The organism is Streptosporangium sp. NPDC000509, from assembly GCF_042898365.1.
Lineage (GTDB): Bacteria > Actinomycetota > Actinomycetes > Streptosporangiales > Streptosporangiaceae > Streptosporangium.
The window spans coordinates 341,953-449,471 of the sequence record NZ_JBIAYX010000003.1; the positions used below are offsets into that span (position 1 = coordinate 341,953).

General features: G+C 69.1%; 100 protein-coding genes, 2 tRNA genes and 1 pseudogene (1 of these 103 running past the window's edge). 51 read left to right on the forward strand and 52 right to left on the reverse strand.

From position 1 onward, the window contains the following. The 11 genes from rpoB to ACFY3D_RS07830 form a co-directional block, all read right to left on the reverse strand. Nucleotides 1-1,656: the beginning of a DNA-directed RNA polymerase subunit beta gene (rpoB, locus tag ACFY3D_RS07780; RefSeq protein WP_350943260.1), read on the reverse strand. It extends 1,812 nt beyond the left edge of the window; 1,656 of the gene's 3,468 nt are visible here — the first part of the coding sequence; the start codon lies at nucleotides 1,654-1,656; its stop codon lies beyond the left edge, outside the window. A gap of 443 nt (nucleotides 1,657-2,099) precedes the next feature. Continuing rightward, nucleotides 2,100-2,624 carry a hypothetical protein gene (locus ACFY3D_RS07785; RefSeq protein ID WP_350943259.1) on the reverse strand — a complete coding sequence of 175 codons (525 nt, stop codon included), beginning with the start codon at nucleotides 2,622-2,624 and terminating at the stop codon, nucleotides 2,100-2,102. Beyond that, the gene (locus tag ACFY3D_RS07790; protein WP_350943258.1) at nucleotides 2,621-3,079 is read right to left on the reverse strand and encodes a hypothetical protein; all 459 of its coding nucleotides are present in this window, start codon (nucleotides 3,077-3,079) and stop codon (nucleotides 2,621-2,623) included. The genes ACFY3D_RS07785 and ACFY3D_RS07790 overlap by 4 nt, the downstream gene beginning before the upstream one ends. 417 nt (nucleotides 3,080-3,496) lie before the next feature. Continuing rightward, on the reverse strand, nucleotides 3,497-3,883 hold the full coding sequence (rplL, locus tag ACFY3D_RS07795) for a 50S ribosomal protein L7/L12 (RefSeq protein ID WP_350943257.1): 387 nt from the start codon (nucleotides 3,881-3,883) through the stop codon (nucleotides 3,497-3,499). Nucleotides 3,884-3,967: 84 nt separating this feature from the next. Next, a complete protein-coding gene (rplJ, locus tag ACFY3D_RS07800; RefSeq protein ID WP_350943256.1) occupies nucleotides 3,968-4,492 on the reverse strand; it encodes a 50S ribosomal protein L10 in 525 nt (174 codons plus the stop codon). A 410-nt stretch (nucleotides 4,493-4,902) separates the two neighbouring features. Continuing rightward, nucleotides 4,903-5,733: an LppX_LprAFG lipoprotein gene (locus ACFY3D_RS07805; RefSeq protein ID WP_350943255.1), complete on the reverse strand. Its 831-nt coding sequence runs from the start codon at nucleotides 5,731-5,733 to the stop codon at nucleotides 4,903-4,905. A gap of 156 nt (nucleotides 5,734-5,889) precedes the next feature. Continuing rightward, nucleotides 5,890-6,603: a 50S ribosomal protein L1 gene (rplA, locus tag ACFY3D_RS07810; protein WP_350943254.1), complete on the reverse strand. Its 714-nt coding sequence runs from the start codon at nucleotides 6,601-6,603 to the stop codon at nucleotides 5,890-5,892. Nucleotides 6,604-6,779: 176 nt separating this feature from the next. Beyond that, nucleotides 6,780-7,211 (reverse strand): 50S ribosomal protein L11, encoded by a 432-nt coding sequence (gene rplK / locus ACFY3D_RS07815; RefSeq protein WP_350943253.1) that lies wholly within the window; start codon nucleotides 7,209-7,211, stop codon nucleotides 6,780-6,782. Nucleotides 7,212-7,359: 148 nt separating this feature from the next. Next, a complete protein-coding gene (gene nusG, locus ACFY3D_RS07820) occupies nucleotides 7,360-8,148 on the reverse strand; it encodes a transcription termination/antitermination protein NusG (RefSeq protein WP_350943252.1) in 789 nt (262 codons plus the stop codon). A gap of 72 nt (nucleotides 8,149-8,220) precedes the next feature. Next, on the reverse strand, nucleotides 8,221-8,469 hold the full coding sequence (gene secE / locus ACFY3D_RS07825; RefSeq protein ID WP_329089906.1) for a preprotein translocase subunit SecE: 249 nt from the start codon (nucleotides 8,467-8,469) through the stop codon (nucleotides 8,221-8,223). A gap of 75 nt (nucleotides 8,470-8,544) precedes the next feature. After that, nucleotides 8,545-8,617: transfer RNA gene (locus tag ACFY3D_RS07830), tRNA-Trp, on the reverse strand. Between the two features lie 253 nt (nucleotides 8,618-8,870). Here ACFY3D_RS07830 and ACFY3D_RS07835 point away from each other — a divergent pair. Then, a complete protein-coding gene (locus ACFY3D_RS07835; protein ID WP_389976204.1) occupies nucleotides 8,871-10,076 on the forward strand; it encodes a pyridoxal phosphate-dependent aminotransferase in 1,206 nt (401 codons plus the stop codon). A 185-nt stretch (nucleotides 10,077-10,261) separates the two neighbouring features. Here ACFY3D_RS07835 and ACFY3D_RS07840 read toward each other — a convergent pair whose 3' ends face one another. Together ACFY3D_RS07840 and ACFY3D_RS07845 are read right to left on the reverse strand one after the other, a co-directional pair. Further along, nucleotides 10,262-12,271: an ATP-binding protein gene (locus ACFY3D_RS07840; RefSeq protein WP_389976207.1), complete on the reverse strand. Its 2,010-nt coding sequence runs from the start codon at nucleotides 12,269-12,271 to the stop codon at nucleotides 10,262-10,264. 26 nt (nucleotides 12,272-12,297) lie between these two features. After that, a complete protein-coding gene (locus ACFY3D_RS07845; RefSeq protein ID WP_389976211.1) occupies nucleotides 12,298-14,415 on the reverse strand; it encodes an ATP-binding protein in 2,118 nt (705 codons plus the stop codon). Nucleotides 14,416-14,875: 460 nt separating this feature from the next. Here ACFY3D_RS07845 and ACFY3D_RS07850 point away from each other — a divergent pair, with 460 nt between their 5' ends. Then, complete coding sequence (locus tag ACFY3D_RS07850; RefSeq protein ID WP_389976214.1) at nucleotides 14,876-15,895, forward strand: adenosine deaminase; 1,020 nt, start codon at nucleotides 14,876-14,878, stop codon at nucleotides 15,893-15,895. Between the two features lie 183 nt (nucleotides 15,896-16,078). Here ACFY3D_RS07850 and ACFY3D_RS07855 read toward each other — a convergent pair whose 3' ends face one another. The 3 genes from ACFY3D_RS07855 to ACFY3D_RS07865 all read right to left on the reverse strand — a co-directional run bounded on the left by ACFY3D_RS07855 (nucleotide 16,079) and on the right by ACFY3D_RS07865 (nucleotide 19,851). Beyond that, on the reverse strand, nucleotides 16,079-16,987 hold the full coding sequence (locus ACFY3D_RS07855) for a hypothetical protein (protein ID WP_389976217.1): 909 nt from the start codon (nucleotides 16,985-16,987) through the stop codon (nucleotides 16,079-16,081). Then, nucleotides 16,974-17,546 carry a sigma-70 family RNA polymerase sigma factor gene (locus ACFY3D_RS07860; RefSeq protein ID WP_362920312.1) on the reverse strand — a complete coding sequence of 191 codons (573 nt, stop codon included), beginning with the start codon at nucleotides 17,544-17,546 and terminating at the stop codon, nucleotides 16,974-16,976. The genes ACFY3D_RS07855 and ACFY3D_RS07860 overlap by 14 nt, the downstream gene beginning before the upstream one ends. A gap of 217 nt (nucleotides 17,547-17,763) precedes the next feature. Then, a complete protein-coding gene (locus ACFY3D_RS07865) occupies nucleotides 17,764-19,851 on the reverse strand; it encodes an ATP-binding protein (RefSeq protein WP_389976220.1) in 2,088 nt (695 codons plus the stop codon). 388 nt (nucleotides 19,852-20,239) lie between these two features. On the opposite strand from ACFY3D_RS07865, the gene ACFY3D_RS07870 reads away from it, so the two are divergent. After that, nucleotides 20,240-20,971: a methyltransferase gene (locus ACFY3D_RS07870; RefSeq protein WP_350943242.1), complete on the forward strand. Its 732-nt coding sequence runs from the start codon at nucleotides 20,240-20,242 to the stop codon at nucleotides 20,969-20,971. 266 nt (nucleotides 20,972-21,237) lie between these two features. Then, entirely contained in the window at nucleotides 21,238-21,429 is a 192-nt protein-coding gene (locus tag ACFY3D_RS07875) for a hypothetical protein (RefSeq protein ID WP_362895952.1), read from the forward strand. Between the two features lie 114 nt (nucleotides 21,430-21,543). Here ACFY3D_RS07875 and ACFY3D_RS07880 read toward each other — a convergent pair whose 3' ends face one another. The 3 genes from ACFY3D_RS07880 to ACFY3D_RS07890 form a co-directional block, all read right to left on the reverse strand. Further along, a complete protein-coding gene (locus ACFY3D_RS07880) occupies nucleotides 21,544-22,689 on the reverse strand; it encodes an acetyl-CoA C-acetyltransferase (protein WP_389976224.1) in 1,146 nt (381 codons plus the stop codon). Nucleotides 22,690-22,844: 155 nt separating this feature from the next. After that, nucleotides 22,845-23,711 carry a class F sortase gene (locus ACFY3D_RS07885; protein ID WP_389976227.1) on the reverse strand — a complete coding sequence of 289 codons (867 nt, stop codon included), beginning with the start codon at nucleotides 23,709-23,711 and terminating at the stop codon, nucleotides 22,845-22,847. Between the two features lie 13 nt (nucleotides 23,712-23,724). After that, nucleotides 23,725-24,642: a hypothetical protein gene (locus ACFY3D_RS07890; RefSeq protein WP_389976230.1), complete on the reverse strand. Its 918-nt coding sequence runs from the start codon at nucleotides 24,640-24,642 to the stop codon at nucleotides 23,725-23,727. A 606-nt stretch (nucleotides 24,643-25,248) separates the two neighbouring features. Between ACFY3D_RS07890 and ACFY3D_RS07895 the strand changes: the two genes are divergently transcribed. The 6 genes from ACFY3D_RS07895 (at nucleotide 25,249) to ACFY3D_RS07920 (ending at nucleotide 32,497) form a co-directional block, all read left to right on the forward strand. Then, a complete protein-coding gene (locus ACFY3D_RS07895; protein WP_389976233.1) occupies nucleotides 25,249-25,923 on the forward strand; it encodes a DUF2291 family protein in 675 nt (224 codons plus the stop codon). Then, the gene (locus tag ACFY3D_RS07900; RefSeq protein WP_389976236.1) at nucleotides 25,920-27,467 is read left to right on the forward strand and encodes a sugar ABC transporter ATP-binding protein; all 1,548 of its coding nucleotides are present in this window, start codon (nucleotides 25,920-25,922) and stop codon (nucleotides 27,465-27,467) included. Before ACFY3D_RS07895 ends, ACFY3D_RS07900 begins: the two co-directional genes overlap by 4 nt. Next, nucleotides 27,464-28,576: an ABC transporter permease gene (locus ACFY3D_RS07905; protein WP_389976239.1), complete on the forward strand. Its 1,113-nt coding sequence runs from the start codon at nucleotides 27,464-27,466 to the stop codon at nucleotides 28,574-28,576. The genes ACFY3D_RS07900 and ACFY3D_RS07905 overlap by 4 nt, the downstream gene beginning before the upstream one ends. 191 nt (nucleotides 28,577-28,767) lie before the next feature. Further along, a complete protein-coding gene (locus ACFY3D_RS07910) occupies nucleotides 28,768-29,358 on the forward strand; it encodes a 2Fe-2S iron-sulfur cluster-binding protein (RefSeq protein WP_362895939.1) in 591 nt (196 codons plus the stop codon). Then, a complete protein-coding gene (locus tag ACFY3D_RS07915) occupies nucleotides 29,355-30,386 on the forward strand; it encodes an FAD binding domain-containing protein (RefSeq protein WP_389976241.1) in 1,032 nt (343 codons plus the stop codon). The genes ACFY3D_RS07910 and ACFY3D_RS07915 overlap by 4 nt, the downstream gene beginning before the upstream one ends. Further along, nucleotides 30,383-32,497 (forward strand): xanthine dehydrogenase family protein molybdopterin-binding subunit, encoded by a 2,115-nt coding sequence (locus tag ACFY3D_RS07920; RefSeq protein WP_389976244.1) that lies wholly within the window; start codon nucleotides 30,383-30,385, stop codon nucleotides 32,495-32,497. The genes ACFY3D_RS07915 and ACFY3D_RS07920 overlap by 4 nt, the downstream gene beginning before the upstream one ends. Before the next feature lie 151 nt (nucleotides 32,498-32,648). Here ACFY3D_RS07920 and ACFY3D_RS07925 read toward each other — a convergent pair whose 3' ends face one another. The 3 genes from ACFY3D_RS07925 to ACFY3D_RS07935 all read right to left on the reverse strand — a co-directional run bounded on the left by ACFY3D_RS07925 (nucleotide 32,649) and on the right by ACFY3D_RS07935 (nucleotide 37,133). Next, nucleotides 32,649-33,878 (reverse strand): glycerophosphodiester phosphodiesterase family protein, encoded by a 1,230-nt coding sequence (locus ACFY3D_RS07925; protein ID WP_389976247.1) that lies wholly within the window; start codon nucleotides 33,876-33,878, stop codon nucleotides 32,649-32,651. Between the two features lie 1,083 nt (nucleotides 33,879-34,961). Next, on the reverse strand, nucleotides 34,962-35,795 hold the full coding sequence (locus ACFY3D_RS07930; RefSeq protein ID WP_389976250.1) for a class F sortase: 834 nt from the start codon (nucleotides 35,793-35,795) through the stop codon (nucleotides 34,962-34,964). A 12-nt stretch (nucleotides 35,796-35,807) separates the two neighbouring features. Beyond that, nucleotides 35,808-37,133: a hypothetical protein gene (locus tag ACFY3D_RS07935; protein WP_389976253.1), complete on the reverse strand. Its 1,326-nt coding sequence runs from the start codon at nucleotides 37,131-37,133 to the stop codon at nucleotides 35,808-35,810. Between the two features lie 387 nt (nucleotides 37,134-37,520). Between ACFY3D_RS07935 and ACFY3D_RS07940 the strand changes: the two genes are divergently transcribed. Next, the gene (locus ACFY3D_RS07940; protein ID WP_389976256.1) at nucleotides 37,521-38,666 is read left to right on the forward strand and encodes an acyl-CoA dehydrogenase family protein; all 1,146 of its coding nucleotides are present in this window, start codon (nucleotides 37,521-37,523) and stop codon (nucleotides 38,664-38,666) included. Nucleotides 38,667-38,909: 243 nt separating this feature from the next. Here ACFY3D_RS07940 and ACFY3D_RS07945 read toward each other — a convergent pair whose 3' ends face one another. Beyond that, nucleotides 38,910-39,440: a hypothetical protein gene (locus ACFY3D_RS07945; protein WP_389976259.1), complete on the reverse strand. Its 531-nt coding sequence runs from the start codon at nucleotides 39,438-39,440 to the stop codon at nucleotides 38,910-38,912. 101 nt (nucleotides 39,441-39,541) lie between these two features. Here ACFY3D_RS07945 and ACFY3D_RS07950 point away from each other — a divergent pair, with 101 nt between their 5' ends. Continuing rightward, nucleotides 39,542-39,703, forward strand: coding sequence for a hypothetical protein (locus tag ACFY3D_RS07950; protein ID WP_350943219.1), 162 nt, complete (start codon nucleotides 39,542-39,544; stop codon nucleotides 39,701-39,703). Between the two features lie 60 nt (nucleotides 39,704-39,763). Here ACFY3D_RS07950 and ACFY3D_RS07955 read toward each other — a convergent pair whose 3' ends face one another. The 5 genes from ACFY3D_RS07955 to pdxH all read right to left on the reverse strand — a co-directional run bounded on the left by ACFY3D_RS07955 (nucleotide 39,764) and on the right by pdxH (nucleotide 45,753). Continuing rightward, entirely contained in the window at nucleotides 39,764-40,534 is a 771-nt protein-coding gene (locus ACFY3D_RS07955; protein WP_389976262.1) for an alpha/beta fold hydrolase, read from the reverse strand. A 53-nt stretch (nucleotides 40,535-40,587) separates the two neighbouring features. Continuing rightward, nucleotides 40,588-42,813, reverse strand: coding sequence for a SpoIIE family protein phosphatase (locus ACFY3D_RS07960; protein ID WP_389976265.1), 2,226 nt, complete (start codon nucleotides 42,811-42,813; stop codon nucleotides 40,588-40,590). A 117-nt stretch (nucleotides 42,814-42,930) separates the two neighbouring features. Then, nucleotides 42,931-43,635, reverse strand: a complete 705-nt coding sequence (locus tag ACFY3D_RS07965) for a metal-dependent transcriptional regulator (protein ID WP_350943215.1) — start codon at nucleotides 43,633-43,635, stop codon at nucleotides 42,931-42,933. A 159-nt stretch (nucleotides 43,636-43,794) separates the two neighbouring features. Beyond that, complete coding sequence (locus ACFY3D_RS07970) at nucleotides 43,795-45,042, reverse strand: MFS transporter (protein WP_389976268.1); 1,248 nt, start codon at nucleotides 45,040-45,042, stop codon at nucleotides 43,795-43,797. A 57-nt stretch (nucleotides 45,043-45,099) separates the two neighbouring features. After that, nucleotides 45,100-45,753, reverse strand: a complete 654-nt coding sequence (gene pdxH / locus ACFY3D_RS07975) for a pyridoxamine 5'-phosphate oxidase (protein ID WP_389976271.1) — start codon at nucleotides 45,751-45,753, stop codon at nucleotides 45,100-45,102. Between the two features lie 169 nt (nucleotides 45,754-45,922). Here pdxH and ACFY3D_RS07980 point away from each other — a divergent pair, with 169 nt between their 5' ends. Then, nucleotides 45,923-47,029, forward strand: a complete 1,107-nt coding sequence (locus tag ACFY3D_RS07980) for a citrate synthase 2 (protein WP_362895919.1) — start codon at nucleotides 45,923-45,925, stop codon at nucleotides 47,027-47,029. A gap of 256 nt (nucleotides 47,030-47,285) precedes the next feature. After that, on the forward strand, nucleotides 47,286-48,395 hold the full coding sequence (gene serC, locus ACFY3D_RS07985; RefSeq protein ID WP_389976274.1) for a phosphoserine transaminase: 1,110 nt from the start codon (nucleotides 47,286-47,288) through the stop codon (nucleotides 48,393-48,395). A gap of 118 nt (nucleotides 48,396-48,513) precedes the next feature. Here the strand turns inward: serC and ACFY3D_RS07990 are convergent, their stop codons facing one another. The 9 genes from ACFY3D_RS07990 to ACFY3D_RS08030 all read right to left on the reverse strand — a co-directional run bounded on the left by ACFY3D_RS07990 (nucleotide 48,514) and on the right by ACFY3D_RS08030 (nucleotide 57,006). Further along, nucleotides 48,514-48,921, reverse strand: coding sequence for a BlaI/MecI/CopY family transcriptional regulator (locus tag ACFY3D_RS07990; RefSeq protein ID WP_350943208.1), 408 nt, complete (start codon nucleotides 48,919-48,921; stop codon nucleotides 48,514-48,516). 544 nt (nucleotides 48,922-49,465) lie between these two features. Beyond that, nucleotides 49,466-50,116 carry a rhomboid family intramembrane serine protease gene (locus ACFY3D_RS07995; protein ID WP_389976277.1) on the reverse strand — a complete coding sequence of 217 codons (651 nt, stop codon included), beginning with the start codon at nucleotides 50,114-50,116 and terminating at the stop codon, nucleotides 49,466-49,468. Between the two features lie 161 nt (nucleotides 50,117-50,277). Further along, complete coding sequence (locus tag ACFY3D_RS08000; RefSeq protein WP_362895914.1) at nucleotides 50,278-51,042, reverse strand: crotonase/enoyl-CoA hydratase family protein; 765 nt, start codon at nucleotides 51,040-51,042, stop codon at nucleotides 50,278-50,280. A gap of 10 nt (nucleotides 51,043-51,052) precedes the next feature. After that, on the reverse strand, nucleotides 51,053-51,826 hold the full coding sequence (locus ACFY3D_RS08005; protein WP_350943205.1) for an SDR family NAD(P)-dependent oxidoreductase: 774 nt from the start codon (nucleotides 51,824-51,826) through the stop codon (nucleotides 51,053-51,055). 63 nt (nucleotides 51,827-51,889) lie between these two features. After that, the gene (locus tag ACFY3D_RS08010; RefSeq protein ID WP_350943203.1) at nucleotides 51,890-52,228 is read right to left on the reverse strand and encodes an STAS domain-containing protein; all 339 of its coding nucleotides are present in this window, start codon (nucleotides 52,226-52,228) and stop codon (nucleotides 51,890-51,892) included. Nucleotides 52,229-52,349: 121 nt separating this feature from the next. Next, nucleotides 52,350-53,105, reverse strand: coding sequence for an energy-coupling factor ABC transporter ATP-binding protein (locus tag ACFY3D_RS08015; protein WP_389976280.1), 756 nt, complete (start codon nucleotides 53,103-53,105; stop codon nucleotides 52,350-52,352). Nucleotides 53,106-53,125: 20 nt separating this feature from the next. Then, the gene (gene cbiQ / locus ACFY3D_RS08020; RefSeq protein WP_350943201.1) at nucleotides 53,126-53,890 is read right to left on the reverse strand and encodes a cobalt ECF transporter T component CbiQ; all 765 of its coding nucleotides are present in this window, start codon (nucleotides 53,888-53,890) and stop codon (nucleotides 53,126-53,128) included. Next, a complete protein-coding gene (locus ACFY3D_RS08025; RefSeq protein ID WP_389976283.1) occupies nucleotides 53,890-54,963 on the reverse strand; it encodes an energy-coupling factor ABC transporter permease in 1,074 nt (357 codons plus the stop codon). The genes cbiQ and ACFY3D_RS08025 overlap by 1 nt, the downstream gene beginning before the upstream one ends. 69 nt (nucleotides 54,964-55,032) lie before the next feature. After that, complete coding sequence (locus tag ACFY3D_RS08030) at nucleotides 55,033-57,006, reverse strand: glycosyltransferase family 2 protein (protein ID WP_389976286.1); 1,974 nt, start codon at nucleotides 57,004-57,006, stop codon at nucleotides 55,033-55,035. A 208-nt stretch (nucleotides 57,007-57,214) separates the two neighbouring features. Between ACFY3D_RS08030 and ACFY3D_RS08035 the strand changes: the two genes are divergently transcribed. The 7 genes from ACFY3D_RS08035 (at nucleotide 57,215) to ACFY3D_RS08065 (ending at nucleotide 62,065) form a co-directional block, all read left to right on the forward strand. Beyond that, nucleotides 57,215-57,931 (forward strand): ABC transporter ATP-binding protein, encoded by a 717-nt coding sequence (locus tag ACFY3D_RS08035; RefSeq protein ID WP_389976289.1) that lies wholly within the window; start codon nucleotides 57,215-57,217, stop codon nucleotides 57,929-57,931. Continuing rightward, nucleotides 57,928-58,650, forward strand: coding sequence for an ABC transporter permease (locus ACFY3D_RS08040; RefSeq protein WP_389976292.1), 723 nt, complete (start codon nucleotides 57,928-57,930; stop codon nucleotides 58,648-58,650). Before ACFY3D_RS08035 ends, ACFY3D_RS08040 begins: the two co-directional genes overlap by 4 nt. Next, nucleotides 58,647-59,999, forward strand: a complete 1,353-nt coding sequence (locus ACFY3D_RS08045; RefSeq protein ID WP_389976294.1) for a sensor histidine kinase — start codon at nucleotides 58,647-58,649, stop codon at nucleotides 59,997-59,999. Before ACFY3D_RS08040 ends, ACFY3D_RS08045 begins: the two co-directional genes overlap by 4 nt. A 15-nt stretch (nucleotides 60,000-60,014) precedes the next feature. After that, nucleotides 60,015-60,641: a response regulator gene (locus tag ACFY3D_RS08050; RefSeq protein ID WP_389976296.1), complete on the forward strand. Its 627-nt coding sequence runs from the start codon at nucleotides 60,015-60,017 to the stop codon at nucleotides 60,639-60,641. Nucleotides 60,642-61,084: 443 nt separating this feature from the next. After that, entirely contained in the window at nucleotides 61,085-61,351 is a 267-nt protein-coding gene (locus tag ACFY3D_RS08055) for a hypothetical protein (RefSeq protein ID WP_389976299.1), read from the forward strand. Between the two features lie 218 nt (nucleotides 61,352-61,569). Continuing rightward, a complete protein-coding gene (locus ACFY3D_RS08060; RefSeq protein ID WP_389976302.1) occupies nucleotides 61,570-61,695 on the forward strand; it encodes a hypothetical protein in 126 nt (41 codons plus the stop codon). 49 nt (nucleotides 61,696-61,744) lie between these two features. Further along, nucleotides 61,745-62,065 carry a hypothetical protein gene (locus tag ACFY3D_RS08065; protein WP_389976305.1) on the forward strand — a complete coding sequence of 107 codons (321 nt, stop codon included), beginning with the start codon at nucleotides 61,745-61,747 and terminating at the stop codon, nucleotides 62,063-62,065. A gap of 145 nt (nucleotides 62,066-62,210) precedes the next feature. On the opposite strand, the gene ACFY3D_RS08070 is transcribed toward ACFY3D_RS08065, so the two are convergent. Continuing rightward, nucleotides 62,211-62,609 carry a VOC family protein gene (locus tag ACFY3D_RS08070; protein WP_389976308.1) on the reverse strand — a complete coding sequence of 133 codons (399 nt, stop codon included), beginning with the start codon at nucleotides 62,607-62,609 and terminating at the stop codon, nucleotides 62,211-62,213. Between the two features lie 698 nt (nucleotides 62,610-63,307). Here ACFY3D_RS08070 and ACFY3D_RS08075 point away from each other — a divergent pair. Next, nucleotides 63,308-63,916 (forward strand): DUF6461 domain-containing protein, encoded by a 609-nt coding sequence (locus tag ACFY3D_RS08075; protein WP_389976311.1) that lies wholly within the window; start codon nucleotides 63,308-63,310, stop codon nucleotides 63,914-63,916. 284 nt (nucleotides 63,917-64,200) lie between these two features. Continuing rightward, nucleotides 64,201-64,689 carry a hypothetical protein gene (locus ACFY3D_RS08080; protein ID WP_389976314.1) on the forward strand — a complete coding sequence of 163 codons (489 nt, stop codon included), beginning with the start codon at nucleotides 64,201-64,203 and terminating at the stop codon, nucleotides 64,687-64,689. Nucleotides 64,690-64,999: 310 nt separating this feature from the next. Here the strand turns inward: ACFY3D_RS08080 and ACFY3D_RS08085 are convergent, their stop codons facing one another. Next, complete coding sequence (locus ACFY3D_RS08085) at nucleotides 65,000-65,437, reverse strand: NUDIX hydrolase (RefSeq protein WP_389976317.1); 438 nt, start codon at nucleotides 65,435-65,437, stop codon at nucleotides 65,000-65,002. A 76-nt stretch (nucleotides 65,438-65,513) separates the two neighbouring features. On the opposite strand from ACFY3D_RS08085, the gene ACFY3D_RS08090 reads away from it, so the two are divergent. From ACFY3D_RS08090 to ACFY3D_RS08135, 10 genes are all read left to right on the forward strand, one after another. Next, nucleotides 65,514-66,299, forward strand: coding sequence for a GntR family transcriptional regulator (locus ACFY3D_RS08090; RefSeq protein WP_389976320.1), 786 nt, complete (start codon nucleotides 65,514-65,516; stop codon nucleotides 66,297-66,299). Nucleotides 66,300-66,596: 297 nt separating this feature from the next. After that, complete coding sequence (locus ACFY3D_RS08095; protein ID WP_389976323.1) at nucleotides 66,597-66,956, forward strand: hypothetical protein; 360 nt, start codon at nucleotides 66,597-66,599, stop codon at nucleotides 66,954-66,956. A gap of 424 nt (nucleotides 66,957-67,380) precedes the next feature. After that, nucleotides 67,381-68,115, forward strand: a complete 735-nt coding sequence (locus tag ACFY3D_RS08100; protein WP_389976326.1) for a GntR family transcriptional regulator — start codon at nucleotides 67,381-67,383, stop codon at nucleotides 68,113-68,115. Between the two features lie 119 nt (nucleotides 68,116-68,234). Then, the gene (locus tag ACFY3D_RS08105; RefSeq protein WP_389976329.1) at nucleotides 68,235-68,660 is read left to right on the forward strand and encodes a plasmid replication, integration and excision activator; all 426 of its coding nucleotides are present in this window, start codon (nucleotides 68,235-68,237) and stop codon (nucleotides 68,658-68,660) included. Further along, nucleotides 68,657-68,977, forward strand: coding sequence for a hypothetical protein (locus ACFY3D_RS08110; RefSeq protein WP_389976332.1), 321 nt, complete (start codon nucleotides 68,657-68,659; stop codon nucleotides 68,975-68,977). Before ACFY3D_RS08105 ends, ACFY3D_RS08110 begins: the two co-directional genes overlap by 4 nt. Before the next feature lie 83 nt (nucleotides 68,978-69,060). After that, a complete protein-coding gene (locus tag ACFY3D_RS08115; protein ID WP_389976335.1) occupies nucleotides 69,061-70,506 on the forward strand; it encodes an FtsK/SpoIIIE domain-containing protein in 1,446 nt (481 codons plus the stop codon). After that, complete coding sequence (locus tag ACFY3D_RS08120; RefSeq protein WP_389976338.1) at nucleotides 70,506-70,700, forward strand: hypothetical protein; 195 nt, start codon at nucleotides 70,506-70,508, stop codon at nucleotides 70,698-70,700. The genes ACFY3D_RS08115 and ACFY3D_RS08120 overlap by 1 nt, the downstream gene beginning before the upstream one ends. After that, entirely contained in the window at nucleotides 70,697-72,448 is a 1,752-nt protein-coding gene (locus ACFY3D_RS08125; protein WP_389976341.1) for a replication initiator, read from the forward strand. The genes ACFY3D_RS08120 and ACFY3D_RS08125 overlap by 4 nt, the downstream gene beginning before the upstream one ends. Continuing rightward, a complete protein-coding gene (locus tag ACFY3D_RS08130) occupies nucleotides 72,445-72,699 on the forward strand; it encodes an excisionase family DNA-binding protein (protein ID WP_389976344.1) in 255 nt (84 codons plus the stop codon). The genes ACFY3D_RS08125 and ACFY3D_RS08130 overlap by 4 nt, the downstream gene beginning before the upstream one ends. Beyond that, the gene (locus tag ACFY3D_RS08135; protein WP_389976347.1) at nucleotides 72,699-73,910 is read left to right on the forward strand and encodes a tyrosine-type recombinase/integrase; all 1,212 of its coding nucleotides are present in this window, start codon (nucleotides 72,699-72,701) and stop codon (nucleotides 73,908-73,910) included. The genes ACFY3D_RS08130 and ACFY3D_RS08135 overlap by 1 nt, the downstream gene beginning before the upstream one ends. Before the next feature lie 52 nt (nucleotides 73,911-73,962). On the opposite strand, the gene ACFY3D_RS08140 is transcribed toward ACFY3D_RS08135, so the two are convergent. The 4 genes from ACFY3D_RS08140 to ACFY3D_RS08155 all read right to left on the reverse strand — a co-directional run bounded on the left by ACFY3D_RS08140 (nucleotide 73,963) and on the right by ACFY3D_RS08155 (nucleotide 77,005). Further along, nucleotides 73,963-74,035, reverse strand: a tRNA-Thr gene (locus ACFY3D_RS08140). Nucleotides 74,036-74,107: 72 nt separating this feature from the next. After that, nucleotides 74,108-75,076 (reverse strand): 23S rRNA (guanosine(2251)-2'-O)-methyltransferase RlmB, encoded by a 969-nt coding sequence (gene rlmB, locus ACFY3D_RS08145; protein WP_362895883.1) that lies wholly within the window; start codon nucleotides 75,074-75,076, stop codon nucleotides 74,108-74,110. A 23-nt stretch (nucleotides 75,077-75,099) separates the two neighbouring features. Further along, nucleotides 75,100-76,497 carry a cysteine--tRNA ligase gene (cysS, locus tag ACFY3D_RS08150; RefSeq protein ID WP_350943167.1) on the reverse strand — a complete coding sequence of 466 codons (1,398 nt, stop codon included), beginning with the start codon at nucleotides 76,495-76,497 and terminating at the stop codon, nucleotides 75,100-75,102. 103 nt (nucleotides 76,498-76,600) lie between these two features. Then, entirely contained in the window at nucleotides 76,601-77,005 is a 405-nt protein-coding gene (locus ACFY3D_RS08155) for a PPOX class F420-dependent oxidoreductase (protein WP_350943166.1), read from the reverse strand. A gap of 82 nt (nucleotides 77,006-77,087) precedes the next feature. On the opposite strand from ACFY3D_RS08155, the gene ACFY3D_RS08160 reads away from it, so the two are divergent. Continuing rightward, entirely contained in the window at nucleotides 77,088-78,671 is a 1,584-nt protein-coding gene (locus ACFY3D_RS08160; RefSeq protein ID WP_389976350.1) for a hypothetical protein, read from the forward strand. A 610-nt stretch (nucleotides 78,672-79,281) separates the two neighbouring features. Here the strand turns inward: ACFY3D_RS08160 and ACFY3D_RS08165 are convergent. From ACFY3D_RS08165 to ACFY3D_RS08180, 4 genes are all read right to left on the reverse strand, one after another. Continuing rightward, nucleotides 79,282-79,548 carry a GlsB/YeaQ/YmgE family stress response membrane protein gene (locus ACFY3D_RS08165; protein WP_389976353.1) on the reverse strand — a complete coding sequence of 89 codons (267 nt, stop codon included), beginning with the start codon at nucleotides 79,546-79,548 and terminating at the stop codon, nucleotides 79,282-79,284. 92 nt (nucleotides 79,549-79,640) lie between these two features. Continuing rightward, nucleotides 79,641-79,907, reverse strand: coding sequence for a GlsB/YeaQ/YmgE family stress response membrane protein (locus tag ACFY3D_RS08170; protein ID WP_350943160.1), 267 nt, complete (start codon nucleotides 79,905-79,907; stop codon nucleotides 79,641-79,643). Nucleotides 79,908-80,113: 206 nt separating this feature from the next. Then, entirely contained in the window at nucleotides 80,114-80,572 is a 459-nt protein-coding gene (ispF, locus tag ACFY3D_RS08175; RefSeq protein ID WP_350943159.1) for a 2-C-methyl-D-erythritol 2,4-cyclodiphosphate synthase, read from the reverse strand. A 17-nt stretch (nucleotides 80,573-80,589) separates the two neighbouring features. Continuing rightward, nucleotides 80,590-81,072 carry a CarD family transcriptional regulator gene (locus tag ACFY3D_RS08180; RefSeq protein ID WP_030924410.1) on the reverse strand — a complete coding sequence of 161 codons (483 nt, stop codon included), beginning with the start codon at nucleotides 81,070-81,072 and terminating at the stop codon, nucleotides 80,590-80,592. 261 nt (nucleotides 81,073-81,333) lie between these two features. Here ACFY3D_RS08180 and ACFY3D_RS08185 point away from each other — a divergent pair, with 261 nt between their 5' ends. Continuing rightward, nucleotides 81,334-81,921 carry a copper chaperone PCu(A)C gene (locus tag ACFY3D_RS08185; RefSeq protein WP_386208548.1) on the forward strand — a complete coding sequence of 196 codons (588 nt, stop codon included), beginning with the start codon at nucleotides 81,334-81,336 and terminating at the stop codon, nucleotides 81,919-81,921. 166 nt (nucleotides 81,922-82,087) lie between these two features. Here the strand turns inward: ACFY3D_RS08185 and ACFY3D_RS08190 are convergent, their stop codons facing one another. Continuing rightward, on the reverse strand, nucleotides 82,088-82,777 hold the full coding sequence (locus ACFY3D_RS08190) for a response regulator transcription factor (RefSeq protein ID WP_329089757.1): 690 nt from the start codon (nucleotides 82,775-82,777) through the stop codon (nucleotides 82,088-82,090). Then, nucleotides 82,774-83,958, reverse strand: coding sequence for a sensor histidine kinase (locus ACFY3D_RS08195; RefSeq protein WP_386208610.1), 1,185 nt, complete (start codon nucleotides 83,956-83,958; stop codon nucleotides 82,774-82,776). The genes ACFY3D_RS08190 and ACFY3D_RS08195 overlap by 4 nt, the downstream gene beginning before the upstream one ends. Nucleotides 83,959-84,113: 155 nt before the next feature. Here ACFY3D_RS08195 and phoU point away from each other — a divergent pair, with 155 nt between their 5' ends. Continuing rightward, entirely contained in the window at nucleotides 84,114-84,773 is a 660-nt protein-coding gene (phoU, locus tag ACFY3D_RS08200) for a phosphate signaling complex protein PhoU (RefSeq protein ID WP_350943157.1), read from the forward strand. 130 nt (nucleotides 84,774-84,903) lie between these two features. Here phoU and ACFY3D_RS08205 read toward each other — a convergent pair whose 3' ends face one another. The 3 genes from ACFY3D_RS08205 to mshA all read right to left on the reverse strand — a co-directional run bounded on the left by ACFY3D_RS08205 (nucleotide 84,904) and on the right by mshA (nucleotide 87,705). Further along, on the reverse strand, nucleotides 84,904-85,647 hold the full coding sequence (locus tag ACFY3D_RS08205; protein ID WP_350943156.1) for a phosphoglyceromutase: 744 nt from the start codon (nucleotides 85,645-85,647) through the stop codon (nucleotides 84,904-84,906). Nucleotides 85,648-85,746: 99 nt separating this feature from the next. Next, nucleotides 85,747-86,226, reverse strand: coding sequence for a YbjN domain-containing protein (locus tag ACFY3D_RS08210; RefSeq protein WP_350943155.1), 480 nt, complete (start codon nucleotides 86,224-86,226; stop codon nucleotides 85,747-85,749). Nucleotides 86,227-86,421: 195 nt separating this feature from the next. Next, nucleotides 86,422-87,705 (reverse strand): D-inositol-3-phosphate glycosyltransferase, encoded by a 1,284-nt coding sequence (gene mshA / locus ACFY3D_RS08215; RefSeq protein WP_350943154.1) that lies wholly within the window; start codon nucleotides 87,703-87,705, stop codon nucleotides 86,422-86,424. A 107-nt stretch (nucleotides 87,706-87,812) separates the two neighbouring features. Between mshA and ACFY3D_RS08220 the strand changes: the two genes are divergently transcribed. The 15 genes and pseudogenes from ACFY3D_RS08220 to ACFY3D_RS08290 all read left to right on the forward strand — a co-directional run. Beyond that, nucleotides 87,813-88,550 carry an SDR family oxidoreductase gene (locus ACFY3D_RS08220; RefSeq protein WP_389976362.1) on the forward strand — a complete coding sequence of 246 codons (738 nt, stop codon included), beginning with the start codon at nucleotides 87,813-87,815 and terminating at the stop codon, nucleotides 88,548-88,550. A gap of 2 nt (nucleotides 88,551-88,552) precedes the next feature. Further along, complete coding sequence (locus tag ACFY3D_RS08225) at nucleotides 88,553-89,344, forward strand: class I SAM-dependent methyltransferase (RefSeq protein WP_362895874.1); 792 nt, start codon at nucleotides 88,553-88,555, stop codon at nucleotides 89,342-89,344. Between the two features lie 121 nt (nucleotides 89,345-89,465). Next, nucleotides 89,466-89,831, forward strand: a complete 366-nt coding sequence (locus tag ACFY3D_RS08230) for a BlaI/MecI/CopY family transcriptional regulator (protein ID WP_386208543.1) — start codon at nucleotides 89,466-89,468, stop codon at nucleotides 89,829-89,831. After that, a complete protein-coding gene (locus ACFY3D_RS08235; protein ID WP_389976366.1) occupies nucleotides 89,832-90,755 on the forward strand; it encodes a M56 family metallopeptidase in 924 nt (307 codons plus the stop codon). A gap of 310 nt (nucleotides 90,756-91,065) precedes the next feature. Beyond that, a complete protein-coding gene (locus ACFY3D_RS08240) occupies nucleotides 91,066-91,596 on the forward strand; it encodes a helix-turn-helix domain-containing protein (RefSeq protein ID WP_350943146.1) in 531 nt (176 codons plus the stop codon). Nucleotides 91,597-91,599: 3 nt separating this feature from the next. After that, the gene (locus ACFY3D_RS08245; protein ID WP_389976369.1) at nucleotides 91,600-92,079 is read left to right on the forward strand and encodes a hypothetical protein; all 480 of its coding nucleotides are present in this window, start codon (nucleotides 91,600-91,602) and stop codon (nucleotides 92,077-92,079) included. Nucleotides 92,080-92,498: 419 nt separating this feature from the next. Beyond that, nucleotides 92,499-92,828, forward strand: coding sequence for a DUF2516 family protein (locus ACFY3D_RS08250; RefSeq protein ID WP_350943142.1), 330 nt, complete (start codon nucleotides 92,499-92,501; stop codon nucleotides 92,826-92,828). A gap of 273 nt (nucleotides 92,829-93,101) precedes the next feature. Beyond that, a complete protein-coding gene (locus ACFY3D_RS08255; protein ID WP_389976372.1) occupies nucleotides 93,102-93,617 on the forward strand; it encodes a GNAT family N-acetyltransferase in 516 nt (171 codons plus the stop codon). Nucleotides 93,618-93,722: 105 nt separating this feature from the next. Next, nucleotides 93,723-94,727 (forward strand): LacI family DNA-binding transcriptional regulator, encoded by a 1,005-nt coding sequence (locus tag ACFY3D_RS08260; protein WP_389976375.1) that lies wholly within the window; start codon nucleotides 93,723-93,725, stop codon nucleotides 94,725-94,727. Next, nucleotides 94,714-96,111, forward strand: a complete 1,398-nt coding sequence (locus tag ACFY3D_RS08265; RefSeq protein WP_389976378.1) for a serine/threonine-protein kinase — start codon at nucleotides 94,714-94,716, stop codon at nucleotides 96,109-96,111. The genes ACFY3D_RS08260 and ACFY3D_RS08265 overlap by 14 nt, the downstream gene beginning before the upstream one ends. Nucleotides 96,112-96,651: 540 nt before the next feature. After that, on the forward strand, nucleotides 96,652-98,229 hold the full coding sequence (locus tag ACFY3D_RS08270; protein ID WP_350943136.1) for a cellulase family glycosylhydrolase: 1,578 nt from the start codon (nucleotides 96,652-96,654) through the stop codon (nucleotides 98,227-98,229). 377 nt (nucleotides 98,230-98,606) lie between these two features. After that, on the forward strand, nucleotides 98,607-99,746 hold the full coding sequence (locus ACFY3D_RS08275; RefSeq protein ID WP_389976382.1) for an ice-binding family protein: 1,140 nt from the start codon (nucleotides 98,607-98,609) through the stop codon (nucleotides 99,744-99,746). 407 nt (nucleotides 99,747-100,153) lie between these two features. Next, on the forward strand, nucleotides 100,154-101,560 hold the full coding sequence (locus tag ACFY3D_RS08280; protein WP_389976385.1) for an ice-binding family protein: 1,407 nt from the start codon (nucleotides 100,154-100,156) through the stop codon (nucleotides 101,558-101,560). Nucleotides 101,561-102,401: 841 nt separating this feature from the next. Continuing rightward, a complete protein-coding gene (locus ACFY3D_RS08285) occupies nucleotides 102,402-105,341 on the forward strand; it encodes a glycoside hydrolase family 48 protein (RefSeq protein WP_389976388.1) in 2,940 nt (979 codons plus the stop codon). 129 nt (nucleotides 105,342-105,470) lie between these two features. Continuing rightward, nucleotides 105,471-107,519 (forward strand): annotated as a pseudogene (locus ACFY3D_RS08290) (glycoside hydrolase family 9 protein); the annotation flags it as partial.

The following is a 107,519-nucleotide window of genomic DNA, read 5'->3' on the forward strand; positions in this document are numbered from 1 at the left end:
GCGCAGGGACTCGAACTCCCCGCCCTTCCTGCGGACGAGCACGCGCGACTCGAGGAACGTTCCGTCGGAACCGATGGGCGTGTTCGCCTGGGCGATGACGTGCCGGTCCTCCTCGTCCGCGGTCAGGTAGTCGACCTGGTCGGTGACCCGGCCGTCGACGACCTTGCGGTAGGGGGTCTCGACGAACCCGAAGGAGTTGACCCGGCCGAAGGAGGCCAGCGAGCCGATCAGACCGATGTTCGGTCCTTCCGGCGTCTCGATCGGGCACATGCGACCGTAGTGCGACGGGTGAACGTCACGGACCTCGAAACCGGCCCGCTCACGGGACAGACCACCGGGGCCCAGCGCGGACAGACGACGCTTGTGCGTCAGTCCGGCGAGGGGGTTGGTCTGGTCCATGAACTGGGACAGCTGGGAGGTGCCGAAGAACTCCTTGATCGACGCCACGACCGGGCGAATGTTGATCAGGGTCTGCGGCGTGATCGCCTCGACGTCCTGGGTCGTCATCCGCTCGCGGACGACGCGCTCCATGCGGGCCAGGCCCAGGCGGACCTGGTTCTGGATGAGCTCGCCCACCGTACGGAGACGGCGGTTGCCGAAGTGGTCGATGTCGTCGGTCTCGACGACGATCGGACCGTTCGCGCCGGGCATCTCCGTCTCGCCGGCGTGGAGCCGGACGATGTATTCGATGGTGGCGACGATGTCGTCCTCGGCGAGCGTGCCCTGGGTGATCTCGCTGTCGACCCCGAGCTTCTTGTTGATCTTGTATCGGCCGACCTTGGCGAGGTCGTAGCGCTTGGAGTTGAAGTACAGGTTCTCCAGCAGCGTCTGCGCCGACTCCTTGGTCGGGGGCTCGCCCGGGCGGAGCTTGCGGTAGATGTCGAGCAGAGCGTCGTCCTGGCCGGCCGTGTGGTCCTTCTCCAGGGTGGCGCGCATCGACTCGTACTGACCGAAACGCTCAAGGATCTGGTCGCTGGTCCAGCCGAGCGCCTTGAGCAGCACGGTGACGGCCTGCTTGCGCTTGCGGTCGATGCGGACACCGACGCTGTCGCGCTTGTCGATCTCGAACTCGAGCCAGGCGCCCCGCGACGGGATCACCTTGCATCCGTAGAGGTCCTTGTCCGAGGTCTTGTCGACACTGCGGTCGAAGTAGACGCCCGGGGACCGGACCAGCTGGGAGACGACGACACGCTCTGTGCCGTTGATGATGAACGTGCCCTTACCGGTCATGAGCGGGAAGTCGCCCATGAACACGGTCTGGCTCTTGATCTCACCAGTGGTGTTATTGATGAACTCCGCCGTGACGAACATCGGGGCGGAGTAGGTCATGTCCTTGTCTTTGCACTCATCGACTGAGTACTTGGGCGGCTCGAACCGGTGATCGCGGAACGACAGGGACATGGTCCCGGAGAAGTCCTCGATGGGACTGATCTCCTCAAAGATCTCTTCGAGGCCCGACTGGGCCGGAACGTCCTTGCGCCCGGCCTGGCGAGCCGCCTCGACCCGCCCCTTCCACTTCTCGTTGCCGAGCAACCAGTCGAAGGACTCGGTCTGAAGAGCGAGAAGGTCAGGAACTTCTAGCGGCTCCTGAATTCGTGCGAAAGACACACGACGGGGACCGGCGGGTACGGCGGAGGCGTTGCGCGAGGCTGCCAACAGATGTCCTTCCGAGGGCTCGCGGCGGACTGACTACACGCACGCCAGACGACCATGCATCAGAGCACCAAAAGAAGCGGGTCGTCAAAGGGCAGCGCAAAGGGGCAGTGTAGCCGAACGGCATACACCTGTCCACTTCAGTCTCGCTGCAAGCTCCACGTTGGTCGCAGCATCGCCCGTCAGAGCCGAAACGTCAAGCCCGGGAGCCGACATTTCGGCAGGGAAACAGCCGAGACCCTGGGAGTTTTCCCACCGAGCGACCTGCGTACACCACCACAGCGGAGACAATGCCCGACCTGGTGTGGCTGACGCTGAGTCACGCGGCGGATCGAACACCGGCCGATGGATCGACCGACGATCGACGCTGCCATGGCGGGTGTACCCAACCGCCAACCCACCCCAAACCAAGGCTTTACTAACAATTGAATAAAGCGACGCGCCGATCAGGGGGGCGGAGGGTCTCCGAGCAGGGTGGACAGCTCCGAGACCAGCCACCGGGAATCCTTTTTGATCATGATGAATCTGGCCCGGTTCTGGCTGACGACCCGGCGTGGCTCCTTCTCCCCCTCGGGGGTCCTGACCGTGCTCATGCTCATGAAGAGCAGCACCTCGACCCGGCCGGAACCTCCCGACTCCACCGACTCGACCCCGGCCCCGGTCACCGTGGCCTGCTGCACCGTCTTCTGTCTCCTGGCCTGTGGAGCGATGCTCCTGGCCAGCTGCCGGTAGTGCAGACTGAGCGCCCCGACGGTGTATTCGCTCGCTCTTGCGAAATCCTGTTCGATCGTACGGTAGTCGTACGACAGCATGTCGGGGGCGACCGAACGGGCCGCGGCGAGCGCCTCCCGGCCCGCCGTCTCGTCCGCGCGCAGCCGGCTCAGGTCGGTGAACATGATCCAGACGGCCGCCGCGAGCGCGAGCGCGACGGCGACCATGAGTCCGATCGCCAGCCGGGAGGCATGTCTCACAGCACCAGCTCCGCCTGGGACACGAGCCACGATCCCCCGACCTTGGTCACTTCCATGTTCCACCGGTAGAACCGCTCCTGCGGGGCGTCCTTGCTCCCGTCCCGCCGGATCACCGCGTCGCCCACCACCATCACCTGGGCTGTGCTCCCCTTCAACGAGACCAGCCCCGAGGCCCGCAGCGCACCCGTCTGGAGGATCTTGTCCTTCACCGTGCTCCTCTTGAGCTCCGCGGCGGTCCTGGCGTACTCGGCCCTGGCCACGCCCGTGGAGGTGTCGAGGATGCGCTCGATGTCCTCGTCGACGCTCCGGTAGCCGACGGAGAGCAGATGCAGGGCGTGGGCCCCCGCCGCCCTCAACGCGGCCTGCCGGTCGTCAGCGGCCGTCTGGGCGTCGCGCAGGGCGGCACCGATCCAGAACGCGGCGACGAGCAGCGCCACGATCAAAACTCCCAGCATCGGCCCCAAGATCCTGAGAGGGCGACGGGAGCGGCGTGAGCGACGGGAACGAGTGGCGTGCACTGCCATGCGTTCTCTCCCATCGCACGGTCTGCGGAACGCGGGCCGGTGAGCGCGACCGTCGCACCGCGCCGGACGGTACGCTCCCCGATCGCCGGATCATAACCCGCCGCGCAGATCCGCATAACGACCTTCGCCCACATGCCCCGGGCCATTTCGCCCGTCCCTTCACCCCGGCCCCCGGAACAACGAGGCGTCCGGCCCGGTGAGGATGGCTCTCCCCCGCCGCCGACGCGCATCCCGGCCGGCCGCTTCCCGCCCCTCCCATCCGGGCCCGGGCACGGGTCGCGGGGGGCGGAAACACGAGAAGAGCGGGCCACCGGCACCAGGTGGACCCGCTCTTCTCGATGAAACGAACTACTTGACGGTCACCGAGGCGCCGGCGCCCTCAAGGGCGGCCTTGGCCTTCTCGGCCTGCTCCTTGTTGACCTTGCCGTCGAAGACGGACTTGGGAGCGCCGTCAACGAGGTCCTTGGCCTCCTTGAGGCCCAGGCTCGTCAGGGCGCGGATCTCCTTGATGACCTGGATCTTCTTGTCACCGGCGGCCTCGAGGACGACCTCGAACTCGTCCTGCTCCTCGACCTCTTCGACGGCGGCCGCACCGGGGGCGGCGGCGGCGACGGCGACGGGGGCAGCGGCCTTGACGTCGAAGGTCTCCTCGAAGAGCTTCACGAAGTCGGACAGCTCAAGAAGAGTCATCTCCTTGAAAGCGTCGAGCAGCTCGTCGGTGCTGAGCTTCGCCATGATGGTTCCTCCATACGGATCTGAACTACTAAAGAAAGTCGGGACCGCGGTTTGCGTTAATCCCCTGTGACCGCCTGCGCGGACCTACTCGCCGGCGCCTTCGCGCTTGGCGCGCAGGGCCTCGGCCAGCTGAGCCATGTTGGTGGGCAGCGCATTGAAGACGGCGGCCGCGTGGCCCTGCTTCGCCTTCAGGGCACCGGCCAGCTTCGCGAGGAGAACCTCGCGCGACTCAAGGTCGGCAAGCTTGCTGATCTCGTCCGGCGTCATCGACCTGCCGTCGACGACACCGCCCTTGATGACCAGGAGGGGATTGGCCTTGGCGAAGTCACGCAGACTCTTGGCAGCCTCGACCACGTCGCCGTTGACGAACGCGATCGCCGACGGACCCGCGAGCAGGTCGTTGAGCTGGTTGAACCCGGCCTCAGTGGCCGCGATCTTGGTCAGCGTGTTCTTCACCACGGCGAACTTCGCATTCTCACCGAGAGAAACGCGCAGCTGCTTGAGCTGGGCGACGGTGAGACCGCGGTATTCGGTCAGAACGGCAGCATTGGAGCCGTCGAAGCTGCTCTTCAGCTCAGCGACAGCCGTTGCCTTTTCTGCCTTCGCCATGGGCCTCCTTCCAGATGTGCCGCCGGGGCAAGGGCCCAGAAAAGCGAACAAGCCCCGGCGCAGGCGCACGGGGCTCACATAAGGAGGTTAGTCCAGATGAAAACTCACATCACAACCTACGCGGGCCGTCCACTGACGTGGATCCTTAAGTCATCAAGCCATGCGGCTTGACGACGACCGGCGGTCTTCGGCGTTGACAGCTTACGCGCTGACGCCACGAATGCCAACTCGGCGCCACCTCAGCGCGGTAAGCCGGAAAAACACGCTTTTGCCCCCTCCCGGCGTCGTCCCCGGAGCCTGCCCCGCTACGGGGCCGAGAACAGCCCGGGAGGAGTCCTCCCCGGCAAAGGGGCACGGAAAAGGCTCACGCCCCCGGCCGGTGGGCCGAGGGCGTGGACTTCCGGGAAACGTCAGTTTCCGCCGCGGTGCTCGGGCAGGTCACCCACCTGGTCGGCGGGCGGGGCCGTGATCTCCACGGGCTCGTTGAACCCCTTGAAGAGCGCCGTCAGGTTGAACGACGCGTCCTTCTCGGAGCCGCTGAGCGTGACCTTGCGGGGCAGGCTCTGGGCGTCGGCCCAGAGGTCGAACTTCACGTCCTTGGCCTGCGAGAGCTGCTCCTGAAGCTTCTCACGCTTGGCCGGGTCGATCAGCTGGGCGGCCTCGGCGACCGGGAAGGTGCCGCTGTAGTGGGTCGTGTCGACCCCGCCGACCGTCTCGGTGCCGACCGCCTTGACGTCCTTGGACGCGGTCAGCAGCTTCACGGTGCCCGCCAGGTCGAACTGCTGCGCCTGGTCCATGAACTTCCTGATCTCGGACTGCCCCTTGGCGTCGAGCTCGCTGAGCGACACCTTGGTCCACGGCTTGCTGGTGCCGGCGACCCTGTTGATGAGCTCGGACTTCACGTAGACCGTGTCACCCGACAGGATGGCCCGTGCCCCGCCGGGCACGTTCTGCCCGCCGAAGGTGATCGTGTCGAGCCTGATGTCCGTCGCCAGCTGGGGCTTGCTCTGGTAGAGCATGCTGCCCTGGACCTTGCCCGCCCCCTTCTCCCCACCGGTGGCGTCGAGAACCACGTCCGCGGAGTAGGAGGTGACCTCCTCGGCCTTCTGAGCACTCTGCTGCACCGCGTCCGCCGCGGCGAGTTTGACGTTTCCGAGGGAGCCGGTGCCCTGCGCACCGCATCCCGCGACCGCGATGAGCGCGGCCGCTCCCAGTGCGACTGTGGGAGCCAATCGGCGCATTTTCGTCTCCACCCTTTCGTTCCCCCGGTGATCCATGACAACGACACTACGCGTCGGCAAAGCCGGGCGCGTCGTCCGGGAGAACGAAGAAAGGCCTCAACCGAATGGCCATTCGGTTGAGGCCTTCCTCAGAAGACGTCTGCTATCAGGCTGCTATCAGGCGTCGAGCTCGGCGGTCAGCGCCCGCGTCTGGTTGGGGTCGACCTGGATGCCGGGGCCCATCGACGTGGAGAAGACGACCTTCTTGACGTAGCGTCCCTTCGCCGCGGACGGCTTGAGACGCAGCACCTCTTCGAGGGCGGCGGCGTAGTTCTCGATGAGCTGGCGCTCGCCGAAGGACACCTTGCCGATGATGAAGTGCAGGTTCGCGTGCCGGTCGACACGGAACTCGATCTTGCCGCCCTTGATGTCGGTGACGGCCTTGCCGACGGCCGGGGTCACGGTGCCGGTCTTGGGGTTCGGCATCAGGCCACGGGGGCCGAGCACGCGGCCCAGACGACCGACCTTGCCCATGAGGTCCGGGGTGGCGACGACGGCGTCGAAGTCGAGGCGGCCCTTGGCGACCTCGTCGATCAGCTCGTCGGCACCGACGATGTCGGCGCCCGCGGCGCGGGCCTCCTCGGCACGGTCACCGGTCGCGAAGACCAGGACCCGGGCGGTCTTGCCGGTGCCGTGCGGGAGGTTGACGGTGCCGCGGACCATCTGGTCGGCCTTGCGAGGGTCGACGCCCAGCCGCAGGGCCACCTCGACGGTGGCGTCGAACTTGGCGACGTTGGTGTCCTTGGCCAGCTTGGCCGCCTGCGCCGGGGTGTACAGGGTCTCGCGGTCGACCTGCGCCGCCGCGGCGCGGAATCCCTTGCTGCGCTTCATGTGATCACTCCTGTGGATCCGAGTGTTCGTGGTGCGGGCCAGCGCCTGGCCCCTCCACTTACTTCGAAATTTTCCTGCCGGACGTCGCTCGTGCTCCGCCCGTTGTTCGGCCCCTCGGCGGTCGCGCGGATCATGCTCTCGCGCTCGTGCCCGCGGGGCCCGGTCAGCCGTTTCGGCTAGTCGGTGATCGTGATGCCCATCGACCGGGCGGTGCCGGCGATGATCTTCTCGGCCGCCGCGATGTCGTTGGCGTTGAGGTCCTGCATCTTGGTCTCGGCGATCTGGCGCAGCTGCTCCTTGGTGAGCTTGCCCACCTTGTCCTTCTGCGGGACGGCCGAACCCTTGGCGACACCGGCGGCCTTCTTGATCAGCTCAGGCGCCGGGGGCGTCTTCGTGATGAAGGTGAAGGTGCGGTCCTCGTAGATGGTGATCTCAACGGGGATGATGTTGCCGCGCTGGGCCTCGGTGGCAGCGTTGTACTGCTTCACGAATTCCATGATGTTGACGCCGTGCGGACCGAGGGCGGTACCGACCGGCGGCGCGGGCGTGGCCTGGCCAGCGGGGAGCTGGACCTTGACCAAGGCGGCGAGCTTCTTCTTAGGAGGCATGCTTCTCTCCGGGTCCTTGCTTCTCTGAACGATGTTCCTGCCGGCCCCGCGCAGGCGGGGCCCACTCCGGCGGCTGAATTTCGACCGGAGTGAAGAAGGAACCATCCCCGCGACCGCGGGGCAGACTGGTGAAGTCTACGCGACCGGTTTAGATTTTCGAGACCTGGTTGAACGAGAGCTCGACCGGGGTCTCACGACCGAAGATCGACACGAGCACCTTGAGCTTCTGCGACTCGGCGCTGATCTCGCTCACCGTGGCGGGCAGCGTGGCGAACGGGCCGTCCATGACGGTGACGGACTCGCCGACCTCGAAGTCGACCGTCGCGGCGGAGGCCTTCGCGGTGGACTTCTTCACCTCTTCCGAGGGCTCCGGCGCGAGCAGCTTGGCGACCTCTTCGAGGCTCAGCGGGCTTGGCTTGTTGGAGAGGCCCACGAAACCGGTCACACCGGGGGTGTTACGCACCGCGGACCAGGACTCGTCGGTGAGCTCCATCCGGACCAGGACGTATCCGGGCAGCACCCGCTCCTTGACCAGCTGGCGCTTGCCGCTCTTGATCTCGGTCACGTGGTGGGTGGGCACCTCGACCTGGAAGATGTAGTCCTCCATGTTGAGGGACTGCGTGCGGGTCTCGATGTTCGACTTCACGCGGTTCTCGTAACCGGCGTAGGAGTGGATGACGTACCACTCGCCGAACAGGCTCCGCAGGTGCCGCTTGAACTCCTCGACCGGGTCGACGTCGGGAAGGACGTCACCGTCCTCGTCGACGGCGCCGACCGGGGCCTGCTCGGCCTCACCCTCGGCGTCGGTGTCGGTCTCGGCGTCGACATCCCGCCCGTCGGACTCGTCAAGCGAATCCTCGGTGACGTCGACGGCCTTCTCCAGCTCGTCCTCGCGCTCTTCGCGGGGCTCGCCGGCCGACTGTGCAGACTCGGACACGGTGCTCTATCTCTTTTCTTCGATGGCTTGTGGACTCATCGGCGAGGCTATCCGCCCGCCGGAGACCGCGGCTCAGGCTCCGCCGAAGATTCTCAGCACGCCCTCGGTGAACAGCGCGTCCAAAGCCGACACGATCCCGACCATGATCAGAACGAAGACCAGGACGATGATGGTGTACGAAATAAGGTCTTTGCGCGTAGGCCAGATGACCTTACGCAGCTCGGCGACTACCTGCCGGTAGAAAAGGGCGGGAGAAGTGCGCTTGGTCTTCTTCTCACCGCTCGGCTTGTCTGCGGTTTCGCCGCGCGTGTCGATCGCCACAGTCCTCACCTGAATCCATCGAGTCCAACGCACATAAGCGGCGCGCTGGACGCCTGATGCGCGGACCGCTCCTAGCAGGGCACGAGGGACTCGAACCCCCAACCGCCGGTTTTGGAGACCGGTGCGCTACCAATTGCGCTAGTGCCCTAAGACATGAACCACCATACATCGGTTGGACCGAAGTTTGTCCGTGGCTCACGGTCTTGACCGCCGGTTCACGCATACGGCGGAAAGACCATGCCGGAGTCTACGGGTGAATGGCCACCACGTCGAACCGGAGGACGCCGACGGGCGATCGTCCAGCTCAGAAGCCGTCGCCGATGCTCAGGCGGCTCCCGGGACGACGTCCGCATGGTGGATACGCGGCGGAAACATCGGCACAGGTCTGTAACCATGGAGGTATGACCCGTCCTCGCATCTCAGCGCGCATCTCCGCGATCTCCGAGTCCGCCACGCTCGCCGTGGACGCCAAGGCCAAGGCAATGAAGGCGGCGGGCCGCCCGGTCATCGGCTTCGGCGCCGGTGAGCCGGACTTCGCGACCCCCGGCTACATCGTCGAGGCGGCCGTCGAGGCGTGCAGGAACCCCAGGTTCCACAAGTACACCCCGGCCGGCGGCCTTCCCGAACTGAAGCAGGCCGTCGCCGACAAGACGCTCCGCGACTCCGGCTACCGGGTGGACGCGGCCCAGGTCCTGATCACCAACGGTGGCAAGCAGGCCGTCTACGAGGCGTTCGCCACCCTGCTCGACCCGGGTGACGAGGTCCTGGTCGTGGCCCCGTACTGGACGACCTACCCCGAGGCGATCAAGCTCGCCGGCGGCGTCCAGGTCGACGTGGTGACCGACGAGACCACCGGCTACCTGGCGAGCGTGGAGCAGCTGGAGGCGGCGCGCACCGACCGCACCAAGGTCCTGCTCTTCGTCTCCCCGTCCAACCCGACCGGCGCGGTGTACACCCCCGAGCAGGTCGCGGAGATCGGCCGCTGGGCCGCCGAGCACGATCTGTGGGTCGTCACGGACGAGATCTACGAGCACCTCACGTACGGCGACGCGACGTTCGCGAGCATCGCCACCGTGGTCCCTGAGCTGGGCGACAAGGTGGTGGTCCTGAACGGCGTCGCCAAGACCTACGCGATGACCGGCTGGCGCGTGGGCTGGCTGATCGGTCCCAAGGACGTCGTCAAGGCCGCCGCCAACCTGCAGTCGCACGCCACCTCCAACGTCTCCAACGTCGCCCAGGCCGCCGCGCTGGCCGCCGTCACCGGCGACCTGTCGGCGGTGGCGGAGATGCGCACCGCCTTCGACCGGCGCCGCCGGACCATCGTCAGGATGCTCAACGAGATCCCGGGCGTGGTCTGCCCCGAGCCGCTGGGCGCGTTCTACGCCTATCCCTCGGTCAAGGCGCTCCTGGGCAAGGAGTTCGGCGGCAGGCGCCCGGCGACCTCCGCCGAGCTGGCCGAGATCGTCCTGGAGGAGGCCGAGGTGGCGGTCGTCCCCGGTGAGGCCTTCGGCACCCCGGGATACTTCCGCCTGTCCTACGCGCTCGGCGACGACGACCTCGTCGAGGGTGTGAGCCGCCTCGCCAAGTTCCTCGGCCAGGCGGGCTGAACGCGACGGCCTGGCCGCCCGGCACGCCCAGGTCCCCGGCAGGGCCCGCCGATCAGGACGGCCTCCCTGCCGGGCCCGCCGAGCGTGACCGGTTCCCCGCCGGGCGCGGGGTTTCCCGCGGGGACCGCCGATCAGGACGGCTCGCCCACCGGTCGAACACGCCCTCCGTACGCGCCGGGCGGGGCTCAGTCCCGCAGGGCGTAGGCCACGGCGGCCTCGATGTGGGCGGCCGAGCCCTCGTCGAAGGCCCGCGCGTAGGCGGTCTCGCCGATCAGGCACGTGGCGCGGGCACCGGCGGCCTCGCGGAGCGCGGCCATGGTGTGGGCCCCGGTGCCGGGGGGCCCGAAGGTGGTCCGGATACGTTGCGCGGCCCCCAGGAGCCAGGCCGCGCGTCCGCCGTCGCCCTCGGTGGCGGCGATCCTGGCGAGCTGGTCGATGGCGAGAGCGCTGCCGACCGTGTCCCGCAGCCGTCGTTTGACCTCCAGGGAGGCCCTGGCCGCCGCTGAGGCCTCCACGAGGTCACCCCGGCCGAAAAGGGCGAGGGAGAGGACGTAGTCGTCCATGGCGCGCTGTGACAGCTCCCCTCGCGCCTCGTGGCCCGGACGCGCCTCGCGCAGGATCCTCACCGCCTCGTCGAAGTCGCCGCGAAAGGTGGCGGCCAGGGCGAGGAAGGAGGGCAGGAAGAACGTTCCCGGCGAGGTGGGGCCCAGCCCGCCGGCCACGCGCAGCGCGTACGCCCGCGCGTCCTTTCGATCCAGGTCTCCGGTGAACAGGCGGGTTTGCGCGAGGGCGAGAAGGGCGTGTGCCTCGGCGTCGCCGTCACCGTACCGCTGGGCGTTCTCGACGGCCTCCTCCGCCCGGTCGCGCGCCAGGGACATGTCGCCCTGGATGAGCGCGAGATGGGCGACGACCCAGAGCGGCCTGGACCTCGCCCTGTCGGGGGCGGGGACGGCGGACAGGGCGCGGTCGAGATAGTGGCGGCCCTCCCTGACGAACCCCAGCCGGCACCAGAGCACCCACAGGGCTCCTGCCAGCTCCAGAGCGCCGCGGTGGTCGCCCGCGCCGAGACAGCGGTCGAGGGCCGCGCGGATGTCGGGCAGTTCCCGGTGCGCCCAGCAGGTCCATTCGAGCTGGCGCGGGCCGTACCATTCGGCGCCCATGCGCCGGGCGGTGGACAGGTAGTGATCGCGATGCCTGCGGATCATCAGGGCGCCTTCGCCCAGCTCGTCGAGCCAGTCGCGCCCGTAGTCCCTGATGGTGTCGAGCAGGCGGTAGCGGTCACCCACGCGGGCGACGACGGATTTGGCCACGAGCGCGGCGAGTGCGCCGGGGACGTCGGGCAGGCGCTCGTCCTCGCACACGCCACGCGCCGCCTCGGCGTCGAACGCCGCGGGAAAAACCGACAGGCGGGCCCAGAGCAGACGTTCGGCGGGGGTGCACAGCTCGTGGCTCCAGCCGGCGGCGGTGCGGAGCGTGTGGTGGCGGACGGGGAGTCCCTCGCCGTCGGTCAGCGGCTTGAAGTGGACGTCGAGCTGGTCGGCGAGCTGGGTCGCCGACAGGCCGCGCATCTGGCTGGCGGCCAGCTCGATGGCGAGCGGCATGCCGTCGAGCCTGCGGCAGAGCCTGGCGACGGCCATCATGGCCCGCTCGTCCGTACGGAATCCGGGGGCCACGGCCCTGGCGCGGTCGAGGAAGAGGCTCGGCGCGTCGTGGTCCGCGAGGTCGGCGGTCTCGGGCGGGGGGACGGGGAAGGGGTCGACGAGCATGACGACCTCCAGCGGCAGGCCGAGCTCCTGGCGGCTGGTCACGATGATCTGAACGTCGGGCGCGCCGGTCAGGAGGGCCACGACCAGGGCGGCGCAGGAGTCGACCAGGTGCTCGCAGGTGTCGAGGACGATGAGGAGCCGCCGGTCGGTGAGATGCTCGACGAGGGAGTCCAGGGCGGGACGTTCGGCCGGGGTGCGCAGGCCGAAAAGTCCGGCGACGCCGTGGATGAGCAGGTCGCCGTCGGTCTCGGCGGAGAGCTCTGCCACCCAGACGCCGTCGGGGTAGTCGTCACGGACGTTCCTCGCGGCCCGCAGGGCCAGACGCGTCTTGCCGACGCCCCCGGGGCCACGCAGGGTGAGCAGGCGTGTCCGGGTGAGGAGTTTCGCGATCTCGTCGAGCTCGGTGGTGCGGCCGACGAAACTGTTCATCTCGGCCGGCAGGTTGCCGCAGCGCGTCAAGAAAGCTCCCCCTGGAGTGCGTGTTCCACGGCGTCGCGCAGGCTGATCGAACTTCCCCGTGCCTCCAGCCGCTCGAACTCCGTCCTGCCCATGCGCCCGCGCAGCCTCAGCTCGGCCGCGCGCAGCTGCGTCGCGATCACGGGTGAACGGCTGGGCGGCACGTCGGCGCTCCGCCACGCGGCGCGGGAGGCTCCGAACATGGTGGCGGCGAAGGTGTCGTCGGAGCACGCCTCGGCGATCACGACGAACACCTCCAGTGCCTCCATCAGGGAGATGCTGTCGCCGAACAGGCGGGCCCCGCGCAGGGAGCCGCAGGCGGAGTCGAGCGCGGAGACGGTGTTGCCCAGGGAGTGCTCGGCCTGGGCCAGGAGGAGGTCCAGGCGGATGAGGGTCCAGTAGTCGCCGCAGGACTCGCAGAGCTCGCGTCCCTCGCGCAGGACGGAGACGGCCTGCTCATGGTGGTCGGCGAGCATCATCGCGGTGGCGACCACGGTGTAGGTGGGCAGGAAGCCCGGGAAGACGTTGCCGGTGGAGCGGTGGCGCACCCTGGCGTGCTTGATGAGCCTCAGGGCCTCGACCACATCGCCCTTGACCACGGCCAGGTGGGCCTGGAACTGGCTGACGTAGGCCGTGGCGTAGCCGTCGGCGTCCTCGGCGGCGCATTCGGTGAGGATGCGTTCGGCGCGTTCGAGGTCGCCGCGCTGGATCGAGACCCAGGCGTGCACCCAGAGCGCCTTGACCCGTTCGGGGCTGGGGGTGTGATCGAGGTCGAGGCCGCGCTGGAGGAGGTCGTCACCGGGTGCCTGCATGCCGCAGCACGCCCACAGGAACCACAGGTTGCCGACGAGGTCGAGTCCTCTTCGGTATTCCGGTGGCCGGGAGTAGCAGTATTCGATGGCGCCGCGCATGTTGCCGCATTCGAGGACCAGCCTGCGGTACCACTCGAGCTGGCGGCCCTGCCAGCTCATCTCGGCGCGGGCGGACAGGGCGAGGAAGTGGTCGCGGTGGCGGCGCTGGATCTCGTCGGTCTCGCCGAGCCGGTCGAGCCAGACCACCCCGAACTCGCGGACGGTGTTGAGCAGGCGATAGCGGACCCCGCCCTCGCCCTCCTCGCGGACGAGGACCGATTTGTCGAGCAGGCCGAGCAGCCCGTCGAGGACGTCCTTGGCCGCGAGGGCACCGCCGGCGCAGACCTCCTCGGCGGCCTCGATGTCGAAGGTGCCCGCGAAGACCGAGGCCCGCGCCCACAGCAGGCGTTCCTGCGGGGTACAGAGTTCGTGGCTCCAGCCGAGGGCGACGCGCATGGAGCTGTGCCGCCGGGGAGCGGCGGCCCGCGCGGGCGGGGCGGCGCCGAATCCGGCGGCGTGGATCTCGCGTTCGGCCGCGGGGACCGTACGGCCTTCGAGGGACGCGGCGAGCTCGTCCGGCGAGGTGACGTGACCGTCGAAGGCGGTGATCCCCGCGGTGGAGATCGGGCGGCCGTCGAGGGTGGCGGCGAGCACGTCGAGGGTGCCGAGACCGCCGGGGGTGCCCTCGGCCACGGCGAGCCGGATCGCGAGCGGCAGGTTGTCGAGGCGCTTGCAGAGCTCGGCCGGATCCGTGCCGCCGAACCTGCCACCGGCGAGGGCGGTGATCAGCTGGACGGCGTCGGCGTCCGGCAGGCCGCCGACCGGGTAAAGGTGCTCGCCGGGCAGGCCGAGCCGCTGTCTGCTGGTGGTCAGGACACGCAGTCCCTCGACCGAGCGCAGCAGCAGGCCGACCAGGATGCCCGTCGCGCCGACGACGCGGTCACAGGTGTCGAGGACGAGCAGGGTCCGGCGCGTGAGGAACTCGTCCACCAGGGCCCGCAGCGTGGGGGTGCCCGGCCCGCGGCGGGCGCCGATCGCGTCCGCGAGCGTCTCGGTCAGGGAGTCGAGGTCGGCGGGCGCCTCCGACAGCTCCACGATGTGGACGCCGCCGGGGAACGCGGGTTCGAGGGTGCGGGCGAGCCGCAGGGCGAGACAGGTCTTCCCGACCCCCGCGGGGCCGGTCAACGTGACGTGCCGGACCCTTTCGAGCAGTGCGGATACGTCTGCGAGTTCTGTCTCCCTGCCGACGAAGACATCCGCTTCCATGGCAGCCCCAGCGTCCTGACAATGTGTGCCTCCACGGTCGCACGGCGACATGGTCCGCTGAAAGCCCGTTTCCTAAATTTCCTCGATATAACGGGGGATGGGATATGGGCGGGTGTGCCGTGCCCCCGCAACGCCTGCCCGAAATAACACATAAAACCCTATAAATAACCAATCGGAAAAAGTCGCGGGAAATGTCGGGAAAGGCGAGCGGGGTTCCGGCCCTGTTCAGCGGGCCTGCCCGCACGCGCGGCGCCCATGACGATCTCGACGGCGAGGCTCCCGTGCTCCGTCCACACGAGCGTGAGCGTACCCGGCCCACCGCCCGCGTCGAGCTCACCGCCCTCCCCCGGGCCTCCGCGCGGCGATCTTCCCCTCCCCGGGACGTGAACGGACCTTCAGATCGCGCCAAAAACATCGGGGTCGTCGATCGGCGCCCCCGAAGGTACGGCACCATATTGAAATGCCACGTCCCCTCAGCGAACTGCCCAAGGCGCACCTGCACCTGCACTTCACCGGCTCCATGCGGCACTCGACCCTCGTCGAGCTCGCCCGCGAGCACGGGTTACACCTTCCCGACGCGCTCGAGGAGGACTGGCCGCCCCGGCTGCGCGCGACCGACGAGCGAGGCTGGTTCCGCTTCCAGCGGCTGTACGACATCGCGCGCTCGGTGCTGCAGCGGGAGAGCGACGTCTACCGGCTGCTGCGCGAGGCCGCCGAGGACGAGGCCGCCGAGGGATCGGGCTGGCTGGAGATCCAGATCGACCCGTCGGGGTACGCGTCGAAGTTCGGCGGTCTCACCTCGGCGATGGAGCTGATGCTCGACGCGACCCGCAGGGCGGCGGACCACGCGGGGATAGGGATCGCCGTCGTGGTGGCGGCGAACCGTACCCGCCACCCTCTCGACGCCAAGACCCTCGCCCGCCTCGCCACGCACCACATGGACGAGGGCGTGGTCGGGTTCGGGCTCTCCAACGACGAGCGACGCGGCCGGGCCCGCGACTTCGACGGAGCCTTCCGGCTGGCCAAGCGCGCCGGGCTGCTCGCCGTACCGCACGGCGGGGAACTGCTGGGCGCGGCCAGCGTGGCCGAGTGCGTCGACGTGCTGGACGCCGACCGGGTCGGGCACGGGGTGCGGGCGGCCGAGTCGCCGAGGCTCATGGAGCGCCTCGCGGCCCGGGAGATCACGTGCGAGGTCTGCCCGACGTCCAACGTCGGCCTCGGGGTGGCCGAGCGCGCCGAGGACGTACCGCTGCGGCGCCTGTTCGAGGCGGGGGTGCCGATCGCGCTGGGCGCCGACGACCCGCTGCTGTTCGGTGCCAGGCTGCTGCCCCAGTACGAGCTCGCCAGGCAGGTGTACGGCTTCTCCGACCCGGAGCTGGCCGAGCTGGCCCGCCAGTCGGTGCGGGCTTCGGCGGCCCCGGACGACGTGCGCAAGAAGCTCCTCCAGGGGATCGACGACTGGCTGGCGTCATCGGGCTGAACGGACGCGCCTCCCCCTCCGACGCATCCGGCCGACGCCGGAGAGCCTCCCGCTCGGACACACCCCGCCGCCGCCGGAGAACCGAGCGGGCGAGCACCCGCCCGGCCGACGTCAACGAGCCGAACGGGCGGACTCCCGACGTACCACGCACCCCGTCGGCCACCGGCACACCCCCGACCGGCGTCAGCGGACCGAGCGGGCGATCTCCTGCGCGCGGCCGAGCTCCCCGACGCCCTCCAGGCGCAGGCCGACCCGCCCTCGCTGCCAGATGAGGGTGGGGCCCGCCGGACGGGGACGGACCTCGGCCTCCCCTCCGCTCCTGGGCAGGTAGGTCAGGCCGTGGTGGGCCGGGATCCACTGTGCCTTCACCGCACCCACACCGACGTCCTCCGGCCAGGGCGGGCCCAGTTCCTTTCTGAAGACGAGGTGGAGGCTGCCGTCGTACTCGTCCAGCCTGAGGCCGGGCCAGAACAGCGACACCACCCGGCCTCCGTCGCTCACCCTCACCTCGGCGGGATCGCCGAGCACGGCCGGGACGGAAACGGGGAACGCCACCTGCTCCCTCGCCTGTTCCAGGGTGACCCGGCGCTCACCGGGCAGCGGCTGAGGCACCCCGGACGGCAGCGGCCCGGGGCCGCCGATCCTGAGCTCGACCCCCGCGAAGCGCAGGATCTCCGCGACCGCGGCCCTTCCCGCGGGTGTCGCCCCCAGGAGGAGGGCCACGAGGATCGCGACGGCGGCGACCACCGCCCGCCGCCGTACCCGCCCGCCGTCTCGCAGCGCCTCCCACGCGCGCCTGAGCACGCGGGGACCTCCGGGAACGGCGGGCGCCTCGGGGGTTCGCGTCTCGGGAACAGGGCTTCCGGGGACGGCGGGTGCCTCGGGATCGGGACTCTCGGGAACAGGGCTTCCAGGAGCGGCGGGCGCCTCGGGATCGGGCGTCCCGGAGTCCGGTGCCGACGCGGCGGGGGCGAGTTGTGATCGGAGCCGGGCTCGTACGGCCCGCGCGACATCGTCCGGGGGCGGGGAGGGGACGTCGATGGACTCCCCGAGGGCGAGGAGCCGGGCTTCGAGGTCGTCAGGTGAGGTCACGGGCCACCTCCTCACGCAGACGGGCCAGGCCGCGGGAGGTCCGCGACTTGACGGTACCGACGGGAAGATCGAGCACCTGGGCGGTCTCGGCCTCCGACAGCTGTAGGAAGTACCGGCAGACCACGGTCTCGCGTTCCCGTTCGGGCAGCGTACGCACCGCGTCGAGGAGCCGCGCCCTCAGGTCGGTCGCGACCGCCGCCTCCTCGGGGCCCTCGCCCGGCGGGGGAACGACCTCGGTGAGCCGCACGGTCAGCCTGTCGCGGCGTCCACGGGAGCGGGTCAGGTTGTGCGTCTCGTTGGCCACGATCCGCAGCAGCCAGGGGCGGAAGTGCGCGTCCCTGCGAAAGGAGGCGAGATGACGGTACGCCTTGACGAACGCCTCCTGGACCACGTCCTCGGCCTCGTCGGCGGCGCCGAGCATGGCCGCGGTGCGGTGCGCGAGCACGCTGTAACGGGCGACCAGCACCTCGTAGGCGTCCAGGTCACCGGCGAGCGATCGGGTGATCGCCTCATCGTCGTCCGTCGGGGGCTCCTTCGCGAATGTTGGGAGAGATTCCACCGCATCCGAGCCCTTCGCGAAAGCCCTCTTCTCTTCGTGAAGCCTCGCACTCGTGGGCGAGACCGTGATCCCGTCCGCCGGGGTGCTCCCTTTGGATTCGGAGGACGGGGCCGAGAGTGGCCTCTTCGGATTCGGAGGACATCCGGAGGGCACGACGGCCGACAGAGGCGGAAGGCACCGGGGCGAGGGCCTCTCGCAGGACCTTTCAGCGGGCCTTTCAGAGGAGCTCTCGGAGGACCTTGCTGTGCAGGGCATAGGCGACGGCCTCCTCCGGGTCGGCCTGGTAACCCTCGGCGAAGACCGCGTCGTAGGTCTCGTCTCCGAGCAGTTGCCTGGCCGTCCGCTCGGCGACGGTCCTCGGCTCGGACATGCCCTCGGAGCCGAAACCCTGGAGCCCGAAGGTGGCCCACAGCCGTACCCCCGCTCCCTGGAGCCTCGCCGTACGCCGGCCGTCGCCCTCGACCGCGGCGATCACCGCGAGCTGGTCGACCGCGAGCGCCACGCCGGTGGCGTCGCGCAGGCGCCACTTGACGTCGAGCGACTGCCGGGCGGCCTCCGCGGCCTCGTCCACCCGTCCAAGACCCAGCTGCGCGATGGACAGGACGTAGTCGCCACAGGCGCGGGCCCAGCGCTCGCCGCGCGCGTCGCAGAGCCGCTGCGCCTCCTTGAGCACGGAGACGGCCCTGGCGAACTCTCCACGCCAGGTGACCGCCGTCGCCGCGGTCACCAGGGCGAGGGGTTCGCTCACGGTGGCGGTCTCGGCACGGCGGAAGTACTCGCGGACGAGCTCGACGCGGGGCTCGACGTCCTCCAGGGCGCCGGCGCACAGGGAGCTGCTGGCCAGCCTGAGCTGAGCGTGCCCGGCCGCCGCGTAGTCGCCCCAGTCGAGGGCCGCCGACAGCGCCGCCTCCGCGCGACGACGGCCCACCTCCGGCTCGCCCTGGGCGATGGCCACGCAGCCGTCGGCCCACAGGAGCCTGGGCAGCCCGGGATCGGTGACGGGGGCCGCCTCGATCGCCCTCGCCATGTGGTAGCGGCCCTCGTTCAGCCGTCCCAGGCAGAACCAGAGGATCCAGAGCGTTCCCGCGAGTTCGACGGAGGTCGGGGAGGCGGGGTCGAGGGCGAGGCGGAGGTCGGACATGGAGAAGGCGAGCCTCGCCGCCCACTCCTCCTGCCCGGGGCCGTACCAGTCGGCCTCGGCCCTGCGCGCCAGGTCGAGGCAGTGGTAGCGGTGCCGCCGCGTCAGCCGGGCCTCCTCACCGAGCAGGGCGAGCCGTTCCCTGCCGTACTCCCGCACCGTGGAGGGCTGCCGGTAGCCTCCGGGCACGGGGACCAGGAGGAACCTCCGCTCCAGGCTCTCCAGCAGGTCCGGTACGCCGCTCAGCGCGTCGTCGCCGCACACCCACTCGGCGGCGGCCGCGTCGAAGTCTCCCGCGAAGACCGAGAGCCGCGCCCAGAGCAGGCGTTCCCGCGGGTCGCAAAGCTCGTGGCTCCAGCTGATCGCCGCGCGCACGATTCGGTGGCGGGGGGCCGGTGTCCTGCCGTGGGGGATCTCGAAGTGGTCCTCCAGGTGATCGGCGAGCCGCTCCACCGGCAGGGATCCCAGCCCTCCGGCGGCCAGCTCGACGGCGAGCGGCACGCCGTCCAGCCGCCGGCAGATCCTGGCCGCGGCCGCCACACCGGCCTCGGTCGTCTCCAGGCCGTGAACCACGCTCCTGGCCCGGTCGAGAAAGAGCCGCAACGCGTCGTCCGCCCCCGCGCCTTCCGAGACGGCGCCTTCCGGCCATCGGACGGGAGGCCCCGGGGCGGGTGTCTCGAAGGGCCCGACGGGAAGCAGCGCCTCCTGGGGAAGCCCGAGAGGCCGACGAGAGGTGGTGACGATCCGTACGCCGGGCGCCCCCGCCAGGATCTCCCTGACGAGGGCGCGGCAGGCGGGCAGGAGATGCTCGCAGGCGTCGAGGATCAGCAGGAGTCTCCTGCTGGCGAGGAACTCGACGAGCGTCTCGGCCTGTGACCGCGCGGACCGCTCGGGAAGGCCCAGGACCGCCGCGACCGTGTGGGCGAGCAGATCGCCGTCGCGCTCGCCGGAGAGCTCCACCAGCCAGGTGCCGTCCGGGTGGTGTTCCTCCCGCTCCCGCGCGGCCCTGACCGCGATTCGTGATTTGCCGATGCCGCCGACACCGGTGACCGTGACCAGCGGAGTGTCGGCCAGGAGTTTCAGCAGCCGCCGCACCTCGCCTTCCCTGCCGATGAGGTCGTTCGTCTCCGCGGGCAGGTTCCCGCGCCACCACCGGGTCTGTTCCATTGATTCGCGCTCCTTTCTCCACTCACCGGGAATCGCACCGTTTCCACATCACGAACGGGTCGGCCGCCCATTTCCCAGGAGGGTTTCTTTGTCCTGCGGTGCAAATCTCACCGCCGGGTCGAGGTCGAACTTCCCCCGTTCGACGTGAAGCGCGGAAATGCTGGTGCTTTATGGCTGATTCGGCGGAGCCGGTAATCGAGGTGAGGCCGGGCCCGCCGTCCGCCGCCGGCGGTGCCGATCCTCGTCGCGAAAGATCGCTCGTCACGGGGCCGCGACGCCGGCCGTGAAGCGTTTAAGGGGTCGCCGCGGGGGAAGCGCCACTAGACTCTGGCTGTCCCTGGCCGTGGCCTCGCCCCGGCCTTTCCGTAAGCGAGCTGGACGGAACCGCATGTCTGGGTATGACCGCGTAGTGCAACCCGCGGCCGGTGACGAGGCCCTGGAGAACCACCTGGGTGGGGACGAGGCCAAGAACTACCGGCAGTACGAGCTCGACATGGTCGCCCCGCACGTGGGCCGGTCCATGCTGGAGATCGGCTCCGGGCTTGGCCACTTCGCCGAGTCCTTCCTGCCCCGCCTCGACCGGCTGGTGGTCAGCGATTTCGACCCATACTGCGTGGAGCAGCTGCGGAAGCGTTTCGAGGGCCGCGACGACATCGACGTGCTCCAGTTCGGCCTGCCGACCGAGATCCCGATCGGTGAGAAGGTCGACACCGTCGTGATGATGAACGTCCTGGAGCACATCGAGGACGACGTCGAGGCTCTGCGCTCGCTCGCCAAGGTCACCCTCCCCGGCGGCCGGATCGTGATCTGGGTGCCCGGCTACATGCAGCTGTACGGAGACTTCGACCGCAAGGTCGGCCACGTCACCCGCTACACCCCCGCCACCCTGCGCAGCACGGTCTCCAAGGCGGGCCTGGACATCGACGTGCTCAAGCCGATCAACTTCCTGGGCGGCATCGCCTGGTGGGCCGCCGTCCGCCGCGGCGGCGTCGGTTACCCCGACCCCCGCCTGGTCAAGATCTACGACCGTACCGTGGTGCCCCTCACCCGCTTCATCGAGCGCTTCGTCCGCCCGCCGTTCGGGCAGACCGTCTTCTGCGTCGCCCGCGTTCCCAAGTAACCTCCTGCTCGAACAGCCCGCGTCATCCCGTGCGGTGCCGCCCCGGACTTCCGGGGCGGCACCGCACGCGGTTTTTAACGGGTTGCACGCCTCGGCGACAGCACCGTATGTTCGTCCACATGTGGATCAACTCCTAAGAGCCGGCGTCGATCAGCCTTCGCTGATCCGCCCGCACTCAGCCCTCCGGCCCCGTTCGTCCGACGTGGCAGCTGAGTTGTCCGACCCGGGATCGCGCCGCGTCGTCACATTCTTCGAGGAGTCCTCATATGCGAATTCATCCTGCCCACAAGTCCGCCCAGAAGCGTGGCGGGAAGTCCAGGACCACCAAAACCCCCAAGCCGCGCACCCCGCTCCCCGAGCACGTCGTGCCCGCGGCTCCGCGGCACATGCCGATGCCTCCGATGCCGACGAGGCCGACCCGGCAGCCGCGCCGGATCCCGGGCAAGGGTGGTCGCTGACCCGCGGGTCCTTTTCGGGAAAAGCCCCGGTCCCGGGAGGTCTCCCTCCCGGGACCGGGGCTTTCCCGGATCTCATTGGGCGCCCCACGGACGCCCCCTCGGTGAATCAGGTCGTCACAGACGCTCGATGATCGTGACGTTGGCCTGGCCGCCGCCCTCGCACATCGTCTGCAGCCCGTACCGGCCGCCGGTCCGCTCCAGTTCGTGCAGGAGCTTGGTCATCAGGATCGCGCCGGTGCCGCCCAGCGGGTGGCCCAGGGCGATGGCGCCGCCGTTCGGGTTCACCTTGGCCGGGTCGGCGCCCAGGTCGTTGATCCACGCCAGCGGGACGGGGGCGAACGCCTCGTTGATCTCGGTGACGTCGATGTCATCGATGGACAGGCCGGCCTTCTTCAGCGCCTTCCGCGTCGCGGGGATCGGCGCGGTCAGCATGTAGACCGGGTCGTCGCCGGTGAGTGCGAGGGTGACGATGCGCGCCCTGGGGGTGAGGCCGTGGTCGCGGACGGCCTGCTCGGAGGCGATCAGGAGCGCTCCCGAGCCGTCGGAGATCTGCGAGGAGGTGGCGGCCGTGATCACGCCGTCCTCCTTCAGCGTCTTCAGCGACGCCATCTTCTCCAGCGTGGTGTCCGGGCGCGGGCCCTCGTCGTCCTCGACACCGTTGATCGGGGCGATCTGGTCCTTGAAATAACCGTTCGCGACGGCCTTCGAGGCCCGCTGGTGGCTCTCGTACGCGAACCGCTCCAGCTCTTCGCGCTTGAGGCCCCATTTCTGGCACATGAGCTCCGCGCCGCGGAACTGGGAGATCTCCTGCTTGCCGTAGCGCTCCACCCATTTGTCCCCGAAGGGGAAGGGCATGCCCTTCTCCAGCGCGGCGGTGATGCTCGACCCCATGGGGACGATGCTCATGGATTCCACCCCGGCCGCCACGACGAGGTCCTGGGTGCCGGAGAGCACGCCCTGTGCCGCGAAGTGGATCGACTGCTGGGAGGAGCCGCACTGCCGGTCGATGGTCACACCGGCGACGTTCTCCGGGAGGCCCGCCGACAGCCACGCGTTACGCGCGATGTCCATGCTCTGCGGGCCGAACTGCATGACACAGCCCATGATCACGTCTTCGACCGCGGACGGGTCGACGCCCGTACGCTCGATGAGCGCGCCGAGGGTGTGCGCGGCCAGATCGGTGGGATGGACGGTGGACAGACCGCCCTTCTTCTTGCCGACGGGGGTGCGGACCGCCCCGACGATGTACGCCTCTGCCACAGTGCCTCCTGCTCGCGAACCCGAGCCGCCTACGAAACCGAGCAACATTCGGTTGATAGGAGGTTACAACAGAACCTTCGTCCGTGCCCTGAACGGGAGCCGCCCGCGCGACAGCGAGGCCGATCGCACCTTTCGACACCTGGGCAGGGGGCCGTTCAGGCTCTCCTGCTGCTCGTCATGGTCGCGTAGGCGATGACGTTGTCGGTGTAGTGACCGGTCGAGCGGTTATAGGTGCCGCCGCACGTGATCAGGTGCAGCTGAGGGGTCGACGACCGGCCGTACACCCGCTCCGTCGGGAACACCGACTTCTCCGCCTGTTCCAGCCCGCCCACGGTGTAGACGGCGATGATCCCGTCCTTGCGGTGCACCTCGATGACGTCGCCGTTGCGGATCTCGTCGAGGCGGCTGAACACCGCGCTTCCCGCGCGCGTGTCCTTGTGCCCGAGCATCACCGCGGGACCCGCCTCACCGGGGGTGGGCCCCGAGCGGTACCAGCCGACCAGGTTCGGATCGCCGACCGGTGGCACCTCGATGGCGCCCGCCTTGTCGAGCCCGACAGACTTCACCGGCGCGTTCACCCCGAGCCGCGGGATGACGAGGCGCACCGGGGACGAGGGCTGCATGGCCGGGGCCGCGGGCAGGCTGGGCAGGGGCGGCGGCAAGGTCGGTGCCGCCTGGAAGTAGGGGTTCGCCGGCGCCGCGGCCAGGTCGCGGGGCGGCAGCGTGGTGCGCTGGTCGGCCAGGCCGTACTCCTCGGGCGCGGCCAGCATGTAGAGCAGGCCCACCAGTACCGTGACCACCCCGGCGATCCCGGCGAGGATGAGCACCGACCGCATCATCCGCCCGCCGGCGAGAGGCTCCTGTCCGGGCGGCCATCCCTCGTACGGCGAGCCGTACGGAGGGGGGCCGGACTGCGGGTACGGCGGCTGGACGGGAGGAACCGGCCGGTAGTGGGGAACCGGGCCCTGGGAATGCCCGGAGGGCGGCCAGCCGCCCGGAGGTCCCGGAGGTGGGGTGGTCATCCGGCCACCCCGATCAGCCGCGACCGACGGTGCGACGGCGCAGCACGAGCCCGCCGATCCCGGCGAGCGCCACCATCAGCGCACCGCTGAACATGATCATCCGAGCGTCGGGGCCGGCGTCGCCGCCGCCGCCGGTGGAGGCGGCGCCCTTGGGAGTCTCGTCGATCTGTTCGTCGGGATCGGGGGACGGCTTGGCGGTCTGGGTCCGGGTGACGGTGAGCGTCGGCCTGGGGGTCGTCGGGGTGGCCGACGGGGTCGCCGACGGCGAGGGGGTCGCCGACGGACTCGCCGAAGGGCTGGCGGACGGGCTGGGAGTGCCCGTTCCCACGGTCACCCGCAGCGCGGCGGCGGTCGCCTGGGCGGGGTCGGGAAGGGTGCAGTCGAGCAGTTCGACCTCGTCCGCGGCGCCCGTCCCGGCGCCGGTCTTGAGGAGCAGGGTGAACGCGCCGGGCTCGAAGGCGACGACACCCGTCGCGAGGGGGGTCACCGTGACGAGGACGGGGGGCGCGGTGACCGCCTGCCCCGCGACGGGGGGAGCGGCGGTGACCAGGATCTGGCGGAGTTCGCTGGGGCTCGCCAGAACTCCGCTGGGAGTCGCATTGATCTGCACCTCGGCGTCGGCGACGAGGCTCGCGCCCGCCGGGGCGGGCGCGGACGGGGTGAGGGTGGGAATCGTGGCCGGCTGACCGATCTTCCAGGTCGCCACGAGGGGGGCGTTCGTCACCGCCGACGTCGGACCGGTCAGATCCATCTGGAACGTGTACGTCGCCGACGGCGACACCGCGCCGGCGAGCGTGCAGGTGTAGGCGACCGGTTTGGGAGCGGCGTACATGGAGGCGAGTGCGGGGAACGCACCGAAGACGCCCGCGCCCACCGTAGCGATCACGGCTGTCTTGGCCGCGACACGCAGCCGCGTCCTGGACTTCAGCACGGTTTCTCCCCGTTCCAGATCGATCGGTCGGCGCACCGGCCGTCCAAGGCTTACAGATTGCGGTCAAGGTTCGGCATAGATCCTACGAACAGAGACCGAGACACGCGAGCAAGTCGGCTAAACGGACACAAATTCCCATCTATCCCACAGCAAACGACACCGTACATGGGTAAAGCGCCCAACGGGGGACCGGACGGGCACCTATCAGATGCCGGACAGGGGCGAAGACGCCTCCCCCCGTCCGGCCGAGGCACCCGCCTCGCGCCCGGCCATCCGGCGGGACGGCGGCCCGGCATCGGCAATCAGCGCCTGGATATACAGAAAAGACCAGGTCAAGACTGGTGATATCCGGCCTGAAGATCACCATCTGTGGAGCGTCATCGGGCAGGCTGGAATCTGCGGGAGATCCAATTCGGACGCCCGGAACCCCTTCCTGGAGTACGGAAATATTTCATCGATTCGGACACAATGATCACCGGCCCTACCGCCCGCGCCCCGCGCGGCGGCGGGCTGGAACGACCTCCGGCGAATCGACCGGCTCCCGTTCGGAGAGGAGCGGACGGATCAGTGTTCCCCCGAGTTCTTCTCCCCACCGGAAGGATTGAGATGAGCACCCCGGTCGCACCGCGGGCGCGTCGCGGGCAGGTCTCCCGTCGGCGGATCCCGACGAGATGGGTCGCCGTCGCCCTCGCGGTGGCCGTCCTGGTCGCCGTCGGGTTCAGCACGCGATACCGCTCGGTGGAGTCGATCACGGTTTCGGGTCCCGGCCCGTTCGACTCGGCCGCGTACGGAGCACGGACCTACGAGGCCATGGTCGTACCCGCGATCAGGAGGAAGGCCGTCGAACTGCCCGTACTGGTGAAGGCCATGACCACCGACGCGGAAGAGGCGGGGAGGCTGTACGGCGTCCGGCAGGGCGACGGCCCCTACACCTTCGCGGTCAAGGGCACCGGCACGGCCGGGGCGGTGAGGTCCGGGCTGATGCCCGTGACCGTGCCGGGGCTGCCCTCGGACACCCGGGTGTCGCTACAGGTCGGTCCGGTCATCAATGGCACGGCGCTGCGGGACGCGGTCGGATTCATCACCTTCGGGCAGTTCCTCAGCCAGGCGGAGTACGCCGACGCCGCCACCGCGCTGAACGACCAGGTGCGGGAGAAGCTGCTCAGGCACCTGGACGCGCCGCGGCTGAAGGGCAGGAAGATCTCCTTCGTCGGGGCCTTCAGCTTCCTCACCCCCTCCGTCGTGACCATCACCCCGGTCTCGATCAAGGAGGTCTCGTGAAGATCTCCGCCGCCACCGTCCTGAGCGCCCGCGACGTCACCAAGCTCTACGGGGACACACCCGCGCTCAGGGGAATCGACTTCGACGTCGCCGCCGGCCGGGTGACCGCGCTGTTCGGCGAGAACGGGGCCGGCAAGTCGACCCTGATGAGAATCCTGTCCGGGAGTGAGCACCCCACCTCCGGGCATGTCGAGCTCGACGGAGAGCCCGTCAGGTTCGCGTCGCCCCGTGACGCCGCCGACCAGGGCGTCTCGATCGTCCACCAGGGCCTCAGCCTCTGCCCCAACCTGAGCATCCAGGACAACCTCTTCCTGGCCAGGGAGATCTGCGGAGGGGCGTGGGTGATCGACCGCTCGTCCCAGCGGGCCACCACCACGGCGATCCTGCACAGTCTGAAGGAGTATCCGGACCCCGACCTGCCCGTCGGCGACCTGATGCCGGGCGAGCAGCAGATCGTCGAGATCGCGCGGGCACTCCTCCAGGAGGCCCGAGTGCTGATCATGGACGAGCCCACCTCGGCCCTCACCGCCCCTGAGATCGAGGTCCTGTTCCGGGTCATCAAGGAGTTGACCGCGAACGGGGTGGCGGTCGTCTACGTCTCCTCGCACCTGGAGGAGGCGCTGCGGATCGCCGACGACGTCGTCGTCCTGCGTGACGGGCGGCTCGTCGCCACGGCGGACGCCGAGAGCGTCTCCGTCCGATGGCTCCTGGAGCGCATGACCGACCGCGACCGGGACGACCTTTTCCCGCACCACGCGCCGGTCAGCGGGCAGGAGGTGCTGAGCCTGCGCGGCCTCGTGGTGGCCGACCCGGCCAATCCCGGCCGTCTCGCGATCGACGACCTCTCCCTCACCGTCAGGGAGGGCGAGATCGTGGGAATCTACGGCCTGACGGGCGCCGGCCGCACCGAGTTGCTGGAGGCGCTCGCCGGCCTGATCCCCTCGCAGTCGGGCGAGATCCTGCTCTGTGGCGTCCCGCTGGAACACGCGGGAATCCGCGACCGCATCGCCCAGGGCGTGGCCCTGGTCCCCGAGAACCGGTGGCGCGACGGCCTCGTCCCGACGATGTCGGTCGGGGAGAACCTCTCCCTGGCCCGGCTGGGCACCTTCGTCCACCGGTTGTTCTTCTCCCGTGCCCGCGAACGGAAGGTCGTCGACCGGATGATCACCGACATCGACGTCGGGTGGGAGGACACGCGGGCGCCCGTCGCGTCCCTGAGCGGTGGCGACCAGCAGAAGGTGATCATCGGCAGGGCTCTGCTGACCGCCCCTCGGGTGCTCCTGTTGGACGAGCCCTCGCGCGGCGTCGGCACCGACGCCAGAGCGGAGATCTTCGAACTCCTCGCGGCACACGCGGAGCGCGGCCTGGCCGTCGTCTTCAGCACGTCGGACGCCGAGGAGGCCCTGCGCGTCCCCGACCGGTTGCTGGTGCTCGCCCGCGGCGTCCTCGCCGGTGAGTTCCGGCGCGGCGAGACGGCCAGAGAGGAGCTGATGAGGGTGGCGGACGGCACCACCGTCGGCACGGGCGAGGAGACGGCGGAGTGACGTCTCGGGAAACGTCGCCCCCGTCAACGTCCCCGGACCACCCCCCGCCCGAGGCGGTCACGGCCGAGGCACGCCGCTTGTCGCTGGTGAACAACCTGTTCGAGTTACGGGCGCTCATCGCCCTCGCGGTCGTGGTGGCGGTCTTCGGCCTGCTGTCCGACTCCTTCCTCACGGTGCCGAACCTCGTCACGATGACCAAGCACGTCGCGATCATCGCGATCATCGCGCTCGGCATGCTGCTCGTCATCGTCAAGGGCGGCATCGACCTGTCGGTGGGCTCGATCGCCGGGCTCTCCGGGGTCGTCGCCGGTGAGTTACTCGGAGGGCTCGGTCTCGGGTTCGCCGACGTGGTCGCCTACCCGCCCGTCTGGGGGGTGATCGTGCTCTGCGTCATGGTCGGCATGCTCGTCGGCCTGGTGAACGGCATCGTCATCACCCGCTTCGACGTGGCGCCGTTCATCGCGACGTTCGGCATGCTGTACGTGGCGCGGGGAATCGCGCTGCTGATCTCCAATGGCTCGACCTACCCCGATCTGGGCGGCGACCCCGGGCTCGGCAACACCGGTTTCCACGTTCTCGGTAACGGGCGCGCGCTCGGCCTCCCGGCGGGCCTGTGGATCATGATCTTCCTCGCCGTCGCCGTCACGCTCGTGCTCGGCAGGACGCCGTTCGGGCGATGGCTGTACGCCATGGGCGGCAACGAGCGTGCCGCGGAGCTCTCCGGGGTCCCGATCAGGTACGTCAAGACGGCCGTGTACGTGATCTCCGGCGCCTGCGCCGCGCTCGCGGGCTTGATCATCGCCTCGGAGCTGACCGCGGCGGCACCGCTCGCCGGTGAGATGTACGAGCTCAACGCGATCACCGCGGTGATCCTCGGCGGCGCCGCGCTGAGCGGCGGGCGCGGCACGGTGCGAGGCACCCTCATCGGAGCCCTCGCCGTCGGTTTCCTCTCCGACGGCATGGTGCTCGTGGGCGTGTCGACGTTCTGGCAGATCATCGTGAAGGGGGTCGTGCTCGTTCTCGCCGTGATCCTGGACCGGGGGCAACAGCGGATCCGGCGGCGCGGGGCCACCGTGTCGGCGATGGCCGCCGACAGACGAGCGGGCTGATCCGCCGACGTCACCCGATCTCGGGGGTCCCGAGCGGGATCGGCATCTCGGGGCCCCCAACGGGATCGGCGCCGATCTTGGCCCCTCTTTGGCTCCCCGGTGATTCTCGAACCGACAGGATTGCCGCTTCTTTGAGAATTTCAGATTGGCAGGAAATCCGCCCCTCATCAGGGAATTGACAGGATAAACGCATGGCAGTCGAAGCGTTCGGCAGCGATATCACGCTGCGTATCAACGGTGCCGACCACCCCGTCTCCCTGGACAACCGGGTGACCCTCCTGGACGCGCTACGGGAGCGTCTCGGACTGACCGGGACGAAGAAGGGGTGCGACCACGGGCAGTGCGGGGCATGCACGGTCCTGCTGGACGGCCGCCGGGTGAACAGTTGCCTCACGCTCGCCGTCGCGGTCGCCGGGCAGGAGATCGTCACCATCGAGGGGGTGGCCGCCCTCGCCCCCGGGAGTGATCTGCACCCCGTACAGCAGGCGTTCCTCGACCAGGACGGTTTCCAGTGCGGCTACTGCACACCGGGCCAGATCTGCTCCGCCATCGGCGCGCTCGGCGAGGCGGAACGGGGCTGGCCGAGCCATGTCACCGAGGACGTCGCCGCCGGTGTCGCCTCCGGCCGCGACCTGGACGCCGAGGAGGTCCGCGAGCGGATGAGCGGCAACCTCTGCCGCTGCGGCGCGTACGCCGGAATCGTCGAAGCCGTCCTCGACGTGGCCGGCGGTGAGAACCGGGAGCCGGTTCTCACCGGGCGGAACCCCGAGGGCACGCGATGAGACCCTTCACCTACGAGCGCGTCACCGACCCCGATGCCGCCGTCACCGCCCTCCTGGACGGCACCGACGCGATGTTCCTCGCCGGCGGTACCAACCTCGTGGACCTGATGAAGCTCGGCGTGGCGAGGCCCGCGACGCTGGTGGACGTCACGCGGCTGCCGTACGACCGGATCGAGCACCGGGCCGACGGGAGCGTGCTCATCGGGGCGATGGTGCGCAACAGCGATCTGTCCGGCGACCGGGGCATCAGGGAACGTTTCCCCGCCGTCTCCCAGGCGGTGCTGGCCGGGGCCTCGGGGCAGCTGCGGTCGATGGCCACCACCGGCGGTAACCTGCTGCAACGCACGCGCTGCCCGTACTTCCAGGACATCACCAAGCCGTGCAACAAGCGCGAACGGGACACCGGCTGTTCGGCGATCGGCGATACCGACCACCGCGACCTGGGGGTGATCGGCACCTCCGTCGCGTGCGTGGCCACCCACCCCTCCGACATGGCGGTGGCGATGGCCGCCCTCGACGCCGTGGTGCACATCAGACTCGCGGGGGGCGAGGAGCGGGCGGTGCCGCTCTCCCGCTTCTACCTGCTGCCCGGCGACACCCCCGACCGGGAGACCGTGCTCGGCCCCGGTGACCTGATCACCGGGGTCGAGTTGCCGCCGCCCCCGGACGGCGCGGTCATGCTGTACCGCAAGGTCCGCGACCGCTGGTCCTACGCGTTCGCGGTGGTCTCGATCGCGGCGGTGGTCGCGACGGAGGCCGGCGGGTCACTGCGGGAGATCCGGCTCGCGCTGGGCGGGGTGGCCCCCGTGCCGTGGCGGGCCAGGGAGGCCGAGGGGATGCTGACCGGCCACCGGCCGACCAGGGCACTGCTGCTCGCCGCGGCGGAGGCGGAGTTCGCGGCGGCGAGTCCTCTCCCCGGGAACGAGTTCAAGATCGACCTCGCCGGCGACCTGATCGCGGCGAGCGTGCGCGATCTCACGAGACCGGCGGGGTCCGCGGGGAGCTTCACGCGGGAGGAGCGGGGATGACCGTCGACAGGGTACTCGACAAGGTGGTGGGCGGGGCACCGGCCAGGATCGAGGGACGCGACAAGGTCACCGGCGCGGCCCGTTACGCGTACGAGTACCCCGTACCGAACGCCGTCTACGTCTGGCCGGTGCAGTCCACGATCGTCCGAGGGCGGGTGCGCTCCGTCGACGGCGCCGCAGCGCTCGCCCTGCCCGGGGTGATCGCCGTACTGGACAGTGGCAACGTCTTTCGGCTGCGTCCCGCGCAGGACGCCGAGCTGGCCGTTCTGCAGTCGGCCGACGTCGCCTACCGGGGGCAGATCGTCGCCGCCGTGGTCGCGACCACCCTGGAGGGCGCCCGCGAGGCGGCGTCGGCGGTGCGCGTGGACTACGAGGAGGACGAGGAGTACGACGTCGAACTGGATCCCGGCAACCCGCGGATCCTCTCTCCGGAGACGGTCAACGCGGGCCTCGCGGGGACGGTCGACCGGGGTGACGCCGAGAGCGCCCTCGCGTCGGCGCCGGTCCGCGTGGACGCCGTCTACACGACCCCGACCGAGCACGCCAGCCCGATCGAGCCGCACTCCACGATCGCGTTCTGGGAGGGCGAGACCCTCACGCTCTACAACGCCGACCAGGCACCGTGGAAGTCGGCGACCACGATCGCCCGGCTGTTCGGTCTTCCCGAGAGCGCGGTGAGCGTCGTCGCCGACCACATCGGCGGCGGTTTCGGGTCGAAGGCGGCGACCCGCCCGCCGACCGTGCTGGCGGCGCTGGCCGCGCACGCCGTGAGACGACCGGTCAAGGTGGCGATGACCCGGCAGCAGATGTTCGCGCTCGTCAGCTACCGGACGCCCACCGTGCAGCGCGTACGCCTGGGAGCGGAGCGGGACGGCAGGCTGACCGCGGTGTGGCACGAAGCGCTCCAGCAGAGTTCGAAGCTCGTCGAGTACACCGAGCAGACGGTCGCGGCCAGCCGCGTGATGTACGCGGCGCCCAGCAGCCACACCGCTCACCGGCTGCTGCGGCTGGACGTGCCGACCCCCTCGTGGATGCGTGCCCCCGGTGAGGCACCGGGGATGTTCGCCCTGGAGTCGGCGATGGACGAGCTGGCGTACGCACTCGGGATGGACCCCGTCCAGCTGCGGATCGTCAACGAGCCTTCGGCCGACCCCGAGTCGGGACTCCCGTTCAGCAGCCGCAACCTGATCGCCTGCCTGCGTGAGGGTGCGGCGCGCTTCGGCTGGGCCGGGCGCGACCCCACGCCCGGCGTCCGCGAGAAAGGCGACCGGCTCCTCGGCACCGGCGTCGCGTCGTCGACCTACCCCGTCTTCACCATGGCCGCCACCGCGACCGCCTACGCCCAGCCCACCGGCAGGTTCATGATCGAGATCGCCGCGGCCGACATCGGCACCGGTGCCCGCACCGCGCTGACCCAGGTGGCCGCCGACGAACTCGGCGTGCCGATGGACCTGGTCACGGTGCGGGTGGGCCGCAGCGTCTTCGGTCCCGCGCCGGTCGCCGGGGGCTCCATGGGCACCTCCTCGTGGAGCTGGGCGGTGAGCAAGGCGTGCCGTGCGCTGGTGAAGGAACTCGACGAGCGGTCCGGACTCCTCCCTCCCGAAGGACTGGAGGTGCGGGCGGACACCACCGAGGATCTCGCCGCCGCCAAGCGCCTCTCACGCCACTCGTTCGGGGCACAGTTCGCCGAGGTCAGCGTGAACGTCGACAGCGGACAGGTCCGTGTCGAGCGGCTGCTGGGAGTCTTCGCGGCCGGCCGGATCGTGAACGCCAGGACGGCGCGCTCACAGTTCCTGGGCGCCATGACGATGGGGATCTCCATGGCCCTGCACGAGGCCCTGCGGATGGACCCCCGGTTCGGTGACTTCGTCAACCACGACCTGGCCGGGTACCACATCGCGGCGAACGCCGACGTCCGCGGGATCGAGGCCCACTGGATCGACGAGCAGGACGACGAGCTCAACCCGGTCGGCGTGAAGGGAATCGGCGAGCTGGGGATCGTCGGCACCGCCGCGGCGATCGCGAACGCCGTCTTCCACGCGACCGGCTTCCGGCAGCGCGACCTGCCGATCACTCTTGACCGGGTACGGGCGGCCATGCGCACCGGCTGACGGAAAACCGCAGCGGGCGACCCGACCCGCGCGTCGGCACCCGGCGGCACCACGCGGCACCCGACCTGTCGCGTGCGGGCCCCCGGTCGGATACCGGCGGCACCGCGCCATCCGACCGGTACGCCGGCCCCGGCACCCGGCCGGCCGCGCGTCAGCCTCCGCCGCGCAACTGGTCCCGTATGGCGCGTGCCAGCCCGGGGTCGTCGGCGATGACTCCGTCCACGTTGAGCCGGTACAGGCGCTGCAGCCATCTCTTCACCCCTTCGGCGGCGCGCCCGCCGGAGGCGCCGCTCCCGAGATCCGCCCGAAGCCGCGCGAACCTGCGAACCGTCGTGGCGTGGACGAGGAGCCCTTCCCGCTGGGCGTTCCCGACGAGCGTGGCGGGTGACACCGATCTCCCGCTGAGACCCGCGGGACCGATCCGCTTGGTGACCAGACCGATGCCGTCGGCGTACTTGGCGACCTCCCGCAGTCCCGCCGGGGTGACCATGTCGTCGTAGGTGAGCGGGTCACCCGCGCTCGCGAGGTCGTACGGGGCGCCGGTCGCGCCGACGAACTGGATGAGCCGCAGCCGGGTGAGGGAACGCAGCCGCCTGAGATTCCCCGCCTCGAAGGACTGGATGAACGCCGGGTCCCGCTCGTCGTCCCATCCGTAGCGCGCGAAGGTCTCCAGGAGAGGCTCCTCCAGGGGCAGCCCGATCGAGGCGAAGTAGGTGGGGAACTTGGTCTCCGCGTAGACACCCACCCCGTGTTTCCGCGCCAGCTGGACCACCTCGTCGAGCGTCGGGATGCGCTCCATCCCGTCGTACGCGGTGTTCTCCCGCCGCTCCTTGGCGAAGCGCTCCCTGGCACGGAGGGTACGCAACTCCTCCAGGGTGAAGTCCTCGGTGAACCAGCCCGTGTGCCGGATGCCGTTGATGACCTTGGAGGTCCTGCGGTCGGCGAACTCGGGATGTCCGGCGATGTCGGTGGTCGCCGAGAGCTCGTTCTCATGCCGGGCGACCAGCACGTGGTCCTTGGTCGAGACGAGGTCCGGCTCGATGTAGTCGGCGCCCATCGAGATGGCGACCGTGTAGGCGAGAAGCGTGTGCTCGGGCCGGAAGGCACTGGCTCCGCGATGCGCGATGATGATCGGCGCGACTTCGTGACGGCCGAAATGCCGTGCCTCCGGGTTCGCCGGAGAGCTCGCGGACCGCCCGTCCGCGGAACTCGCGGAACTCCCGGAGCTCGCGGAACTCGCGGGCCGGTCGGCCACGGAGTCACCGAATCGCCCGTCCGCGGGGCTCACGGACCGCCTGCCCGTCGAATCGACGTGGTGAAGGGCGCCGATCACGGTCATCCCTATGAATACGGCCAGCACACCGGCCCGCGCCTTGTTCACCCGCGTACACCCCCCGCTCCGGTTCAGCAGGGGGACACATCCGCATAAGCGGCTATACCCGGACTGGAGATGCAATTAACGATCAGAAGTGATTTCTAGCCGAGATAACAGCACATGACCACTTCCTGCGACATTTCACCACATATATCCCGATATTGCTGTCCACAAAAAAAGAGTGAGCGACTGATCACTCACTCCCCGGCGAAGAGAAACACGGCTCAGTCGACGGCCCGGCGTTCCCGGCCCCGACCTCGGATCACCACTCGCCCCGTGACCCGTCTCGCCCGCCCTGCCCCTGCCGATACCCGTACCTGTGCCGATGCTGCCTCATGCCGTGCCCGGCCCACACCGGCCGCCCCGGCTCCCGGCCCCTGTGCCGCCAGGCACCCGCCCCCTGCCGTCCGGTCCCATGGCCCTCTCGCCATCCGGCCCGCGGACCTCGACGCCGAGACTCCCACGCCCCCGGTCGCTCACGGCCCCGGCCGTCACCGCCCTCGGCGTCCGGGTCCGACCGCGGGGAGTCCCGGACGCCGCGACTCCCGAACCCTCGTGCCTCGCCGCGTTCGCCCTCCGGGCCTCGACGCCAGAAACCGCGATTACCCTGGTGTTTCCACCCCGGATATCGACGACCGGTCTCCCACGCCCTGTGCCGTCCGCCGTCGGAGTGTATCGGCCGCCCGGATCCCCAGTTTCCCCTGCGTTCGATGGTCGTCCTCGAACGCTGGGCCGTCCGCCCGCCGTTGCCCCAGTTCTTGGTCGTCCAGCCCCCGGCGTGTTTCGGCGTCGAATGCGCGAAACGTTTGCCGCCCCACCCCGTGGATCGATCGTGCCCTTTCGGATGTTGTACCGCGCCAATAGCGGCCATCCCTATGAGTACGGCTACGACCCCGGCCCGCACGATGCTCACCTGGGCACACCCCCACCTTCTGATCATCCGGGGGGATGCCTCTTACTCCAACGACTTCCTACCCGGATTGACGAGGAGGCTAACGAGCGGCGAGAACGTCGCGACCCGCGAATTCGCGGCGCATCGCGCCCGATCGGGGAGACACCGCGCCCGGCAGCGGGCCGGGCACGGTGGACTCAGGCGCGCCGGGTCTTCGACAGGGTCGCGTAGACGATGATGTTGTCGGTGTAGTGGCCGGTCGCGCGGTTGTAGACACCGCCGCAGGTGATCAGCCGCAGCGTCGCCTCACCGGTGTTGCCGTAGACCCGCTTGGACGGGAAGGCCGTCTTGCTGACCTGTTCCACACCGTCGACCGTGAACTCCGCGAGACTTCCGTCGGACCGGGAGACCTTGATCTTGTCCCCTCGGCTGATCTCCTTCAACCGGCTGAAGACGGCGGCGCCCTTCTTGGTGTTCACGTGCCCGAGGACCACCGAGGGCCCCTGCTGCCCGGGGATCGGGCCGTGCTTGTACCAGCCCGCCTGGTTGGGCCTGCTCAGCGGAGGCGTCTGGATCTCCCGTTTGGAGTCGACGCCGAGCGCCATCAGCGGGGCGAGCACGCCGATCTTCGGGATGGCGATCCGCCGGGGCTGCACGCCGTCACTCTTCAGCGGCTCCGGAGGCATGGTCACCGGCAGTGGCGGCGCCGCCGTGGGCGCGGCGGCCGTGAGCGGGGCGTCCAGCCCGCCCGGTCCCACCGAGGAGGGCGCCACTCCCACCGGCTGCTGGCCGGCGGCCGGGACCTCCTGGATCTGGATGTTGCTGTCCGCCGCCTGCGGCACGGGCGGCCCGTACGGCGCGTCCTCCACCGCGGGGGGCAGGTAGGCGAGCAGCCCCGCCATGATCGCGGCCACCCCGCCGAGCGATCCCGCCACGAGGAGCCCGGCCATCAGCATGCTCCCCTTGGGCTTGGGAGCGGGGCCGGTGCCGTGATAGGGGTCGGGACCGCCCTGACCAGGTCCTTGATACATCCGGCGTCTCCTTCAGCTGTCCCTCTGGCCGCGCGCGTGTGCCGCCCGCCGCCTCATCAAGGCCACACCGCCCAGCGCGCTTCCCGTCACCATCGCCGTGCCCGCGCTGAGCAGCCCCAGCCCGGAGCCACCCTCGGGAGCCTCACCCGTCTGCGCCCCGCCGCTGGGCGTGATGATCACCTGCGGCGCGGTGGGGGTGGCCCTGGTGGGGGTGACGGTGGTGGTCACGGTGAGGGTCGGCTTGGGCGTCGAGGTGGTGGTGCTCCTGGTGGTGCTGTTCGGCCTGGGCGTCTGGTTGCCGGCCCCGGTCTGAGTGTTCGTCGGGGTGGGGGTGGGCGTGCCCGTCGGGGTGCTCGTCGGAGTGGCCGTGGGGCTGCCCGTGGGCGTAGTGCTGGGGGTGACGCTGGGGTCCGGGGAGCCCGTCACGCTGGGCGAGGGGGACACGCCCCGCTCGGAGATCGTGACGTTCACCGAGACCGGCGCGCTGACGAGCTCGCACGTGGCCCGATAGTCGGCTGGCGGGTTCTGCAACTCCCTCGTGATCACCCGGAAGGCGTCGACCTGCGCGAACTTACCGGCCTCCAGGTTCGTGACCTGGAGGGTGTGCTCGCCGTACTTGAGGCCGTTGAACCTCCACAGCGTGAGCCCGCCCCGGTGCGCGGCGTTCGTCGGCGTGCCGTCGGCGTCCTTCGAGGCGTCGATGGAGGCCGGCGTGGCGTCCTGGCCGTCGATCTTGAAGCCGACCTGCCCCGCCTCGATGCTGCGCCGTGCGACGTACTCGATTCCGGTGCCGGTGAACGTGAAGGTGGCGAAGGAGTTCACCTTGTCGGTGCGGTGCAGGTCGCGGCCGTAGTCGCCGATGCTGAGGGCCTCGTCGTTCAGCTCGTACCAGTCGCCCGCCGCGTGATACTTCACCCGGGGGTCGTCGTTGTTGACCATGACCTCGCCGGCCGGAGGCATGAAGTCCACGAACAGCTTCCGGGGAGAGACCTTGAGCGTGCCCGGCCGGTCGGTGTGGGCGGCGTCGGAGATCCCTTCGGGGAGTTTCAGGATGCTGCCCGGCTGCAGCTTGCCCGGCTGGTCGACGACACCCTTCGGCTGCAGGACGCCGATCCAGCTCCCGGACATCTGCACGTTCCCGGTGACCAGGACCTTGCCTCCGGGGCCGAAGTAGTCCGGCGAGCCGAACCTGGCCGGGTCGCCGTTCTTGTAGTTGAGGTCCCAGCCGATGTTGAGCGGCTCCCCGACGGTGAGCGTCGTGGGAATCGACACCTTGGTCCGGAGGTTCACCGTGCTGCCTCCCAGGGCGATCCCCCTGGTACAGCTGTAGTCGACCACGAGTTCGGCAATGCCGGAGCCGGACGCGCCGGACGCGCCGGATGGCAGCGCGACGAGTGCACCACCGAAAAGGCACAGGGCCGAAACCGCGAGGGACCTACGGAGCCCAGATCGCCACCGAACCACCACATACTCCGATCACGAAGGCTGCCGTCAACAGGCATACCCATAGCACACCGAGGGTAGATCGTACGGTTTGAACCATCTTCGGCGCACCGAGATCGTGGGTGGATTCGAAGACCGTGGCGTACTTGTGATCTGGATATACCTCTACATACCACAGCAAGCCACGCTAACAGCGCGATATCGGCTGTACCTGCTAGTAACAGAATTGTATTCTGTACCACGAGCCGTCGCGAGTCGTCACGAGTCCCAAGGAGGCACACCATGCAGCGAGACCTCTTCGAGGAGGAGCACCGGCTCTTCCGAGAGACCGTGCGCGAGTTCCTGGCCCGCGAGGTCGCGCCCCACCACGACCGGTGGGAGAAGGACGGCATCGTCCCGCGCGAGGTGTGGAAGAGGGCCGGAGAGATCGGGATGTTCGGCTTCGGAGTGCCCGAGGAGTTCGGCGGTGCGGGAATCACGGACTTCCGCTACAACGCCGTGATCGTCGAGGAGGTGATGGCGATCGGCGCGACCGGCCTGGGCTACTCGCTGCACAACGACGTGATGGCCCCGTACTTCGTGGACCTCACCAACGACGAGCAGAAGGCCCGCTGGCTGCCCGGGTTCGCCTCCGGCGAGCTGATCACGGCGGTCGCGATGAGCGAGCCCGGCGCGGGCAGCGACCTGCAGGGCATCAGGACGACCGCCGTACGCGACGGCGACCACTACGTGGTCAACGGCCAGAAGACCTTCATCACCAACGGCATCAACTCGGACCTGGTCGTCGTCGTGGCGAAGACCGACCCGGACGCGGGCGCGCGGGGCATCTCCCTGCTCGTCGTCGAGCGGGGCATGGAGGGCTTCAGCAGGGGCCGCAACCTGGAGAAGATCGGCATGCACGCCCAGGACACGGCGGAGCTGTTCTTCGACAACGTCCGGGTCCCCGCGGCCAACCTGCTGGGCCCGCAGGAAGGGCAGGGCTTCTTCCAGCTCATGGCCAACCTGCCGCAGGAACGCCTCTCGATCGCGGTGATGGCGGTGGCGGCGGCGGAGACGGTCCTGCAGACGACGATCGAGTACTGCAAGAACCGGACGGCCTTCGGCCGGAGCATCGGCGGCTTCCAGAACGCCCGTTTCGTGCTGGCCGAGCTGGACACCGAGGTGGACATCGCCCGCCTCTACGTGGACAGGTGCATCCTCGCCCTCAACGCGGGGGAACTCACCGCCGTGGACGCCGCCAAGGCGAAGTGGTGGACCACGGAGCTGCAGACCAAGGTCATCGACCGCTGCCTCCAGCTGCACGGCGGCTACGGCTACATGATGGAGTATCCCGTCGCCAAGGCCTGGATGGACAGCCGCGTCCAGACCATCTACGGCGGCACCACCGAGATCATGAAGGAGATCATCGGTCGCTCCTTCGGCTTCTGAGACCGGCCTCGGAGCCCGATCGGAGACGCCGGGCGCGGACCCCTCGCTTCGGCCATGAAGGTGAGGCCCGACGCGGGAAGAGGTGAGGCCCGACGCGGGAAGACGCTCCAGGACCGGCTCTTGCCGCTCACGGGCCACTCCCGCTCAAGGACACCCGGCTCCTGAGACACCCCGGGACGCCCCGTGAAGAGCCGCCGTCCACGCCCTCGCGGGGCGGCGGCTCCCCGTGACCGGCCGGGGCCCTCACCCCTCGGTGATGTCCTCGACCTGGGTGGCCACCCCGTCCTTGATCGTCACCTTGGCGAACAGCGCGCCCCTCTTCTTGATCGCCGCCTGCAACTGCTCCATCGAGCAGCTGTACGGGGCCTGCCCCTCCCTGCAGACCAGCCCCCGCGCGTCGCGCACGACCGTGAACGGCAGCAGGAGGGCCTTCACCTCCCGGTCGCTCTCCGCGGTCACGGTGATCCCGTCCACCCCGCGTAGGGCGATCTTCCCTCTTATCGTGGCGTCGACGTCCCGGCTCCCGGGAACGCTCACGGACGGCGACGCCGTGACGGGATCGTCGGGCTCCGTCGACGCGGAGGCGGCCGGGGTCGGCGTGGGGGAAGGGGAGGGCGTGGCGGAGGCCACGGGAGACGGAGTGACCGAGGCGGTCACGGTAACGGTGGCGGTCGCCGGCGCGCCGGAGGCTCCGCTCCCACCGGAACACGCGGAAAGGGCTGCGGCCAGGGCTGCCACCAGCAGGGCACACGTTGCCTTCGAGGTCCTGTTCACGAAAGGTAACGATCCCATGGGTCGGGGATTGCGTTTACCAACCGCGAAGACGGCTTCGGCGCCGCATACTGGTCCATGGAGACTCCCCCGAGGTGGTGACGATGGACAGCGGACTGATTCTGCTGATCTTCCTGGCGTTCCTGTTCGCCTGGGGCCTGAACCGGGTGCGGCGTGCCTTCCGGCTCGGCCCGGTCGCGTACATCGGCGTCATGGCCGTGTTCGTCATCGCGATGCTCGCCATCTGGGGACAGACCGTCCGCTGACCCCTCCCTCCGGTCCCAGACGACGCCCTCCCGAGCCGTGAATCCGCGAAAAAGCCCCGCCTACCGGGAGCCCTCCAGCAGCACGCTCGCGACCAGCTCGGGGTCGTCGGTCATCGGCAGGTGTCCGCACCCCTTGAGCAGCTTCACCCGCTGCCCCGACCATCTGGCCGCACGGATGGCCTGTCGGCGCGGAAGCAGCCGGTCGCGCTCGCCCCAGGCGATCGTGACCGGCGCCTTCGGCGGCGCGGGAGGCATCAGCCCCGCGAACGAGGCGAGGGTCTCGTCGAAACCGGAGGCGTCCCCCAGTGCCTGGAACCCGGCGAGCAGTGCCTCGGGCGAGACCCTTCGGGGATGGGCGACCAGCACACCGGCGCAGAGAAGGCGTCCCAGCGGATCTTCCACGAAGGCGGCTCGCTGCGGAGAAAGGTGGCGAACCGAGGCCCTGCCGGCGCGGAGGACGGCTCGCGCGTACATGAGCTCGCTGCGGTTCCAGAATCCGGCCGGAGAGAGCGCGGTGGCCGAACGGACCACCCCGCGCGAGGCGAGTTCGAGAGCGACGTAACCCCCCAGGGAACTACCCGCCACATGAGGGTCGCGCAGGCCGAGCACATCGAAGAAGGACTCGATCGCGTCCGCCAGGCTTTCCGCCGTGTACGGCGTGCCGGGCGGCAGCGGCGGCGAGATGCCGAAACCGGGAAAGTCGACCGCGATCACGTCACGTTCGGCGGCGAGTCTGTCGAGCACCGGCAACCATGCCTGCCAGTGATGCCCGATGCCGTGCAGCAGGACGAGGGGAGGACCTGTCCCGCGCCGTTCGAACGCCAGCTCCATGCCCCCGAGTCAACCATCGATCGGGAACGGGTGCCAGTCGTGCCGCCTGCGGCTCAGCGCGACCTGGTGGGGATCTCGAACCAGACGGCCTTGCCCTCCTTGGTGGGACGGGAGCCCCAGCGCCTGGCGAGCTGGTCGACGAGGTAGAGACCTCGCCCGCCCTCGTCGTTCTCCCCCGCGCTGCGGATGCGTGGCAGCCGAAGATCCTGGTCGAAGACCTCGACCCAGACGGACTCCCTGCCCCGGCGGATCCTGAGCGTGAACTCCTTCTCGTTGACGATCTCGTCTTCGAAGCCGGGAACGTCCCAGGACTCGTCGAACGGCAGCGGGGGGCCGTCCATCGTCAGCTCCCTGCGCGGGATGCTGGCGGTGGCGGCGTGCAGCACGACGTTGGTGACGACCTCGGAGACGAGCAGGCAGGCGAGCTCGGCGCGCTCCTCGGGGACGTTCCAGCCGATGAACGCCTCCGAGGCCATCCGGCGCGCCTCCCCGACCATGATCGGCTGAGCGGGGAAGGTGCGCTCCTCGACGGCCAGGTCCTCGGAGGCGGACCTGAGTACGAGGATGGCCATGTCGTCGTCGATCTCACCGGGCACCGCGACGGTGGCGGCGTCGGCGATCTCCTCGACGGAGGCGTCACTGATCTTGATGAGCTTGCCGCAGAGCTGCGCCAGCGCCTCCTCGACGTTGGGCGGCCTGCCATCGGCGTCGCGGATGGGGCGGCGGTCGACGAGCCCGTCGGTGTAGAGGAGCAACGAGGCCCCGGGGGGCAGCGTCCGCGTCTCCTCCTTGTAGACCAGGTCGGCGTGCATGCCCTTCGCCCGCACCCCCAGCGGCTGGCCGACCTCGCGGATGTCCAGCTCGGTGCAGATGTCGCCGATCAGCAGCAGCGGAGGGGCGTGACCGGCGTTGGCGAACGACAGCTGCCGCGACCAGGCGTCGTACACGAGGTACTGGCAGGTGACGATGGGCGGGACGCTGATGTCGGTGCCGCTCTCGTCCTGCTCGGGGGTCGCGATGATGCGCGTCCACTCGTCGAGCCTGGCGAGGATCTCCGCGGGCGGCTTGTCGTCCTGGGCGAACGCCCGCAGGGCCGCCCGCAGCTGTCCCATCACCGCCGCGGCCTTGGCGCCCCGGCCCTCGACGTCGCCGATGACGATGCCGACCCGGCCCGCCGAGAGCGGGATGACGTCGTACCAGTCGCCGCCGACCTGAGTCTGGATGCCCTGCCCGTGGCTGGCCAGGGGGGCGGCGGGGAAGTAGCGGACCGCGATCTCCAGCCCGTCGAGCTGCGGCAGCGCGCGGGGCAGCAGGTGCTTCTGGAAGGACTCCGCTGTGTGCCGCTCCTCCTCGAACAGCAGGGCGTTGTCGACGGCGAGGGCGACCCTGGTGGCGATGGCCCCCACGAAGTCGCGGTCGAAGGCGTCGTAGTGCGGGCTGCGCCGGTCGGTCAGGTTGGACAGCCCCAGATAGATGAGCCCGAGGGTCTCTCCGCGCACGCACAGCGGCGCGACGATGGCCGAGGTCATGCCGATCTCGGCGGCGAGGCGGGTGTTGGCCTCGCCCGGACTGGGATAGTTGGTCTGGGAGAAGTCCTCGACGAGGATCGTCTCCTGGCGGCGCAGCGCGATCTCGGCGTAGTGCCCCACCGGGTAGTGGATCTCCGCCCCGAGCGGCGCCCAGGTGTTGGGCGGCGGGCTCCAGCCCTGGACGTGGGTGGAGACCCTCCGGGTGAGCCGCCCCTCCTCCACCAGCTCGATGAAGCAGTGGTCGGCGAACTGCGGGACGAGCATCTCCGCGACGCGCTTGAGCGTCTCCTCGACGTAGAGCGATCCGGCGAGGCGCTCGCCGATCCGCTCCAGCAGGCCGAAGCGGTCCTTCTCCCGCTCGTTGCTGCGCATCGCCTCGCGGGCGGTGATGACGATGCCCGTCACCGCTCCCGAGGGATGCCGCAGCGGCACGGCCTGTGCCCGTACGTAGATGATCGTCCCGTCACCGCGCCTGACGTCGAACGTGCCCTCCCAGACGCCGCCCTTGAGGACGTGCTTGGAGAGCTCGACGGCGAGCGGGTGGTCCTTCTCCATGATGCCCAGGGAGAGCGACTGGTCACGGGGCCCCGAGGTGCCGGGGCGCCCGAACAGCCTCTCCGCGAACGGGTTCCAGTAGAGAAGGTTGCTGAACCTGTCGGTGACCACCACCGCCATCTCGGCGAGATCCAGGACGGAGCCGGCCGTGAGGTGATCAGCGGCGTCCTGGGAAACATCCCCCCACCGCTTCATCCGGTGACCGCCCCTCGTGGGCGTGTGTGTGCAAAGCGAACCACGGTTGCTCCTGCAGTCTCGGCCTGGGAGCGGAGGGACTCCCGAACGGGATCCAACCGAGCTAGGGGCCCTCGGTCAGCGTGTGGAGACGAAAACGTGCGCGGCAATCTCTCGCGGGAGATCCGCAAGAAAATTGTCCGCCTCGTCGTCACCTGTCACCCGCACACCGTCGTCGCTCGCCGCGAGCGTCACCTCGCGTCCGGGTTGTATCCCGACTTGCTTGAGTTTAAGCATCACAGCCGGATCGCTTTGCACTTGTTCGCTAATTCGCCGCACGACAACGGGTATATCTCTGGGTCCGGCCATCGCGGCCATCGACGGCAGCGACTCCAGCCTCCCCCCGGGATGGCCGACGACACCGAGCTCCTCAAGGCCCGGGATCGGATTGCCGTGCGGGTCCTCCGTGGGATTGTTGAGCAGGCTGATGAGCCTGGCCTCCACGGATTCGGACATGACGTGCTCCCAGCGGCACGCCTCGATGTGCACCTCTTCCCAGGGCAGACCGATCACCTGGGTGAGCAGGCATTCCGCGAGGCGGTGTTTGCGCATGACACGGGTCGCGAGGGTGCGTCCCAGATCGGTCATGGTCAGATGGCGGTCGCCCTCGACGCGAACCAGGCCGTCGCGCTCCATCCGGGCGACCGTCTGGCTGACGGTGGGACCGCTCTGCTGGAGACGCTCGGCGATACGCGCGCGCAGGGGGACGATGCCCTCCTCCTCCAGCTCGAAGATCGTACGAAGGTACATCTCCGTCGTGTCGATCAGGCCGTGTGCGGTCAAGGTTCCTCCCGTCCTCTCTCGATGCTACGTCCATCGCGCGGTGTTCCCGGGAGGGCGGCGCGGGACCTCGGAAGTCTGAGAAGACGACCCTATTGGGAGAACAGCCCACGATGACAAAGAAGGGCAACGCCCGAGGACGCCAAATCCTTCCCTAGCTGCTCAAACACTGCGCGCGAGCGGGCGATATTTTCTGAAGGCCGGGACGGCCAGCCCCACCGCGAGCACGGCCACCGCGCAGGCGATCCCGCCGCCCACCCATGCCCACGTGGCGCCGAACCACGAGGCGGTGCCGCCGGCCCGCAGATCGCCCAGCCGGGGACCTCCCGCGACCACCACCAAGAACACCCCCTGCATCCTCCCGCGCATGTCGTCGGGCGCGTGGGTCTGCAGGATCGTCTGCCGCCACACCGCGGAGACCAGGTCGGCGGCCCCGCCGAACGCGAGCAGGGCGACCATCAACCACAACTGGTCGGCGAGCCCCGCCGCGGCGACGGTGAGCCCCCATGCGGCGATCACGTACGTGAGCGCGAGTCCCTGGCGCTGGACCCGGCCCACCCAGCCCGACAGCAGGCCGCCGAGCACCGAGCCGATCGCGATACTGGCCGACAGCCAGCCGAACGCGATCAGAGAGCCGCCGAACCGCTCGTCCACGATCTCCGGGAACAGCGCCCTGGGCAGCGCGAACGCCATGGCGATGAGGTCGACGACGAACGACATCAGCACGACCGGATGTCCGGAGATGTAGCGCAGACCGTCCACGACCGACCGCAGACCCGGGCGGGTCACCTCTCCGATCGGTTCGAGTTTCGGCAGCCTCAGCGCGGCGTAGAAACCGGCGCCGAACAGCAGCGCGTCGATCAGGTAGGCGGCGGCGAAGCCGCTTCGCGCGAGCACCGCCCCGCCGAGCAGTGGCCCGATGACCGTGCCGAGGCCGCCCGCCAGGAAGTTGAGGGTGTTGGCCGCGGGGATCAGGTCGACGGGGACCAGCCTGGGGATGATCGCGCCTCTGGTCGGCCCGGTGATGGCGAAGCCGGTGGCGTGCACGGCCACGGTGGCCAGCAGCAGGCCGACGCTCGTCGAGCCCAGTGCGGCCTGAACGAGGAGCGCGAGCGTCCCCGACCAGGCGATCAGCGCGCCGACGATGAGGAGTCTGCGCCGGTCGACCGCGTCGGCGATCGCGCCTCCCCAGAGTCCGAAGACGATCAGGGGGATCAGGTTGGCCGGACCGAGCATGCCGACCCAGAAGGACGACTTCGTGATGTCGTAGATCTGGGCGCTGACGGCCACCGAGGTGAGCTGGAAGCCGATGAACGACACACCCTGACCGGCCCAGAGCCTCCGGTAGGCGGGTATGGCGAGCGGGCGCGTATCAGCCGCATGCCTACCAACGAAGTCCCTGAAACCCACCCCGACACCCCTCTAACCGACATACATGGATATATCAGCACAAAGCGGGGAGGGTGTTCAGGGGGCCAGACGTTCGACGACCCAGGTGGCGCCGGAGCGCCGGTAACGGAGGCGGTCATGCATGCGGTCGGTGCGACCTTGCCAGAACTCCACCTCGGACGGCACCACGCGCAGCCCGCCCCAGAAATCGGGGACGGGCGGATCCTCGGGCCAGCGCTCCGCCAACTCCTCGTAACGGGCGTCCAGCTCGTCCCTGGAGTGCACGACCGCCGACTGCCTCGACGCCCACGCGCCGATCCGCGACCCGTAGGGCCGGGACCTGAAATAGATGGCCGACTCCTCGCGCGGCAGCCGTACCACCGATCCCTCCACCCGCACCTGGCGACGGATGGAGTGCCAGGGGAACAGCAGGGCGGCACGCGGGTTCTCCGCCATGTCCCGGCCCTTGCGCGACTCGTAGTTAGTGTAAAAGACGAACCCGTTCTCGTCGTAGCCCTTGAGCAGAACCGTCCTGGCCGTCGGCCGCCCACCCGCCGAGGCGGTCGCGAGCACGGTCGCGTTCGGTTCGGGAAGCCCGGCGTCCACGGCGTCGCCGAACCAGAGGGCGAACTGGGAGAAGGGGTCGGGGGCGAGATCTGCCTCGCTCAGGGGCAGTCCCTGGTACGTGCGGCGAAGGCCCGCCATCGAAGGCGGTCGCGATGTGGCATCCACGGGAAGGTATTCTCCCGTGCCGAGCAGGAAGCCCGCGCGGTGCCCCCCACCTGGGGCGATCGCGTTCCGGCGGGTCCGGCGGCACACCGCCTCGGCCCAGGGGGTTGAATATGACCCGCCGGTATCTCGACATCAAGGCTTTGACTTCAAGAAAGGGAGGCAGCCGAGAATGTCCGACTTCAAACCCGGGCTCGAAGGCGTGGTGGCTTTCGAGACGGAGATCGCGGAACCGGACAAAGAAGGGGGCGCCCTTCGCTACCGGGGCGTCGACATCGAAGAGTTGGTCGGTCGCGTCTCTTTCGGACACGTGTGGGGCCTGCTTGTCGACAACAAGTTCCAGCCGGGCCTGGCCCCGGCGGAGCCCTTCCCCATTCCTGTCCACTCCGGTGACATCCGCGTCGACGTGCAGAGCGCGCTGGCCATGCTGGCCCCCGCGTACGGTTTCAGGCCGCTGCACGACATCGACGACGAACAGGCCCGCGCCGACCTGGCCCGCGCCAGCGTGAACGCCCTCAGCTTCGTCGCGCAGTCCGCGCGCGGCCTGGGGAAGCCGATGGTCCCCCAGAGCGAGGTCGACAAGGGGGAGAGCATCGTCGAGCGGTTCATGATCCGCTGGCAGGGCGAGCCCGACCCCAAGCACGTCAAGGCCATCGACGCCTACTGGACGTCCGCCGCCGAGCACGGCATGAACGCCTCCACCTTCACCGCCAGGGTGATCGCCTCCACCGGAGCCGATGTCGCCGCGGCGCTGAGCGGTGCGGTCGGCGCCATGTCCGGCCCGCTCCACGGCGGTGCGCCCGCGCGCGTGCTGCACATGATCGAGGGCGTCGAGCAGCTCGGCGACGCCAGGAAGTACGTGCAGTCGGAGCTCGACAAGGGGCAGCGCCTCATGGGCTTCGGTCATCGCGTCTACCGTGCCGAGGACCCCCGGGCACGCGTGCTCCGCCGCACCGCCAAGGAGCTCGACGCACCGCGTTACGAGGTCGCCGCGGCGCTGGAGAAGGCCGCGCTGGAAGAGCTGCACGCCCGCAAGCCCGACCGGGTGCTCGCCACCAACGTCGAGTACTGGGCGGCGGTCATCCTGGACTTCGCCAAGGTCCCCTCCTCGATGTTCACCTCGATGTTCACCTGCGCGCGCACCGCGGGCTGGGCCGCCCACATCCTGGAACAGAAGCGCACGGGCAGGCTCGTCCGCCCCAGCGCCGACTACGTGGGTCCGTCCCAGCGCTCGGTCCAGGACGTCCCCGGAGCCGCCGAGGTCATCCACCCCTTCTGAAGTTCCCCTCCTGTACGGCTGTCGCGCGACGTCTCGCGCGGCAGCCGTTGCCGGTTTCGGGTCCCCGAGGAACCCGCGGCACCCGGCTGCGCCCCCGGAGCTCACCGGACGTGTCGAGCGCCGTCGAGCGCCCGGGACCCCGAAGAACCCGCGACACCCCGCGTGATCGTCCCGCCCTGCCCAAAACCCTTCAACGGCTCGTCTCGAAATCCGGACCCCGTCCTGGATCGATCCCCGGGCTCAGTAGGCTGGTCAGGTGGCTGACATCGTGATTCCCTCTGACATCAAGCCCGCCGACGGCCGTTTCGGCTGCGGGCCCTCGAAGGTGCGCCCCGAGCAACTCTCGGCTCTCGCGGCCTCCGGGTCCGGTCTCCTGGGCACCTCTCACCGCCAGAAGCCCGTCAAGGCGCTGGTCGGGCGCGTTCGCGCGGGGCTTTCCGAGCTGTTCTCCCTCCCCGCTGGGTACGAGGTGGTCCTGGGCAACGGCGGCACCACCGCGTTCTGGGACATCGCCGCCTTCGGACTGATCCGTGACAGGTCCCAGCACCTGCACTTCGGTGAGTTCTCCTCGAAGTTCGCCTCCGTGGCGGCCAAGGCCCCGTGGCTGGGCGACCCGACCGTGATCAAGTCGGAGGTGGGCACTCACCCCGAGGCCCGCCTGGAGGAGGGCGTCGACGTCTACGCGCTCACCCACAACGAGACCTCGACCGGCGTCGCGATGCCGATCAGGCGCGTGGGCGAGGAGGGCTCGCTCGTGCTGGTCGACGCCACCTCCGGCGCCGGCGGCCTGCCCGTCGAGGCGAGCGAGTTCGACGTCTACTACTTCGCGCCGCAGAAGAGCTTCGCCTCCGACGGCGGCCTCTGGATCGCCCTGATGTCCCCGGCCGCGCTGGCCAGGGTCGACGAGATCGCCTCCAGCGGGCGCTACGTCCCCGAGTTCTTCAGCCTCCCGGTGGCGATCGACAACTCCTCCAAGGACCAGACGTACAACACTCCGTCGGTCGCCACCCTCTTCCTGCTCGCCGAGCAGATCGAGTGGATGAACGGCAACGGCGGCCTCGCCTGGACGACCGCCCGCACGGCCGACTCGGCCCGGCGCCTGTACACCTGGGCGGAGAAGACCTCCTACACCACCCCGTTCGCGGCTCCCGAGTTCCGCTCCAACGTGGTGGGCACGATCGACTTCTCCGACGACGTCGACGCCTCCGCGATCGCGAAGGTCCTGCGGGCCAACGGCATCGTCGACACCGAGCCCTACCGCAAGCTCGGCCGCAACCAGCTGCGCGTCGCGATGTTCCCCTCCATCGACCCCGAGGACGTCGAGGCCCTGACCACCTGCGTCGACTACGTCGTCGAGCGCCTGTAGTCCCCCGCTTCCCCGAGGTGGGGCATCCGTCCTCGTCGGCCCGGCGAGGACGGTCCGCGAGGACTCGTTCCCCTTCTCCCGTCCCGGAAGCCGGATCACCGGCTCCCGGGACGGGAGCCTAGGGCAGCGTGCTCGGGGTCCCGCCCGCCGCCGAGGCGTGGGCCCGCTCCCCCGCGAGCCGCGCCAGCTCGTGCAGCAGGCGCAGGGCGTCGTCCGGGTCCACCCCCTCCGCGAACCGCGAGAGTACGGGAGCCCGATCGGGACTGTTCGCCAGTGCCGCGAGCATCAGCCCCGCCACGTGTTCGTCCCGTGAGCGGCTCGCGGTGTAGCGAAAGGCGTTGCGTACGGGGGCCCTTTCCAGCAGGCCCTTCCTGACGAGACGCTCGGCGACGGTCTGCACCGTGGTGTAGGCCAGGCTCCGTTCGGCGTTCTGGTTCAGCATGTCCTGCACCTGGCGAACCAGCATCGGTTGCTTGCAGCCCCACAGCACGTCCATGATCGCGCGTTCCAGGGATCCCAGGTTCACCCGCGGCCACCTTTCGAGGGTCGCGCCCGGCTGTGATGGCCCTGGAACATGTACGGGCACGCGGCCAGGCAGGTTCACACATGAAATTTTGTCACATTGTCACTTAAATCAACCGATGCTTCCATAGCTGATGAATTACAGCAGAATCTTCTGTTGTGCGTTCACGGAAAAAACTCCCCGGGAATGTGGCCGAAAAGAACGCGCCGCCACCGGGTCCGGCCGTCCCGGATGCCGGTCGTGTCCCCGGACGGTCATCACCCCGCCGACGGACGACCCCCGGAGCGGCTTTATTCGGCCCTGGAGGCCACGAACCACCCCGCCCGACCAATGATGATTACCAAGGCGCTACCAAGCGCCACATAGCGCCCACAGCCCCGTACAGCGCCCTTTTCTCAGCGAAGCCCTCGAAGTCGGCCGACAACCCGTCTCCGAGACAGGCTCGATACCTGGAGGTTCGGTAGACGGAGATGCGGCTTTCCTGAGGTGACTTTCCGGGGAGGCTCCCGCAGCCGGACGCGACGCGCCTTTGAAAGGTCTGTGTCTCTCAGTAGGCCGGAGTGACGGCCCTGGGGCGCCTGCGGCGCATCACCCAGGCCGCGATGATGCCGCCGATCAGCCCGAACAGGTGCCCCTGCCAGGAAATGCCGTCCTCGCCGGGAAGCACGCCCCAGATGATCGAGTAGTAGGCGATCGCCACACCGACACCGATCACGATGTCGAGGGGCCGACGGTCGAACAGCCCTCGGGCGACGACAAGACCGAAATACCCGAAGACCAGGCCGCTCGCGCCGACCGTGACCGCATACGGCGAGCTGGTGAACCAGACACCAAGCCCGCTGACCAGCACGATGATCAGGCTGGCCCCCAGGAAACGGGCGATCCCGCGCAGCGCGGCGAGGAACCCGAGAACCAGCAGGGGAAGCGAGTTGGCCATCAGGTGGCCGAATCCGGCGTGCAGGAAGGGGGCGAGGAAGATGCCGCCCAGACTGTCGGGATTCCAGGCCCGGATGCCGTAAACGTCGAACTCCCCCGGCAGGACGTAGTCGGCGATCTCGACCACCCACATGACACCGACCAGGAGGACGTTGACGATCGCGGCGCCCAGCGCGCCCGCGGCCAGATCTCCCGCCCTGCGCTTCAGAAGATCGCCGGAGGATCGGCCGGTGGGGGTCGTTCCGGTCGCGTGGTCGTTCATGCACTCTCCTGGCCTTTGGAGCGTCGGCGTGAATGTCAAGTGCCCTCGCCACACCTGTCCACACCTTTACCGTACGCACTCCTGGCCGTGAATGCGCCGGGCGCGGCCCCTCGGATCGCGCCCGGCACACGGTTTCCCTCCGATTCCCGCCGATCCCGGCGCTACTCGCCCGCCCACCGGGGAGCGCGCTTCTCGGCGAAGGCCGCCGCCCCCTCCATCGCGTCCTTGGACGCGAACACCGGATTGATGATCTCTCCCTGCTTCGCGAACATCTCGTCACGGCTCCAGTCCGCCGACTCCACGATCACGCGCTTGGTCGCGGCGAGCGCGAGCGGGGCGTTGGCGGCGATCCTGCTCGCGAGCTCGACGGCCGTGGCCAGGGCCTCGCCCACGGGCGTGACATGGTTGACCAGGCCGAGCTCGTACAGCCGGGAGGCGGGAAAGTGGTCGCCGGTCAGGGCGATCTCCATCGCGACGTGATAGGGGATGCGCCGCGGCAGCCGCATCACGCCGCCCGCCGCCGCGACCAGCCCTCGCTTGGGCTCGGGGAGCCCGAACTTCGCCTCCTCGGAGGCGATGATGATGTCGCAGGCCAGCGCGAGCTCGCAGCCTCCGGCCAGGGCGTAGCCCTCGACGGCGGCGACGAGCGGCTTCTTCGGCGGCGCCTCGGCGATACCGCCGAACCCCCTGCCCTCCACGACCGGGAAGTCCCCGGTCAGGAACCCCTTCAGGTCCATGCCCGAGCAGAACGTTCCGCCCGCGCCGGTGAGGACGTAGGCCGCCACGTCCTTCCGCTCCTCCAGCTCGTCCATCGCGGCCGCGAGGCCCCGAGCCACGGCGCCGTTGACCGCGTTCCTGGCTTTGGGGCGGTTGATCGTGATGACGGCCACGCCGCCGTCGACTTCGACCAGAACCTCGTCAGACACCGGATGACTCCTACTTGGGCTGGAAGCGGATACCACCGTCGAAACGGATCGTCTCGGCGTTCATGTAGTCGTTCTCGATCAACGAGCGGACCAGGTGCGCGAACTCGGAGGCGAGCCCCATGCGCTTGGGGAAGACCACCGGAGCCACCAGCTTGGCCTTGAACTCGTCGGCGTTGGGCGAGAAACCGTAGATCGGGGTGTCGATGATGCCGGGGCAGACGGTGTTGACACGCACGCCGATCGCGGCGAGGTCACGCGCGGCGGGGACGGTCATACCGACGATGCCGCCCTTGGACGCCGAGTAGGCGACCTGGCCGATCTGTCCCTCCAGCGCCGCCACCGAGGCGGTGTTGATCACTACACCGCGCTGACCGTCCGCGTCGACCGGCTCGGTCTTCGCGATCGCGGCGGCGCCGATGCGCATGAGGTTGAAGGTGCCGATCAGGTTGACCTCGATGACCTTGCGGTACGAGGCCAGGTCGTGGGGCGAGCCGTCACGGCCCACGGTCCGGCTCGCCCAGCCGATGCCCGCGCTGTTCACCACGACACGCAGCGGCCTGCCGGTCGCCACGGCCGCGTCCACAGCCGCCTGCACCTGGTTCTCGTCCGACACGTCGGTCTTGACGAAGACGCCACCGAGTTCGTCGGCCAGTGACTTGCCGCGCTCCTCGTTGAGGTCGGCGATGACGACGAGGGCACCCTGCGCGGCGAGGTCGCGGGCCGTGGCCTCACCGAGACCGCTGGCACCGCCCGAGATGATTGCTGCTGCTCCGTTCACGTCCATGTGCGGACTTTAACGCGCGGACCGAATGAAGTTCTACTCGGGGTAGGGTAAAACTCGCCGACGCTAGATCTCCCCGACGGCACTGCTCACGTCGGGATAGACCTTGATCCGCCGGTCGAGGCCCGTCGTGCGGAGGATCCGGGCCACCGGAGGCTGGGGTGCCGCCAGGCAAACCCCGCCGCCCTCGCCCGTGGCCAGCCGCCATGCCTCGATCAGCACGGACAGGCCGCTGGAGTCCATGAAGGACAGGGCGGTGAGATCGAGGACGAGCCGCGCGCCATCCAGCTTGATCGCGTCGCGGACCTCGTCTCGCAGGAAGGGAGCGGTGAACAGGTCGAGCTCGCCCTCGACAGCCACCACCACGGCGTCACCGACGGCGCGGCGAGCCAGCCGTAGCTTCATCAGTCCTCCTCGCGCCCGAAGGGCAGATCCACTTTACTTCGCCCGCACTGCACGCGAGGTCATGCGCGATTGTTCACAGGAAGTTCGTATGGCACGAGCCCCACGACCGGAGGCGCCGCCGTCAGGGGGCGGCGAAACCGTACGGCAGTTCGAGCCGGTGGGCGGCGAGGAGGCTCGCGTCGGCGAGGATCTCACGGGTCGGCCCGTCCGCGGCGATCACGCCCCCGGAGAGGATGAGCGAGCGTTCGCACAACTCCAGCGCGTACGGCAGATCGTGGGTGACCATCAGGACGGTCACGTCGAGCCTTCGCAGGATCTCGGCCAGCTCGCGCCGGGAGGCCGGATCCAGGTTGGAGGAGGGCTCGTCGAGCACCAGGATCTCCGGCTCCATCGCCAGCACCGTCGCCACCGCGACCCGGCGGCGCTGGCCGAACGACAGGTGGTGCGGTGGCCTGTCGATCGTCTCCAGCATGCCCACACGCTCCAGCGCGTCCTTGACCCTCCGCTCCAGTTCCTCACCCGCGACGCCCATGTTGGCCGGGCCGAAGGCCACGTCCTCCCGGACGGTCGGCATGAAGAGCTGGTCGTCGGGGTCCTGGAAGACGAGCCCGACCCGCCTGCGGATCTCCCTGAGCGACTCCTTGCCGACCGGCAGTCCCGCCACGGCCACCGTGCCGTGCCCGGCGGTCAGGATGCCGTTGAGGTGCATCACCAGTGTGGTCTTGCCCGCGCCGTTCGGCCCGAGCAGCGCGACCCGCTCACCGCGCTCCACCCGAAGGTCCACACCGAACAACGCCTGCGTGCCGTCCGGGTACGCGTACGCCAGGCGGCTCACCTCCAGCGAGAGCGGCGCGGGCGGCGGGGACGAGGCCGGCACGGGCCGCGAGGACGGCACTGTCACACGAACCCCCAGCTCCCGAGTAACACGGCGAGTGCCGCACCCGGCAACATACCGGCGACGAGCCACTGCCGCGAGGCGGCCGAGAGGTCCTGGATCACCGGCATCACACCGGTGTAGCCCCGGCTGAGCATCGCGAGGTGCACCCGCTCGCCCCGCTCGTACGAGCGGATGAACAGCGCCCCCGCCGATCTGGCGATCACCGGGATGTGCCGCACGTCCCTGGCCACGAACCCGCGCGACTCCCTCGCCACCCGCATCCGGCGCATCTCGTCCAGGATCACGTCCATGTAGCGGAGCATGAACATCGCGATCTGCACCAGCAGCGGCGGCAGCCTCAGACGCTGGGCGCCCAGCAGTATCAGCCGTGGCTCGGTGGTGGCCGCGAGCAGCACGCTCGCGACCACGCCCAGGGTCGCCTTGGCCAGGATGTTCCAGGCGGCCCACAGGCCGGCGACGCTGAGCGAGAGCCCCATGAAGGTCACCCTCTCGCCGAACCCGATGAACGGGATGGCCAGCGCGAACACCACGAACGGGACCTCGACCACCATCCGCCGCAGCACGAACCCGGCCGGGATCCGGGCGAGGGCCGCCACGACGGCCAGGAGCGCGGCGTACAACCCGAAGGCCCAGAACCACTCGCGCGGGGTGGCGACCACCACCACGGCGAACCCGGCCACCGCCGCCAGCTTGCACTGGGGCGGCAGCCGGTGCACGAGCGTGTCGCCCGGCCGGTGGAGCTGGTGGTGGTGGCCCGATCCCACTAGGCGGACACCTTCTTGTCGCTGTCGTCGGAGCCGGTGCCGTCACCGTGGTCGCCCCGGCGGCGCACGGCGTAGAACACCCCGCCGCCGACGGCGAGCGTCACCCCGACGCCGATCACTCCCGCCGCGCCCACCGGGATGCCGCCCACGTCCCCGTAGTCGGCGAGCGGCTGCTCACCCAGCGAGTGGTCGGTCGCCTGGTCGCTGAAGCCCTTGTCCTCGGCGACCCACTCCAGGCCGTCGGGCGAGGAGGAGGCGTAGAAGCTGACGACGCCCGCCAGCAGCGCCGCCACCGCGATTCCCGCGGGCAGGAACCAGCCGGGACGGCGGGCGGCGACCGGCGCCTGAGCCCCCTGGGATCCGGGGGGTCCGGGGGATCCGGGGGTGACGATCACGTCGCCGTCCGCGCCACGCAGGACCAGCGGCGCGACGATTCCGCGGGCGCCGTAGACCAGGTCTGGCCGGATCGCGAGCACGGTGCTGACGGTGACCGCGGTGATCAGGCCCTCCCCCACGCCGATGAGCAGGTGCACGCCGCCCATCGCCGCGGCGACCGTGCCGATCTCGATGGGCGCGGTGCCGCCGATCCAGAACAGCAGGGTGAACGCGAGCGCCGAGGCGGGCACCGAGAGCAGCGCCGCGACGAACGAGGCCGCCACCACGACGCCCCTGTTTCGCACGCTCCGGGTGATCAGGAGGAAGACACCCCACCCGACCAGCACGGCGACGAGGCCCATCAGGGTGATGTTGACGCCCAGCGCGGTCAGCCCGCCGTCCGCGAAGAAGAACGCCTGCACCAGGAGGACGACGGCCACACACAACACCGCCGTGTAAGGGCCGACGAGTATCGCGGCCAGCGCACCGCCGAGAAGGTGCCCGCTGGTCCCCGCGGCGACCGGGAAGTTGAGCATCTGGACCGCGAAGACGAAGGCGGCGACCAGTCCGGCCATCGGAGCGGTGCGGTCGTCGAGTTCGCGACGGGCGCCGCGCAGGCACACGGCCACACCGGCGGCGGCCACCGCCCCCGCCGACACCGAGACGGCGGCGTTGAAAAAGCCATCGGGTACGTGCACTACAAGCCTCCGAAATGCGGATTTGCCCCTAACTTTAGGCCATGGGCTTGTAGTTGCAAGAAGGTGGCATTAACGCACGATACGTCTGATGAAAGTTCTGGGGCCGAGGGTTCGAACCACCGTGCTGAGCCTGCCCTTCCCCGCCGTGGCGTAGGGCCTGACACTCCACCTGACCGCGCCACGCCACCACGTGCGCGGATGCTCGATCGCCTCGGGCATCGCCTCGATCCTGAAGCGCGCGGGCGGCCCACCCAGGTCGAGCTCCAGGTAGGCGTCCCAGGTGCCGGGCCCCAGTCGCCCCATCGCCTGGGAGGCCGTGAACGCGCCGCCCTCGCCGACCGTGACCGGCTCGCGCCGCTCCCGGCTCGACTCCCGCTCCCGCCAGACCAGAAAGCGCACCGCGTCCGCCGCCGGAGCATCCGTGCCCACGCTGACCTCGCCGTCGAGCACCAGCCGGTGCCCGGCGGCCCAGCGGGCGCGCACCAGCCGCACGCTCCCCGGCACCGAGACCACGTGCCCGCCGATGTCGAGGCTGAGGTTGCCGTACGGGTGGGTGAAGTACGGAAGGGCGACGACGGCGACGACATCGCCCACCACGCGAGGCGCGGGCGGCGCGATCGGCCCCTCCCCTTCGGTGCCCAGACGCGCGAGCCGGGGCACCCCCTCGAAGACGACACTCACGTGGACGTCCCAGATGCCGGAGGACAGGGTGGTGACGTCGACGGTCCCGGTGAACCCCGCGCAGTCGCCGTCCACCGGAACCACGACCTCGTCACAAGGGCCGACACCCGTGTGCCGGCGCCGCAGCACCAGGGCGAGATCCCCGCCGGTGATCTCCGGGCTGCCGTAACGCTCCAGCGTGCTCAGCGCCACCTTGCCCGAGATCGCCAGCCGCCCCTCCCGTTCCCGCTCCCAACGCAGCGCGGTGAGCTCCCGGCGGACCGAGGCCGACTCGATGTGCGCCAGCCGCACCAGGCGGTCGATGTCCTGCAGGGCGGCGATCCGACTCCGGTCGATCGCCGGGAGCCGCTCGCGGACCCCGTCGGTCAGCCACCGCTCGCACATGTCGGCCACCTCGGCGACGATCTCCTTGCGCGTGACCTCCCCGGCGTCCAGGAAGGGCCTGCCGAGGTTACCGAAGGCGTCCATCCGGAAATGACGCCGCAGGAGGTGGTCGCGGAGGTCTCCCGGACGCACGTGGGCGAGCATCAGCTCGACCGGCCGTTTGATCATCCGCAGCCAGGAGACCGGATCGCGGCTTCCCGGCCGCTGCATGATGCTGGTGCCGTCCGGCCGGGCGACCAGGTGGTAGCAGTCGTAGTCGGCGACCACCGAGATCACCTCCGCGTGGCAGTAGGCGTGGGTGGTGAAGACGACGTCCTCCCCCACCAGGAGCGTCTCGTCGAAACGGATGGCGTGCCGCTCCAGCATCTCCCTGCGGAACAGCTTGAAGCAGCTCAAGCTGTTGTAGACCGCGCTGTCGCCGAGCGGCACCCGCTCGGCGTTCTCCTTGAACATCGAGATCGGCACCTTGCGGTCATGCCCGACGATCTTCCCGAGCACGATGTCGGAACCGTTGCGGTCGGCCATCGCGAGCATCCGCTCCAGCGCCTGAGGGCCGAGGTAGTCGTCCGCGTCGCAGAAGAAGACGTATCTGCCGCGCGCGTGGGAGAGCCCGACGTTGCGCGGGCGCCCGGCGCCGCCCGACGCCTCCTGCCTGACGACGCGGATCACACCGCGGTGGCAGGAGGCGTAGAGGTCGAGCAGCGCGACACCGCCGTCGGTGGAACCGTCGTCGACGACCACCACCTCCAGGGCGACGCGCTGGATCAGCAGCGACGTCAGGCATCTGTCGAGATAGGGACCGCAGTTGTGCAGGGGAACGATCACGGTGACGTCGATGTCGGACCGAAGCGCCTCCTCGCTCGTGATGTCATGGCCACCCCGCTCCACACTCGTGACGCCGTGGCCGCCCCGCTCCATGCTCGTGATGTCACAGCCACCCCGCCCCGTGCGGACTCGCTGGAGGATCGTTACTGTCACCGCCGCGCCCCTCGTCGGTCACTCTCCGCTTATCTAGCGTCTCAGTATGTGACAAAGGGACGCCCGTACGGGGCGAATCTCCAGGGTTGCCTCCCCAACCCGCCGACACGAGAGACCGTCCGGGGAGTTAAGCCCCCGTTTCCTCCGCCTTGCCCCATCAACCATCCAGTGGATTCCGAAGGGGCCGTCCACCGATGATTCTCGGAACATGACAGTCATCGAGATCGACGGCCTGAGGAAGAGCTACCGGGACGGCAAGGCGGTGGACGGCCTCTCCCTGAAGGTGGAGCACGGGGAGATCTTCGGAATCGCCGGCCCCAACGGAGCGGGAAAGACCACGACCGTGGAATGCGCGTCGGGACTGCGGCGACGGGACGGCGGCACCCTGCGCGTACTGGGGCTGGACCCCCAAGACGATCGGCGCGCGCTGCTGCAACGCGTCGGCGTCCAACTGCAGGAGGCCGCCCTGCCCGACGCGATCAAGGTCGGTGAGGCGCTGCGGATGTACGCCTCCTTCTACGACAGGCCCGCCGACTGGCGGAAACTCATGGACGAGTGGGGACTGGCGGACAAGAGGAGCACCCGCTTCGCGGGGCTGTCCGGCGGCTGGAAACAGCGGCTGTTCATCGCGCTGGCCCTGGTCGGCAACCCGGAGGTCGTCTTCCTCGACGAGCTGACCACGGGCCTGGACCCCTCCGCCCGCCGGATGACCTGGGGCCTGATCCGCGACATGCGCGAGCGCGGGGTCACCGTCGTTCTCGTCACCCATTTCATGGACGAGGCCGAGGCCCTGTGCGACCGCATCGCGATCATCGACCGGGGTCGCGTCGTCGCCGAGGGCGGCCCACGCGAACTGATCACGAAGGGGCGCTCCGATTCGCTGGAGAACGCGTACTTCGCCCTGACCGGAGGGGAGACGACGTGAAAGGCATCACGCGAGTCATCGCGGTCGAACTCAAACTGATCGTGCGTGATCCGATGTCGGGGTTCTTCGCCCTCGTCTTCCCAGCGATCATGCTGTGGGTCAAGACGCGTACCGGCAAGACCCTTCCCGGCGGGCTGCCGGTCATCGACGCCACGGTGCCGATGCTGAGCGTCTTCGTCATCGGACTGGCCGGGCTGGTCGTCCTCCCTGCCACGCTGGCGCAGTACAGGGAACGCCGCGTCCTGAAGCGGCTGCGCGCCACTCCCGCCTCACCCGCGATGCTGTTCGGTGCCCAGTGGGCCGCTCACACGCTGGTGGCCGCGATCGGGACGGCGTTGTTGATCGCCATCGGACTGGCCGTTCTCGGACTGTCGGCGCCGGCCGACACCACGGGCTTCCTGCTGGCCTGGACACTCGGCGCGCTGAGCCTCGGCGCCATCGGTCTCTTCATCGGCGCTCTCGTCCCGAACGGCCGCGCCGCGACCGTGATCGGGCTGAGCGTGTTCTTCCCGATGGTCTTCCTCTCCGGTGCCATGATCCCCCGGGAGACCATGTCCGGCTCGATGCGCGCCATCGGCGACCTCACCCCGATGGCCCCCGTGGTCGAGGCGATCCGCGCCGCGTGGGAGGGCGATGCGATCGCCCCGGTCACCCTGGGGCTCATGGTGGCGACGGCCGTCGTCGCCGGCGGCGTCGCCGTCAGGGCCTTCCGGTGGTGACCGGCGCCGACCTCGACACCTCACGCTGGGATCACGCCCGGCTCGCCCTGCCGTACGTGTTCCTGCTGCTTCCGACGGTCTTCTCCCTGCTGCGGGACTGGAGGCCGGAGGTGCTGGCACTCGCGGTGCTCGCCGGAGCCTGGCACTGGTTCATGGTGACCTCGCACCCCGCCTGGACCGAACGGCCGATCGCGATGGCCGTCTACTTCGCCGTGACGCTCGCCGTCATCGGGACGTTGATCGGAATCGACACGATGTTCACGGTGACAGGCGTGGGGGCGTTCATCCAGGCCTTCACCCTGCTGCCCGGCAGGTGGGCGTACGCGGGTGTGGCCGCGACGGCCGGTGTGCTGGTCACCGTCACCCCTCGCCCCGGACGCTCCCCGGCCGAGATGCTCTACGCCTTCCTCGTCGCGACGCTGGTCGCCTCCGCGATCGGCCTGCTGATTCGGATCGTCTCCGACCAGAACGACCAGCGCAAAGCGATGATCCTTCAGTTGAGGAAGACCGGCGCCGCACTCGCCGCGGTCGCGGAGGAGAACGCGGACCTGCAGGCCCGGCTCCTGACCAGCGCTCGTGAGGCCGGCGTGCTCGGGGAGCGGCAGCGGATGGCGAGGGAGATCCACGACACCATCGCGCAGGGCCTGACCGGCATCCTCACCCAGCTCGAAGCCGCCGACGACGCGCTCGACGACATACCGGTCGTCCGCGCGCGCCTGCACACGGCACGCACCCTGGCCAGGGAGAGCCTGAACGAGGCACGGCGATCGGTCCAGGGGTTGCGTCCGGCACCGCTGGACGAGGCCCAGCTCGCCACCGCCCTTCACGATGTCACCACCAAATGGTCGCGAACCACCGGCAAACCCGCCTCCGTGTCGGTCACCGGAGACCCCCGGCCGCTGCACCCGGAGGTGGAGACCACCTTGCTGCGGGTAGCGCAGGAGGCGCTGGCCAACGTTTCGCGACACGCCCTCTCGGCCACCCGGGTCGGACTCACCCTGTCGTACATGGAGGATGTCGTGGTGCTGGACGTGCGCGACGACGGATGCGGCTTCACCCCGGGAACGGCGGACGGTTCGCTCCCGGGCGGTTTCGGCCTCATCGCGATGCGCCAGCGAGTCACCCGGCTGGCCGGTGAGTTCGTGATCGAGACGGCCCCCGGCCAGGGAACGGGCATCTCGGCGACCGTCCCCGCCATTCCTCCCGCCGACACGGACGCGGACACGGACACGGACACGGACGCAAACACGGACGCAAACACGGACGCCGACGCGGGCCCCGGCTCGTTCGGCCACCACCGAAACCACCGAAACCACCGAAACCACGGAAACCACGGAAACGCGGTCTGAGACATGCCGATTCGTATGATCATCGTCGATGACCACCCCGTCGTCCGCGACGGGCTGCGCGGGATCTTCACCGGCGACGACGCCTTCGAGGTCGTCGGCGAGGCGGCCGACGGACCGGAGGCCCTCGCCGTCGCGCTGCGGACGAGCCCCGATGTCGTGCTCATGGACCTGCGCATGCCGAAGATGAGCGGTGCCGAGATCATCCGCCGGTTGCGTGAACAGACGCCCGGCATCCACGTGCTGGTCCTGACCACCTTCGACGACGACGCCGACGTCCTGCCCGCGATCGAACAGGGCGCCACCGGCTACCTGCTCAAGGACACTCCGCGTGCCGAGTTGCGTGACGCCGTACGGGCGGCGGCCCGCGGCGAGACGGTGCTGTCCCCCTCGGTGGCCGGCGTGCTGGCGCACAGGGTGCGCACCCCGAGGCAACGGGTGCTGAGCCGCAGGGAGACCGAGGTGCTCGGCCTCATCACCCGTGGCGCGACCAACCGCGAGGTGGCCGCGAAACTGTTCATCACCGAGGCGACGGTGAAGACGCATCTGCTGCACATCTTCGCCAAACTCGGCGTCAACGACCGGGCGGCCGCGGTCGCGGCGGCCTACGAGACCGGCCTGCTCAAACCGGCCGTTTCAGAGTGAGCGTCCCTGCCTCCGAGGTTTCGCGACCGCTGGACGTCCGCCCGCGCCCGCCGAAGCTCACGCAGGAACCGAGCGGGAATCCTCCGGGAACCGCGACGTGCCGACGCCCCGGGTAGAGGAACAGCCCGAGGCTGACCAACTCCAGAAAACCGGTCTCAAGGAGCTATCGGGTCACGCGCTGCCCGGCCCGAGGACCCGTCCGGCCGATTCCCATCCCCATTCCAACACTCGCCGGCCGATTGCCACCCGGCACGCTACCGAACACCCACCCCGTGATCGCATAACCGGCCTTTAGCGAGAATCGGCACCACCTTCGCACCCGAATGATCACTCCCAAGCCTGAGGCCTGATCGTCGCCCTCCGGCGGAACCCACTCGGACACGAGGTCGTTGCATTCCTTGGTGACCCCGCTGGGGCAGCTCTCGTGAAGGAGTCGGACGATCATGAGCTTCTTTAAGTCCAAGGACAAGGGACAGGAAATCACCGAGACCGTCGAGCAGGCTCGGCAGGCGCACGCGGAAGGACGCAAGGTCTTCGTGTCCCGCCTTCGGATCGACTACAGCGGTTCCGGGGCTTCCTCAAGCCCTGAGGCGGCCGATCTGATCGAGGGGATCGAACGTGAGGGGTGGGCGCTCAGTCACGTGTCGGAGAGTGTGTACGCGGACTCCGTCACACAGATGACCTGCATCTTCCGCCGCGGGCAGTCATAGGGCTCTGTGCGGTGGGGCGGCTGGGCGCGATGCGCGGGCAGCCCGATTCTCGCCACCGTCCGATGGCGTTCTTCCGCTCGGGCCGATCTACCGGCGCGTCGGCCACCACCGCGACAGGGTCATCACAGAAGTTCTGGGCGAGACGCCCAAGACGGCCATGAAGAAGTCCGGTGGCGATCGCGCGGCGCGTTCCACGCCTCGCGCTTTAAGGTGAGACCGTGAGCCGAGGGACGAATCCCGCCGACGCCGACCTGGCAGCGCTCGTCGGGATCGTCGGGATCTTGGTGGGCATCGCGATGAGCGTGGCGACCGCCCCCGTCCCCGGGTCGCGCCCCCCGACGTGATCGCCTACGGTCTCGCGGCCGTCATCGGCGGCCACGCTGGAGGTATTCGATGATTCACCCTCCCGGCCCGCACCTCGTGCCCCGGCGTACCCCCCTCGACTCAGAGGAGAGGGCCCGGGCCGAGGCGAACTTCACTTCCCTGGTCGTTCAGAACCTCGTCACCAACGGGCGCTTCAGGATAACCGCCGACACTCCGGAGATGGTGGAGTTGTGGCAGAGGGTCGCCCGCCACGCGGGTGACATGCTCCAGCGGCCCGTGGTCAGCTACGCCAACGGCAGATACATCGTGATCACCTTCGACCAGAAGGAGACCCCGCCGTCCGGGACGTCCGCCCGGCACACGAGCGACCACCGGACGTCGTCCACGTAGCCGATCCCCCTTGACCGGTGGAAGGTCAGGTCAACAGACCACCGACATCGACCGAGCGGACGTTCGATCACCGTCAACCGCTTCGGTGATCAGCCACCGCGCGATCGCGACCTGTACAGCTGTGATGGCTGCCCCATGACCAGGGTCAGACCACCAGGCCCTGGTCGGTCCAGACGACGCCCTTGTTCCGGCACAGGCAGAAGGGGTGGCCGATCGGGTCGGTGTAGACCCGCCAGCCATAGCCGTTGGGGCCGATGACGTCCTGCCGCAGCGTCGCGCCGAGGTCGAGGACGCGGCGCTGCTCGGACTCGATCTCGTCCACTTCGAAGTCGAGGTGGAACTGCTTGGGGTGCTCGCTGTCGGGCCACTGCGGAGCGCGGTAGTCGTCCACCCGGATGAAGGCCAGCTCGACCTCACCGAACTTGATGCCGGCCCAGTTCTCGTGGCTGTCTTCCTTGATCGGGCGGCCTGTCACCTCAGAGTAGAAGGCTGCCAGCTTCATCGTGTCCGGGCAGTCGATGATGAAATCGGTGAGTTGCAGCATCCCGCGATCCTGCCACAGATCAGGACCGCGCCACGGCCATCGTGGAGGCCCCGGGAAGGCACTCGAAGTAGCACGCGAGACGGCCACGAAGAAGACCGGGGCACGCGGATGGCACGAAAAGGCAAAAAGTCCGCTTAACGATCAAAGGGCCAGGTCACCGGATGCCGGTTGACCTGGCCCTTTGTCACGAGCCGACGAGGGGAATCGAACCCCTGACCTACAGTTTACAAGATCTCGGTACGCGACCCCGTGAGCTGCTGCGTTCCAGGTCAGAGGGGGTTTCGCCTTGCCCGTGAGTCCCCGTGATTCCCCCTTGGCGCCCCTCCTGACGGGCACGCAACGGGCACGGCCTGAGAACCCGTGCGGACGCACACACCTCCCCCGCCGGATCTTCCCGTCGCCGTCGTCCCACCCTCCGGGGAGCGGGCCGGGGCCAGGGCGCCAAGGTGGAGCGCCCCACCGGACGAACGACCTTGGCGCCCTGGCCCCGGTCTGCTCGGCTCGTCCTGGGACGACGGCGACGGGAAAATCCGGCCCCAGCCACCTACGACCTCTGCCCTGGCGACCATCCCGGAGTCGGAGGCCCCCGCCGGAGGCACATGGTGTTCGAAACCGCAGAAGCCGACAGGACTCACGGATGTCGAAGGTGATCGTTACCGTGGCGATATACCTGAGGGGACGGATGAGGAGTGGTGTGGATGGAGATCACATATGCCGATGTCGCCTGGCTCGCCAGGGGCTATGAGTTGGGTGATCAGTGGTGTCTGGCTTTCGCGCGAGGGCTCGACGAGGCCGAAGCGCTTCGGCGCATGGGTGCTAGCGAGAGGAGTATCCGGCTGCTCACCTGTAAGGAACTGATAGATGAGGGGCTGTTCCCCGGCACGGTCTTAGCCGGGCGTCTAGAGGGTTGGACGGTACTCATCGAGCCGCATGGCTGGAGGGCGTCGGAGCCCGGTGTTCTACGAGCGCTGTCGGCTGGGACGGAGGCTGTGATGGTCATGCGGCAGGACCACTCGGCACATCTTTTTGGGTACGCCGTTGATGGGGAGATGGTGACCTCCTTCGACCCGATGATTCCCGCATGGCGGTATGGGAGCGACCCAGACCGCCTTGTGGACACCATGCGGGCCGTGGGCTTCGATCCCGGATACGCACCAGGAGACGGAGACGAGAGCGAAGAGGAAATCTTCGATCACCCGACGCTGGACGGTGCTCTGCTGCTCGCGTTTCGTCTGACCGGCGTCATCCTGACTCAGGACGTCTTGGACAGGTCGCTGCTGGGCGGTGCTGTCGTTTCGCGTGCCTGATGCGGCGGCGTGCCGATGGTCGGCGCGTTGATTGGTTACGGCGGGCGCGCGGGTCGGTGGAGGGCCCGGGGCGCCGCCGGCCGGGACCGGCGCCCACGCCGCACGCCCGGGCGGCGGGCGGCAGAGGGCCGGGTACGGCGGCGCGGCGCGCCGCCGCTTGATAACCATAAGAACAATTCGGCAGTGATCGCAGTACGACGTTTGTCGTGTCCCGGGACATGCTTGACAGCGACCTGCCCTGTCATCCCATCAGAGTTGACGGCGCTCGACGGTATGGTCCCGCCATGACCCTCGTCGACTGGCGGGCCAGCCCTCACCTTCTTGCCAGCATCCTGCGCCAGCACGGGCAAGCACCCGGCGCCATTACCGACACCAGGGCCGCGTGGGCGGCATTCGCAGAGTTCGCTCAAACGAAGGTTGCCGGGATCGATACCCAACCGGATTCCGACTCTGACGGGTTCATCCTGCAGTGGGGGCGCTGGTCCTGGCATGATCGCCGTCCGAGCATGAGCTTCACCCGGCAAGTGGCTGTGCCCTACAGGGACGGTCAGTTCGAGGGCTTCGTCGAACTTTGGCAGATCGAGCTAGTTCTCTTCTATGAGGACTCAGGGATGCTCAGCTCTCATTCGGACCAAGACACAGGCTTCTACTTCCCTAACGACAATGAGGAGTGGCAGGCGGCTCTTGCGGAGGCACAGGACTTTCCGCCGTTCCAAGCCGTTGCCAAAACCGCCCCGGTGAGCAGCTCCTTGACCCTGGAGCACGCCGACTAGGGTGCTCAGACGGCCGACGACCGGTATGCGCATAGGCTGATTGCCAGGTGGTGCTGAGCTGAACTCGATCCCCGAACTGATGACAATCTTTGTCGGGCTTCTCTGCATGGTCTTCCCCCATGTCTCGTACACGTACAAGCACGACAGCACGCGAGGCAAGAAGGGTGAGGTGATGCGTGATGAACGTACGAAGGACCTACGGGTCTCGATCGGTAGCCGGACGGCGGCAGCTCTCGCAACTGCGACGTTCGCATCTCTCCTGGGATGGTCGCAGATAAGCGGGGAGTCGGGTTGAGCTCAGCAACGCCTCTCAGTTTTCAAGCAGATGAGTGCCGTCGTGGTGGCGGATGGCCGGCGCCTGGTCATGGTGCATGGCGTCGAGGACGCGGATGGCAAATGCTTCGGAGGCGAGTTCTTGGACCTCGTCCGCGGTGACCCAGCGGAACGCGCGGGCTTCGTCGGTTTCGGTGAGGTGGCCGCCGATGACCTTGCAGCGGAAGACGAGGGCGACGATGCCGCGTGTCATGTTCTTGTAGACGCCGGTGAGGGTGACGGGCTCGACGTGCAGGCCGGTCTCTTCGTGGATCTCGCGGAGGAGGCCGGTGGTGATGTCCTCGTCGCGCTCCAGGACTCCGCCGGGTGCTTCCCAGTGGTTGTTGTCTCGGCGTTGGGTGAGGAGGGCGCGGCCCTGGTCGTCGATGATCACGCCTGCCACGCTGACGGAGTGCTGCGGGTGGTGGTGATCCATCGGATGTCCTCCGGGGCTGCTGATCGCTATTCTCGGACTGCGGTACACGTATGTACGAGTTGAGGAGTTGTTGGTCGTGGCCGAGCTGCCGTTTCCGGATCTGGACCCGACCAGCGATCGGGCCGTGTTCCGGCAGATCGCCGATCACATCAGGCAGGCGATCGAGCGGGGCACTCTGGCCGAAGGTGACAAGGTGCCCTCGGAAGCTCGGCTCATGCAACACTACGGCGTCGCGCGGATGACCATTCGCAACGCGCTCCAGGTCCTCCAGGGCGAAGGGCTGACGGTCGCCGAACATGGGCGCGGGGTCTTCGTCCGGTCTCATCCTCCGGTGCGGCGGCTGGCTTCTGACCGGTTCGCGCGTCGTCATCGTGAGCAGGGTAAGGCGGCGTTCATCGCGGAGACCGAGGGTGCGGGCGGGAGGCCGACCGTTGATTCCATCGAGATCACCGAGGGGCGGCCTTCTGCGGAGGTCGCCGGACTGCTCGGGATCGGCTTGGAAGATCATGTGATCGTTCGGTCGCGTCGGTATTTGATCAACGGTCAGCCGGTGGAGACGGCGGTGTCGTACATTCCGGCGGAGATCGCGCGGGGTACGCGGATCGCGCAGCCGGACAGTGGTCCGGGTGGGATCTACGCGCGGCTGGAGGAGTTGGGGTTTCGGCTGGATCGTTTTGTGGAGGAAATCCGCTCTCGGATGCCGTTGCGTGATGAGGTGCGGGCGTTGAAGCTGGCGCCGGGTGTTCCGGTCTTTCACCTGGTCCGTACGGCTTATGCCGCTGATGGTCGTGCGGTGGAGGTGTGCGACACGGTGATGTCGAGTGATGCCTATGTGCTCTCGTATGAGCTACCTGCGCGATAACGCTTGACGAACTCCTCTAGAGGAGTCATAAATGTCTTACGCGCTCACTCCTCTAGTCGAGCAGACGTCTACTGGAGGCAGGTCTACTGCGCGCGAAGCGTCGACTTGAGGGGCACACGTCATGACCGGGCAAGCATGCATTTCATGCGACGGCAAAGGGTGGAAGTACGTAAGCCAGCGGCGTGCCCTGATCGGCGGTCCGCGCGGATCGGCCCTGTCTTTCATCCGTGTCCGAGACGACTGCTCCCTGTGTCAGGGGCAGGCAGTCGCCCCCGCTCCGACCACGAGCTCCCGCGCATGAACGCCCTACCACCTGCGGGACGCCTGGCCCTCGGCGACGTCTGTTCTCCGGTGGGCGCGGCGGAGTCCTTGAAGGTGGAGCTGGAGCGGTGCGGGATCGATGCCGACGTCAACGACGGTTACGGGCTGGCCGTGGTGTCGGTCTGGACGGGATTGACCGTCTGGTCAGACGGCTTGGCCTTTTGGTGGAGTACGGGGCGCTTGGATGCCAGGCGCGGACGGGTGCTGTATGCCTGGCACGCTGCGGCGGAGCCTGACCGGGCCGCGCGGCGGGTGGCGTTCCGCTACACCGACCTTCGGAGGGCTCATCCACTGCCTGATGTGATGGCGGGGGCTCATCGTGCCGATCCTGTCTGATGAGTGCGTCGGCATCAGCCCGCACGTGGTCATGGCCCAGCGTGATCACGCTCGCTTGGAATGGCGGACGCCGGACGGGGCTTTGGAACGGGCGCACCCGCAGGCGTGGACGTGCGTGTGTCGGGCCACGATCTACGAACTTCACGTTGGCGCCGGTCAGGGGTTCATCCGGCGGACCGTTCAACGCGATGGCGGTCATGTGATCCATGAGACCCGTCTGTGGGGAGTCACCGAAGCTCGGGCCGTCTGGTCGGCGCTGCTGGCTGGGCGGGCTCGGTAGACGAGTGTGGTGGTGCGGTGACTGGCTGCGGAGGGCGCCGGAGGTCTCGCACCGCCACACTCCTGACCTGCGAGAGAGCATTCGCTTTTCAAGCGAAGGGTTCGCATCTATGCTGACGACAAGTCGAGTAGTTGGGTTATTAACATGTCCGTTTCCGGTGATGAGTACGCGCCTCCGAAGTATGCCCAGATCGTCGCGGCGATCCGGCACAAGATCGCGGACGGCACGTATCCGCCGGGCTCCATGCTGCCGTCAGAGTCGCAACTGGTCCGGGAGTTCGCGGTCAGTCGTCCTACCGTGGTGCGGGCACTTCAGGTGTTGCAGCTGCGGGGCTTCATTGACCGCGAGCATGGCAAGGGCTCGTATGTGAAGATGGCGCCTCCGCTGGCTGAGGAGGACTTCTCCCGGCCTGGCCGTGCCGTCCTCGATCGTGCGGAAGCCGGCCAGAGCGCTGCGGTGCTGGAGGCGGGGCCTCGTCCGGCTCCGGCGAACATCGCCGCGACGTTGGCTCTGCCCACCGGGGCGCCGGTCATGATGCGTCGAATCCTGCTGAGCGACGGCGATGATCCGTGTGAGCTGGTCACCTTCTGGTGTCCAATCGAACTGGCCGAGGGAACCGACCTGGGCAAGGCGCTGCCGCTGACGGCAGGCATTCGTCAACACGTGCAGGCGGTCAAGGGGCTACGGCTGGATCACGTCATCGAACGTCTGGCGGCTCGTCACCCCACGGCTGATGAGATGAAGCTGTTGGGGCTGGGCAAGACGGCGGCGGTCATGGGGGTGACGGCTCGGGTCTTCGCCGGGAATCGTCATGTCATGGTCATTGAGGTTGCTCTGCCGGGGACGCTTCACGAACTGGAAGACACCTACTCTCTGTAGTGTGACGTAGACCACACACCCAAACGGAAACTCGTCTTGTCGAGTATCCGTTCATCGTTTAGCTTCAACTTGACAGTACGAGTTAGCAACAGAACAAGCGAACAACAGGAGAACACATCATGGCCATCCAAGGCCCCATCCCCGTCAGCTTCGACCAGGTCTTCCCGCACGGTTGCTACGTGGTCGGTGAGGTCGAGCAGGTCAAGGACTTCACCGCCTCCACCGGCGGACGCACCGTCTACGCCAAGGACAAGACCACCGGCGAACTCGTCTGGCAGGTCGCCGTCATGGACGCAGACCCCACGCTCAAGGCCGGACAGAAGACGGTGGCGGTCAAGATCTTGTCCCCGGTCCAGCCTGTTCCCCCTGCTGCTCTGCCGGGGTTGCCGTTCGTGCCGGTGGAGTTCGACGGCATGACCGCCACCGCCTACGTCGCCGAGAAGACGGGCCGTCTGGCCTGGTCCCTGCGGGCGACCGCGATGCGCGCTCCCCGCTCGGCTGCGGCCTCGGCCAAGGCTTCGGCCGGTAAGGACGTGGCGGCATGAGCGAGCGCACCCCCTACACCCGCGCCTCGGTGTCGATCGACGAGGACGGCACCCGGATCGACCTCGCGTTCTACACGCCGGACCTGTCGGTCATGGCGCTGGGCGTCGGACGCGAACGGCCGTTCTTGAACCTGTCCTCTCGGGAGGCACAGGTGATGATCTCCACCACGGGTGGTGGGCCGGTCACCGAGCAGGACGTGATCCTCGCCCGGCAGATCGCCGACGCCGCCGCACGCTACCTCGCCGACTGCGAGCGCCTGCGCACCGACCAGGCGGCTACTCCGGTGCTGCCGGGCCTGGACGAGGTCGCGGCCTGACACGCAAGCGGGGCCGCTGGAACTGGCATTCCGGCGGCCCCTCGGTCTCCCCAGACAGCGAATCAAGAGAGGGCTTAAGCCTAATGTTCAAAAAACTGCCCGGTGACGAGACACGAACCCTCGTCACCACCACCCCCGACACCGCCGTCGTCTTTCGCCCGGCCGTGGTCACGACCCCGGCCATCGTCACCATCACCATCTTCCTGGGGCGACTGCTGGCCGGAATGGTCCGGCTCATCTGGCGTCACCCGATCGCCGTCGCCGTCCTCGCCGTTCCTGCCACCGTCGCCCTTGTGTACGGCTGGCGCGTCGCCCTGGTCCTCGTCGCCGTTCCGCTCTCGATCCTCGCGCCGTGGCCGTTCTTCGATCGGGCCTCGTTCAACCGGTGGATGGGCTGGCGGCTGCTGGCCTTCTGGCGCCTGGTGTGGGTGTATCGGCGTCACTGGCAACCGGTGATGATCGTCTCTGGCCTCGGTCGTCATCTCCAGGGCCGCGATTACCTTCCCTATCTCGTCCGTGTCCGCTGTACCTCGTGGGCGGACGTGGTCACGGTGAAGATGATCAGTGGGCAGGCGGTCAAGGACTGGACCGATCGCCTCGACCACCTCGCGCACGGCTTCGGTGCCTCCTCCTGCCGGGTGGCCGTGGTGCGGGCCGGTCGTCTTCAGCTGACCTTTCCCCGCCGTGACCCGCTGGCCGTCCCGTTGCCGGCGATTCCCCTCCCCGCGGTGGCGTCGGTGGGGCCGGTCGAGATCGGCACATGTGAAGACGGCTCCCCGTACCGGCTCACCGTGCACGGCACACACGTGCTGATCGCGGGTGCGACGGGTGCGGGTAAGGGCTCGTTCCTGTGGTCGGCCATCCGTGGTCTCCTCCCAGCGGTCCGGGCCGGTATCGCGCAGGTATGGGCACTCGATCCCAAACGGATGGAGCTGTCCTTCGGGCGCGACCTGTTCGGTGACCGCTACGCCGCCGATCCGGCCGCGTGCGCCGATCTCCTCGAAGCGGCTGTGCAGATCATGCAGGAGCGGGCCGATCGCTACGCCGGACTCCAGCGCTCGCACACCCCGACCGTCGATGACCCGTTCGTCCTGGTGGTCGTCGACGAGGTGGCGTTCCTGACCGCCTACCAATCCGACAAGAGCCTCAAGCTCCGCATCTCCGCCGCATTGGCGACGTTGACCACGCAGGGGCGTGCGGTCGGGTTCGGCGTCATGGCCGCGTTGCAGGACCCGCGTAAGGAGGTCATGAACATCCGCAACCTGTTCCCCGACAAGATCGCGCTCCGGCTCGATGAGTCAGAGCAGGTGGACATGGTCCTCGGCGACGGCGCCCGTGATCGGGGAGCGCTGGCCGATCACATCTCCCCAATCCCTGAGCGGGGCGCGGGCGTCGCCTACGTGCGGCTGGAGACCTCACCCGATCCGATCCGGGTGCGCGCGGCCTACGTCTCCGATGCCGACATCCGGACCATGGCGGCCCTGATCACGAGTGACACCCTGCCGATCGAGCTGGAGGGGGCGGCCTGATGCGCATCATCCTGCACGGCACTCCTGCCGAGATCGAGGGCTTGTCCTTCCGGCGGCTGCGCACCTTCGACGGCTCCGAGCTGGCTGAGGTGACGGTGATTGTTGACCTCGACTCCGCGCGGCTGCGCAAACACCCCTACCGCGACGCCTACCGGCTCTGCGCCGACCTCATCGACCCCAAGGGGGCCATGTGACCGACACCCCCGCCCACCCGTCCACCCCCGCAACCGATGCCCCGCCGAACGGCGCTGATCGCACCCTTCCCCGGCTGGTGCGTGACACCCTGCCCGTCGCCCTGGACGTCGCCATCGAGGTGGCCAAGCTCAACGGGGTCTGCATCCGCCCGATCGAGATGCGGCGCCTGGACACCCACACCGGCCACAGCGAACCGTTCGACATCCCCTGTGGCACCACGCAGGAAGCCAAGTGCCCGCCGTGCGCCAAACGCAATCAGCAGCTGCGGCGGGCGCAGTGCCGGGAAGGCTGGCACCTGGAAGCCGAACCCATCGCCGAACCGCACCCCTCCACCGAAGAGCAGCGGTGGCTGATCGAGTTCCGGGCCGACGTCCAAGCCAAACGCGACGAGGCCGAACGCGACGGGGACGGGGGAGAGGTCGCCGACTGGGACGAGGCCATCGCGGGCATCGACGCAGAGATCAACGCTGCCGGGATGCGCGGTAACGTCCTGGGGGGCCGGTCGGCTCCGAAGCGGTCGCGTTCCACGAGGCGGCGCCAGGATGCGCCGGACCTGCCCAAGCGGGCCAAGGAGAACACCACGCTCGGCCGGACGTTCATCGCCGCCGATGGCAGGGTGTATCGGCCGTCGCTGTTCGTCACGCTCACCCTGCCCTCCTACGGCAAGATCCGCTCCGGCCTGGGCGTGCCGGTCGACCCAAGCAGCTACGACTACGCTCGCGCTGCTCGCGACGCGCTGCACTTTTCCAAGCTGGTCGACCGCTTCGTGCAGAACCTGCGCCGGGTCGCGGGCTATGACGTGCAGTACTTCGCCACCGTCGAACCCCAAAAGCGGCTCGCGCCTCACCTGCACATGGCCATCCGCGGCACCCTGCCCCGCGCGGAGATCAAGGCCATCGCTGCGGCGACCTACCACCAGGTGTGGTGGCCATCCGCCGATGAAGTCCGCTTCGACGGCGACCACCTGCCCATCTGGACGGAACGGGCTGAGCTGGGCGACGGCGCCACCTACCCGGACGGACAGAGCGGCGACTACCTCGACCCCGCCACGGGCGAACTCCTGCCCACCTGGGATGAGGCGCTTGACCACCTCGACCAGGACGACGAGGCCGAACCGCTGCACGTGGTCCGCTTCGGCCCTCAAGTCGATGTCCAAGGCCTCGTTGCCGGATCGCCGGACGCGCACAAGCGCATCGGCTACCTCACCAAGTACCTGACCAAGAACCTCGGCGACCCCCTCGCCCCCGACGACCCCGCCACCGACAACCCTGCCCGCCGCGACCACGCTGCCCGCATGGTCGAAGCGCTGCGCTACGAACCGTGCTCGCCGACCTGCCCGAACTGGCTGCGCTACGGCATCCAGCCCAAGGGAGCCAAAGCCGGGATGCTGCCGGGCCGCTGCAAGGGCAAGGCACACAAAGCCGAACACCTCGGCTACGCCGGACGCCGCGTCCTGGTCTCCCGCAAGTGGTCCAACAAGACCCTCCGCGAGCACAAGGCCGACCGCCGGGCCTGGGTCCTCGACATGCTCGGCCTGCCCGACGACACCCCCACCGACCCACACCGCTACGTCTGGCGACCGGTCTCCACCAACGACCCCAACCGCACCCCACTGGCCAAACGACTGCTACGCGGCGTCTCCGACCGCCATCGCACCAAAGCACGCCTGGCCGAACTCCAGGCCAGAGCGGACGGCCTCCCTGTTCCCGACCTTTCGGCAACTCCAGCTCTGGAGGTGGCGGCGTGACCAGGAACACCAGGCAAGAGCCTGTCTCGCTCCTCCCAGAGCTGGCACGGGGCCGACTGCTCACCGTCGAAGAGGCCGCCGAACGGCTGAACACCTCGGTCCGCTTCCCCCGGCGCCTGATCGAAGAACGCCGGATCGCCTTCATCCACGTAGGACGCAACGTCCGCATCCCCGAAGCGGCGCTAGAGGCGTTCATCGCCGCCGGACTGGTCGAACCGATCACCACCACGCGACGCAGGAGAGCCGCGTAATGGCTAAAACCGCTCTGGCCACCCCGGAGGAGAACCCCCGGCCGTCACGGGCCAGGAAGGCCACCAAGCGGCGCTTCGGGCGGGTACGGAAACTCCCCTCCGGACGGTTCCAAGCTCGCTACGCGGGACCTGACGGCGTGGACCGCCCTGCACCGGAGACCTTCGCCACCAAGAAGGACGCGGACAAGTGGCTCGTCCTGAAAGAGGCCGAGATCCAGCGTGGCGACTGGATGAGTCCGGAAGCCGGCAAGGTGGCCTTCGGCGCATATGCCGCCGAGTGGATCGATGATCGGGTGCTCAAGCACCGGACGGAGCTGCTGTACCGGGGCCTGCTCAAAAACCACCTCGCTCCGGCTTTCGGCAATCGCTGCCTCGCCGACATCAAGGAGGCCGACGTGCGGCGCTGGCGTAAGGAACGGCTCGGCGTCGTCGGACAGTCCACCGTGGCCAAGGCTTACCAGCTTCTCAAGTCGATCATGGGTACGGCCGTAAATGATGAGCTGATCCGCAAGAATCCGTGTCGGATCAAGGGCGCGGGCATGCCGAACACCCCCGAACGGGAGATGATCCCGCTGGCCAAGGTCGTTGAGATCGTGGCGGCCGTCCCCGATCGGTATCGGGCGCTCGTGCTCCTGGGCACCTTCGCAAGCCTGCGGTGGAGTGAGTTGGCCGGACTCCGCCGTACACATCTTGACCTTGATCAAGGAGTCATCCGGGTTACCGGCGCGCTGGTCGAGATCGGCGGCGGGAAGGTGCTGGACGACTCCCCCAAGTCGCGGGCCGGTCGGCGGGCGGTCTCCATCCCCTCGGAGATCATTCCTGAGTTGCGGGTGCATCTGGAGATGTTCGCCGAGTCGGGAGAGTACGGGCGCGTGTTCACCGGTCCCAACGGCGGGCCGTTGAAGCACTCCGGGTTCCGCCGGACGTGGGACAGGACCCGTAAGGCTGTCGGGCTTCCCGGCCTTCACTTCCATGATCTCCGCCATATCGGCAACACCCTGGCCGCCTCCACCGGAGCGAGCCTCAAGGAGCTGATGTCCCGGATGGGGCACTCCTCCACGCGGGCGGCGCTGATCTACCAGCACGCCAGTCAGGACCGGGACAAGGCCATCGCCAAGGCGCTCGGGCGGGCGTTCAAACGGGCACGGGCGGGCGGGCCTGAGAAGCCATCGGGCACGCAACGGGCACGGAAGATCATAAAATTCCCCTGAACGGCGAAAGGCCAGGTCACCGGATACCGGTTGACCTGGCCTTTCACATGCGAGCCGACGAGGGGAATCGAACCCCTGACCTACAGTTTACAAGACTGTTGCTCTGCCGATTGAGCTACGTCGGCACGGTCGCCAGTCGAGTGTAGTCGGCTCACTCCCCGTACGTCACCGAGGTATGCCCCGCCGATTGCGAACCGTTAGGAACGGCGGTGGCGGGCGACCTCGTAGAGGGCGATGCCCGCGGCGACGCCGGCGTTGAGCGACTCGGCGGCGGCCCGCATCGGGATGCGGACGACCAGGTCACACGCCTCGCGGACCAGTCGGGACAGGCCCTTGCCCTCGGAGCCCACGACGACGACCAGCGGGCCGTCGAGGAGGTTGGCCTCGCCGATGTCGACCGTGCCCTCGCCGTCCAGGCCGATCACGAACAGGCCCGCCTCGCGGTACTCCCGCAGGGTGGCGGTGAGGTTGGCGGCGCGGGCGACCGGCAGGGTGGCCAGCGTGCCGGCCGAGGTCTTCCAGGCCCCGCCGGTGACCCCGGCCGAGCGGCGGGAGGGGATGACCAGACCGTGGGCGCCGAAGGCGGTGGCCGAGCGGGCGATGGCGCCCAGGTTGCGGGGGTCGGTGACGCTGTCGAGAGCGACGATCAGCGGGACCTCCGCGCCCTCCTGGGCGATGCGGACCAGGTCGTCGGGGTGTGCGTAGTCGTACGGGGGGATCTGCAGGGCGATGCCCTGGTGGATCCCCCCCTCGGTGAGACGATCGAGCTTCTCCCTGCCGACCTCCAGCATCGCGATGCCCCGGGCGGCGGCGATGCGGACCGATTCCTTGACGCGGTCGTCGTTGTCGATGCGCAGGGCCACATAGAGCGTGCTGGCCGGGACTCCGGCCCGCAACGCCTCCACGACGGGGTTGCGCCCGCCGATGTGCTCGGGCGCGTCGTCGCTGCGCCGGGTGCGAACCGGGGTGCGCGGGGAGGGAGACCTGCCGGTCCTCTCCTCGCGCTCGACCCGCTCGGTGCGCGCCTTGTCCTTGTGCCAGTGCCGCATGTGCGCCGGCGGGGTGGCTCCCCTGCCCTCCAAGCCTCGGCGGACGTTACCGCCCGTGCCCTTGGTCGGACTCTTCTTCTTCGCGGGTCGCCCGGACCCTTTACCCCCACCAGCCATGGTCTATAGCGTACGGCCTGGTTTCACCGCGAGAGTTCCCAGCGCGGGCCCTGAGGGGTGTCCTCGACGTGGATGCCCGCGTGGGAAAGCTGGTCACGGATGCTGTCGGCCGCCGAGAAGTCCTTGCGCGCCCGCGCCGCCTGCCGCTGCTCCAGCGCGACGGCGACCAGCGCGTCGACGGTCGCCCGCATGCCGGTCTCGCCGCCCGAGGAGCGCCACTGCTCCGAGCGCGGGTCGAGGCCGAGGACGTCGAGCATGTTCTGCGTCTCGGCGAGCAGCCTTGCGACCTGCTCCTTGTTGCCCTGGGCCAGCGCGACGTTGCCCTCGCGGACCACCTCGTGCACCACGGCGAGCGCCTGGGGGGTGCCCAGATCGTCGTCGAGGGCGTCGGAGAACGCCTGGGGAAGCGGCGCGTGCGCGTCGACGTCGTGGATGACCTCGGCCGCGCGGGTGACGAAGCCCTCGATCCGCTGATAGGCCGAGGCGGCCTCGAACAGCGCCTCCTCCGAGTATTCGATCGAGGATCGGTAGTGGGGTGCCGCCAGGTAGTAACGGAGCTCGACCGGGCGAACCTTCTTGGTGACCTCGGGGACGAGCAGGGAGTTGCCGAGCGACTTGCTCATCTTCTCCGCGCCGATCTTGAGCATGCCGTTGTGCATCCAGTAGCGGGCGAAGCCGTCGCCCGCCGCCTGGGACTGGGTCAGCTCGTTCTCGTGGTGCGGGAAGATCAGGTCGACGCCGCCGCCGTGGATGTCGAAGGTGGCGCCGAGATACTTGGTCGCCATGGCGGAGCACTCCAGGTGCCAGCCGGGACGGCCCCGGCCCCACGGGGTCGGCCAGGTCGGCTCCCCCGGCTTCTCGCCCTTCCAGAGCGCGAAGTCGCGCGGGTCCCGCTTGCAGGAGTCGGTCTCGGTGTCGCCCGCGGCCCGCATGTTCTGGAGCTTCTGGTTGGACAGCGAGCCGTACCGGTCGGCGTAGGACATGACGTCGAAGTAGACGTCACCGCCGGAGGCGTAGGCGTGACCGGCGGCGATCAGCCGGTCCATCAGCTCGATCATCTCGGGCACGTGACCGGTGGCACGCGGCTCGACGGTCGGGGGCAGGCAACCCAGCACCTCGTAGGCCCAGGTGAAGGCCCTCTGGTTACGCTCGGCGACGGCGAACCACGGCACGTTCTCGGCTGCGGCGACTCTAATGATCTTGTCGTCGATGTCGGTGACGTTGCGGCAGAAGGTCACCTCGTACCCAGACCTGATCATCCAGCGGCGGAGCACGTCGAAGTTGACGCCCGAGCGGATGTGCCCGATGTGCGGGGGAGCCTGCACGGTGGCACCACACAGGTAGATCGAGGCCCGGCCGGGTTCCACCGGGACGAATTCGCGGACGGTGCGTACGCTGGTGTCGTATAGCTGCAGGCTCACGAAGGCAAGGCTAATGCCTCACCTCGCCTCACAAACCGAGTTGCGGGACGTTGAAGACACTCAGCAGAGTGTTTTATGACCACTAGCGGTGAATGTCGCCCGACTAGTCCGTCGAAACAGCACCGTGATAGACCACGCGTTCAGGGACGATCCTGGCGATCAGCCTCTCCACCTCCGGCTTCTCCTCGACCCAGTCCTCACCGCGATATTTGTGCGACATCTCCTGGATGAGCGCGCCATCGGGATCGTCGGCGAGGCTGACCGTCCCCCGCACCTCGACGTAGCGGTACGGGTCGGCGGGATCGAACACCACGATGGCCGTACGCGGGTCACGCGCGAAGTTGAGGCTCTTGCGCCTGCCCCTGATCGTCGAGAACACCACGTCGTTCCCGTCCGTCTTCACCCAGACGACGCTCGCCTGCGGGCTCCCGTCTTCGTTGAGACTCGTCACGGTCGCGAAGTTCGCGGCGTCGAACATCTCGCGTACGGAATCGGACAGTTCTGCCATTTCTTCGCCTCGATCGTTCTCTGTCGCCCTCGGAAAACTTCCCCGATCATGCTAGATGTCGATTCTGTAGGCTCAAAGAGCCATGGACGCCAAATCCCCCGGGGCGACGAGCTCGATCTCCCGCCCGTCCCCGCCCCCGCCACTGACCATCGCCGCCCCCGAGCCGAGCCGGGTGGCCGTCGCCCTGCGCCACGCCGGGATCGTCGTCACCGGAGTCGGCGTCGCCGCCCTCACCGCGGCGGCCTGCGTGCTCTCCTTCGAGGATCTACGGGCCCTCGCCGTCGCGGGCAGGGCGCCCGCCGACCTCGCGTACCTCTATCCCGCGGCCTTCGACGCCCTGCTCGTCATCGCGATGATCGGCGTACTGCTGCTGAGGGGCGGCTGGTGGCCGGTGCGGCTGCAGGCGGGCGTGATCCTGACACTGCTGCTCGCCGGCGCGGTCGCCGCCGAGGTGGCCACCGCCATGCGGATGGCGGTGGACGAAGGGCGAGCGGCCGTCGTGGTCGCCGTCGCCCCCTGGGTGATGCTGATCCTGGCCCTGTGGCTCTGGCTCCTGCTGATCAAACACGCCGCCGCCCGGAGGGCCGCGGCCGACGCGGCCCTGTCCGGCCTGGCGTCCGAACGCGACATCGTGCCGTTCCCCGAGGCGAACCGGGCGGCCACCGAGCGTTCAGGCGCGCCCGACACCGGGGAACGGTGGCAGGGGCAGACCTCGCCCGCCCATCCTGAGCAGCCCGCCCGCCCCGACCGCGAAGGCCACCCGGGTCACGCGGGTCACCCTGGCCAGCTGGTGCACCACCCCGCGGCCGAGATCATGCTGGACCCGCACGCCGCGCCTCCCCTGGAGACCGCACCGCACCACGACCTTCCGGTGGGCGAGCCGGTGGTCGGCCCCACGGCGGCGCCGGAGACACCCGAGGTCGCCGACATCCCGCAGGCCCCTCAGGAACCCGCGGCTCCCCGCCCCGGTAAGCCGATGCGCTGGGGCGACCTGGTCAGGCCCCGCCAGGGCGACCTGCTCGTCCACCCGCCCCGTCCCGCCGTACGGACACCGAGCGAGGAGCCGGAGAGCGAGGGCAGGGTCAGCGAGCGGGTGGAGACCTGGGACAGCGACGCCGACCTCCCACCTGAGCAGGCGCCGGGAACGGGCGGGACCGAGGAGACCGGTACGGCCGGGACCGGCCCGCGCACCACGGCACGGCGCGGCACGGCCAGGAGTGCGGCGAAGCCTTCGGGCACGGCGGCGGGCGGCAGCGGTACGGACGAGGAGAGCGATCGCGACGAGGACACCCAGCCGTTCCTCGCCGTGAAGGACCACGAGGGGGACCGGCAGGACCGTCCGGCGAATGCCGCGCCGAGGGCCGCGACGAGGACGACCGCGCGGAAATCCGCGGAGAAGGCCCCGGCGAAAGCCACCGAGAGGGCTACGAGGAAGGCCCGAGGGGCGAGCGCCGAGACGTCCGAGGAGACGGCCGTGCGGGCGCCTGTGGCGGCGCGAGAGGCGCGCACGAGCGGAAGAAGGGCCGGGGCGCCCGACCCCTCGCACGGCGCCGAGGCCGCCGAGGCAGGGGAGGAGGCCGCGGCGCGGTCCTACGATGACGAGAACGGCACCGCGGCACCGCCCTCCGGGCGGATGCGCAGCACGCCCGTGCCACCGGGCGAGTGAGGAACAAGCAGGAACGGTTGGGAACAGGGACGGACGCGGGTCGCCTGTTCCGTACGCCCGTCGGGTCAGCTCCGGGGCCTGGGAGGAGCTGACCCGGTCTTCGGGCCGTCGGCTCGGCCGGATCTCCTCACGCGGAGATCGCCGAGCTCGGCTACGTGGTCGGCGTCGCCTTGGCCCCGCCGTACGCGCTGGAGACCCAGGCGTTCGAGAACCACGTCTTCGGATGGTGTCCGTTCAGGCCTCGCGGCCGGGCCGCGAGGCCTGAACTCACCCTTCGGACGGAACGGCGCGGCCTTCGGCCAGGACCGCCGTTCGCCATCCGGCGTTGGACCGGCCCGCAGCTATTCGCTCACACATGTGTGAGCGGCGCCCCGCTGCGGACCGGCGCTTTGCCCCCCTCCGGGCCGTGTCCGGGATCGGCCGGAAGCCGGTCCGGCGCGTTGCCCCGAGCCTGCCGGAAACGGCCGAGACCCGCTCGGCATGCCAGACGGGGCCGAGCGGGTCTTCTCCTGGAGCACGGTGACATCGTCGGCACCGTGAGCGCCTCCGGACCGGAGGGGGTCCAGTCGAGCCTCGGCGAGGTCACCGGGATCTTCACCCGGGTGTTCGCCTAAACCCTGGAACGCTTGAGACCGGCGACCAGACCGACACCGACGACAGCCAGACCCACCTGCATGACGAGCTCGATCCAGTCGATACCGCTCGTGGTGGCGACGCCGAGACCCTGGGCGATGGCGGTGCCGATAAGCGCGGCGACGATGCCGACGACAACGGTCAGGACCACTCCGATCGCCTGCCTACCGGGAAGCAGGAGGCGGCCGAGGGCTCCGATGATCGCGCCGATAACGATTGCCCCGAGAATGGATGCGATAGTCATTTCAACCTCCCAGTGAGGGTGAGACCTTCACTCTCATGGGGAGGTGGCTACCCCCTGGGTCACGGATATGCCTGTCGGCGGCAAAAAATCCGTCAGTGCGTCTTTCTCGCCTGCATCTGGACGACGAGGAGCACCCCCAGCACCGCGAGCGCCAGCTGGATGATGTGCTCCCACCAGTTGATCCCGCGCGTGTGGATCAGACCGAGCGCCCCGGCGATGGCGGTGCCGATAAGCGCGGCCACGATGCCGACGATGAGCGTCAGGCCGATGCTGATGTTCTGGCGTCCGGGAAGAATGAGTCGCGCCAGGGCGCCGATGATGGCGCCGATGATGATTGCGGAGACAATCGAGACGATCATGTCTGGCTCCCCCTGTTACGAGACACGGTCACCAAGGGGTTACCCAGAGCATTCACTGATCACGCTAAAGAAGCGATCACGCTGAAAAAAGGGGTGGCCCGTACCGCGCCAGTAAACGGGCCACCGCCTCGATATGGATCGACGAGCATTCCGCGCCGCTCGCCGGAACGTTTTCCGCGTTCCGTATAGGAGACGTCCGGCACCCGCTACAGGTTCACCACGATCGCGGTCGCGACGGCGGCCACCCCTTCACCCCGCCCGGTGAGGCCGAGCCCGTCGGTCGTGGTGGCGCTGACACTCACGGGAGCCCCCACGGCGGCGCTGAGGGCCTTCTCGGCCTCGACACGCCGGGGAGCGAGCTTGGGACGGTTACCGATCACCTGGACGGCCACGTTGCCGATCTCGAAGCCCGCGGCGCGCACCTTGCGGGCGGTCTCCTCCAGCAGGGCCGCGCCCGAGGCACCGGACCACCGGGGGTCGGACGTGCCGAACAGACCGCCGAGGTCACCGAGACCCGCCGCGGAGAGCAGCGCGTCACAGGCGGCGTGGGCCGCGGCGTCACCGTCGGAGTGGCCGGCCAGGCCGGTCTCACCCGGCCAGTGCAGGCCCGCGAGGTGAAGCTCGCGACCGGAAGCGAACGGGTGGACGTCGACCCCGACGCCCACCCGTGGAAATGTCTTGTTCAGGAGTTGAGAACCTCGTCCAGCAGGGCCTCGGCCTTGTCCTCGTTGGTCTTCTCCGCGAGCGCGAGCTCGCTGACGAGGATCTGCCTGGCCTTCGCCAGCATTCTCTTCTCTCCCGCGGAGAGTCCGCGCTCCCTGTCTCGCCGCCACAGGTCGCGAACGACCTCGGCAACCTTGTTGACGTCACCGGACGCCAGCTTCTCAAGGTTCGCCTTGTAGCGTCGGGACCAGTTGGTGGGCTCTTCGGTGTGAGGCATTCGAAGCACGTCGAAAACGCGCTCAAGGCCCTCTTGTCCGACGACATCGCGAACACCCACGAGCTCTGCGTTGTCTGCCGGCACCTGGACGGTAAGGTCGCCCTTGTCGACCTTAAGAACCAGGTAGGTCCTTTCCTCACCCTTGATGGTTCGGGTCGTGATCGCCTCGATCCGAGCAGCCCCGTGGTGGGGGTAGACGACAGTGTCGCCGACCTGGAAAGTCATGTGACAAGTACCCCTTCCGCTGTACTCAAGAGTACCACGTATCCACAGCCTCCCGGAACAGTGAAATCACCATAACTGCAGGTCAAAGCCGCATCTTATGACTTGACAAGTGGCCAAGTGTATGAATCAGAGGGGCAAAAAGCGCTTATGACCTGCGTTCCCCGTCTTCGGATGATGAGGCGGGTCGGCGGGAAACCCGGTAAACGTCGCCGATAGGGTTGCCCTTGCCCTATCTCACGCGTGACAAGGAGAACTCGCACCGTGACCCGCAACATCCGCCACCGGGCGATCGTCGCCGCGGCGTTCCTCGCAGCCGCTTCGGCACTGGCCGGCTGCGGTGCCGGATCCGACGCGATCACCAACAAGCCCTACTCGCCGACCGAGGCCCTCACGGTCAAGGCGAACGGCATCGACATCTCCCAGGCCTTCTTCCTGGGGCCCGACTCGGGCGCGACGCTGCCGGAGGGTGCGGCCACCCCGCTCTACCTGTCGTTGATCAACACCAACGCGGGCTCCGACCAGCTCGTCGGTCTCGGCGTCGACCCCGCCCTCGGTACGGCGAAGGTGAGCGCGCCCGTGCCGCTCCCTCACAACCAGCGGGTGAGCGTCGGCAAGCCGACCCCCACCATCCTGATCGAAGGGCTGAAGAAGCCACTCAGGGGCGGCGAGGGCGTCAAGGTGCAGCTGCAGTTCGCCAACGCCGGGATCGTGCAGCTCACGATCCCGGTGATCACCCGCAGCCGCGAGTTCACCGCCTACCCGCAGGCTCCCGGCGCCTCCGCGGCGCCCACCCCGTCGCCCACCCCCTCGGCCACCGCCACCGGCGAGGAGCACTCCTCCGGCCACTGATCGCCGCTCCCGGTGAGGGCCTCCGGACACGCCGAGGGGCCGTACGGCGCGGGCACGCCGTACGGCCCCTCGGATCGTCCGGAGGCGAGCGATCCCCCCGAGGCGGGCGTCACGGAGGCCGTCGCCCTCGCGGAGGCGAACGGCGCCCCCGAGGCCGTGGGGAGGCTCAGATCTCGGCGGGGTCGAACTTGTACCCCAGACCCCGGACGGTGAGAATGCAGCGCGGATTGGACGGATCGGACTCGACCTTGGCCCGCAGCCGCTTGACGTGCACGTCCAGGGTCTTGGTGTCGCCCACGTAGTCGGCGCCCCAGACTCGGTCGATGAGCTGGCCCCGGGTGAGCACCCGCCCGGCGTTGCGCAGCAGCACCTCCAGCAGCTCGAACTCCTTCAGCGGCAGCTGCACCGCCTCACCGCGTACGGCGACGATGTGGCGATCGACGTCCATCCTGACCGGACCGGCGGCCAGCACCGCCGACTCCAGCTCCTCCACGTCGCCCTGGCGGCGCAGCACCGCGCGGATACGGGCCACCAGTTCTCTGGAGGAGAAGGGCTTGGTGACGTAGTCGTCGGCTCCGAGCTCCAGCCCGACGACCTTGTCGATCTCGCTGTCCTTCGCGGTGAGCATGATGACGGGCACGTTGGAGCGCTGGCGGAGCGAGCGGCAGACCTCGGTGCCGGGCAGGCCGGGAAGCATCAGGTCGAGCAGCACCAGGTCGGCGCCGTTGCGGTCGAAGGTTTCCAGCGCTTCCGGCCCGGTGGCGGCCACGGCCACCTCGAAGCCTTCCTTGCGCAGCATGTATGACAGGGCGTCGGAGAACGATTCCTCGTCCTCGACAACGAGCACGCGGGTCACTGCGCGGCCTCCAGGGGGATCGTGGTCGTAGCTGGTTCCGTAACCGCCATGCCGCCGAAGGCGGGCAGGCGGAGGGTGAATGTGGAACCGGAACCTTCCTTGCTCCACACCGTGACCGCCCCGTTGTGGGAGGCGGCCACGTGCTTGACGATGGCCAGGCCCAGGCCCGTGCCACCGGTCGCCCGCGACCGTGCCGCGTCGACGCGGAAGAACCGTTCGAAGATCCGCTCCTGGGCGCTCTCGGGGATGCCGATCCCCTGGTCGCTCACGCTGATCTCGACGGATTCGGTGTTGGGGCCCGCCGCGCGGGCGCTGACCACGACCCGGGTGTGCTCGGGGCTGTAGGCGACCGCGTTGTCGATGAGGTTGCGCAGGGCGGTGACGAGAAGCTCGTCGTCGCCCCATATCCGCAGGCCCTCGACCCCGCCGGCGACGAGGGTGATGTCCTTGGCAGCCGCGGTGGTGTTGCAGCGGTCGATGGCCTCGTGGACCGCCTCGTCGATCAGGACCGGGCCGGGGGTGGGGATGGGTTCGGCGCCCTGGATGCGGGAGAGGGTGATGAGGTCCTGGACCAGGTAGGTGAGCCGGGCCGCCTCGTGTTGCATGCGCCCCGCGAAGCGGGTGACGGCCTCGGGGTCGTCGGCGGCGTCCTGGATGGTCTCGGCCAGCAGCGAGAGCGCACCCACCGGCGTCTTGAGCTCGTGGCTCACGTTGGCCACGAAGTCGCGGCGGACCGCCTCGACGCGGCGGTGCTCGGTCTGGTCCTCGGCGAGGACGAGCACCTGGCCGTGAGAGCCGAGCGGGGCGACCCGCACCGCGAAGCTGGTCGACTCCTGGCCGAACTTGTGGCCGGCCACCTCGATCTCGCTCTCGCGGATCTCGCCGTCCCTGCGCACCTTCCTGGCGAGCGCGAGCAACTCGGCCGCCATGAGGTGATCTCCTTTTACCAGGCCGAACGCGCGGGCCGCCGAGCTGGCGCGCAGCACGCGGTCCTCCTTGTCGAGCACGACCGCCGAGGACGGCAGCACGGCCAGCACCGAGGCGACCCCCTGGGGCAACGCGCCGGGCTCGACGCCGTAAACCGGTGTCATCGCTCTCCGCTGTCCGTGGTTCTGGCGGACGACCATCACGGCCAGCGCTCCCACGACGAAACCGGCCAGTGCGGCCAGGCTCGCCATCAGCTCACTCACGTGGTCCTCCCGTAGGCTTCACGTCCTCGATGGTAGGTCGGGGTTTTCCCGTTGGGGACGGCTAAAGGGGCATGACCACGGGCTTTCCCATAAAGTTCACTTTACGGTCGAGGTTCGTTCACCGTTACCGCCCTACCGTGAGTGGCATGCGCGACGCCTACCACGAAGACCTCGATGCCCTCACCGGACGGCTGGTCGAGATGACCCGGCTCGTCAGGTCGGCGATATCGCGGGCCACCACCGCCCTCCTGGACGCCGACCTCCAGCTCGCCGAGAGCGTCATCTCCCAGGACGAGGAGGTCAACCGGGTCTTCGCGGAGGTCGAGACCACGATCTTCGACCTGATGGCGCGGCAGCAGCCCGTGGCCGTGGACCTCAGAATGATCATCGCGGCGCTGCGGATGGGCACCGACCTGGAGCGGATGGGCGACCTCGCCGAGCATGTGGCCAAGATCGCCAGGCTGCGCTACCCCGACTCCGCGATCCCGCCCGAGATCCGCTCCACCATCCTGGAGATGGGTCAGATCGCCGAGCGCCTCGTCACCAAGACCGGCAGCTGCATCGCCTCGCGCGACGTGGAGTCGGCCCTGGAACTGGAGTCCGACGACGACGCCATGGACAAACTGCACCGGAGACTGTTCAAGATCCTGATGGCCCCCGACTGGAAGTACGGCGTCGAGCCGGCCATCGACGTGACGCTGATCGGCCGCTACTACGAGCGCTACGCCGACCACGCGGTCCGTGTCGCGCACGACGTGGTCTATCTGGTGACGGGCTCCCGTCCCCAGGACACCTCCGTGCTCTGAGTCCCCCGTCGGCCGATCCCCGCCGGCCTTCACGAACGTCTTCGTGGAAAAGGGAGAGAGGGAGGGCTCGCCGGATCCGGCGAGCCCTCCCTCTTTTTTGGTCTTTTATCTGCTTTTCGGGACGTCAGGGCTACTTGCCCTGGTTGGCCACAGCCTCGATGGCGGCCTCGGCCGCGGCGGGGTCGAGATACTGTCCGCCCTTGGTGACCGGGTGGAAGTCGGCGTCCAGCTCGTACCTGAGCGGGATGCCGGTGGGGATGTTGAGCCCGGCGATCTCGTCGTCGCCTATCCCGTCCAGGTGCTTGACCAGCGCGCGGAGCGAGTTGCCGTGCGCGACGACCAGCACGCTCCTCCCCTGTGCGAGGTCGGGCACGATCTGGTCGTACCAGTACGGCAGCATGCGCTCGACGACGTCCTTGAGGCACTCGGTCCTCGGCATCAGCTCGCTCGGCAGGAGCGCGTAGCGGGCGTCACCGACCTGGGAGAACTCGTCGTCGTCGGCGATCGGGGGCGGCGGGACGTCGTAGGAGCGGCGCCAGAGCATGAACTGCTCGTCACCGAACTCGGCCCGCGTCTGCGCCTTGTCCTTGCCCTGCAGGGCGCCGTAGTGGCGCTCGTTGAGCCGCCAGGACCGGGAGACCGGCAGCCAGAGCAGGTCCGCGGCGCCCAGCGCGAGGTTCGCCGTCTGGATCGCCCTGCTCATCAGGGAGGTGTGCACCACGTCGGGTCGCACCCCCGCGTCGAGCAGCAGCTGCCCGCCGCGCCGCGCCTCCTCCTCGCCCTTGGCCGAGAGCCCCGCGTCCACCCATCCGGTGAACAGACCCTTCGCGTTCCACTCACTCTCACCGTGCCGAAGCAGCACCAAAGTCGACATGCCGACAAGCTTAGTGGGCGCCTGCTGGACGTTTCCGGGTACTCCGCCCGCCCCGGGACCGCCCGACGTACGGGGCGACCCGTTCCCGGGACGGCGCCCTCAGCGTTCGGGGTCGGCGAAGCGGGCGAAGGCCTGGAGGTTGGCGAGCGACTCGCCGCGCTTGGCGCGCCACTCCCACTCGCGCCGGATCGAGGAGGCGAAGCCCAGTTCGAGCGCGCGGTCGAAACCCTCGTCCGAGTAGGTGAGCACGCACCCGAGGAGGCGGTCGACCTCCTCGTCGGTGACCGCGGCCAGCGGGACACGGCCCACGAGGTAGACGTCGCCGATCGGGTCGAGGGCGAAGTGCACCCCGTACATGGAGCCGTTCTTGGTGAGGAGCCAGCGGTAGAACTCGGCGTGGTTCTCGTCGGGTTGACGGCAGAAGAACGCCTCCACATGCAGGGCCTGGTCACCGACGATCAACCAGGTCATGGTGGCGAGCTTGTGCTGGCCGGGGAGCCTCACCAGGAAGGCCCCCGGCCTGGGCTGCTCGTAGGAGGCGTCCGCGCTCTTCAGCGCCGCCTCGATCACTTCGCGCATGGGCCCAGCTTACGAGCGGCCCTCGCGCACGGGCCGTCCCCACCTCACGCGCACCCCCCGGACGAGGTGCCGGGGTTCGGTCTGAGCAGCAGGTCCCGAAGGCCGCTCACCGGCCTCGCGAGCGGGGTCCGGAGATCGCGTCCCACCCTCGCGAGCGGAATCCGGAGGTTGCGTCACCGGCCTCGCGAGCGGTCCTCACGAGTTGACCGCGACCGGGAGCCGGTGCAGGTTCGCCATCGCCCCGGCGTAGACGTCCGCCAGCCGGGCCGCGGTGGCCGACCAGCCGAAGGCCGCCGCGTGGGCCACCGAGCCCGCCGACAGCGTCTCCCGCCAGGCGGGCTCGTAGACGAACCTGGCGAGCACCCGCGCCCAGTCGTGGGGGTCGTGCCCCTCGACGAGCACCCCGGACACGCCGTCGCGTACGGCGGTGCGCAGCCCGCCCACGGACGCGGCGGCGACCGGGGTGCCACAGGCCTGGGACTCCAGGGCGACCAGGCCGAACGACTCGTTGTGGGAGGGGACGACGGTCACGTCGGACGCGCGGTACCAGTCGACCAGCTCGTGCTGGGGCGCGGGGGGAACGATCCTCACCACGTCGGAGATCCCCAGCGAGGCGGCCACGTCGTTGAGGTAGGAGGGCCTGGCCAGGCCGTTGCCACTGGGGCCGCCGACACAGGCGACGACCAGCCTGGACCTGAGCGAGGGGTCGTCGATGAGCATCCTGGCCGCGGCGCGCAGCAGCACGTCCGGGGCCTTGAGCGGTTGCACCCTGCCCACGAACAGCAGCACGTGCGCGTCCTGCGGCAGCCCGAGCCGGTGGCGGGCCGCCCCCTGGGAGGCGGGCTGGAAGACTCTGAGGCTCACACCGGGGTTGACGACCTCCACCCGGGCGGGGGCGGCGCCGTAGAGCTGGACGAGTTCCTCGGCCTCGGTCGGGGTGTTGGCCACCAGGCGGTCGGCGATGTCCACGACCTGCTGCTCGCCCAGTACGCGGGCGGCGGGCTCCGGCCTGTCGTCGGCGGCGAGCAGGAGGTTCTTCACCTTGGCCATGGTGTGCATGGTGTGCACCAGCGGCAGGCCCCAGCGTTCCTTGGCCAGCCAGCCCACCTGGCCGGAGAGCCAGTAGTGGGAGTGGATGACGTCGTAGCGGCCCGGCTCGTACATGGCCTCGGTGCGCAGCACGCCCGACAGGAAGGCGCAGAGCTGGCCGGGCAGGTCTCCCTTGTCCAGCTCCTCGTACGGTCCCGCGGTGACGTGGCGGACGGAGACACCCGGAACGATCTCCGCGACCGGTGGCAGATCCCGGGATGTCTGCCGGGTGAAGATCTCCACCTCCACCCCGAGTTCGGCCAGGCGTTTCGCCACCTCGACGATGTAGACGTTCATCCCGCCCGCGTCCCCGGTCCCCGGTTGATCCAGGGGAGACGTGTGCATGCTGATCGTCGCGACCCGGTTGACCCGCCGTCGCCTCACCGACACCACCTCCGAGAGGGCTCAACCACCGGATAATCCGCAACATTCCCGACACATAGCCTCTTCGAGTCCGGGCGGATGGGTCCCGAGGGCTCCTGGCAGGATGAGGGGTCATGAAGAGGACGGCTGTGGTGACAGGGGCCAGTAGCGGAATCGGCGAGGCGACGGCCCGCAGGCTCGCCGCCGAGGGCTTCGACGTGGTGGCCGCGGCGCGGCGCAGGGAGCGGCTCGACGAGCTGGCCGCCGAGGTGCCAGGCGTCCGCCCGGTCACCCTGGACGTGACGTCGCAGGAGTCGGTGGACGAGCTCGCCGCCTCGCTCGACCGCTGCGACGTGCTGGTCAACAACGCCGGTGGCGCGATCGGCCTGGAACCCGTGGCGAGCGGGAAGGTGGCCGACTGGCAGCGGATGTACGACGTCAACGTGCTCGGCACGCTCCGCGTCACCCAGGCCCTGCTGCCCAAGCTGGTCGCGTCGGGTGACGGCGTGCTGCTGATGCTGACCTCGGTGGCCGGGTTCGTCTCCTACGAGGGCGGCGGCGGATACAACGCGGCCAAGCACGCGCAGACCTCGATGACCGAGGTGCTGAGGCTGGAGCTGGTCGGACAGCCGCTCAGGATCGTCGAGGTCGCCCCCGGGATGGTCCGCACCGAGGAGTTCTCGCTGAACCGCTTCCGCGGCGACTCCGCAGCCGCCGATCAGGTCTACGAGGGCGTGCCCGGCCCGCTCTCCGCCGACGACGTGGCCGACGCCATCGCCTGGTGCGTGACCCGCCCGGCCCACGTGAACGTCGACCGCCTCGTCATCCGCCCCCGGGCCCAGGCCGCCCAGCACAAGGTCCACCGCGTCTGACCGTGCCGAAGCCGATAGGAGAGATCACCAGGGGCACCACGGGGCACAACCGCCTGCGCCGGGCCGACCGCTGGATCGTCGCCGCGCACGGCCGCGCGCTGCGCTCCGCCGTCCGCCCTCTCGTGGTCGACCTCGGGTACGGGGCCTCGCACACCACGACCCTGGAGATGTTCCTGCGGCTGCGCGCGGTCTGCCCCTCGGTCGAGGTCGTCGGCGTCGAGATCGACCCGGCCCGGGTGGCGGCGGCCAAACCGTACGAGCGGCCGGGGCTGTCCTTCGCGCTGGGCGGCTTCGAGCTGCCGGTGGCGAGGCCACCCCTGTTGATCAGGGCGTTCAACGTGCTGCGACAGTACGGGGAGGCGCAGGCGTGGGGATACTGGGCGATGCTGTCCGAACGGCTCGCGCCGGGCGGGATGATCGTCGAGGGCACCTGCTCGGAGGTGGGCCACCGCGCGGTCTGGGTGGGGCTCGACCGCTCGGGGCCGCGGACGCTCACCGTCTCGGCCCGTTTCGACTCCTTCGAACGCCCCTCCGACCTGGCCGACCGGCTGCCCAAGACGCTGATTCACCGCAACGTCCCCGGCGAGCCCGTCCACGCCTTCCTGCGCGACTTCGACCGCGCCTGGGCGGTCAACGCCCCCCTGAGCTCGTACGGCTCCCGGCAGCGCTGGATCGCCGCCGCGGGAACGCTCGCCGGGACCTGGCCGCTCGCCGAGCGCCCCCCGCTGGGCGGCCGGTCGCGCTGGCGGCTCGGCGAGATCACCCTGCCCTGGTCCGCGGTCGCCCCGCGATGATCGCGAGGTGCGCCCCGGGCGACGACCTGGACGGGATGACACACGGTGAGAAGCATGTGACACACATCACTCGACAACCCGTAGTACTACCCCTCGTGGTGCGGGAGTTAGGCTTGGATGCGTGAAGGGTCTCGGCGAGCTTGAACGCAGCATCATGGACATCATCTGGGCACAGCCATCCTCTGTGACGGCGCGGGAGGTCGGACGTCTCATCGCCGACCGCGACCTGGCGCCCACCACTGTGATGACCGTGCTCGACCGGCTCACCCGTAAGGGCTTCCTGCTCCGCACCCGCGACGGGCGCGCGTGGCGGTACGCACCGGCGGAGAGCCGCGACGCCTACGTCGCGGAGCTTATGCTGGAAGCGCTGGATCTGACCGGTGACCGGTCGGCGGCCCTCACCCGGTTCGCCCAGGCCGTCACCGGCACCGAAGCCGACATCCTGCGCAGGGCCCTGACGGACCTGGAGGAGCTGGAGGACGAGTAGATGACCGCGGCAGCGCTGGCGACGCTCGCCCTGGTCTGCGCGGTCGGCGCCTGGCGGTTCACCCGGGCTCGATGGACCTACCGCGCCCCGCACGTGGCCATCGTCCTGTGGCAGGCGCTCGGGGTCACCTGGGGGCTCGCCGGGACGGGCGCCCTGCTCGGTTACGCGCTCGAACCCTACGGCGAGGGCGTGCTGCACGGCCTGTACGAGTTCGCGATCTCCGCGTTCGGCGCCGGGCAGGGCCTTCCCAGGCCGTACGACATGCCGAGGATCCTCGCGCTCGTCGCGGGGCTGACCGCGCTCGCCGTGCTGATCCTGGTCCTCCTCGCCGCGGGCACGCAGACGCTCCGCGCCCGTAGGCGCCATCGCACCCTGCTCGCCCTGATCGCGAGGGAGGATCCGGTGGTCCCCGGCGTGCGGGTGCTCGACCACCCGGGCGCCACCGCCTACTGCGTGCCCGGCCTGCGCTCCCAGGTGGTGGTGAGCGAGGGGGCGCTGAAGCTGCTCTCCGCCGACGAGCTGAGCGCGGTGCTCGCCCACGAGGCCGCGCACGTGCGTGAGCGGCACGACCTGGTGCTGCTGCCGTTCGCCGCGCTGCGCAGGGCGCTGCCCTGGTCGCGCGTGGTCAGGGACGCGCAGGGCGAGGTCGGGTTGCTCGTGGAGATGGCCGCCGACGACGTCGCCCGCCGCGGCTGCTCCGCGCGCCGCCTCGCGACCGCCCTGCTGCGCTTCGGCACGGCGGGCGCCGTCCCGGCCCCGCACGGCGCGCTGGGCGCCGCGAACTCCGCCGCCGCCGTGATGGCCAGGGTCGAGCGTCTGGTGAACCCGGTCCCGGTCCTGCCGCGCGGGGTGCGCTACGCCATCGTCGCCTTCTCCGTCGCCCTGACGTCCTCGGCGCCGCTCCTGTGGCTGGTCCCGTACTGACCGCACCGCTCTTGCGGCCGGCCACACACCGAAGTCGGCGCCGCCTTTGTGCCGGTTCCGCACCGAAGACCCCGCACCGGGCTCCTTGGCGGGCGCGGCGACCGTCGCACGCGCGGCACCGAGCCCCCCTCACCGAGTGCAGTCCCGTGTTGGGTCTCCGTGAAGGTGTGGCGGATCCGTATGCCGAAATCGGGGGCCGTCCTGGTGATGTGGTTGGTTTCCTCCAGGTTTAACCAAGCTCACCCCAAAGTGCTTGCAAGTGTTAGCCATCTCGTTTGCAATTGCAAGCACCGTGCGGCAGACTCGAACCATGGCACTACCCAAGGTCGGTTCGATCGGTGAGTACATCCGCGAGCAACGCACGCACGCGAAGATCTCCCTTCGGCAGCTCGCCGCGGCGGCGGGGGTCTCCAACCCCTACCTGAGCCAGATCGAGCGCGGGCTGCGCAAGCCCAGCGCCGAGATCCTGAACCAGATCGCGAAAGGCCTGCACATCTCGTCGCAGGCGCTCTACGTCCAGGCGGGCCTCATCGAGGAGCGCGAGCCGGACAGCGACGTGCTGACCGCGATCAGGGCCGACCATCTCATCACCGAGCGCCAGCGCCAGGTGCTGATCGACATCTACGAGTCGTTCCGCAAGGAGAACCAACAGGCCGAGGCCCCGGACGACGACGCGCAGACCTCCCAGAAAGCGCCTCTCGCACCGGAGCCCCGGCGAGGTGACGCGGACTCCTCGTCCGACGACGAGGTGCCGCTCCCGAAGGAATACCTCACCGCGTTGAAGCCCTACGCGGCCCCTCCGAGCAACGGCCACATCACCAAGGAAACCAAGGAAGGTTAACCCATGCCCATCACCACCGAAGTCAAGAAGCTGGCCGAGTCCAAGCCGTTCTACGCCGTCGCCGGGGCCGGCGACTTCGCCGTCGAGAAGCTCCTTGAGCTTCCCGAGCAGATCCACAAGCTGCAGGGCCGCCGCGAGGAGATCCGCGAGGCCGCGAAGGACCTCCCGGAGAGGGCCAGGAAGCTCGCCGGAAAGGCCGAGGTCTACGCCAAGGACTTCCCGGTGAAGGCGCGCGACTACGCCGACCACATCGCGGGCAGGGCCAACGAGCTGTACGAGGAGTTCGCCAGCCGCGGCCGCAAGGTCGTCTCCAAGACCAGCGGCGAGATCGCCCTGGAGCTGGAGGAGGTCTCCGAGGCCGCCGAGCCCGCGATCGCCGCCCGGACGCCCAAGAAGGGCACCCGCACCACGAAGTCCAGCACGTCGGGCACGACGAGGACCTCCTCCAGGACCTCCAGGACGTCCGGCACGACCAAGAGCTGAGCGAGCCCTTCGCGAAACCTGCCGGCCGGTCCGGCGGACCTCACGAAACCCCCGGACCCGCCCGGCCCCCGAGGACTCGCCACCGCTTCACGCGGCGGGGCCGTGCACGAGCTCGCGGCCACCTCCATGAACCCCGTGAGGCGGCGACCGGACGACGCTCCGGTTCCAGGACCCGCTCCGGCGCGGCCGGGACGGGTCCTTCGCCGTCCGAGGGCCGTACCCGGCGCCGGGACGAGCCGGACCGACGTGACGGGCGCGAGAACGAGCCACCGGCGCGGTCCGGCACGGACGCGGGGACGAGTCCGGCGCGGACCGAAAGCGAGCCGCCGGCCCCGGCCGGTAAGAACCGAGGGCGGCGCGAACGGGACTTTCGGCATTAGGCTGAGGGAGACCGGCGAGGCGAACGTTCTGGAGAGACGATGATCGAAATCCACGGTGCTCTGGACCTGGTCTTCTGGATCCTGGCCGTAGGAGTGTTCGCACTGTCGGGCTGGGCGCTCATCCACGCGGTGAAGACCCCGGCGCGGGCGTTCGCGGCCACCGGCAAGCAGACCAAGAAGCTGTGGCTGGTCATCCTCGGGCTGGCGGCGCTGTTCGGCTTCGCCGCCGCGGTGCAGTATCTCAGCGTCCTGAGCATCTTCACGATCGCGTCCGTCATCGCCTCGGGCATCTACCTCGCCGACGTGCGTCCCGCCGTGGGGGAGATCGGCAGAGGCGGCGGCAACCAGGGACCGTACGGACCCTGGTGACGCGGGGACGCGCCACGGCGCGGCTCGCGCGGGGTCAGGGTGACCGGAGTCCACAGTGATCCCGACGACCCCGACGGCCCCGGCGACCGGACCGTGTCATCGGCGGCTTCTTCGACCGCGTCGTGCGATCGGGGGCGGTACGTACCCCGGTGCCCCACCCCGAGCCGGGGCCCGTCGTGCCCTCGCGGGGGGAATCTGCTTGCCCGACGGGATTCCTGCCGGTAGACACACCGAATGATGTTCGCGCGCAAACCCACACTCCCCGGAGAGCACGTGACGCTCCGGCCGGTCGGTCCCGAGCACGTGGACGGCCTCTGGGAGCTGGTCAACGACCCCGAGACCGTCCGGCTGACCGGCTCGCACGGCAAGCCCGACTACGAGGGGCTGAAGGCCTGGTACGGCTCGCGGGGCGACCTCGACGACCGGCTGGACCTGGCGATCTGCACCGCCGGTGACGACGCCTACGTGGGCGAGATCGTGCTCAACCAGCTCGACGCCGACAATCTCTCCTGCAACCTGCGCATCGCGCTGATCGGCCCCCGGGCGTACGGGAAGGGCTACGGCAGCGAGGCGATCCGGCTCACCCTCGACCACGTCTTCCGCACCACGCCGCTGCACCGGGTGGGCCTGGAGGTTTACGCCTTCAACGAACGGGCCGCGCACGTCTACCGCAAGCTCGGGTTCGTCCAGGAGGGTGTCTGTCGTGACGCCCTGCACCTAAACGGGGAATGGTATGACTCCGTAATCATGTCGATACTTGCCCCTGACTGGGTTGTCAGGGAAATTTGACATACACAAGGTGATTTTTCGGAAACATCTTTTGACACTTCCGAAACAATGCTAGGTTCAATGGGAGCGCTCCCACCTGTGCGGAATCTTGGTGTGGAGGAAGTTATGACCGATCTACCCACACTTGCCCAGGTCGCGGCAGAGGCAGGGGTTTCCCCGGCCACGGCGTCCCGGGTACTCACCGGTTCAGTCAGAGTCAGCACGTCGGCTCGTAGGCAGGTGCATGACGCAATATCGCGTCTTGGTTATGTAAGGCATCGCGCTCCCCGTGGCGGCTCCGGCCGCCGATCCGACCAGGTCGTGGCCATCGTGGTCTGCGAACCCGCGCACCGGCTGTTCACCGAGCCGTTCTACGCGCGGATGATCACGGCTGCGGAGGAGGTCCTCACCGGGCACGGCGTCCCCCTCGCCGTGATGACCGCCACGGCGGCCACCTCCACCATCGCCACGCCACCGCTCGTCGCAGGAGGCATCGACGGCGTTCTGTTGATCGCGGCCCGCGACAGACATCCGCTCGTGGTGACCCTCGCCGCCTCGGGCATACCCGTACGGAGTGCGGGCCGTCCCCCAGACGGCATCGACCTCCCCCACGTCGACATGGACAACCGCGACGGCGGTCGGCAGGCGGCGGAACACCTGCTGCTCGGCGGCCGGAAGTCCATCGGCGTGATCGCGGGCCCACCCGCCCTTCCGGCTGCTCGCGACCGGCTCGACGGGTTCCTGCAGACCCTCGCGCTGGCCGGGATGACCAGCGTGCCGGTCGCGTACGGCGACTTCAGCCACGCGTCGGGCGTGCACGGCATGCAGTGGCTGTTGCGCAGGATGCCTCACGTCGACGCGGTCTTCGCCGCCTCCGACGTGATGGCCGCCGCGGCGCTGCAGACCCTGCGTCGTGCCGGCCGCCGGGTGCCGGAGGATGTGGCCGTCATCGGGTTCGACGACGCCCCCACCGCCCGGCGGACCTCACCCACGCTCACCACCGTCCGCCAGCCGGTGGAGGAGTTCTCCGCACTCGCCGCCCGGCTGCTGCTGCTCTCCATGGGCTCGGCCGGCTCTCCCCGCGACAATCCCGTACTCCCCACTGAGCTGGTGGTCCGTGAGTCCGCCTGACCAGCACGTCGGGCTTCGCGCGGGAGATGTGCTCACCCGCAGGTATCTGCTGCTGGAGCGCATCGCGTGGGGGGGCATGAGCGTCATTTGGCGTGCCTTCGACCAGTCGCTCCAGCGGATGGTCGCCGTCAAGCTGCTGGACGGCGACCTGGGCCTCGATCGAGGGGAGCGCGAGCTGATCCGCAGGGAGGCGCGTGCCACCGCGCGCCTCATTCACCCCGACGCGATCGAGGTCTACGACTACGGGGAGACCGTGACCTCGCAGGGGCGCCTCGCCGCGTACGTGGTGATGCGCCTGCTGGACGGACGCCCGCTGGCGGACCGGATCGCCGAGGGCCCGCTGCCGTGGGCGGAGGCGGCGATGATCGCCGCCAGGCTGGCCACCGTGCTGGCCGCCGCCCACGAGCGGGGCATCGTGCACCGGGACGTCACCGCCGAGAACGTGCTGCTGACCTCGACCGGCGCCAAGCTGCTCGATTTCGGCATCGCCGCCCTCATCGGGGAGGACGGCGACGACTGGACCTCCGAGTACGGGACGCCTCCCTACGTGGCTCCGGAGCGGCTCACCGGCACGGTCGCGGATCCGGCGAGCGATATCTACGCGCTGGGCGTCCTGCTGTTCGAGATGCTCACCGGCGCCCCCCCGTACCCGGAACGGACCTGGGAGGAGATCGAGAACGTCCGCAGGGAGGGACCTCCGCCGGTGGCGGAGGTGCCGGGCATGCCCGCGCGGATCAGCGCGCTCTGCCAGGTCTGTCTGTCGCACCAGCCTGAGGCCAGACCCAGGGCCCATGAGGTGGCCGACGGTCTGACCGCGGCCCTCAGGACACCGGCCACACCCCTGACCCCGGTGCACTCGGCGGGCAGGGGTGGGCTGGGGCGCTGGGTGGTGGTCGCGACGGTGGCGGCTCTGCTCGCGGGACTCCTGGTGTGGAGCCGGATCTCCGGCTCGCACAACGAGCAGGTCGCCGGTCCGCAGGGTCGCGGGACGGCACCGCCCACGGTCCTCGACCCCACCACCGCCTACCCGCAACCGGGCACGACTCCGCTTCCTTCTCCTACTTCTCCTACCCGAAACTGGGGTGGGCAGATGGCGGAACCGGCGCCCGGGTCGGAGGCGATCCACTCCTACGCACCGAACCTCAACCAGAGTGTGCGGCATTTCAACGACGTGCTCGCGAAGGGGGAGGACGAGGGCAAGATCCGCCCGGACGTGGCCCTGGACCTGCGGCAGGTGCTGGCCAACAGCGTCTGGGGCTCCGGCGACCTCGACCCGATCCGAAGAAAGATCGCCGAGCGCAACCGGGAGGGCTCGCTGCCCGACGACTTCCGCCACGCCCTGGAGGCCCAGTTGATGCTCGTGACGGTCGCGTTGACAGGCTAGGAAACCAACCGGCCGGAAAGTCGAAAAACGCGCCCGGGTCCTCTCGATTCTTGAATCGAGAGGACCCGGGCGCCGGCTTTGGGAGCCTGTCGCATTCGCCGTCTCCGACATCGTCGGTGAAACCTCGGATGAACACCGACGCCCGGCCGAGACGAATTCCCGACCACCTTTTATCCTTGACAGGATCGACGGCGCCGAGCTGTTCCCGCGGTTTTCACCGGACGGTCAGAACGCGTGCCATTCGGCGGCGGGTTCGGGTCGCGCCCGCCGAAGGGGGTTCACCGACGGTGACCGCCGCCCCGGACGCCGGGTGCGGGAGACGCGGCCCGGCCGGTGAAACTTTCACGGAACGACAGGCGGGCCGAGGTCGCACAGGGCGAGTTGGGACGGGGTGCGGGCACGGCATCGGGGCGAACCGGTTCCCACGGTGGTTGACGGGAGCGGGGCGGGCGCCGAACCATGGCGAACGCGTCCGGCCGCACCTTTCGATCGCGAGGTTCTCACCCCGCGAACAGATCACGTCCTTGAAGGGCCCTTTCCATGAAAGTCCTGCGTGTTCGCAGGTGGCCGGCGGCGCTCGCGGCGCTCGCGGTCACCTCGGCGCTGGCGGTCGCGCTCGGCTCCTCCCCGGCCGGTGCCGCGGCCGGGACCGGCACCGGTTACCTGCGCACCTCCGGCAACAAGATCGTCGACAGTACGGGGGCGACCGTCCGGCTGACCGGTATCAACTGGTTCGGCATGGAGACCGACAACAAGACCTTCCACGGGTTGTGGTCGAACAACCCGTGGAGAGGCCAGATCGACAAGATGGCCTCGCTCGGTTACAACACTCTCCGCGTACCGTTCTCCAACGACGCGCTCAAGCCCGGCGCGGTCGCCAGCGGCGTGAACGACTTCGTCAACCCCGACCTGGTCGGCAACAGCCCGCTGCAGATCCTCGACAAGGTCATCGCGTACGCCGGAAGCAAGGGCATGCGGATCATCCTCGACCGGCATCGGCCGACCGCCGCCGGGCAGTCGCCGCTGTGGTACGTGCCCGCGACGCCGGAGAGCACCTGGATCAACGACTGGAAGGCACTCGCCCAGCGGTACGCGGGCAACACCACCGTCATCGGCGCCGACCTGCACAACGAGCCGCACGCCGAGGGCACCAACCCTGCCGCGACCGGGGCGTGCTGGGGCTGCGGGGACACCGCCCGCGACTGGCGACTCGCCGCCGAGCGGGCGGGCAACGCGGTGCTCTCGGTCAACCCCAACTGGCTGATCTTCGTCGAAGGCGTGAGCTGCCCGAGCGGGGGCCTGTCCAACGTCTGGGACAACGACCCGAGCAACGACGAGGACTGCGGCTGGTGGGGCGGCAACCTGTCGAAGGCCGGGGAGTTCCCGGTGCGGCTGAACGTGGCGAACCGGCTGGTCTACTCGCCGCACGACTACGCCACCTCGGTCTACCGCCAGGCGTGGTTCGACGCGCCGAACTATCCGGCGAACCTGCCCGCGGTCTGGGACAGGTACTGGGGCTACCTCTACAAGCAGAACATCGCTCCGATCATGCTCGGCGAGTTCGGGACCACCATGCAGGCGCCCGTGGACAAGGTCTGGCTCCAGGAGTTGATGAAGTATCTGGGCACCGGGGTGAACGGGATGTCGTTCACCTACTGGTCGTGGAATCCCAACTCGGGTGACACCGGTGGTATCGCCAAGGACGACTGGAGCTCGATCAACCAAGACAAGCAGGACATCCTCCAGCCGTACCTGATCGCACCGGTCGGCGGGGGCGGCACCGGTACGCCCACCCCGACACCGACCCCCACCCCGGGTTCCGCGGCCTGCGAGACCTCCTACGCGCTCACGAACTCCTGGTCGGGAGGTTTCCAGGCCGCGCTGACCGTGAAGAACACCGGAACCTCGGCCTGGAACAACTGGTCGGTGCGCTGGACCCTGCCGTCCGGGGTGACGCTCGGCAGCGGCTGGAACGCCACCGTCACGCAGAGCGGGACCACCTTCACCGCGAAGGCCCCGAGCCACGCGACCAGCCTCGCGGCGGGCCAGTCCGTCGTCGTCGGATTCACCGCCAACGGGCCCTCCACCCCCGGCGCGTCCGGCATCACCTGCACCTGATCTCGCACCGTCGATCCCGCACCCGGTCCTGACGCGTCATCTCGTCGGACCATCGAGGGCGTGCCGCCGAGCGGCACGCCCTCTGTTCGTTTCACCCACCGGAGGGCGGTCCCGCCCCGGATCGAGATATCCCGGAAAACAACACGGCCACATCTCTCTGATATGAGCCGATAACCACGCAACAAAGCATCCCGCATGTCGTATGCCAGATACGACACCGCCGATAAGTAGGGTCAGAGAAAATGGCGCATCATCGGCAATGCGCCTGGACGGAGAAATACCGAAAAGAAAAGGAAAGCATTGTGACAAGAATTGGTCGCTCGTATACCGCCCCGCGAAATACCGCTCGTTCCTGGCCGGCCAGGGTCCTGACCGTCGTGTTCGCATTGGGCTGCGCCGCCGCGACCCCGCACGCGGCGAACGCGGCGACGCCGCCGCTCGGCACCGCCGCGAACTTCGCGGTCCTGGCGGGAACGGCGGCCACCGGCACCGGCCCCACCGTGGTCACCGGGGACCTCGGGGTGAGCCCGGGATCGGTGGTCACCGGCTTTCCGCCCGGCGTCGTGGTCGGCGCCGTCCACGCCGCCGACGCCACCGCCGCGCAGGCCCAACTCGACCTGACCGCCGCCTACGACGACGCGGCGGGACAGCCCGTCGACGCCACCCTCCCGACGGAACTCGGCGGGACCACCGTGACTCCAGGCACCTACGACTCCGCCACGGGCGCCTTCGCGATCACCGGGGAGTTCACCCTCGACGGACAGAACGACCCGAACGCCGTCTTCATCCTCAAGACGACCTCCGACCTCGTCACCACCTCCGCCAGCACGGTGAACCTCGTCAACGGCGCCCAGGCGTGCAACGTCTTCTGGCAGGTCGGCGGTTCGGTCACGCTCGGCCCCGGTTCCAGTTTCGCCGGAAACGTCCTCGCGCTGACCTCGATCACCGTGGCCACCGGCGTGAACGTCGCCGGCCGTCTCCTCTCCCGCGAAGGCGCCGTCATCCTGGACACCGACATCGTCGCGGCGGCCAACTGCGCGGTCTCACCACCGAGGGAGACCGCCACCACGCCGGCCACGGCGTGCTCACAGAGGGGGGCGGGCCGGCTCGTCCTTACCGCGAACGTCATATCCTTCGGGCCCACGGCGCCCACGGGCTCCGCCGAGTTCTTCTCCGACGGGGTGAGCCTGGGTACGGCCCCGATCGGGACGAACGGCCGCGCCCTCCTGCCGGTGACCGGCATCGAACCGGGAACCCACCTGCTCGTGGCCGCCTTCCCCGGCAACACGGACCTGGATCCCAGCGCCTCCCCATCGCAGCCCCTGGCCGTCGGCCGGAACGGTCTCTGCCCGGCCCAGGCGCAGGCGACGACGGCGGCGGCGGGGAACGGGAAGAACAAGGGGGGCCAGGGCGTCAAGAGCAGGCAGCACAGCGGCAACGCGATCAAGACAAAGGACCGTGAGCGCGGGCATCACCGCCACCGCTCGTGGGCCGGGTGCTGCCGCCACCCGCGTTAGCGCCCCGCGCCGGGAGTTCGCCGCGTCCGGGCACCCGTTCGCGTGTCGTCTCCCGGGCCGTGTGTCCGGCCTTCCCGCACCCCGGGACCATCGAGGGCGTGCCGCCTGGCGGCACGCCCTCTCGTGATGAGCGGGGGCGTGCCACGGCGCTCATTCGGCGCGGGAAATCGTCGGATGTGGACGCTCACGGCAGAGGTGCGAGGTCCACGGACGCCACAGCATTCCTGGGATATCCACACAAACAATAACATGGCCGCATTTTCATGACGCTCACCGCGGGCAACGCGACAAAACAATCCGCATGTCGTACGACGACCGCGCCGCCAAAGGTCAGTAGTGTCGGAAAAACGGCGCATCATCGGCAATGCGCATGAACGGAGAAATACCAAAAAGAAAAGGAAAGCATTGTGACAAGAATTGGTCACTCACGTATTGTCGCTCGAACCACCGTCCACTCCTGGCTGACCGGGGCACTCACCGTCGCGGTCGCACTGGGCTGCGTCGCCGCGGCCCCGCACACGGCCCACGCGGCGAACACGACGCGTCAGACCGACCCGGTGCACATGACGACCACGGCGACCACGGCGACCGCAGGGCACCCGGCACCCGAGACGCCCAGGACGCCAGATACACCCGAGACGCCCGAGACGCCCGAGGGGGACGCGATAGCACCGGTGTCGCTCGGTACGGCCACGAACTTCGCGATCCTGGCGGGAAGGACGGTCACCAACACCGGTTCCGGCGTCGTCACCGGCGAGCTGGGGGTGAGCCCAGGGTCGGTGACCACCGGCTTCCCGCCCGGCGTCATGGCCGGCGCCGTCTACACGGCCGACCCCGTCGCCGCACAGGCGCAGACCGACCTGGCCACCGCCTACCGGAACGTGGTGGGGCTGCGCGGCACCGCCTCCCTCCCCGCGCAGCTCGGGGGGACCACCGTGAAGCCGGGCGTCTACAACTCCGTCTCGGGCGCTTTCCAGCTCACCGGGGAAGTGACCCTCGACGGACAGGGGAACCCGAACGCCCTCTTCGTCCTGCGGGCACCCGGCTTGATCACCGCGCCCGCCAGCACGGTGACCCTCGTCAACGGCGCCCAGGCGTGCAACGTCTTCTGGCAGGTCGGCGGCTCGGCCACCCTGGGAGCCGGTTCCGTCTTCGCCGGGAACATCCTCGCGCTGACCTCGATCACCGCGGCCGACGGCACGACGGTGAACGGCCGCCTTCTGGCCCGTGAGGGCAGCGTCAGCGTGGACGACACCACCGTCACACGATCCGCCTGCACGGTCGTGCCGCCGAGGAAGACCTCCACCAAGCTGGCCGCGTTCTGCGATCCGGAAGCGCCGGGTCACCTCACTCTCGTCGCGAGCGTCACCTCCTCGGGGCCGGTCCCGCCGGCAGGACCTGTCGAGTTCTTCGCCAACGGGGTGAGCCAGGACAGGACCCAGTCCGACGCCACCGGCCGCGCGACCTTGATCGTGTCCCAGATACCGCCACGAACCCATGAGTTCGTGGCCGCCTTCGCGGGCACGAACCGGCTCGATCCCAGTTCCTCGCCGGTGCTGACCGTGGTCGTCGGACCCAAGGGGGTCTGCCCGGCGTCGACGGTGAGTCCGACCTCCACCGTCGGCCCCCTCTCCGCCGGTGGCACGGGGGGCACGGGCAACGCGGGCGACGCGGGCGACGCGGGCGACGCGCGCGACGACAAGAAACGCAACCGGAGCACCATTACGTATCCGCCCAGGAAAAAAATGTTCAAGGCGAAGAACCGGGAACGCAACCGGCACCCACGGTCCGGACACCATCGCCATCAGCGCTGAAAACACCGGAGGAGAATATTTTCTCGGCCTCCGAATACGCCGAGTAATTTAGAGTCTTCGGATGCCTCCGAGGGGCGGAGACCTCTGAGAGGTGAAGCGATCGGCCGAGATTCGAAACATCGAGAATTCCCGAGGAGCGACGCCCGAGAATTCCCAGGCGGCACAAAAGCGCATCGCTTTTCCTGTCGCGGCTCTTCCTCGTCGTTCGCCTTTCCCGGTCGCCGTCGCCGGCCGGGGTGAGGCCCCGTGAGAGCCACCCGCCGTCCGACACCGGCGAAGCCGCCCCGCCGGCCGTCTCGTCGGCCGGTGGGGCGAAGCACCTCGACAGGAAACGAGCGGGTCACCACGCAGACCACCGGCCATCGGCCGATGAGGCGGAGCACCTCGGCGAGGAAGGCGCAGGCCGCTCGGCCGACGGCCGGCGGGGGAAGCACTTGACGGCGGAAGGGCAGGCCGTCACACAGCCCGCCGCGTGCCGCCGAACACACCGGAGGCGGGCCGCCACGCGCCCGCCGGAGCCGCCGGGGACCCGGGTGGATCGGTGGCCGCCCCGGGCGGCGGGCCCGGGGTTGGAGACACCCGCACAAACAAGCACTCGGCTGGAAAGATCAACAGTTCTGAAACTTTCACGGTTCGCAAAAAAGGCCGACCGGATCACAGCAGCCTGGCGGCATGGGCCGTGAAACATCGGCGTAACCGGAGGCACATGCCATTGACATCCCGTTCACCGTCTCCAGAATTCTTTATGGGAGCGCTCCCACCCCCTCTCTCCCTTGCTTGATCCGATGCGGTGTCACCACCAGCGGATTCGCATCGATCCACACTCACGGAGGCCCATTTCATGCATCTGTTCCCCATCAAAGCGGGAGCGCTCCCACGCTTCCGGAGACGGATCGCCGCACTGGTGTTACTCAGCCTGGCGGCCGGGACGACCACCGCGCTGGCGGCCTCCCCCGCCCTCGCAGCGGTCTCCTGTGATGTGACGTACACCACCAACGACTGGCAGGGCGGCTTCACCGCCAACGTGACCATCAAGAACCAGGGTGACCCGCTCACCGGCTGGACCCTCGGGTTCGCCTTCCCGACGAGCACCCAGAGGGTCTCCCAGGGCTGGAGCGCCACCTGGACGCAGAGCGGCCAGAACGTCACCGCGAGGAACCTCGACTGGAACGGCAACCTGGCCAGCGGCGCCTCGACCACCCTCGGCTTCAACGGCAGCTGGTCGGGTTCCAACCCCAAGCCGACCTCCTTCACGATCAACGGCACCACCTGCGGGGGGACCCCACCCATCAACCTGCCGCCCACCGCGAGCATCACCAGCCCGGCGGCCGGGGCCACCTTCACCGCACCCGCGACGGTGGCGATCGCCGCGAACGCGACCGACAGTGACGGCACCGTCTCCAAGGTCGACTTCTACAACGGCTCCACGCTGCTGGGCACCGACACCACCGCGCCGTACACCTACACCTGGGCGAACGTCGTCGCCGGAAACTACTCCCTCACCGCGAGGGCGACCGACGACAAGGGGGCGACGACCACCTCCAACCCGGTGGGGATCACCGTCAGCGCCAACTCGAACCCCGCCGTGCTCGTCACCCCGGCCACGGTCGCGGTCCCCGAGGGCGGTACCGCCGACCTCGCGGTGAAGCTCTCCAGGGCCCCGTCCTCGAACGTCACCGTGACGACCGCGAGGACGAGCGGCGACACCGACCTCACGGTCGCCTCCGGCGCGTCGCTGACCTTCACCAGCTCCAACTGGAACACGGCGCAGACGGTACGGCTCGCGGCGGCGGAAGACGCCGACCAGACCTCCGGCAGCGCGGTGTTCACCTCCAGCGCCACCGGCCACACCTCGGCCACGACGACCGCCACCGAGGTCGACAACGACTCGGGCGGCGGCGACAACGAGTACATCCAGCGCTTCATCACGATGTACAACAAGCTCAAGGACCCGGCGAACGGTTACTTCTCGCCGGAGGGCGTGCCCTACCACTCCGTCGAGACCTTCCTGGTCGAGGCTCCTGACCACGGGCACGAGACCACCTCCGAGGCCTACAGCTACTACCTGTGGCTGGAGGCGGCGTACGGCAAGGTGACCGGCGACTGGACCAAGTTCAACGCCGCCTGGGCCTCGATGGAGAAGTACATCATCCCGGCCACGGCCGACCAGCCGACCAACGCCTCCTACAACCCGTCCAAGCCCGCCACGTACGCCGGCGAGTGGGACGACATCAAGCAGTACCCGTCCAGGCTGGACAGCGGCGTGAGCGTCGGCGTCGACCCGATCGCGAACGAGCTCAAGGCGGCGTACGGCACCAGCGACATCTACGGCATGCACTGGCTGCTGGACGTGGACAACACCTACGGCTTCGGCCGCTGCGGTGACGGGACCACCAAGCCCGCGTACATCAACACCTACCAGCGCGGTCCTGAGGAGTCGGTCTTCGAGACCATCCCGCAGCCGTCCTGCGACACCTTCAAGCACGGCGGCACGAACGGGTTCCTGGACCTGTTCACCGGCGACAGCGCGTACGCCAAGCAGTGGAAGTACACCAACGCTCCCGACGCCGACGCCCGCGCCATCCAGGCCGCCTACTGGGCGCACACCTGGGCCACGGAGCAGGGCAAGGCCTCGCAGGTCTCCTCCACGATCTCCAAGGCCGCGAAGATGGGCGACTACCTTCGCTACGCGATGTACGACAAGTACTTCAAGAAGCAGGGTTGCACCAGCACCGGATGCCCGGCAGGAACCGGCAAGGACAGCTCGGCCTACCTGCTGAGCTGGTACTACGCCTGGGGTGGCGCCTACGACACCTCCGCCGGCTGGTCCTGGAGGATCGGCTCCAGCCACAACCACTCCGGTTACCAGAACCCGATGGCCGCGTGGGTGCTGTCCAGCGTGGACGCGCTCAAGCCCAAGGGAACGACCGCCGTCCAGGACTGGACCACCAGCACCAAGCGGCAGATGGAGTTCTACCGCTGGCTCCAGTCGAGCGAGGGCGCGATCGCCGGTGGCGCCACCAACAGCTGGCAGGGCCACTACGCGTCCCCGCCGTCGACGCTGCCCACCTTCTACGGGATGGCCTACGACTGGCAGCCGGTCTACCACGACCCGCCGTCCAACCAGTGGTTCGGCTTCCAGGCGTGGTCGCTGGAGCGGGTCGCGGAGCTCTACTACGCGACCGGCAACGCCGACGCCAAGATCGTCCTGGACAAGTGGGTCAAGTGGGCCACCGACAACACCACGATCAACGCGGACGGGACCTACCGGATCCCCTCGACGCTGATCTGGACCGGCCAGCCCAACACCTGGAACCCGAACAACCCCACGCCCAACACCAACCTGCACGTGAGCATCAGGGACTACACGACCGACGTGGGCGTGGCGGGCTCGTACGCCAAGGTGCTGATGTACTACGCGGCCAAGTCCGGTGACGCCACGGCCAAGGCCGTCGCCAAGGGCCTGCTCGACGGCATGTGGCGTAACAACCAGGACGCCAAGGGTGTCTCGGTCCCCGAGACCAAGGCCGACTACAACCGCCTCAACGACCCGGTCTACGTGCCCCCGGGCTGGACCGGCAAGATGCCCAACGGCGACGTGATCAACTCCAACTCGACCTTCCTGTCCATCCGGTCCTTCTACAAGAACGACCCGGACTGGCCGCAGGTGGACGCCTACCTGAAGGGCACGGGCCCCGCCCCGACCTTCAACTACCACCGGTTCTGGGCGCAGGTGGACGTCGCCGTCGCCCTCGCCGAGTACGGCCGCCTCTTCCCGTAACCCCCCGCCCCCCGGGTCCGGCTCTCCCCCGGGCCGGACCCGGGCTCAACCCCCTGAGACCTCGGGGCGTGACGGTACCCCTGACCTGCCGTCACGCCCCGAGCACCACCTCCGAGAGGCGCACCCCCCATGAAGAAGACCCTGGCGGCGCTCGCGCTGCTGGCGTTGGCGGCCGTGCCGGTGACGGTGTCCGCCACCGGCGCCCAGGCCGCGGCGCCCGCCTTCGCGTACGGCGAGGCGCTGCAGAAGTCCCTCTGGTTCTACGAGGCCCAGCAGTCGGGACCGCTGCCGAGCTGGAACCGCGTCAGCTGGCGTGGCCCCTCCGGGCTCGGCGACGGCCAGGACGTCGGTCGTGACCTGACCGGCGGCTGGTACGACGCGGGCGACCACGTCAAGTTCGGTCTGCCGATGGCGGCCAGCGCGACGATGCTGGCCTGGGGCGCGGTGGAGTACCGCGACGCGTACGCCTCCTCGGGGCAGCTCACCCACCTGCTGAACAACCTCAGGTTCGTCAACGACTACTTCATCAAGGCCCACCCGTCGGCGAACGTGCTGTACGGGCAGGTCGGCAACGGCGGCAAGGACCACGCCTGGTGGGGCCCCGCCGAGGCGATGCAGATGGAGCGGCCCTCTTACAAGATCGACGCCTCGTGCGGGGGATCGGACCTGGCCGGCGAGACGGCGGCGGCGATGGCGGCCTCCTCGATCGTCTTCCGTCCGACGGATCCGACGTACGCCGACACGCTGCTGACGCACGCCAGGCAGCTCTACACCTTCGCCGACACCGTGCGGAAGAAGTACAGCGACTGCATCACCGACGCGTCGGGCTACTACCAGTCGTGGAGCGGCTACAACGACGAGCTGGTCTGGGGTGCGATCTGGCTGTACCGGGCCACCCAGGAGGCCTCCTACCTGACCAAGGCCGAGTCGTACTACGACAACCTCGGCACCGAGCCGCAGTCCACCATCAAGTCCTACAAGTGGACGATCGCCTGGGACGACAAGTCCTACGGCGCCTACGTGCTGCTGAACAAGCTGACCGGCAAGCAGAAGTACCTCGACGACGCCAACCGCTGGCTCGACTTCTGGACGGTCGGCGTGAACGGGCAGCGGGTGAAGTACTCCCCCGGCGGCCACGCGGTGCTCGACAGATGGGGGTCGCTGCGTTACGCGGCCAACACCTCGTTCGTCGCGCTCGTCCACTCCGACTCGATCACCGACGCGACGCGGAAGGCGCGCTACCACGACTTCGCGGTCAGGCAGATCAACTACGCCCTCGGTGACAACCCGCGCAACTCCTCGTACATGATCGGGTTCGGCGCGAACCCGCCGAAGAACCCGCACCACCGCACCGCGCACGGCTCGTGGACCGACCAGATGACCAACCCGGTCGAGACCCGGCACACCCTGTACGGTGCCCTCGTCGGCGGCCCGCCCGACCCCGACGACAAGTACACCGACAAGCGCGACGACTACGTGATGAACGAGGTCGCCACCGACTACAACGCGGGCTTCACCAGTGCCCTCGCCCGCCTCTACCGCGAGTACGGCGGAGCCCCCGCCGCGAACTTCCCCGTCGCCGAGACCCCCGACGGCCCCGAGATCTTCGTCGAGGCCGGGGTGAACGCCACGGGCTCGACGTTCACCGAGATCAAGGCGATCGTGAGGAACCAGTCGGCCTGGCCGGCGCGCGCGCTGACCAACGGCTCCTTCCGCTACTACTTCACCCTCGACGGCGCCACGACCGCGAGCCAGGTCTCCGTGACGTCCGCCTACAACCAGTGCAAGGCACCGACCGGGCCGACCCTGCTGTCCGGGAAGACCTACTACGTCACCGTCGACTGCTCGAACACCTCGATCGCCCCCGCGGGCCAGTCGCAGCACCGGCGCGAGGTGCAGTTCCGCATCGCCAGCACCGGGACGTGGGACCCGTCCAACGACTGGTCGTACACCGGTATCCCCACCACGCCGGGCGCGACCCCGGTGCGGACGCAGAACATGACGGTCTACGCGGGCACGACGAAGATCTGGGGCAACCCGCCCGGTGACGAGCCAGCGGACACCGAGGCGCCGTCGCGGCCGGGCAAGCCGGTCGTCTCCGCGATCACCGGCAGCGGCGCAACCCTGACCTGGACGGCCTCCACCGACAACGTGGGCGTCGCCGGCTACGACGTCTAC

Bases quoted from the DNA above. Each gene is read 5' to 3' on its own strand.
- ACFY3D_RS07790 (WP_350943258.1), bottom strand. From the start codon at position 3,079: ATGCTGGGAGTTTTGATCGTGGCGCTGCTCGTCGCCGCGTTCTGGATC.
- rplL (WP_350943257.1), bottom strand. From the start codon at position 3,883: ATGGCGAAGCTCAGCACCGACGAGCTGCTCGACGCTTTCAAGGAGATG.
- rplJ (WP_350943256.1), bottom strand. From the start codon at position 4,492: ATGGCGAAGGCAGAAAAGGCAACGGCTGTCGCTGAGCTGAAGAGCAGC.
- ACFY3D_RS07805 (WP_350943255.1), bottom strand. From the start codon at position 5,733: ATGCGCCGATTGGCTCCCACAGTCGCACTGGGAGCGGCCGCGCTCATC.
- rplA (WP_350943254.1), bottom strand. From the start codon at position 6,603: ATGAAGCGCAGCAAGGGATTCCGCGCCGCGGCGGCGCAGGTCGACCGC.
- rplK (WP_350943253.1), bottom strand. From the start codon at position 7,211: ATGCCTCCTAAGAAGAAGCTCGCCGCCTTGGTCAAGGTCCAGCTCCCC.
- ACFY3D_RS07835 (WP_389976204.1), top strand. From the start codon at position 8,871: ATGACCCGTCCTCGCATCTCAGCGCGCATCTCCGCGATCTCCGAGTCC.
- ACFY3D_RS07840 (WP_389976207.1), bottom strand. From the start codon at position 12,271: ATGAACAGTTTCGTCGGCCGCACCACCGAGCTCGACGAGATCGCGAAA.
- ACFY3D_RS07845 (WP_389976211.1), bottom strand. From the start codon at position 14,415: ATGGAAGCGGATGTCTTCGTCGGCAGGGAGACAGAACTCGCAGACGTA.
- ACFY3D_RS07850 (WP_389976214.1), top strand. From the start codon at position 14,876: ATGCCACGTCCCCTCAGCGAACTGCCCAAGGCGCACCTGCACCTGCAC.
- ACFY3D_RS07865 (WP_389976220.1), bottom strand. From the start codon at position 19,851: ATGGAACAGACCCGGTGGTGGCGCGGGAACCTGCCCGCGGAGACGAAC.
- ACFY3D_RS07870 (WP_350943242.1), top strand. From the start codon at position 20,240: ATGTCTGGGTATGACCGCGTAGTGCAACCCGCGGCCGGTGACGAGGCC.
- ACFY3D_RS07875 (WP_362895952.1), top strand. From the start codon at position 21,238: ATGCGAATTCATCCTGCCCACAAGTCCGCCCAGAAGCGTGGCGGGAAG.
- ACFY3D_RS07885 (WP_389976227.1), bottom strand. From the start codon at position 23,711: ATGACCACCCCACCTCCGGGACCTCCGGGCGGCTGGCCGCCCTCCGGG.
- ACFY3D_RS07895 (WP_389976233.1), top strand. From the start codon at position 25,249: ATGAGCACCCCGGTCGCACCGCGGGCGCGTCGCGGGCAGGTCTCCCGT.
- ACFY3D_RS07910 (WP_362895939.1), top strand. From the start codon at position 28,768: ATGGCAGTCGAAGCGTTCGGCAGCGATATCACGCTGCGTATCAACGGT.
- ACFY3D_RS07915 (WP_389976241.1), top strand. From the start codon at position 29,355: ATGAGACCCTTCACCTACGAGCGCGTCACCGACCCCGATGCCGCCGTC.
- ACFY3D_RS07920 (WP_389976244.1), top strand. From the start codon at position 30,383: ATGACCGTCGACAGGGTACTCGACAAGGTGGTGGGCGGGGCACCGGCC.
- ACFY3D_RS07930 (WP_389976250.1), bottom strand. From the start codon at position 35,795: ATGTATCAAGGACCTGGTCAGGGCGGTCCCGACCCCTATCACGGCACC.
- ACFY3D_RS07940 (WP_389976256.1), top strand. From the start codon at position 37,521: ATGCAGCGAGACCTCTTCGAGGAGGAGCACCGGCTCTTCCGAGAGACC.
- ACFY3D_RS07950 (WP_350943219.1), top strand. From the start codon at position 39,542: ATGGACAGCGGACTGATTCTGCTGATCTTCCTGGCGTTCCTGTTCGCC.
- ACFY3D_RS07955 (WP_389976262.1), bottom strand. From the start codon at position 40,534: ATGGAGCTGGCGTTCGAACGGCGCGGGACAGGTCCTCCCCTCGTCCTG.
- ACFY3D_RS07960 (WP_389976265.1), bottom strand. From the start codon at position 42,813: ATGAAGCGGTGGGGGGATGTTTCCCAGGACGCCGCTGATCACCTCACG.
- ACFY3D_RS07980 (WP_362895919.1), top strand. From the start codon at position 45,923: ATGTCCGACTTCAAACCCGGGCTCGAAGGCGTGGTGGCTTTCGAGACG.
- ACFY3D_RS07995 (WP_389976277.1), bottom strand. From the start codon at position 50,116: ATGAACGACCACGCGACCGGAACGACCCCCACCGGCCGATCCTCCGGC.
- ACFY3D_RS08005 (WP_350943205.1), bottom strand. From the start codon at position 51,826: ATGGACGTGAACGGAGCAGCAGCAATCATCTCGGGCGGTGCCAGCGGT.
- ACFY3D_RS08010 (WP_350943203.1), bottom strand. From the start codon at position 52,228: ATGAAGCTACGGCTGGCTCGCCGCGCCGTCGGTGACGCCGTGGTGGTG.
- ACFY3D_RS08035 (WP_389976289.1), top strand. From the start codon at position 57,215: ATGACAGTCATCGAGATCGACGGCCTGAGGAAGAGCTACCGGGACGGC.
- ACFY3D_RS08050 (WP_389976296.1), top strand. From the start codon at position 60,015: ATGATCATCGTCGATGACCACCCCGTCGTCCGCGACGGGCTGCGCGGG.
- ACFY3D_RS08055 (WP_389976299.1), top strand. From the start codon at position 61,085: ATGAGCTTCTTTAAGTCCAAGGACAAGGGACAGGAAATCACCGAGACC.
- ACFY3D_RS08065 (WP_389976305.1), top strand. From the start codon at position 61,745: ATGATTCACCCTCCCGGCCCGCACCTCGTGCCCCGGCGTACCCCCCTC.
- ACFY3D_RS08070 (WP_389976308.1), bottom strand. From the start codon at position 62,609: ATGCTGCAACTCACCGATTTCATCATCGACTGCCCGGACACGATGAAG.
- ACFY3D_RS08075 (WP_389976311.1), top strand. From the start codon at position 63,308: ATGGAGATCACATATGCCGATGTCGCCTGGCTCGCCAGGGGCTATGAG.
- ACFY3D_RS08080 (WP_389976314.1), top strand. From the start codon at position 64,201: ATGACCCTCGTCGACTGGCGGGCCAGCCCTCACCTTCTTGCCAGCATC.
- ACFY3D_RS08085 (WP_389976317.1), bottom strand. From the start codon at position 65,437: ATGGATCACCACCACCCGCAGCACTCCGTCAGCGTGGCAGGCGTGATC.
- ACFY3D_RS08095 (WP_389976323.1), top strand. From the start codon at position 66,597: ATGAACGCCCTACCACCTGCGGGACGCCTGGCCCTCGGCGACGTCTGT.
- ACFY3D_RS08100 (WP_389976326.1), top strand. From the start codon at position 67,381: ATGTCCGTTTCCGGTGATGAGTACGCGCCTCCGAAGTATGCCCAGATC.
- ACFY3D_RS08105 (WP_389976329.1), top strand. From the start codon at position 68,235: ATGGCCATCCAAGGCCCCATCCCCGTCAGCTTCGACCAGGTCTTCCCG.
- ACFY3D_RS08110 (WP_389976332.1), top strand. From the start codon at position 68,657: ATGAGCGAGCGCACCCCCTACACCCGCGCCTCGGTGTCGATCGACGAG.
- ACFY3D_RS08115 (WP_389976335.1), top strand. From the start codon at position 69,061: ATGTTCAAAAAACTGCCCGGTGACGAGACACGAACCCTCGTCACCACC.
- ACFY3D_RS08120 (WP_389976338.1), top strand. From the start codon at position 70,506: ATGCGCATCATCCTGCACGGCACTCCTGCCGAGATCGAGGGCTTGTCC.
- ACFY3D_RS08135 (WP_389976347.1), top strand. From the start codon at position 72,699: ATGGCTAAAACCGCTCTGGCCACCCCGGAGGAGAACCCCCGGCCGTCA.
- rlmB (WP_362895883.1), bottom strand. From the start codon at position 75,076: ATGGCTGGTGGGGGTAAAGGGTCCGGGCGACCCGCGAAGAAGAAGAGT.
- ACFY3D_RS08155 (WP_350943166.1), bottom strand. From the start codon at position 77,005: ATGGCAGAACTGTCCGATTCCGTACGCGAGATGTTCGACGCCGCGAAC.
- ACFY3D_RS08160 (WP_389976350.1), top strand. From the start codon at position 77,088: ATGGACGCCAAATCCCCCGGGGCGACGAGCTCGATCTCCCGCCCGTCC.
- ACFY3D_RS08165 (WP_389976353.1), bottom strand. From the start codon at position 79,548: ATGACTATCGCATCCATTCTCGGGGCAATCGTTATCGGCGCGATCATC.
- ACFY3D_RS08170 (WP_350943160.1), bottom strand. From the start codon at position 79,907: ATGATCGTCTCGATTGTCTCCGCAATCATCATCGGCGCCATCATCGGC.
- ACFY3D_RS08180 (WP_030924410.1), bottom strand. From the start codon at position 81,072: ATGACTTTCCAGGTCGGCGACACTGTCGTCTACCCCCACCACGGGGCT.
- phoU (WP_350943157.1), top strand. From the start codon at position 84,114: ATGCGCGACGCCTACCACGAAGACCTCGATGCCCTCACCGGACGGCTG.
- ACFY3D_RS08205 (WP_350943156.1), bottom strand. From the start codon at position 85,647: ATGTCGACTTTGGTGCTGCTTCGGCACGGTGAGAGTGAGTGGAACGCG.
- ACFY3D_RS08210 (WP_350943155.1), bottom strand. From the start codon at position 86,226: ATGCGCGAAGTGATCGAGGCGGCGCTGAAGAGCGCGGACGCCTCCTAC.
- ACFY3D_RS08220 (WP_389976362.1), top strand. From the start codon at position 87,813: ATGAAGAGGACGGCTGTGGTGACAGGGGCCAGTAGCGGAATCGGCGAG.
- ACFY3D_RS08235 (WP_389976366.1), top strand. From the start codon at position 89,832: ATGACCGCGGCAGCGCTGGCGACGCTCGCCCTGGTCTGCGCGGTCGGC.
- ACFY3D_RS08240 (WP_350943146.1), top strand. From the start codon at position 91,066: ATGGCACTACCCAAGGTCGGTTCGATCGGTGAGTACATCCGCGAGCAA.
- ACFY3D_RS08245 (WP_389976369.1), top strand. From the start codon at position 91,600: ATGCCCATCACCACCGAAGTCAAGAAGCTGGCCGAGTCCAAGCCGTTC.
- ACFY3D_RS08250 (WP_350943142.1), top strand. From the start codon at position 92,499: ATGATCGAAATCCACGGTGCTCTGGACCTGGTCTTCTGGATCCTGGCC.
- ACFY3D_RS08260 (WP_389976375.1), top strand. From the start codon at position 93,723: ATGACCGATCTACCCACACTTGCCCAGGTCGCGGCAGAGGCAGGGGTT.
- ACFY3D_RS08270 (WP_350943136.1), top strand. From the start codon at position 96,652: ATGAAAGTCCTGCGTGTTCGCAGGTGGCCGGCGGCGCTCGCGGCGCTC.
- ACFY3D_RS08285 (WP_389976388.1), top strand. From the start codon at position 102,402: ATGCATCTGTTCCCCATCAAAGCGGGAGCGCTCCCACGCTTCCGGAGA.